Source organism: Pseudomonas cremoris (assembly GCF_014230465.1).
This window is the reverse complement of record NZ_JAAXCY010000001.1, coordinates 115,344-228,874: the sequence shown is the minus strand read 5'-3', so window position 1 is coordinate 228,874 and position 113,531 is coordinate 115,344. Positions and strand designations below refer to the sequence as shown.

Sequence of the window (113,531 nt, the reverse complement as noted above, 5' to 3'; positions counted from 1 at the left end):
TGCGCCGCTTCCTGCGCGGGCCTTGGCCGCTGCTGTGGGGCGCGATTGGCCTGGCCTTGCTCAACTACGCCACGCTGGCATTGGCCGGTCGCCCATGGGGCATCACCTCGGCGTTTGCGCTGTGGGGCGCCAAGGTAGCAAGCGGTTTGGGTGTGGACGTGGCCAGTTGGGCGTTCTGGCAGATGCCGGGCAACGCCAAGGCCCTGGCTGCGCCGGTGTGGGAAGACATCACCAGCGTCATGGACATTGGCATCGTCCTTGGCGCGCTGTTGGCCGCAGGCCTGGCCGGGCGCTTTGCCCCCAGCCTGAAAATCCCCGCGCGCTCGCTGGTGGCGGCGGTGATCGGCGGCCTCCTACTCGGCTACGGCTCGCGCCTGGCGTACGGCTGCAACATCGGCGCGTACTTCAGCGGCATCGCCTCGGGCAGCCTGCATGGCTGGGTGTGGCTGGTGGCGGCGTTTATCGGCAATAGCGTGGGTGTGCGGTTGCGGCCGTTGTTCTTTGAGGGGGAGCGGCGGCAGGTCGGTTTGACCGGCTGCTGAATACGCCTCAGCTCTCGGCAGGCGGTACCGGGGTTTCAGAGGCCTCAGCTTCGAGTTTCAACCGGTCCGCTTTGCTGATGTACCGATCCTTGGATTTGGGCGCCAATTTGGCGCTGGCCTTTTTGGCTTTGGCCTTGAAGAGCTGCTGCAGTTTCTTTTGGCGGTTCATGTCGTTTTACCGGGGTTGTGAAGGCCGCGATGATACCAGCTTGAGAAACTGCCGCTGTTGCCTGGGTCGCTTTTTAGCAAGGATCTGTGCATTGAATGCGCATTCGTTTCACCAATAATCGGGTCCTCCAGCGCATAACGGAAGACACTGATGAGCATCCATACTCGTACCAAACGCCTGACTGTTCCCCAACTGGTCGCGATGAAAGGCCAGCAGAAAATCGTCTCGTTGACGGCGTATTCCAGCGCGATCGCCAAGCTGATCGATCCACTGGTCGACTTCATTCTGATAGGCGACTCAACGGCCATGGTCGGCTACGGCCGAGCTTCGACCTTGAGCATGCAGCTCGAAGAAATCATCGGCCACACCCGTGCGGTGGTCGACAGCACACGCCTGGCTTGCGTCATCGCCGACATGCCATTTGGCAGCTATCAGGAATCCAACGAACAGGCCTTTCGCAACTGCGCCCAGGTACTGGCGCGCACCGGTTGCGACGCGGTGAAACTCGAGACCAACACGGCATTGGCCGGCACCGTGGAGTTTCTGGTCTCGCGGGGAATTCCGGTGATGGCCCACGTGGGGCTGATGCCGCAGTTCGTCAATGTGATGGGCGGGTTCAAGGCCCAGGGCCTCACGCCTGAGACCGGTGCACTGATTGCCGAGGACGCACGTGCGTGTGTGGAGGCGGGCGCTTTCAGCCTGGTGTTAGAAGGCGTGGCTGAGGGCGTGGCCCGGCAGATCACCCTGGATTCGAAAATGCCGACCATCGGCATCGGAGCGTCACCCGCCTGCGACGGCCAGGTGCTGGTCACCGAGGACGTACTAGGCCTGGGCGGCGACCATGTGCCGCGCTTCGTCAAGCAATACGCCGACGTCGGCGCGGTGATCCGCGATGCGTGCGAGCGCTTTGCCGAAGACGTGCGCCATGGCCGTTTCCCTGAAGCGAAGCATTGCTACGGGCTCTGACGGAACGCCTCGGCCATGAGTTGCAGCGCTTGGGCAATGTCCTTGCTCCAATCGAGGGTGTAGCTCAGGCGCATATGCTGTTTCCAGGCCCCTTGCTGGCTGAAGAGTTCGCCGGGGACGATCACGATACGCTGGGCCAGCAACGCTTCAAGCGCTTGGTGCATGTCCACCGGGTGCGCGGCCTGCAGCCAGAAGCAGGCGCCGCCTTGCGGGATGATGACGTGGAACTGGCCGGCGCAGTGTTCGGCCAACAGGCGGTTCATGCGGGTCATGGCGTCGTGCAGCAAGCCTCGCAGCTTGTGCAGATGGGCGTCGATTCGCTTGGAAGTGAACAGCTTGGCGATGGCTTTCTGACGAATCGGCGAGAGGCGAAATGCTCGCTCCAGGAACTGGCGCTGCATGGCTTGGCCCTGTCCTCGGCAGAGCACATAACCATAGGGCGCCTCCGAGCCGATTACCTTGTCGAAGGTCGAAAACACCACCAGCTTCTGCGGGTCGGCGAAGTCGCGGTAACGGGCCGGTTCTGGAGGGAAATACAGTTCACCGTACGTGTCGTTTTCGAATAGCCAGATAGCTCGCTGCGCCAGCCAGCGGCAGATCTGCTGCTTGTCCTGCGCCGGCATCAGACTGCCGTGGGGAATGTTCACCGTCGATGACAGCACCGCCAGGCGGATGGGCTCACGGGTAAGCATGCCCTGTAGCGCGTCCAAGTCGAAACGCCCGTGGGCGTCCAGCGGCATTTCAATCACGCGGATGTTGGCCGCCTGCAACTGACGCAGGATCGCCCAGGAGCACGGTGACTCCACCAACGCGACCGTATCCACCAGCTCCAGCGCGCGAAGCGAAAGGCCCAGTACACTGTGCAAGTCGGCACCGATATACACGTCATCGGCCTGCCAATAATTGTCCGTAGACCGGGTGTAGCGCTCGGCCAGCGCGGTACGCAATTCGGGTTCGCCGAACGGCAGATAATGCGGGGTCAGGGCGCGTGGGTAATGGCGGGCCAGTTCGCGTTCCATCAGCAACAACGGGTTTTCCAACGACAACAGCACCGCCGGTGCATCGCTGCCCAGCGCCAGCATGCCGGGTTGGCGAGCGTTGGCGAAGACTTGGTCGAGCAGGTCTGCTGAGCGATCAGTCGATAACGACGTCGACATCAAACGGGTGAAGTAACCGAGCTTGGGCCTGGCGTAGATCCGTCCTTCATCCTCAAGCAGCGAGTAGGCATATTTGGTGGTCGACACCGACACGCCCAGGCGCTGCGCCAGCTGGCGCAGGGAAGGTAATTTGTGGTCGCCTTGCACGGGGCTGGCCTCGATCAATTCGACGAGGTAGCGGTAGACCGCTTGGTAGGCGAAGGCGGCGTCTTTGGGGTTATGCATGATCACTCCAAGTAGCCGTTGGATCTGCGTTGCAAAACCACCGCTGGCCTCGCGCGTTCAAACAGGCACGTTCACTTCGGCTCAATACTTCTCGCTAGCCCGGTGGCCCAAGCAGCAGCCATCTTTTCGCCTACCGCCTCAAACGCTGGGTGGGCGTCTCTATAGTCCGATAGCTCTGCCATCGCGCGATTCATGCCGCGGTGTACGTTGGCGAGTAGTTCGTTGCAACGGGCCTCTGACAAATTGCACGCGCTGCGCCCAAACTGGACCAGCATCTTGCGCTTTGGCCAAGCTTTCGAGCCGCCGAGCAACAGGCCCATAATGTCGTTCACCTGATACACCGTGGTCGTCACGAGGTCATAAGCTGGCGCAAGTCGAATATCGGCATCTTCGGCACAGTCCTCATAGAGCAACCCGAAGTTCTTCAAATGCCCATCACCATTCTGGAGCGCCGCCGAGAGCGCCACCATCATGAAGAAGTCTTCCAGTGCCTTGGTCAACCGGGAAGGGGAGACGTAGGTCTTGATGAGCTTCGCGCAGCCCTGGTAGCTGCCGTCGTACTTCTTATCTGTTCCCCATCCGGACAGCACGCACATATCCTCAAACCCAAGGTACGCGTTGTCACCGATGTCGAACCGTTTTACCACCAGAAACCGACCGTGTTCGCTTAGCTGGCATTCAGGTACTTCAAGACCGGTATGAAAGGCTGCGCGCATGCAGAAAAATTCATTGGCTGCGAGTTGCGCGAAGTCTGAATCATTAAAGGCTTTCACCAAGTGCGTGGCGCCACGATGGGTGAGGCGCGCAACGTCGGAATCCGTATCGCCAATATCGCGCACCAGTACCTTCGGTTGAACGCCCGAGACACCTGAGTAGGCTGCATAAGTGTTCATCAGATCGTCGAAGAGATCTTTCGCTCCGTCATACACCAGCACATCAGAGAGCTTTATTTCAGGTAACGATTCATTCGCGGTGGTGTGGGTGACGCTGATGCGACCTAATTGGTGCGGGCCGACGATACTCAGTAAAGCGAAATCGTCAAAGCCGCGCACGGACTTGCTGAAACGGCGCACGAGCTCCGCTTTCAGGTGCCCTTCGGGGAGGTGCATCTCAAACAACGGATGGACGCCATACGCCCAGGTATAACTCTTCAGTCGCACGGGCATAGTCAAAGACACCGCGTCCTTTTCGGCGACCGCTGGGTTATACGCAAACACCGAGTCTCGCTGGTTTTCTTCGCTGCGCCCAAGTATCCCGGCTGATACGCCGCTGGCGCCGATGTACAGCCGGTCGCGTTCTCTAGTCATGGACGCTTTCTGTTTTCAGTTCATCGAGCGTTCTACGTCGACGCTTAGGCGTCGCGGTCAATTCGTATCCCAGCCCCTCTAGGATTGCGGCCACCTTACGGATCCCCACCTCAGGGATAGTGTTGTTCTCGATCCCCGAGATAGTTGCGCGGCTCATACCATGCCTAAGCGCGAGCTGGCTTTGTGAAAGGCCAGCCGCCTTACGCAGGTTTTTGATCAGGAGACCTAAGTCATCCATATCAATTGCATCCTATACAGTACGTTTTCTTTGATTTTTCTATTTGTGCATCGTATTTGATGCGATTTGTCTTGGGTAGGCTTTTCTTTTACTTCGGCGTTGCCCTACTTAGAAAACCGCTGATCAACTCAATAATCTGCTGCTGAATCACCGCCCGTGGTCGCGCACCCTCACCATCCCGGCAAATCATGCCGTCGCCCGGCGAGCTTTCTTCAATCAACGCCACCGCCCCAGGCTTGCAAATCGACATAAAGCTGAAGTGGGTCGCATCGCCGATCTCTACATATTGGGTCGCTGTCTTGGGCATGCGCTTGACCATGTGTGCGGACTCCAGATTAGGGTCCATATCGTCCGTCGGCACACCGCCTGCGATCACCAGCGCTGGAACCGGCAGTGCGGCCAGGCTCGCGTTGGTGAAGCCGCGTGACAGGCCCAGGTCCAGGGAGACAATGGCGGTGACGCGCTTGTCGCTCAAATCAGCGGCGAGCTTGGCTTTACCGGCAGGCGTACTGGCTGGGTTCATCTCGTGGTAGCCAATGCAACCGCCCAACTTTGGGTGCGCGTTGCAGTCGCGGCTGAACAGCTCGGGGTCGAAGCGCGCACCGCCGATTTCCAGCACGGTCCAGCCACCGAGGGAGTGGCCGATTGCGGCAATCCGGTTTTTCGCTACCACGCCAAATTGCTCCGGCTTGGCCAGCACCGCGTCGATGGCACGGCTCAGGTCGGCGGGGCGTTGCCATAACTGTGCGGCAGCCAGCGGGCTGCGGTCTTTGGTGGTAGTGCCGGGGTGGTTGACCGCCGCCACGATATAACCCTGATGCGCCAAGGAACTGGCCAGCCACACCTGTTTGCCCCAATTACCGCCGTAGCCGTGAGAAAGCACGACCAACGGATGCTCACCGGCAGCCGGTGGCGCGTCGGGCACGCCGAGGGCACCGATGAAGACGGCGTTGTCGGCGATCAACTCGGGTTTGGCGGTGGTAGTGGCGGGGTACCAGACGACCAGCTCCAGTGGGCGCTTGTTCTGCGGGTCGGCAATGGTGGTGTTTTGGAAGCCAACGGGGGTGTCGTCGGCGAAGGCTGGTGCGGCGAGGAACGTCAGGAACAGGGCGGCGAAGGCGGCTCTCATTGTTTTTATCGTCCTTGAAGTGAGGTGGCGCAGCATGCCCGGAAATCGCCGTTTTGGGTAGAGGGGCGGGGGGACTAGGAAGTTACTTACTTGTTCTTACTTCTAAGTCTGACGGAGTTGTCTTTCATGATTTTAGGAAGTGGGTGGGTTTGTTTGGTTAATCAATCGTGCGATGGTGGTGGTGTGAATCTTACAGCTGGATTGATTTGAAACTTGAATGTTGGCTTCCTACTTTTAGGTGATGATTATGAAAGACGTAATTGAGTGTTCTGGCAGCACAATGGCAAGCCGGTCTTTGTTTGCCTTGTTTGGTGTTTTGATGATGTGTACACAGGGTGTCGCTTTGGCGGCGGAGTATTCTATTACTAAGGCAGAGGCGCCCGGTCCCGTACTTGTGCTATCTAACTCTGCTACCCATCCTGGTGTCGGGTTTGCAAATTTCAATGTCCTGTATCCTGATATTCCTGCGGGAACACTCAACGATCCAAAGCAGTTGCTAGACATTCGATGGAGCACAACCTATTACCCTCAGACACTCAATGAAAAGGTGGAACTGTGTTACTACCAGCCTTTCAGCTCACAAAAAAATTGCGAGGAGATCTACCCGAACTCTTCGGGAGTCCTGACGGTTTTCAATAACCAATCTTTCGGTCATGGCTCAAAAGTTACCATCAATCATAGTGTGTTAGGCGGTACGCCACCCTACGCGCGTCCTGCGGGCGTCGACTCCGTGACATTCAGATATAGGTACTAACAGGGTGTATAAGGCTCGCGAGCAGAAGAGCTCTGCGTGGAAATTTACATGCAGTTATGCAAGGTGAATACTCATGATCACTATCGCGCATTATATATCGTCGTCTAGCAGGCCCGTGGTAGTCGACGCCAACAGCGTTGTTACCTTGCCCGCTTTCCTGGCAGATGAGCGTGAGAGGGGTACGTCCACCTCTGCAAGTAATAGCGGTACCACCACCGTGTCGATCCTGTCCCGTCAATTGAGTGAGGCGGCCACGCGGGCTGAAACTCGCGCAGGAGGGAAGAGTGCAGATCTGCTTGACCCGATTACAGGCGACAACTATTTCGCTAGCAAATCGCAGCACGACATAGAAATTCCAACTACCCAAAACCCGGAACTTCTAGTACGTGCTCGGCAAGCGACCGGATTCGTCAACGGCTCTGACAGTAACCCTTTCAAAAATCTCTCGCGTGATCAACTCCATCTAATCGCTCATGACGAAGGAGGCTCCTTTACCATCAACGAGCGACGTGCGGCTTGGGAAACGATGCAACCCGCGGAGCTACTGGACGATTCGAGTCCGAAGCCGCTTTCCATTAATGGCCGTGACATTATGATTTCGCGCTTGTTTGGCAATAGTGAACCGCCGGTTGCCCTTGCACCTGCGACGTTTCACAACATCACTCAAAATCGCAACGAATTCCTCAGCAGTGATGATCGTGCCCTGATCGCGGATATGTACGCTTATGCACAAGCGGAAGGTGCAGACCTTCACTACGTTGATCAATTGGTTATGTCACTCAGCACCTTTCGCTATTACAGCGACGGTCGCCAGCTCAGTGGTAATAATGGCTATAACGCGGAGGGGTATCGAGTGACATATGATGTCAAGCCAGCGGACACCGTCATTGCCGCAGGCATCCTGAACGGATCAGCGCTCGCCAGTACCCGTATCGACCAAGACTTTTTGCGATATATCCTGAGTTCGGATCACAGAGCGTTCTCCAATGTTGGCGGCATACCCTTCCTGGAGCGGATGGTAAAAAAATTCTCCGATGAAGGCGCGAATCAACCCCCACTCGGCAGTGAGTTCGCTACATACAAAAAGGTCAGGTACGAGGACCATATTGTTCAAACCACGTACAAGCATATAAGGCTCCCTCCGTCCAAGGTGCTTGCGGGTAAGGTCGACGGCGTGTGGACCCTCACCGAACTCGGCAAGTCAGAGGGCTACACGCTGGACAAACTCACCGGCCGGTTGAGCAAGCCAACCGCTCCTACCGAGGCCCCGTCGCTGCTGACGCCTGCCCCCAGCACGTCCAAGCGAACTTTCCTGGATGCGCTTCGCGAAACCCCCGACCAGCCCGCAACGCGCTGGATCTGGCCCGGCCATCTCTTCAAGCTGATGAAGAACTACAAGCCCTGATAGTGGGATATACAACTCCCTACGGCACCGCATAGTCCTCATACCTCAAGGAGATCCCATCCTCCTGCGGATAGCTGACATACACCACCACCCCATCACTGCTGTCCACCAATGCGTAGGGCCACTTGCCGTTGGCCTTGCGCATATGCTCATACAGAGGCAGGAAAAAATCCTTGGTGTCACCGCGCGGATCGTAGGGCGCCTGTACCTGAAATATCGGAAAGTGCCCGTCATTGCATAGCTGGATGCGCTCCAGCTTGAAGTCGTTTTTCTCCAGCAGGGCACGGGTAGGGTGTTGCCAGGTGGAGAGGTCGACGTCGCGGCAGTCTCTGGTCTTTTCGGTGTAGAGCGTGGTGTTTTCAAGCGCGGGGAAGGCGTGTGCCAAGGCGGGCAAAAGCAGTAGCAGCAAGGGAAACAGGCGCGGCATGGCTGCGCTCCGTGAGGTATGGGAGCGCGATTGTAGGGCTTTTTACCGATCGTAGATGTGGGAGCGCGCGCAGAGGAGAAAATCCTTGAATGAGGCGCCGGTCAACAGCACTCGTATCGAGCTGGGTTTTTATGCTACTTACTGGATCTGGGTACCTAATCGAATTAGGTAAGGACACGTCGCAGGCCCGCGCGACTCATCCATTAAGTGGAAAGACAAACCATGACCAACCCAACTGAAACCGCCATCCTTGCCGGCGGATGCTTCTGGGGCATGCAGGACCTGTTGCGACGCTACCCCGGCGTGCTGCACACACGCGTCGGCTACACCGGCGGCGATGTCCCGAACGCCACCTATCGCAACCACGGTAACCATGCTGAAGCGATTGAGATCGTGTTTGACCCGGCGGTGATGACCTACCGGCAGATACTTGAATTCTTTTTCCAGATCCACGACCCGAGCACACCCAATCGGCAGGGCAATGACCGTGGGCCTAGCTATCGTTCGGCGATTTATTACCTGAGTGAAGCGCAAAGGGATGTGGCCGAGGACACGGCGGCGGATGTTGACGCGTCAAAGTTATGGCCGGGGCGCGTGGTGACAGAGATTGAACCGGCGGGCCCGTTTTGGGAGGCAGAGCCGGAGCATCAGGATTATTTGGAGCGGGTGCCGAATGGGTATACATGCCACTTTGTGCGGCCGGGGTGGAAGTTGTCGAAGCGGGGTTGAGGGCGAGTTACACAGAAAGGGGGAGTCGGTGCGAATCGGGGAGGGGGGGGTAAACATCAGTCTTCTTAATAAGCGTCATCGTGACGGCTGCTGGGGTCGATAGCGGCTGGTCACGACTGGCTGCTATCGCCCCAAAACTGCCCTTTACGAAAGCCCGCTACCGGCCAGAAACAATCCGATATTGAAGGCTGGCGGGGATTGATACATGGCTTCGCCGGCGTTAGTCTCAAATGGTCAGAGCTAACACTGTTCGGTATGCGTACTCGACTCGCACAAGCTGCACCTTTGCTCGCCAGCAAGCTGGATGTTTAACCGTAAATTTAGGGAACTCATGGATAAGTTGCGAGTAGAAAGTAAAAAAATCACTTCGTATGGTTTGTTCCTTAAGGAACCCCCGCGGCCTCCAAGCCGAGGCGGTAACACAGGCGCATTGCATTCCCACGTTTTGGAAATAGAGGGTGAAAAGTTCAGTTTCTTGGCGCTAGGCTCTCAACAATGGGTATTTAAGTCGGATTTCGTTTCTTTTGAATTTAAAGTAGAGAACGGATACAAAAACATAATCAAAGAAACCATTTTCACAATTGATCGTTATGGCAGAGTCGCGACTAGAGGGAATCGAGGCTTTAAGACGCAACTCCGCTCCGCCCCGGCAAGGCTCCCTAGCAGCAAAAGGGAGCAAAGAGATTGATCCCTCACGCAATACGCATGTTGGTTCTATTCGCAGGATTGCCGTTTCAGTACTTCCACCCCTTAAATTAAACGCTACGCAACGAATAAGGAAATTTATGAGCCGCCAACTATCATTCGAGCGAAATATAAACAAAGTTTTAGTCTCCGCCGATTCTCTTGGAGTCTGGATCGTTGCAGGCTGGACAGTTGGGATTCCAAAAGATACGGCGATACAGTACGTAAAACACTACGACAGCAGCCCCGCTGAAGGTTTTTATAAACACGAGGGCGAGATAATACTTAGTCACGGGGCAGGTAAAATTTATCTTTCAGAACCAGAAGCAGATGCAATCATCGCGCTTATCAAAGCTACTTATATGTGAAGTGCCAAACACGGTTCCAATCGGCCCGACTTCCTCGCTAGGACGTCCGTAAACTGCGCTCACGGTCGTCCTTTCACTTTCCTGTTAAGTTGGCCTTTACCGGCTAAAAGAGGTATTTAGGATTTTAATTCAACCACTAGGCAAGACCTTTATTCTTGTTGTTTTTTAGTAGCGAGGCATCCTCTATCAATGTAATTTCAAGGGGGCTGATAGTGTTTGTTCTGTATCGTTCATCTGAGCTTGTCTAGAGAGGAATAATCTATTTTGATCTTTTCAGCGCTTACCGATTGGAGTTTTTGTGCCAAAAATCAGAATCGTAATAATTGAAAGTCCGAATCCAATTGACCTATTCGATGGGCGATCCGAAGCAAAAGCTTTGAAGGCCACTTGTAACCTTATGGGGCATCAAGCGATTTCGTTTTTTGCCAAATCTAAAGCTGACTTTAAATCAATAATTAATTATTTGGCCTCGTCTGATTCGAGTCACGCCGAAAGATACCCGTCGTTACCTTTGTTTCTACATATTTCATCTCATGGGAATTCAGGGTGTGTAGCATTCGGAAATGATGTTGTAAAATGGGATGAACTGATAGAGAACTTGCTGCCCCTGCTCGGAAACTCCAGTTATGAAGGAAAGCTTGCTCTTTCGATATCCGCTTGTGGGTCAGGTGATAACTCTCTTTCGATTCATGCAAAGCATGCATTAGGGCGATCCGCCAAAGTTAAGATGCCTTCCTACATATTTTCAATTCTAGGAGATACTGTGCACTGGGATGATGCTCTTATTGGCTGGAGCCTTCTTTATCATAAGATTTCACAAGTTGGTATAAAGGATCGTAACGGTATCATTGATGCCATGAGAAAAATTCAAGCCTGCACTAACGTAAAGTTTTCCTACCGGCGCTGGTGTGAGAATAAAAAGAAATTTCTCCGTGGGCCTCCAAGAAAGGGTGGCTGACATGGTTGCTCACGACCCCAGGCGTACTCTGTACAGAAATAATCCTGTGCCGTGAACTGAGTTGGAAGCTGCTAATGTGAGTGACCACTTCTGGCCGTTAGCGGCCTCTCGCAGTTACAAGGGCAAATATTATTGCCCATCGTAGCGGCATATACGTAATCACATATCCCGACTGGAAAGCACCATGCCCCGCAGACCCCTGAGTCGTCACAACGCAACGACGACGACTCAGAGACCTGCCGGGCAATAGACTTGACGGTCTTAGGTTTGAGCTACTTACGCCTCCCGCTCCATCAGCCTATCCATCAACAACACCCCCAACTCACTCAACTGATGAATCGCCAGCGCCACATCGCGCTGCTTCCCCGTCAAATCTTCCGACAGGTCCAGTAACAACGCGGTGACCGAGGAAAAGGTTTCGTAGCTGTTGGTGATGAGGGTTTCAGTGCTGACGTCAGCGGCAACGCTGAACAAACTCGGGAGTGGCAACGGTGGGGCGGTTTCTGAATTGAGGTAGCGATCAATCGCACGATGCGCAGCCTGATTAAGCTTCAGGTCTGGTTGGTTTGGAGGATTCGGCGTGACTTTGAACATGAGCGCAATTCCTGAGTTGGGCTGACACCGTTTCGCTACTAAACGAAAGGGTGGCAGCTGTACGCAGGTTAGTAGACCGGGGAATTACGCAAAGCCGGCGCACCCGAAGGTGCCCTGCGCACAGCCGCCATCAAGCACAGACAGGAATGTCTGATTGATGAAGCTTGTGCACTAAACGTAATTCAACCAAGGGCTACTAAACCCGATCACTGAGTTTTCAGCGACCGGGCAACCTTAGAGACGCTCACTCAAGCGCACAAGCCGGCGGATTCTGACGCAAGCGTAGGCAAAGGAGCAAGGCACGGCCGCTTAGGACTTTCCTGTTTTACTGTTTGCTGTAGTTCATATAGTCATTCTGCAAAACAATATGATCCGCCACGTATTTGGCATCGTGCCAAACCCCATAAATAAACGACGACGCTCGGTTCACCAGGTTCGGCAACCCCAAGAAGTACACCCCACTCTGCGCCGAGATTCCGCGCTTGTGGAACGGCTCGCCTTTCTCATCAAAGGCATCCACCTTCAACCAGCTGAAATCGAACTTGAAGCCGGTCGCCCAGAGAATGGTCGTCACACCGGCTTCAACCAAGTCCAGGCTCAGGATCGGATTCACCAGGCATTCAGGGTCAGGCAACAACTCCCACGCAGAAGGCTCCAGCGGAAACGGCAACCCGTTGGCCTCGATATACGCATCCGCATCCCGCAGCACATCAAAATACGCACGATCCCCTTCGGCTACGTTCTCTACCAGGCCGGGTTGGAATGTCATCACGCCGTCCTTCCACTCCTGGGTAACGCCCACCAGGTTGATGCCCTGATGCGCCAACCGGCGAAAGTCCACGGTCTTGCCACCCTCATACCCACTGACCGCGAACGCTACGTGCTTTTTCTTCGGCTGGATTTTGACCTCATCCCACAAGCCCAACGCCCCCAGCCACCAGCAATAATCGCGGCCGCGATAGGCGCGGGGAGGTCGGTAGTGTTCGCCCACGGAGAGGTAAACGGTCTTGCCGGCTTTTTGAAGTTCTTCGGCGATTTGCGAGCCGGAGGCGCCGGCACCGACCACCAGCACGGCGCCTTCGGGCAGCTGGCTGGGGTTCTTGTAGGCAGAGGAATGCAGCTGATGCAATGGTGCGCTGGCCGGCACGATGTTCGGGATGGATGGGCGTTGGAACGGGCCCGTCGCGGCGACCACGTTGGCGGCGTCAAACTCGCCAGCCGAGGTGGTTACCTTGAAGCCTGGGCGGCCAACGTGGCGTTCCACCGATTGCACGTCCACACCGGTGCGTACCGGTGCCTGCAACTTGTCTACATAGGCTTCAAAGTAATCGGCCATGCGCTCTTTGGGCGGGAACGCTTCCGGCGAGATGCCTTCGAATTTAAGGCCGGGAAAGCGGTCATGCCAGGCTGGGCCGTTGGCGACCAGCGAGTCCCAACGCTCCGAGCGCCAGCGTTCGGCGATGCGGCTGCGCTCCAGCACGATATGCGGCACGCCCATCAGGGACAGATGCTCGCTCATGGCTACACCGGCCTGGCCAGCGCCGACCACCAGGGTGTTGATTTTTTCGACTGACATAGAGATTTCCTGACGATAGGTTGGGCTGAGGTTTATGTGTTTAAAAGTTCAGCCACGGCGGTGAGTGCCAGTTGATAACCCAACACTCCCAACCCGGCGATCACACCGGTGGCAGCCTTGGAGACGTAGGAGTGATGCCGAAAGCTTTCGCGCTTCCAGATGTTGCTCATGTGGGCTTCGATGATCGGGCCGTCGAACGCCAGCAGCGCATCGAGGATCGGCACCGAGCTGTAGCTGAGCCCGGCGGCGTTGATCACGATGGCGTCGGCGTGCAGGCGCGCTTCCTGGATCCAGTCCACCAGCACGCCTTCGTGGTTGCTCTGGCGAAACGCCAGGCTCAGGCCCAGCGTGGCAGCGAGGTCCTGGCAGCGTGCTTCGATGCAGGCAAAGCTTTCGCTGCCGTAGGTGCCGAGCTTGTCCAGCCCGTAGAGGTTGGCGTTGGGCCCGTTGAGGAAAAACACGCGATGGGTCATGGGGCTCTCCAGTTTATTGGGCGACGGTCAGCACGACTTTGCCGACATTGGCATTGGCTTCCAGCAGGCGATGGGCATCGGCGGCCTGGCACAGCGGCAGTTGCGCGTGGAGCTGCGGCGCGACCAGGCCGGATGCCAACCAGGGCAACATGCGCGAGCGGATACACACCGCCAGCCGGGCTTTTTCTGCGTGGCTTTTGGGGCGCAGGGTCGAGGAGGTAAGGCTGAGGTTCTTGCGCATCAGTACCTGCAAATCCAGTTCGATGTTGGCGCCTTGCAGGAACGACAAGCTCACATGCCGCCCACCCATCGCCATCGCCGCCAAGTTGCGCGTCACGTACGGGCCGCCGATGTTATCCAGCACCACGTCCACGCCGCGCCTATCGGTGCAGTCGTTGACCACACAGACGAAGTCATCGAGGTGGCGATCAATCGCGCGCCACACCCCCAGTGCTTGCAACATCGCTACCTTGTGCGGGCCGCCAGCGGTGGCGATCACCCGCGCACCGGCGGCATGCGCGCATTGCACGGCAAAGCTGCCGACGCCGCTGGCGGCACCATGGATCAACACGGTGTCGCCACTGCTCAGGCGGCCCAGTTCAAACAGGTTGTGCCACACCGTAAAGGCTGCTTCCGGCACCCCGGCGGCAGCCTCCAGCGAGAGCCCCGCAGGCACCGGCAAACAATGGGCGGCCTGGGCGACGCAGTACTCGGCGTAGCCACCGCCATTGAGCAGCGCCATCACGCGGTCGCCCACGGCCAATTCATCCACGCCACTGCCCAGCGCCACCACGATGCCGGCGGCTTCCAGGCCCAACACATCAGTGCTGCCGGGCGGCACCGGCGCGCCGTTGCGCTGCATCAGGTCGGGACGATTGACGCCGGCGGCCACAACGCGAATCAACACTTCGCCAGCCCCGGGTGTCGGCACCGGGCGCTGCACAAGCTCCAGCACCTCAGGCCCACCCGGCTCGCGGGCAATGACGGCTTTCATACGCTCCAGTCATCCGGCACGACGGCGATCACATCGATCTCCATCAACCACTCTGGCTGACCCAGGCCCGAGATCACCAAACCGGTGGAGATCGGGAATACGCCCTTAAGCCATTTGCCGACTTCCTGGTACACCGGCTCGCGGTAGCGCGGGTCGATCAAATAGGTGGTGGTCTTGACGATATGGCTCAGGTCACTGCCGGCCTCTTCAAGCAGTTGCTTGACGTTTTTCATCGCCTGTTCGGCCTGGGCACGCGGGTCGCCAAGCCCCACCAGATTGCCCTCGAAATCCGTGCCGATCTGGCCGCGCACATAAATGGTATTGCCCGCACGCACGGCCTGGCACAGGTCGTTGTCCAGGCTCTGGTTGGGGTAGGTCTGCTTGGTGTTGAACATGCGGATGCGGGTATGGGTAGGCATGACTAATGGCTCGTCGGAAGCGGGATAAAACCAGCTTCACACCGCCATCGTTCTAGCGAAACCAGCATTTATGCGGGGTAGTGCTTAGGAAAAACCGAACCCCGTACCCCTCATCGGTTGGCACTATTACCCGGCATGAACCGTGCAATGTTGCCGGTACAGTCATTGTTGAGGTGAAGGCGTAATGCTCAGTCGTATTACTCAGCGCCAACTGGAATATTTTGTCGCGTCCGGCGAGGCCGGCAGCATCAGTGCTGCGGCGGAACGCATCCATGTGTCATCACCGTCGATCTCGGCGGCAATCACCCATATGGAGGCGGAACTGGGCATCCAGCTGTTTATCCGGCATCACGCCCAGGGCATTTCGCTGACGGCGGTGGGGCGGTTGGTGATGCAGGAAGCCAAGTTGATCCTGGAGCAGATGACCAACCTCTACACCATCGCTTCCGAATCGCTGAACACCGTGCGCGGGCCGTTGCGGGTGGGCTGCCTGGAGTCGCTGGCGCCGATGATCACTCCGGAACTGGTGTTTGGTTTTGGCCGTGCGTTTCCCGGCGTACGGCTGACCCAAGCCGAGGGCAACCACGAGGAACTGCTGGAAAAACTGCGCAGCGGCGAGCTGGATATCGCCCTGACCTACGACCTGGTGACCAGCCCGGACATCGACTTCCAACCCCTGGCGCAGTTGCCGCCTTATGTGATGGTCGGTGAGTACCACCCGCTGGCGAGCTTGCCGGCAGTGAGCATGCAGGACCTTGAGGCCTACCCGGTGGTGCTGCTCGACACGCCCTGGAGCCGCGACTATTTCCTCAGCCTGTTTATCCAGGCCGGCACCACGCCGAACATCATCATGCGCTCCACCAACCTCGAAACGGTGCGCGCCATGGTGGGCAACGGTATTGGCTATTCCTTCGCGAATGCGCGGCCAAAATCCAACCTGTCCCAGGACGGCAAGCGGGTGATCCGCCTGCGCCTGGCGGGCACTCATCGGGCCATGCAACTGGGTTACGCCACTGCCAGCAACACGCAGCTGTCGCGTGTGGTGTCGGCGTTTGCCGAGCGTTGCCGCATGTTTGTGTCCGACCAGTACATCCCCGGCATGGCGCCGCCGAGCTTTTTTGACCCGCATGCGGTGCGGGTCATGAGTGAGGTGGGTTGAACGCGCACCAATAAGTGGCATGTGCGGTGTGCTGGGTTTGCCTGTGCACCATCTTGGCTGGTGCGCACGATCCCAGAACAACGGAGATCAAAAATGTGGGAGCGGGCTTGCTCGCGAATGCGCTGTATCAGTCAGTACATCAGTCACTGACAGAGCGCATTCGCGAGCAAGCCCGCTCCCACATTTGATCTTCGTTCACCGGGTTTCTGCGTGGTTTTTGGCTGCATAGGTTCTGCCTACCCAGTGCCCCGGCTTTTACGAATTGACCCTAACCCCCTCCCGCCACGACTCTCAACCCATCGATGTAGATCAACTTATTCAGGGCACAGCGACGATGACATTCGACTGGAATTACATGTTTGGTTTGCTGGGCGATGCCGAGTTCTGGCGTGCGACGTGGACGGTAATCAAGCTCAGTACTTTGACCTGGATCTTGAGCATCGGCCTCGGCTTTCTGTTGGCGCTCGCCAAGCAATCCAAACACGGCCTGCTCAGCGTGCCGGCCCGTGGCTATATCTGGTTGTTCCGCAGCCTGCCGTTGTTGGTGCTGCTGATCTTTATCTACAACCTGCCGCAAGCACTGCCAGGTACTTCGGCGATTTTGGCCGACCCGTTCTGGTCCGGTCTGTTGGCGCTGGTGATCTGCGAAACGGCCTACGTCGCCGAGATCCATCGTGGTGGTTTGCTCTCGATCCCCAAAGGCCAAGGCGAAGCGGCACGGGCGTTGGGCCTGAAGTTTTTCGGCACCCAATGGCGTGTGGTGATTCCCCAGGCGTTGCGGGTGGCGTTGCCCTCGCTGGCGAATGAATACATCTCCATCGTCAAGCTCACCTCCCTGGTGTCGGTGATCTCCCTCACCGAAATCCTGATGGTCGGCCAGCGCCTGTATTCACAGAATTTCCTGGTGATCGAAACCATGGCGGCGGTGGCGTTCTTCTACGTCTTTATCGTCACCGTGTTCGACTTCCTGCTCAAACGCCTGGAGCGCTTTCTCGATGTCAACCAGCGCAACGTTTCCCGCGTGCCGGATGCCGAAGTGCTGGCATTGGCCATGCAACAGCGCACCGCGTTGCAGCGCCCGATCACCAACGGCGAACCTGCGCTGCAAGCCGCACGGCTGCACAAGGCCTACAACGATATCGAGGTGCTCGGCTCGGTGAATCTGCAGATCCAGCCCGGTGAAGTGGTGTCGGTGATCGGCCCGTCCGGCTCCGGCAAGACCACGCTGATCCGCTTGCTCAACGGCCTTGAGCAACTGGACAACGGCGAGATCCGGATCAACGGCCAGCCCTTCATTCACCTGAACAAAGTCGGTGCGCAGAAGCCCCAGTACATCGAACACGCCGAGCACCGCCTGAACATCGGCATGGTGTTCCAGAGCTTCAACCTGTTCCCGCATTTGAGCGTGCTCGACAACCTGCTCATGGCGCCCAAATACCACCGCCTGGGCGCAACCTCCGAGCTGAAACAGCAGGCGTACGCGTTGCTGCACAAGGTGGGCATGCTCGACCACGCCTGGAAGTACCCGCATCAATTGTCCGGCGGCCAGCAACAGCGCGTAGCCATCGCCCGCGCCCTGATGATGCGCCCGCAAATCATGCTGTTCGATGAGCCCACCTCGGCGCTGGACCCAGAGAAAGTCAACGAAGTGCTGCAAGTGATCGAAGCTCTGGCCGAGGAGGGCATCACCATGGTGATCGTCACCCACGAGATGAACTTCGCCTTCAAGGTCTCCGATCGCATCGTGTTCATGGAGAAGGGTCGCGTGGTCTGCGACGACTCGCCGGATGCCTTGCGCAGCGGCCACAACCCACGCGTGGAGGCGTTCCTCAAGGACGTCTCGCTGGCGTGATTTCTTTAACGTTCAGGAAAACTAAAATGATCTCGCAATCGCACATCGAACAATTCCAGCGCGACGGTTTCTTGGTGGTCGAAGACGTGTTGTCGCCGGACGAAGTCGCCGCCCTGCAGCACGATTTCGACCAGTGGGTAGAAGAAAGCCGCCGCCATGATCAGGGTTGGGGCGCCACCGTGGATGGCCGCGAGCGCTTTGACCTGGAGGGTGACCACCGCGCCGATCACCCGTCGCTGCGTCGGGTCAGTTCGCCCACCGAGATTTCCCCAGCGTATGAGCGCGTGGCGTTGCAGTCGCGCATGGCGGCGATTTCCGCGCAGCTTATCGGCGGCAATGGCGCGCGTTTTCACCACAGCAAGATCAACTCGAAACTGCCCCACACCGCGACGCAGGTGAAGTGGCACCAGGACTTCTTGTTCACGCCCCACAGCAACGACGACATCGTTACTGCCTTGTTGATGGTCAGCGAAGTGACCCCACAAAATGGCCCGTTGAATGTGATTCCCGGCAGCCATAAGGGCCCGCTGTGGTCTCACTGGCAGAACCAGCGCTTCACCGGTTCCGTGGACGATGCCGTCGTTGCAGAACACTGCCAGCAACCGGTGGCCTGCTACGGCCCCGCCGGCTCTGTGTGCTTCATGCACACGCGTCTTTTGCATGCTTCCAGCCCTAACGAGACCGAACTCCCGCGCACTCTGTTCATCAGCGTATACGCCGCTGAAGACGCGCTGCCATTCGGCGAAAACCCGTTGCCCAGTGCACACGCCGGCCTGTTGGTGGCCGGTGAAGAGAGCGGCTTGGTGCGCTCCACGGACAACCACATGCGCTTGCCGCAGAAACCCCGTGGCGCCTCGTTCTTCGTGCAACAGGCCGGACAAGATTCAGCCACTGCCTAACTTCCCTAAAACCTTGCGGGTAAAAACCATGACAGCGTTTCGTATGCGTGTTCGTCCAATTGCCGTCTGCCTGATGGGCGCAGCGGTTGCAATGACCTCGTTGGCAGCCTCGGCGTTCCAGCAGGAAGGCAAGATCATCGCCGGTTCCGACGTGACCTTCTTCCCTTATGAGTACATGGATAACAACAAGCCGGCAGGTTTCGATATCGAGTTCATGGACGGCCTGGGCAAGGTTATGGGGCGCAAGGTCGAGACCCTCGACACGCGCTTTCCCAACTTGATCACCGGCCTGCAAGCCGGGCGTTTCGATGTGACCAACTCGTCGATGTACATCACCGCAGAGCGGGTGAAGGTCATTGACATGATTCCGTATCTGAAAAGCGGCGAGTCGATCCTGACCCTCAAGGACAGCACCTTCCAGCCCAAGACCCCAGAAGAGTTCTGCGGCCACAAGATCGGCTCCATGGGCGCCACCTCGTGGCTGGCGCAGATGAACAAACTGTCGGCCGAATACTGCGTGGCCAAGGGCTTGAAACCGATCCAGATCAGCGAGTACAGCACCGACCCGCAGACCACCCAGGCCCTGTTGGCTCACGCCGTCGAAGCGCAAATTACCGACGCCGCCGTGGCCCGTGGCGTGATCGACAAGCTGGGCAGCCGCGTGGTGATTTCCTCCGACACCCTCATCTACCCGGTGCTCAACGGCTTTGGCGTGAAGAAGGGCAATGACACCGTGAAGAAAGCCCTGCTAGACGGCCTGGAAAAATACCGCGCTACCCCGGAATACGCGGCCTTGCTCAAGAAGTACAACTTCCAGGCACCCACTGATGCCGACATCGCGGCGCTGATGCCGCAGTAAGCCTACAGCGCGTGCCGCAGCCCGCTGCGGCCGCGCCCTGCGGAGACCGATTCATGGCGTTATCCCACGAAGAACAGACGCGCATCGACCTGGCGGCGACCTTTCGCATCATCGCGCACCTGGGCATGCACGAAGCGGTGGCCAACCACTTCAGTGCGGCGGTGTCGGCCGATGGCAAGCAGTTTTTGCTCAACCCGAAGTGGAAGCACTTCTCGCGTATCCGTGCCAGCGACCTGCTGTTGCTGAACGCCGATGACACGTCCTGTGCCGATCACCCGAACGTGGATGCCACCGCCTGGTCGATCCACGGGCAGATCCACCGGCTGTTGCCGCACACCCGCGCGGTGCTGCACTTGCACCCGGTGTACACCACGGCGGTGGCGTGCCTGGCCACGCCGCATATCCCGCCGATTGACCAGAACACCGCGCGTTATTTCAACCGCGTAGCCGTGGACGAACTGTACGGCGGCATGGCCGATACCGAGGCCGAAGGTGCACGCCTGGCCGGTTTGCTGGACGGCAAGAGCCGCCTGCTGATGGGCAACCATGGTGTGATGGTGACGGCATCGTCCATCGGCGAAGCGTTCGACGATATCTGGACCCTGGAACGCGCCTGCCAGATCCTCGTCACGGCGTGGTCCACCGGGCAGCCGCTGCGGGTGTTGTCGGATGAAGTGGCGGAAAAAACCGCACGGGGCTGGGAAGGTATCGCGGACTTTTCGCGCCAGCACTTCGAAGAAATGAAGCAGTTGATGATCGACGCTGACCCTTCCGTGCTCGACTGAGGAAACCCCATGACTTTTTCCGTTGTCGCCCGCTGCGCTGAAACCGGCCAGTTGGGTATTGCCATCAGCTCGTCGAGCATTGCTGTGGGGGCACGTTGCCCGTGGTTGCGGCCGGGCGTGGGCGCGGTAGCGTCGCAGAACATTACCTTGCCGAGCCTGGGGCCGCAGGGACTGGACTTGCTCGAAAGTGGCATGGCACCCAGTGAAGTGTTGGCCGCTCTGGCGGGACAGGAACACAGCGAGTATCGCCAGGTGACGGTGATTGATCACCTGGGGCGTACGGCGCATTTCAGTGGTGCCAAGACCCTTGGTATTCATCACGCGGTCAGCGGTGAGCAGTGTGTCGCAGCGGGCAATATGCTCGCCAATCCCGGGGTGATCGAGGCGATGGTGAGGGCGTTTGAAGACGCACCGGGGCATCTTGCCGACCGTCTGCTTGCGGCGATGCACACCGGTCAGGCTCACGGCGGAGAAGCGGGGCCGGTGCATTCGGCGGCGCTGATCGTGGTCGACGACCTTTCGTGGCCCATCGTCAACCTGCGCGTCGACTGGGCCGATGAAGACCCCATCGGCGCACTCGACCAGCTCTGGCAGGCCTATCGCGGGCAACTGCAAGACTACATCGACCGCGCGCTCAACCCGCAGATCGCGCCGGGTTATGCGGTGCCGGGAGACGACCGATGAACAGTCGCGAGTTGCTGGCGCAACTGGTGCGCTTCGACACCACCAGCCGCGAGTCCAACCTGGCCTTGATCGACTTCGTGCGCACCTACCTGCAAGACCACGGCGTGGCCTGCGAACTGGTGTACAACGCGCACAAGAGCAAGGCCAACCTGCTGGCGACCATCGGCCCGGCGGATGTGCCGGGCATCGTGTTGTCCGGGCACACCGATGTGGTGCCGGTGGACGGCCAGCGCTGGAGCGTGGCGCCGTTCGAACTTACCGAAAAAGACGGCAAGTTGTACGGTCGGGGCACGGCGGACATGAAGGGCTACATCGCCTGTGTGTTGGCCTGCGTGCCGGCGCTGGTGAAGGCGCCGCTGCGCATGCCGGTGCATATTGCGCTGTCCTATGACGAGGAAGTGGGTTGCCTGGGCGTGCGCTCGTTGATCGAAAGGTTTCACGGTCAACCCGTCAAGCCGCTGCTGTGCGTGATCGGCGAGCCCACCGAGCTTAAGCCGGTGCTGGGCCACAAAGGCAAGCTGGCGGTGCGTTGCGAGGTGCACGGTGCGGCGTGTCATTCGGCGTATGCGCCATCGGGTGTCAACGCCATTGAATATGCGGCGCGTTTGATCAGTGAACTGGTGCGGCTTGGCGAAGGGCTGAAGGCTCCCCAGCATCTGGATCAACGCTTTGACCCCCCGTTTTCCACAGTACAGACCGGGCTGATCAACGGCGGCAAGGCGCTGAATATCGTCCCGCAGAACTGCAGTTTTGACTTTGAAGTGCGCGCGTTACCGGCCCAGGACCCTTGGCAGGTTGCGCAGCAATTACAGCATTACGCCGAACAAATCCTGCTGCCTGCGATGCAGGCGGTGAGTGCGCAATCGGCGATCAGTTTCAGTGAACTGTCCAGTTATCCGGGGTTGGCGACATCGTTGGAAAGCCAGGCTGCCGAGTGGGTTGCGCAGTTCTGCGGCTCCCAGGAATTCGGCACCGTGGCCTTCGGCACCGAGGGTGGCCTGTTTGATCAGGCGGGTATCCCCACGGTGGTCTGCGGCCCCGGGAGCATGGAGCAAGGGCATAAGCCGGATGAATTTATCAGCGTTGAACAGTTGGCCGCGTGTGATCGGATGTTGGAGAGGGTGTTGGGATTTGTGAGCCGCCAGCGTTGAATCCACTCTCACTGTGGCAGGGAAACAAGCGCTAATAGAATCACCACGCTCCTGGTGTGAGGGCTGGACTAGGGTTTTTCAACCGGTTATCGCCGGAACTGAAAATTCGCTAGCACTCACAAGGAGTAGCCAGTAGGCTACAGGTGGCACAGTGACCAACTTGATCGGCAGGACGCCGGAGTTTGATACGTGGCTCGACGGTATGAGGGATGTGTGGGGGAAAACGGCGGTGCTGACCCGGTTGGACCGCGCCGAAGAAAACAACTTCGGCGACTGCGAGTCCGCAGGCGATGGCCTGAGTGAAATGCGTGTGTTTGTCGGGCCCGGCTACAGGATCTACTTTGTGCGCACGGGCATCACCGCCTACCTGATGCTGTGGGGCAGTGATAAAACCGACCAGAAACGAGGAATCAAACGGGCAAAAGAGATTCTCGATGCCCTGAGAGGTCAATGAAATGAGCGAATCAAAATTCAAACCCGAGGACATGCCAATCCTCGATCTGGACACCTCCGGCACCAGCGTCTACGAGGCCTCGCGCTTCCTCGACAGCCCGGAAGTGATCAGCGTTTACCTGGCGCAAAGCATGAAATCCAACGACCCGCAGATACTCATGAAAGCGCTGGCCGAAGTTGCCAAGGCCCAAGGCGTGAACAAGGTAGCCGAGGCGGCGGGGGTGAACCGGGAGAGCCTGTACAAGACGCTCAAAGGCGGTTCGAAAACCCGTTATGAGACGGTCCAGAAGCTCATGCTGGCGCTGGGTGTGGAGTTGACGGTGCAGCCGATTGCGGCCCCTAAGGCGCGAATTTGAACATTACAAAGATCTAATGTGGGAGCGGGCTTGCTCGCGAATGCGGTGTGTCAGCTTGAGCATTTTTAGCTGAACCACCGCATTCGCGAGCAAGCCCGCTCCCACACAAGCCAGCATCCACATTTATTATCTGTGTTTGCCTTATCGCACCAGGCACGGCTGCTTGTTGTTAAACGTCCAGCCCGGAATCAAAAACTGCATCGCCACGCTGTCATCCCGCGCCCCAAGGCCCATGCCTTTGTACACCTCGTGTGCCTTGGCCACGGCGTCCATGTCGATGTCCACCCCAAGGCCTGGCTTGGCCGGCACCTTCACGTAACCGCCTTCGATTTTCAGTGGTGACTTGGTCAGGCGCTGGCCGTCCTGCCAGATCCAGTGAGTGTCGATGGCGGTGATATCGCCCGGTGCGGCGGCAGCGACCTGGGTGAACATCGCCAGGGAAATATCGAAGTGGTTGTTGGAGTGCGAGCCCCATGTCAGGCCCCACTCATTGCACAGCTGCGCCACGCGTACCGAGCCCTGCATTGTCCAGAAGTGCGGGTCGGCGAGGGGAATGTCCACTGACTGCAACTGGATCGCATGGCCCATTTCACGCCAGTCGGTGGCGATCATGTTGGTGGCGGTTTTCAGCCCGGTGGCACGCCGGAACTCGGCCATGACTTCGCGACCTGAATAACCGTTTTCTGCGCCGCATGGGTCTTCCGCATAGGCGAGTACCTTGTGCTGGTCGCGGCACAGGCGGATGGCTTCCTTGAGGGACCAGGCACCGTTCGGGTCTAGGGTGATGCGTGCGTCGGGGAAGCGTTCGGCCAGGGCGGTGACGGCTTCGATTTCTTCATCGCCACTCAAGACACCGCCCTTGAGTTTGAAGTCGTTGAAGCCGTACTTGGCCTTGGCGGCTTCGGCCAGGCGCACCACCGCATCGCTGGTGAGTGCCTTCTCGTGACGCAGGCGGAACCATTCGTCATCGGCGTCGGCTTCGTTGCGGTAAGCCAGGTCTGTCGCGTTGCGGTCGCCGACATAGAACAGGTAACCGAGCATCTTCACCGCGTCACGCTGCTGCCCTTCACCGAGCAAGGCCGCCACGGGCACTTCAAGAAATTGCCCCAGCAGGTCGAGCAAGGCCGCTTCCATGGCGGTGACGGCATGGATGGTGATGCGCAGGTCAAACGTCTGCAGGCCACGACCGGCAGAATCCCTGGAGGCGAAGGTGGTGCGCATCTGGTTGAGAATGCGCTGGTACTGGCCGATCGGTTGGCCGATCACCAGGCTGCGGGCGTCTTCCAGCGTTTCGCGGATGCGTTCGCCACCGGGAACTTCGCCCACACCGGTGTTGCCGCTGCTGTCCTTGAGGATGACGATATTGCGCGTGAAGTAAGGGCCGTGGGCGCCGCTCAGGTTGAGCAACATGCTGTCGTGGCCGGCGACGGGGATGACCTGGAAGTGGGTGACGACGGGCGTATTCATGGCAGGTTCCTAGACAGGTTCAAAGAGGTTTGCTGATGGCGGCGCCGGTTGGCACGGCACTGGGCGAGGTCAACACGGCAGAGGGCGATGTCTTGGCAAAGAACACCAGGATCGCCGCAAGCACCGAGGTGCCGGCCAGGCCGTAAAGGCCGCCCTGGATCGAACCGGTGGTTTGCTCCAGAAAGCCGAAAGTGGTGGGCGCAACGAACCCGCCCAGGTTGCCGATGGAGTTGATCAGCGCGATTACCGCTGCGGCAATGCGCACATCCAGGTAGCCCTGTGGGATCGGCCAGAACAGTGACGAGGCCGACTTGAAACCAATGGCCGCAAAGCAGATCGCGACAAAGGCAAACACCGGCCCGCCGGTGGTGGACATGAACATCCCCGCTGCGGCAATCAACAGCGCTGCTGCAACCCATGCCTGCTGGTTCTTGAACTTGCCCGACAGCGATGCGAAGGCGTACATGGCGATGATCGAGATCAGCCACGGGATCGAGTTGAAGAAGCCCACCTGCACATCACTCAGGTCGCCCATCTTCTTGATGATGCTCGGCAGCCAGAACGTGGCGGCGTAGATCGTCAGTTGGATGCAGAAGTACAGGACGCAAAACAACAGGATCTGGCGGTCCTTGAGCAGTTTGCCGAGGGTCGGTTTGACGGTGGTCAGCGCTTCGCGATCGCGCTGTTCCTGGTCAATGGCGTTGACCAGCGCGTCTTGCTCCTCGCGGGTCATCCACTTGGCGTCGTGGGGTTTGGAGTCGAGCCAGAACCACACAAAGAACCCCAGTGCTACCGAGGCCAGGCCTTCGATGGCAAACATCCACTGCCAGCCGTGGAAGCCAAAGCCTTCGATCTGCAACAGCGCCCCTGACAACGGGCCGGAGATCAGCGAGGCAACCGCCGACCCGCTGAGGAAAATCGCGATGGCTTTGCCACGCTCCACTCCCGGCAGCCAGCGGGTGAAGTAGTAGATCACCCCTGGAAAGAAGCCGGCTTCGGCCACCCCCAACAAGAAACGCAGGATGTAGAACTGGGTTTCGTTCTGGATGAACGCCATCAGCGTGGCGACGATGCCCCAGGTAAACATGATGCGAGTCAGCCAGATGCGTGCGCCGACTTTCTGCAGCAACATGTTGGAGGGGACTTCGAAGAGGGCGTAGCCAATGAAGAACAACCCGGCACCCAGGCCGTAGGCCGCTGCGCCGATGCCCAAGTCGTGTTCCATGTGCGTGCGCACAAAGCCGATATTGACCCGGTCGATGTAGTTGAGGATGAACATGATCACGAACAGTGGGAGCACATGGCCCTTCACTTTGCTGACGGCGCGCGTGAGCACGCAATCCTGTTCTGAAGCGGCAGATGCATGGCTTGAATTAGTCACAATTCAAAACTCCCCCTGATTATTTTTATGCGGGTGTGTGTGTCTTGTTGATAGATATCATACAAGTAGATTTCTGGAGATCGCAATGCAGTGAGCCGTGTATTTGTTCTTATAAGACTGTGTATGTAGCCTTTGTTTTGGTTATTTGTCCGATTTCATTGGGTCGTGTGAGGGTTTTGTCGGTGCACATCCGTCCGGATGCGGTCTTGTTCTGAGGGATGCTGTTTCGCCCTATCATATTGGTTGTCATACAAGTTGATTGTTTTTTTATTCATCCCCGCCTGCTCTCTGGACGGGGTGTTAAGCTCCCATCCAGCCCAGCCCCGTGGACCCATCGCAATGCCCAATGAACGCGGAACCCCCGTCCGTAAACGCTCCACCAACCTCGCCCAAGGCGTGGTCGAGGCACTGACCCAGCGCATCCTGCTGGGGCAGTTGAAGCCCGGTGAAAAACTGCCGTCCGAATCCACCATCGTTGCCGAGCATGGCGTCAGCCGCACCGTGGTCCGCGAGGCGCTTTCAAAGTTGCAGGCGTCGGGGTTGGTAGAGACGCGACACGGCATCGGTACCTTTGCGTTGGCGCCGCAGGCGCAATCCGGGCTACGCCTGAAAGTCGATACGCTCGCCAGTGTGCGCAGCATGCTTGAACTGCGCCTGGGCCTGGAGGTGCAGGCGGTGGCCCTGGCGGCGCTGCGCAGAAGCGATGAGCAACTTGTCCGCATGCGTGAGGCGCTGACTGACTATCAAGCCTCCCTGGCCAATAACGACAGCTGCGTGGAAGAAGACAAACGCTTCCACCAACTGATCGCCGAAGCCACCGGCAATACCTTCTTCACCGAAATCATGCTGCACCTGGGCAACGCGATGATTCCCCGTACGCAAGTGAAAGCTGCCGAGCGGGGCGGTGCCGACTTCGCCCAATTGGGGCAATTGGCGAACCTGGAGCACGAGGCGATCTTCAATGCGATCAAACGCCAGGACCCAGACGCTGCCCGCGCCGCGATGGTGCTGCACTTGACCAACAGTCGCGACCGTTTTTCCGGAGAGTAAGGCCGTTGAACGAACACACTTTATCCATGCGTTTGGAGCGCGTGGCGGCGAATGTGCCTGCGGGCGCTCGCTTGGCCGATATCGGCTCTGATCACGCTTACCTGCCCGTGGCCTTGATGCGCCGCGGCGCAATCACGGCGGCGGTGGCAGGGGAGGTGGCGACCACGCCCTTCCATGCCGCCCAACGTACCGTGCGTGACAATGGCCTGGAGCAGCAGGTCACCGTGCGCCTGGCCAATGGCCTGGCGGCTGTCGAACCGCACGACGGCATCACCGCGATCAGCCTCTGCGGCATGGGCGGTGAGACGATCCGCGACATCCTCGAAAGCGGCAAGGCGCATCTCAGTGGCCATGAGCGTTTGATTCTGCAACCCAACGGCGGCGAACAACCGCTGCGCCAATGGTTGATGGACAACGGCTACTCGATCCTCAGCGAAGAGCTGTTGCAAGAGAACCGCTTTTATTACGAGATCATCGTCGCTGAGCGCGTCGGGCCGGTGCAGTACAGCGCCGAAGAGCTGTACTTCGGCCCCCTGCAAATGCGGGCGCGTAGCCCGGTGTTTCTGGCCAAGTGGCGGCGCCTGTTGCGCCAGAAGCACAAGACCCTGGCCAGCTTTGAGCAGGCACGGCAGGCGGTACCGCTAGAAAAACTGCAAGAGATTACCCAGCAGGCCAGTTGGATCACCGCGCTGCTGGCTTGATACACCTTTATTACCAAGGAACCCTGCAATGGCCGACGCCACAGACCAAGCCTTCTACGACCGCGCCGATGCGCATATCGAACTGTCCAACGAGCAGCTCAAGACCTGTGAAAACCTCGGCGAGGTCAGTGCCTCGATGATGTTCGGCACCACGCGTTTCAACGCCTGGGCCAGTGCACGCAACTTCAAGTCCGGCGCAGAAATGGCCGATGCGCGTGAAGCGATGTTGAAGTACTTCTGTGATCAGTACCGGATGATGCTGGAGGACAACCTGGATGATCACATCAATAATTTCAGCCGGTACATGCTCGCAAAGACACCCGAGTAGGAATGTCGGGTGAAATTAAAAATGTGGGAGCGGGCTTGCTCGCGAATGCGGTGTGCCTGTCAATGCAACTGTAGCTGACCCACCGCATTCGCGAGCAAGCCCGCTCCCACACAAGCCCCTCCCGCATTGGATTTGTGGCGGGGTTACAAATTGGCACTCGGTGCTGAGTGCTTTCGCCCCATTTCAGTGCGCAACCCCTGCACCTTTAGCGTGCCACCGCGCCTATCTCCGGCCTCCGCACCTGCGGCCCGTATCTTGCTTGGCCCTTCCCAATCAATGACATGGCATTTTGCCGTTAGTCGTTTCAAGGCTTCGTCCCGCGGTGCATTGCGTGGGTCGTTTTTGGGGAGTGGTCGGACATGCACAGTCTTTTATCACCGGGTATCCGCCTGCTTGGGCGCTTCGGCTTTGCACGCAAGTTCCAGATCCTGTTCTTCCTGTTCATGCTGCCCCTGGCCGGCAGCCTGTGGATGATCGGCGCGGACTACCGCGACAAACTCACCGTGATTTCCAGCGAGCAGTCCGGTGTTCGCCAACTGCTGGCGCTGGATACGCTGGACGCTCAACTCACGGCCCAGCGCAACCTGGCGGCGCGCTGGAAAGCCGCGGACATTCTGCATGCGCCAACGCCTGCCGCGAAGGCGGCGATGGACAAGGTCGATGCGAATTTCCCGCAGATTCTGCAAAGCCTGCAAGCCCTCGGCGAGTCGCTGAAAACCCTGAATGCCAGTGCCGACACCCTGGTGCGCTTCGAGGCGTTGCAAGCCACCGTCAAGGGCATGGATTCCCAATCCCTGCGCACCGTAGGGTGGTGGCCGGACGGCTATGACCGCTTCACCTCGGCGCTGACCGCAATGCAAACCCTGCGCGAGCAGATCACCCTGGACGCCGGCCTGATCCTCGACCCGTGGCTGGAAACCTACCTGCTGATGCAGATCTCCACCCAGCACACCCCCGACCTGATCGAACGCATTGGCCGCATGGCCAGTGTCGGCCAGTCGTCCATCGCCTCGGGGCAGTTCACCCTGCAAAGCCGTTTGCAGATGCGCGACTTGCGCGGTCGCATCGGTGACGCGCGCGATCAGTTGGCCAAGGCAGCCGCCTCGCTCAAAGCCAAGCAATATGCGGGCATGGAGCCCTGGACCACACAGTACGACAACAGCCTGCAACGCCTGGACAGCGAACTCAAAGTGCTCGACGACGGCGTGTTTGGCGGCAGCATCAAGCTCGATACGGCAGCGTTCGAAAGCAGTGTCGACGCCATGCTCGGCAGCCTGGGCGAGCTGCGTAACAGGTCACTGGGTTCGCTGGATGCGCGCCTGGGTTATTACCGTGACCGTTCACTGCAGAAATTCATCCCGGTGGCCGCCACCTTTAGCCTGCTGGCGTTAGCGGCGCTGTATCTGTTCATGTGCCTGCAAGCGTCCATCCGCCGCAGTGCCAGTGGCATTACCACCCTGGCCGAGTCTCTGCGTGACGGTAATCTGTGCGTGGAAGTGGCGGTGGAGGGGCGTGATGAGCTGGCGGCCATCAGCACCGCGCTCAACGTGGCGGTGCTGCAGTTGCGCACCAGCCTGTTGGGCGTGAACCACGAAACGCAGCAGTTGGGCACTGCCGTGCAGACCCTTAATTCGCAATCAGGCAGCACCCTCACCGAAGTCGAAGACCAGCAACAACAAATCAGCCAGATTGCTGCAGCGGCCACTCAGTTGGCGGCCACCTCCATGGGCGTCTCCCGCAGCTGTGAGCAAGCCTCGGGCAGCGCGCAGCACACACGGCGCATTGCCGAAGACAGCAGCCGTGACAGCCAGCGCACCACGGCCAGCATCCAGCAGCTCAACCAACGCCTCACCGACACGGCCGACGCGCTGGAGCAAGTGAGCCAGCAAGGCCAGCAGATTCAATCGGTGGTCGACACCATTCGTGGCATTGCCGAGCAGACCAATCTGCTGGCGTTGAATGCCGCCATCGAAGCCGCCCGCGCCGGAGAGCAGGGCCGAGGTTTTGCGGTGGTGGCCGATGAAGTGCGCAGCCTGTCGCAACGTACCCAGGCCTCCACGGCGCAGATCGCCGGCACCGTGGACAGCCTGCGTGCGACGGTGAGCCAAGCGGTGAACCTGATGGGCGCGGCGTGCGAGCAGGCGCTGACCGATGCCGAGTCCGTCACCGGGCTGGGCGCGCGGTTGGGCGAGATTGCCGGCGCGGTGCAGAACGTCACCGACACCCTGGCACAAATCGCCACGGCGGTAGAGGAGCAGGCAGCGACAGCGGATGAGGTGAGCGGCAATATCCAGCAAGTGGATCAGGCGGCGGGGCGTTTGCTGGAGGGCGCGCGAGCGGTGAACCGGGCGGCGGATACCCTGAGCAAGGGCAGCCAGGCGTTGAGTGATAACACCGCAAGGTTCAGGCTGGGCTGAGCACCCGCTCCTGCGGAAGTGGTGTATGAGTTGGCTTAGGGGGCGATCAGTCAAAGGCGTTCGCAATAAACGCTTCCAGCGTCGCCTCTTCCAGGATTTCCATGGAGAAGTTCGAAATTTGTTTCGTGGCACTCCCTGCGAGTGGCGTAGTCTCTTGATCAGTCACTCACTGTCACCCAGCGGAGCCGCCCGATGATCACTGTTCACCACCTCAATAACTCCCGCTCGCAGCGTATCCTCTGGCTGCTCGAAGAGCTCGGCCTGCCGTACCAGATCAAGCGCTATCAGCGCGACCCGAAAACCAACCTTGCACCGCCTGAACTCAAGGCCATCCACCCGCTGGGCAAATCCCCGGTGATTGAGGACGGCGGCCAGGTGCTGATCGAGTCTGCCGCGATCATCGACTACCTGATCCGTCGCCACGGCGCCGGTCGCTTGCAACCAGACCCCGCCACCGCCACCTACGACACATACGTGCAATGGCTGCACTTCGCCGAAGGCTCGGCCATGCTGCCGTTGATGCTCAACCTCTACGTCGGCCGCCTCGGCGAGGCGGGTGCACCTTTGCATCCGCGCATTGAATCGGAAGTGGCCAATTACCTGGGCTACCTGAACGATGTGCTGGGGCAGGCGCCGTACCTGGTCGGCGAGGCGTTGAGTGGTGCGGATATCCAGATGAGCTTCATCGGCGAAGTCGCCGGGGCGCAGGGCAAGTTGCCGGCGTATCCACATTTGGCCGCGTGGGTAAAACGCTTCCAGGCGCGACCGGCTTACCGCAAGGCGGTGGAGCAGGGCGGCGAATACGCATTCGCCAAGTAACGCCATTTTGTGAGCCGGACAGGCGTGTGTCCCACGTTACTGGCCTTCGAAGCGCTTCAACGAAAACGAAGACAGGTCCAGCTCACTCTTTCCGTAGATGCACCACTGGGCAAACGCCTCACCCAGCGCGGCCGAATGCTTGAACCCATGCCCCGAACACGGCGACACCACCAGGGTGTGCTGCAACGTCGGGTGCTCATCGATGATGAAGTGATGGTCCGGTGTCACCGTGTAGGCACACACTGCCGACTTGATCACCTTGGCCGTCACCCCGGCGATACGGCCTTGCACCTGCTGTTCATACATCTCCCGTTCCTGCGCCGCCGACACGCTGCGGTCCAGCGTTTCAGGCGTCGAAACGGTGTGATATTGCGCCGTGGCAATCTTCAAGCTGCCCTCGCCGGGCAATGCCGGGAAGCCATAGTGGGTCTCGTCCTGGCCATGGGTGAGGATGTACGTGGGCGATACTCCCTCCAGCTCCGCCCCCGGTTCCAGTTCGAACCAGAACAACTGTTGCCGATAGACGCTGAGCAGCCGATCAAACGGCGAACCCAGCAACCCGCCGGCCCAGTTGCCGGCACTCACTACCAGCTTGTCGGCCTGCAGCATTCGCTGGTCGGTGGTTACCGTGACGCCGTGTGCGTCCGAGCGGATATCGGTGACGGTTTCGCCCTTGTACAGCGTCGCACCGTGTTGCTCGGCCAGTTTGAGCTGTACGTCAATGCAGCGCTCTGGCCGCACAAATCCGCCTTCAGGTTCGTAATAGCCGATGGCGTTGTCCGCCACTTGGGCAAATTGCGGGAAGCGTTGGCGAATCTGCTTGGCATCCAGCACTTCATGCTCGATGCCGTAGGTTTGCGCCAGGCCAAGGGTGCGCAGGGTGAAGTCGCTTGCGTCGCCAGGGTCGAAGCCCTCCCATGACGTCAACACCAGCAACCCCGACTGTTCGAACAACGCCTCCCCCGACAGTGCCTCCAGCTCCCGCCAGATACGGTGCGAGTTACGCACAATCGGCACGTATTGCGCGCCTTCACCCACCGACAACCGCGTGATCCGCGTATCGCCATGGCTTGAGCCGAACGTGTGGGGCGGGTGATGACGGTCGATGCCAGCGACCTTTACACCGGCTTTCGCCAGTTGGTACACCGTGGCGGCACCCATGGCGCCCAGGCCGATGACCAGCGATTCATATCGTTCCAAGGTTGATACTCGCTTGAGAGGCTTCGTTGAGAGAGCGGTTGGTTAGCGCACCACGTCCAGCGCCGTGTATTCACTCACATAATGGGTCTGGCTCGAGGTTGACTCCAGCGTCAGCGCAACCCCCAGGTCCTCGATAAACACGCGGGAGGTCTTGTAGTCGCCCTGGTCGCAGGCCAGCCGGATAGCGTCGCCGGTCAATGATGCAAACACTTGGCGCGCCGGAATGCGCTCGCCGACCTTGCAGGTCAACGTCGTTTCGACGGGTTTGTCAGTGGGCTTGGCGGGCACATTGACCATGTGCAATTGAGCGCTCAGCGTCTGGCCCGGCGTCCAGCTGGCCGGCACGTTCAACTGCACGTCGCGGGTTTGCAGCACGCGACCATCGCCCACGCCGTTCATCTTCGACTTCAACTGGATCAGGTCGGCCTGGGTCAGGCGATCCACGTTGAAGGTGTTGCCGTAGACCTCGTTCTTCACCAGCAAACCACCCTCGGCCTTGAACGTGACCGATGTCGGCAGGTCTTTGCTGCCATCGCCTTTCTTGGACAGGTAGGTGTAGCTCAGCGTCTTGAACTTCGGCTGCAGCAGGGGCGAGTCGAGGTGCTTGAGCACGTTGGCGGGTACGTCGACGTCGCTGATGTTGGTTTCTGCCACGGTGCGCGGGTAATCGGTCGTCGCAATGTCTGGCCGCAATTGCGCCAGGATCCCAGCGTTGACCCCGCCCTGTACCGAGCAACTGACGCGCGATTGCGTACCTTGCTTGCCTTCTGGTTCCACGATCAGCACACGCTCCACTTGACGCAGGCCCGGGGCTTTGCCCGGCTGCGGCTTGATGGACTGCCAGCCGTTGCCGACCTTGAGTTCACTGCGCGTATATTCGGCCTCGCCTTTTTGCAGCGCGCCGGGTTGGTCAAGCAGTGGCGCGAGGTGCTTGGCAACCTCGTCGACTCCGCCGTCAACGATAAAGCCCCAGTAATAGAACAGACCCAGTGGGCCGAGGTCGGTGACTTCGTCGTTATAGGACAGCAGCTTCAACCCGGCGATGGGCGGTGCGCTGACCGGCACCGCGTTGGCGTTGCGGTCGGCGCGATTTTTGACCGCGATCCAGGTGAAGTTCTTTTCCTGCTTGAGCGGCGCATAGGCCTGCCAGGCGTTGTGGTGGGTGTTCAGGCTGCTGAAGAAACTTGCGTCGCAGCGGGTGAAGGCCTTGAGCGTGTCGGTCAGTGCGGCATCGTCGGCGTGGGCGAGAGCCGGCACTATCAGGGCAGAGGCGAGCAGGGCAGCAGGAAACGGCAACTTCATGGGGCGGGACTTCCTTATCGAAGGGCGGGGAGCAGGGTGGGGCATTATCCAGCAGTTGGGTGACGGGCTCTAGTTGGCTGAGCGGGTCAGGCGCAAGCGCCAATTGCCGCCGTGCTGAGCGTGGCAGGCTTCTTCGCAGTCGAAGTGCACGCAACGCGTTAACGGCACGCTCGGGATATCTGCCTCGCGCAGGGCGGTGGCGGTGAGTTCACGCATGCGGGCGTCCAGGCCAGTTGCCAGGGCGTGCTCTTTATTGGCGCGGGTGTCAAAGATCCAGGTGATGGCCAGGCTTTGCGGGAAGTTGGCGTAGTTGACGGTGTGGGTCAGCCACTCAAAACCCGGGATTTCACCTTTGGCGGTTTCGCAGGCGTCGGTGAGGGTGGCGACCAAGGCGCGTTCGATGCGGGTGGTGTCGCGTTTGGATAAGGCCATGGAGCGCTCCGAATGCAGGCAAGCGTCGCAGGTTAGCAGGGTGCGGGCGCGGTTTCAGCAGCGATGAAGCTTCCGGTTGGCTGGATTGCGGCGGTACCCGTTGATGTTCATGTGCCACACGACTACGCCTGCTGCCTCAACGCACTGATGATGAACGCATGCAGGCTATCAACCGCCTTGGACCCACGCGAGGCGCGGCTGCGCAGAATCGACACCTCCATGGGTTGGATATTTCCCAAACCGTGCTCACCGCTCAACACTTGAAGCGATGCCTGCACCGTGCACTGTGTAATCGCCGCAATCGCAAGCCCGCCCTCAACCGCCGCCACCTGGCCTGCCAGGCTGGAGCTGTTGTACACCACCTTGAATTGCCGCCCCTGCTGGGCCAGTGAATTCACCGCATAGCGCCGGGCCAGGCTTTCGCTTTCGTAGACGGCGATCGGCACCGGGTCTCGTCGCCACAGTTCGAACTGAGGCGAGCCCACCCACACCATCGGCTCATGAAACAGAAACGTCCCGCTCTGCGGCGAGTCTCTGGACACCAGCGCCAGATCCAGGTCGCCGCTGCGCAGGCGTGGGATGAGTGCGGTGGACTGTTCGCAGGTCAGCTCTATATCGACGCCGGCGTAACGCGGCGCGAAGCGTTTGAGCACGGGCGTGAGGTACTTGGCCGCGTAATCCTCGGCGACACCCAGGCGGATCCGCCCGGTCAACGTTTCACCATGAAACGCCGCCTGAGTCTCGGCATGCAGTGCAAGCATGCGCCGCGCGTAGCCGAGCAGCGTTTGGCCGTCATCGGTCAGTTGCAGGTGCCTGGGGCCACGGTTCAACAAGGGGCGCCCCAGTGCGGTCTCCAGCTTCTTCATCTGCATGCTCACGGCCGACTGCGAACGGTTGACCTCATGGGCCGCGCCGGACAAGGAGCCTGCATCCACCACCGCGACAAAACACTTGAGCCAATCGATTTGCAAATCACTGGAAGGCATCGGGCTGACCTCTATTCGTTAATCGAATGGCTGTTGCGTGAATTATGCGCTTTTCAGGAGAAATGTCCGCATCGCAAGATGCTGGCTTGAACCAACACCTAGCGGAAAGACCATGCCCTTCGACACCTGGTTGCTGTACCTGTTTACCTGCTTTGGCATCGCAGTAGTGCCTGGGCCCAATGCCTTGCTGGCGCTGACCCATGGCGCGATTTACGGGCAGCGCAGAACACTGTTCACCATCAGCGGCGGCGTGCTCGGCTTTGCCTTCGTACTGTCGCTGTGCGCCTTGGGTCTGGGCGCGCTGATCCAGGCCTCGGCCACCTGGTTCACGGCCTTGAAGATTGCGGGGGGGCTTTATCTAATCTGGCTGGGCTTCGGGCTGTGGCGATCCGCACCCGTCAGCCTGGAGACCTCCGGTATGCCCAGCCTGCGGCGATGGTCGCTGTTCCGCCAAGGGTTGGTGTCAGCCATTTCAAACCCCAAGGCGCTGCTGTTGTTCACCGCGTTTATCCCACCGTTCCTGGACCCGCACAGGAATCTCATTGCGCAAACAGCTGCCATTGCGCTGACCTACGCCGTGGTGGAGTTTTTTGTGGAATTCATGGTAGCCAGCGCTGCCAACCGGGTCCGGCCTTGGCTGGCGCGAACCGGGCGGCGCTTTAATAAGGTGTGTGGTGGGTTCTTTGTGCTGTTTGGGGTGGCCTTGCCGATTCACAGCTGAGGGCAGGGCGGCGGTTCGTAGGGGGCAACCGTTGTTGCGATCAGCACCGAACGTCTGCCTATAGCGCGTGGTCATAGCTTTGCTGATACGCTGCTAATAGCTCAATGCCATTCCCTTGGTAGTCCCATGAAAACCCTACGCACCGCCTTTCCGGGAGCCTTTCCCCGTGTTGCCTCCCGTGACTCGGAAACTGCGCTGTCGGACATCGAATTCCTGCACCGCATCAGCCTCGACCTGATCGGCGAACAAGACCTCGAAGCCCTCTACGGCAAAATCGTTGACGCCGCGGTGTCCATCACCGGCTCTCAGTTCGGCACCATGCAGCTGCTGTGCCCCCAAGGCCATCCCTCTGGCCATGGCGGTGAACTGCAACTGCTGTGCTCACGGGGCTTGCCGCCCGAGGCCGTAGGGTTCTGGCAATGGGTGAGCCCCTTCGCCTACAGCAGTTGCACCATGGCCCTGCAATTGGGCCAGCGCGCCATCATCCCCGATTTCGAAGAATGGGCCGACATTGCCGGCACCGACGACCTGATCGCCTTCCGCCGCGCAGGCATCCGTTCGGCCCAGACCACCCCGTTGCGCTCTCGTGACGGCCGCCTGCTCGGCATGATCTCCACCCACTGGAGCACACCGCACCAGCCGTCCGACCGTGACCTGCGCCTGCTCGACATCCTCGCGCGTCAAGCCGCTGACCTGCTGGAGCGCACCATCGCCGACGAATCCCTGCGCGAAGCCCAAGCCGAACTGCGTGCCCTTAACGAAACCCTCGAGCAACGCGTGGCCGAACGCACCGCCATGCTGATGCAGGCCGAAGAAAAACTGCGCCAATCGCAAAAAATGGAAGCCGTCGGCCAACTCACCGGCGGCCTGGCCCACGACTTCAACAACCTGCTCGCCGGCATCTCCGGCGCGCTTGAACTGATGAATCGCCGCATCCACCAGGGCCGCCTCAGCGACGTCGACAAATACATGGTTGCCGCGCAAGGTTCGGCCAAACGCGCCGCAGTCCTCACCCAACGCCTCTTGGCGTTCTCCCGCCGGCAAACCCTGGAGCCCCGCGCCACCAACGTCAACACCCTGATGTACGGCATGGCCGAACTCATCCAACGCACCGCCGGCCCTGGCATCCAGATCGAAACCACCGGCGCCCCTGATGCGTGGACCGCCTTCGTTGACGTCAGCCAACTGGAAAACGCCCTGCTCAACCTGTGCATCAATGCGCGCGACGCCATGCCAGAAGGCGGCCGCATCGTGCTGGAAACCAGCAACCGCTGGCTCGACCACGATGCCGCCCGTGCCTACGACCTTAGCGAAGGCGCCTACCTTCGCCTGAGCGTTACCGACACCGGCACCGGTATGTCCCCCGAGGTGATGGCGCATGTGTTTGAGCCGTTTTTTACCACTAAGCCCATTGGCCAGGGCACGGGGTTGGGGTTGTCCATGATCTATGGGTTTGCCCAGCAGTCGGGTGGGCAGGTGTATGTTCAATCCGCAGTGGGCGAGGGCACATGCGTGTCCCTCTACCTTCCACGCCACCACGGCGCTGCGTCGGGTGATGAGCTGGCTCCCGGGCAGGCGACATTGGAGGTTGCGCAGCATGGCGAGACCGTGTTGCTGGTGGACGATGAGTCCACCGTGCGTATGTTGCTCGCGGATGTGTTGGGAGAATTGGGCTACACCGTGATTGAAGCGGCGGACAGCGCAGCCGGGCTGAAACTGCTGCGTTCGGACGTGCATATTGATTTGCTGGTGACAGACGTGGGGTTGCCAGGCGGCATGAATGGCAGGCAGATGGCCGAAGCGGGGATGGATATGCGGCCAGGGTTGAAGACGTTGTTTATCACCGGGTATGCAGAGAACGCGGTGATGGGGTATGGGCAATTGGGTGCCGGGATGGGGGTGTTGACGAAGCCGTTTGCGGTCGAGGCGCTAGGAGGGAGGGTTCGGGAGTTGTTGGGGAGGTAGCTCAAAAGGCTGCCTGTTCCCTAGGGTGAGTTGTAAGAGCAGGCGGCTTTAGAGACTTCTTCATATGATTGCGTCGCCCATCATGAGCAGGGCTAAAGAGTCAGTGAAATCAATTCAGTTTTACGCACGCTTTTGTCAGCCTACACTGCACCTTAATTAAAGATATTATTTATATCGCTGAATCAATCGCCAAGTAATCACTCAAGGGCGATTGGGTGTCGGGCATTAGGGTGTCAGATTAAAATGAATGAAGCCTTTACATTTTCCATCAAGCGTATTCGTTTCGACGAACATTATCATCCCTCTGAAAATACGCGTATTACCACGAACTTCGCCAACTTGGCCAGAGGCAAGAGCCGCCAAGAGAACTTGCGCAATACCTTGCGAATGATTGACAACCGTTTCAATGCCTTGGCGCATTGGGATAATCCCACGGCCGATCGTTACGCTGTCGAACTTGAAATTATCTCCGTTGAGATGGGCGTTGATGAAGGCCATGGCGGCCACGCCGTGCCGTTGATCGAAGTATTGAAAACGACTATTGTCGATCGAAAAACCAATGAGCGCATTGAAGGCATTGTCGGGAATAATTTTTCCTCGTATGTTCGCGATTATGACTTCAGTGTGGTGTTGCTTGGGCACAATCAAGGCAAGCCCGAATTCAGCACGCCCGATAATTTTGGTGATTTGCATGGAAAACTATTCAAGCAGTTCGTGAGTTCGAAAGCCTATGCGGATCATTTCAATAAGCCACCGGTTATTTGCCTCAGTGTTTCGAGTAGCAGGACCTATCACCGAACTGAAAACCATCACCCCGTGCTGGGTGTTGAGTATGAGCAGGATCAGTATTCGTTAACCGACGAGTACTTCCAGAAGATGGGTTTGAAAGTTCGTTATTTCATGCCGTCCAATAGTGTTGCGCCGCTGGCATTTTATTTTTCAGGCGACTTGCTGGGTGATTACACTACTCTTGAATTGGTCAGTACCATTAGCACAATGGACACGTTCCAGAAAATCTATCGGCCTGAAATCTACAACGCCAATTCTGCAGCCGGAAAATGCTATCAACCCAGTTTGAAGCATCAGGATTATTCATTGACGCTCATTGTCTATGACCGAGAAGAGCGCAGCCGGCTGGCCGTTGAGCAGGGACGGTTCGTTGAAGAACACTTCATCAAACCGTATCAAGCGACGTTGGAGCAATGGTCGGCTCACTGCACGCTTTGATTCATTAAACGTACAAGGTTATCTGTAATGAAGAAGTTATTACCTACCTCAACGGCAGGCAGCTTGCCTAAACCTTCTTGGCTTGCGCAGCCCGAGACACTTTGGTCACCCTGGAAATTGCAGGATGAGGCATTAGTTGAGGGCAAGCACGATGCATTGCGTTTGTCATTGCATGAACAGCAACACGCCGGGATCGATATCGTCAGCGATGGCGAACAAACACGTCAGCACTTTGTCACTACGTTTATTGAGCACCTCAGCGGCGTAGATTTTGAGAAGCGTGAGACCGTTAGAATTCGCGATCGCTACGATGCGAGTGTGCCGACGGTGGTAGGTGCTGTGGCGCGCCAAAAGCCTGTGTTTGTCGAAGATGCCAAGTTTCTACGTCAGCAAACCAAGCAACCCATCAAATGGGCGCTGCCGGGTCCAATGACCATGATTGATACGCTGTACGACAACCACTACAAAAGCCGCGAAAAACTGGCTTGGGAATTCGCCAAGATTCTCAATCAAGAAGCGCGGGAGCTGGAGGCCGCGGGCGTTGATATCATCCAGTTCGATGAGCCCGCCTTTAACGTGTTCTTTGATGAAGTGAATGAGTGGGGCGTTGCCACCCTGGAAAGGGCGATCGAAGGCCTCAAGTGTGAAACCGCTGTGCATATTTGTTATGGCTACGGCATCAAAGCCAATACGGACTGGAAAAAAACGCTGGGATCTGAGTGGCGACAATATGAAGAGGCCTTCCCCAAGCTGCAAAAATCCAGCATCGATATCGTCTCGCTGGAATGCCACAACTCTCACGTCCCAATGGATCTGATTGAGCTCATCCGAGGCAAAAAAGTCATGGTCGGGGCTATTGATGTGGCCTCCAATACTATTGAAACACCCGAGGAAGTCGCCAATACCTTGCGCAAGGCACTTGAGTTTGTCGATGCCGACAAACTCTATCCTTGCACCAACTGTGGCATGGCCCCTTTATCTCGTGGCGTCGCAAGAGGCAAGTTAAGTGCGTTAAGCGCAGGTGCTGAAATAGTCCGACGAGAACTGTTGAACTCGCGCTGAACGGACGTCGAAAGTGGTGTGTGGGAGGGGCGCAGTGGGTTGAAAAATGAACGATCCGCTGTGGGCCCTCCGTGACACTTTCGAGTGGTGCCCTCTATCCAGGATTTGCTATGTCACTTTCCAGTACTGCTATCGAGCCATTGAGCTTTCGCGAAGCGCTTGGGCACTACGCATCCGGTATCACAGTGATTACCTCACACATTGATGGCGAGCCGATTGGCTTCACGTGCCAGTCGTTCTATAGCGTGTCGATGAGCCCGCCACTGGTGTCATTCAGCGTCATGTCCAGTTCGGCCAGCTATCCCAAAATTCGCCAGGCGGGCCGTTTTGCAGTCAATATCCTATCGGGTGAGCAGGTCAGGATTTCCAACCAGTTCGCTCGGCGAGGTACCGACAAATGGCTTGATGTCGATTGGCAGGCGTCGCCGCTGGGTAATCCAATCATTGTCGGCAGCCTGCACTGGCTTGATTGTGAAATTCACGCGGAACATGCTGCAGGTGATCACCTGATCGTTATCGGCGAGGTAAAAGCGCTGAACCTGCAAGAAACGGCAACTGCTCAGCCATTGCTGTATTTCAAAGGGCAATATCGCAACATCGCCGCGCATAACGCGGTTTGAACCGCTACCCGACGGGGTACTGGCACCGACTCAAAGCGCCGCATACACAAGGGACGAGAGCCGGCTGGGGCGCGGATCAATCATCATATGGCCGCCCGAAGTCGTGGTGACAAAACCAAAACTTACTCGCCTTTCGGGATCAGCGAAACTTATCGGACCGCCAAGCCCGATATGACCAAATGTGCTCGGGCCCATTGCGTGGGAGGCCGTGGGGTCGCGTTGCTGCTCCAGCATGCAGCCCAATCCATAACGCATCGGGCGCATCCATATCCGATCCATGCCATGGCTGTGCTCACGGGTGAACTCACTGAGCAGTTCGCGACCAATGAAGTGGCCTGCCATCAATGCACTATAGAAACCGGCCAAGCCGTGAGCCGTGCCATGCGCGCACACCGCTGGCTGTCGATAGGCCCACCAGCGCGGGTCACTGGTACGTCTAGGCACCATTCCGGGGTTGGTGAAGGCGTAGGTTGCAATATGCGCGGGCTCGTTTTTTAGCACTGTGCGCAACGCTTGCGAGTAAGGATCGCCGACGCGACCCGTGGCACTGTCGAAGCGCGCGATACGATGAAAGTGTTGTTCGTCCACGCCTAGGTGAACGTCGAGGTCATGAGGGGTAAGGATCTCTTCGTGGATAAAGACGCAGGGATCTCGTCCGTCCACCCGGCGAATCAACTCACCCAGGATCCAGCCAAAGGTGCTAGTGCCGTAGCCCAGGTCTGTTCCAGGCTCCCACCAAAGCGGTTCGGCCGCCAGTACCTGAACCATATGCTCCCAGTCATACATCATGGGGTTGTGGTCAGGTGTTCGCAGCGCCGGCAGGCCGGCAGTGTGGCTCATCACCTGACGCAAGGTGACTTTTGCTTTCCCGTTCTGGGCGAACTCAGGCCAGTAACGGGCAACAGGCGCATCCAGCTCCAGCTTGCCCGCCTCGACCAACATCAGAATGGCCACCGCGACATAGGGCTTTACAGCGCAAAAGGTATTGGCCAGCGTATCGCGCGTCCAAGGCTTTTTGCCCTCTTGATCCGCCACACCAGCCCACAGATCGACCACCATTTCCCCATCTACTTGAACACAGAGCCCGGCCCCGCGTTCCTGCGGATCATCAAACATGTCTTCGAAGGCCTGCTTGACCGCTTCGAACTTTTCTGTACACATCCCTTGCGCTTTCATGCCTCGAACTCCTTGTAGTTGAAGTGCTACCCTTGATGCTTTCATAACCTATATTAAAGTTGCCAAGCGACAGGCATACTTTGCCGCCAGGCAAGTAGTGACAACGTGATGTCGGTTTTTTATCAAGTAGATAATGTGTGAGGTGTTTATCCCCGTGGCCGAGTGTGCGAATGCTCCATGGAATAGCGGTTTGCCCGTTTGTAGGTGCCAAAGTCATTGAACCTGACACCGGCTTGCGCCATGACTTTATGGGCATAAGGCGCCGTCATCTGGCGAAGATAAAACGGGTCTCTTACCACAAAGTGATGAATGCTGTGGGTACTGCCAAAGTTGAAACAAAACAGCTGGAATGGCCACAGCCACCAAGGGTTCATTACCTGGGTTTGCTGCAGGGCATTGCGCGGCGCAACATCGCCATAATAGTGCATGTTGGAACTTATAAAGAACAAGCAGAACTGCCGTATCATATTGGGTGCGATAAGAATAACCACTGCATGATTGACGATGTTCATTAACGCCAGCGTGGTCGCGGAACTCTGAATGTCGGCCCCCATGACTGAACCTAGCCAGGTATACAGGTGGTAGCCAAGGAAAACGTACCAGCAGCCCCAATACAACAGCCCGAACGGTGTATTGAGTCGGATGATTTTGCCTAACAATTTTACTTTTTGTCGCCAGCCCGGAGCAAAAACAGCATTGAGAAAACCAAATAAAAAGCCATCCACCAATTTCAATAGTCGCAATATTCCCCAGGGGCTGCCACTGGTCGTGATCCATGCTTCAACATCCGACTCAGTTCCCGACTCTTTATGGTGATGAAAGTGCAGATTGCGTCTTAGCCAGGGACTGGGCATTCCGGGTCGAGCCAACCAGCACATAAACATCATTGCATTATGCGCCAGCGGCTGTTTTCTGAAATAAAGACGATGAATCAAGTCATGTTCGATTTCGTGAATGAACGATGTCAGCAACGCGTTTATCAGAATACACGCCCATGCGGGTATAAAACCCTCGATGTAGAGCCCGCCCGTAACCACCATCCCTGCCAGGGAAAACACCATGACGCTTGCACCCAGAACATTCTGATGCTGCAAGATAGGATAACGCTTCCTTAGGTAGTTACCATGCTCGGTAATGCTGCGGGTGACACTATCAATCTTTTCCTGATCGGTAGTTAGTCGGTCAGTTTCAATGGCTCTCTCCAAGACAGTCATTCATTTATCCTCTGCTTGCGTTGGGGAATTACCGGCCTTGTCAAGTCGGCCAAGTCAATGGTTTGGCGATAAAACAATAGGCGCACAAGTTCGCTGCGCGAAGGGGCGTGCATTATTAGAAAATACAAAATCGACGGCCTACCAAAAGCTTGGTAGGATCATTCCAAGCCTCAAAAGGATAAGATAAGTTTAAATCTTTGCAACTGTGTATTTTGGGTGGGTTCAATGTGACAGGTGTTTGTGTAAGGAATTAGCAATTTAGTTACAGTTTGTACAAGTATGCAATGACTGCGTACAGGTATTGCCAGGGAGGCACCATGAGATTACACCGCATCAAATATTTCCGGCGTGCTCTACAAGCAGCGGAGGGTTCCGTAGTGAAAACAACGGGCCATGATGTATTTGACGCCGTGTTTTGCGATGACCCTGCAGACACTGCCGCGAACCGCGCAGGCCTTGAACGGCTAGTTCGTTATCTGCAGCGTGGAGATACGGTGGTAGTGGACAGCATGGCGTCGCTCTCCTCCAGTACCGAGCAGTTATGCGCCATCATCCGCCGACTGATTGAAAAGCAGGTAACGCTAGAGTTTTTGAACGAGCACTTGGTGCTCCGGTATGACCGTCTTGAAACGGTACAACCCATCATTGCGGTCATGGAGTTGTTCGCAGAGTTTGAACGCGCCGCGACGAGGGAAAAACAGGCGGCGGGCATTGCGACTGCAAAAACTCGCGGTTCTTACAGGGGGCGCAAGAAGAAACTGTCCGACAATCAGGTTGTAAGTTTAATTGACCGCGCCGGTACGGGAGAAAGTAAATCGAAGTTGGCGCGTGATTTTGATATTAGTCGCCAGACACTTTATCGGTACTTGAAGTCAACTTAGAGGGTTTTTCAGGTGCCTGCTGAGCGGGAGCGTTTTTGAGGTGCTGCTTCCGGCCGGTAGGCGAATCGCACTCTGTTTAGTCCGCAGAGTCGAGCCACCGCCTTTGGCCGAAAGCAAATACGTTCCTAGAACAACGCCCTCACACTGTCACCACCACCTTGCCCACTTGCTGGTTAGCCTCCAAAAACCGATGCGCCTCCTGCACTTCTTCCAGCGCAAACGTCTTCGCGATCACAGGCGCCAACGCTCCCGAAGCCAGCCCATCCAAGATGAACGCCTTGGCCCTTGCCAGCACCACAGGGTCGGCCACGATTTCCGCGTACAGGTAGCCCTTGAGCGTCAAACATTTCCCCAGCACGGTAAACAGCGGGAATGGCGTCGGCTCCGAGCTCAGTGCGCCGTACTCCAGCAATATCCCGCCCTTGGCCATGCTCTGTGTGAGGGCGTCAAAGCCCGGCCCGCCAATGGGATCGAACACCACGCGGGCACCTTCGCCATTGGTGAGTGCCATCACGCGGTCGACCAGGTTTTCTTCATCGCTGACGATGACATGGGTCGCGCCTGCCTCCAGCAACGCCTGCTTTTTCGCACGGGTGCGAGTCACGGCGATGGCGGTGGCACCGACGCTGCGGGCGATCTGGAAGGCAGCCAGGGCGACGCTGCTGGAGGCGGCGGTTACCAGGACCACGTCACCTTGGGTCAGTTTGGCTTGTTCCACCAAGGCGCCCCAAGCGGTGACGTACTGCATCCACGAGGCGGCTGCTTGGACGAAGCTGAGGTTGTGCGGGTGCTTGACGGTGAGGTGCGCGGGAACGTTGGCCACTTCGCCGTAAGTGCCCCAGCGGGCGATGTCCAGCGGTGGGATGACGCTGACGGCGTCACCTGCCTGCAGCTCGGTGACGTTGGCACCCACCGCGATCACCACGCCGGCGGCTTCGTAGCCCAGACGGCTGGGGAATTCGGCTTCTTGCAGGTAGGCGTGGTTGCGGAACATCACCTCGGCACGGTTGAGGCCGAAGGCTTTGACGTCGATCTGTACTTCGTCGGCGGCGGGAGCGGGGACGTCGACGTCTTCCAGTTTCAAGACGCTGGCGTCGCCGTAGGCGTGAATTCTGACAATGCGTGCCATGGTGTTGTCCTCGATGTGAATAAGTAAGGCGTTCAATTTAGGCTTGGAGCGGCGGGGGATAAAGGCCTAGGATGGCGCAACACTAGAAACAAAGAGTTTCCAATGGACCGTCTGACGTTGATGGCCACGTTCGTCAAAGCCGTAGAGTTGGGTTCGTTCAGTGCAGTGGCCGATGAGCTGAACCTGTCGCCGCAGTTGATCGGCAAGCAGGTGAAGATGCTGGAGCAGCATCTGGGCGTGTCGCTGCTGCATCGCACTACGCGCAAGCAGAGCCTGACCGACTTTGGGCGCACGTTTTACCAGCGTGCCAAGTTGATCCTGGCGGATATGGACGCCGCCGAAGAAATGGCCGCCGTAACCCGTGGCGTTCCCAGCGGGCGTTTGCGCATCAACGCGCCGGTCACCTTCGGCGTGAGCACGCTGGCGCCGCGCTTGCTGGAATACATGGTCAAGTACCCGCAGGTGGCGGTGGACCTGACCTTGTCCAACGAACTGATCGACCTGGTGGAGGACGGCTATGACGTGGTGTTCCGCATCGGCGAGCTGGCTGACAGTGGCTTGAAAGCCTTGCCCCTCAGGCCCTACCAGATGGTGTTGTGCGCAGCACCGGCGTATTTGGCGCGTCGCCCGGCGATCACCAACCCTTGGGATTTGCAGGAGCATGAATGCCTGGCGTTTGCCTATTCTGATGGGCGCTCTTACTTGTATTTCGACGGGCCACAGGGGCGGGTGGAGGTGCCGATTACAAGCCGATTGACGATTAATCAGGGTGACCCGCTGTTGTCCGCCGCGGTGGCGGGGTTGGGCGTGGTGTTGTTGCCGCAGGAGTTGGTGCATGACGCGCTGCGCAAGGGAACGTTGGTGGCGTTGTTGCCGGATTACAACGTGCCGCCGTCGCCGATGAACCTGTTGTATGCCGCGGGGCGACAGGTGACACCGAAAGTGCGCAGTTTTGTGGATTTTGCTAAGGGGGTGTTTGGACGGGATGAGGCGCGGTCATGAAAACGGCCCCTTGATGGAGATATCGGTCTACCATGCCTCCCCGGCAGTGGTTCCACGCGCTACCGATCTCTCTCTTACAAGGTATCGCTCATGTCCATCGACCAAATCAGCCTGCCCAAAGGCGTAGGCCCTCACGCCACCAAGCTCTTTGACGCAATCACCGGCGCCCCCACCCACGAAGAACTAAACCGCGCAGGCGGTAAAGCCGAAGGGTTCGTGCTGGGGTTGGAGTCCACCAAAGCCATCAAAAGCCAGATCGCCGAGTCTTTGTATGTGGTTTACGATGACGCGGCGACCCAACGGGCCAGTGAACTGAAGGCGACCGCGCGCCACGCTTAGAAAGGACTGTACATGACATTGACCGTCGACACCTTGCTCAAACTGGCCATGGCCAATCCCATCAACGCCGAAATCACTGCGCGCCTGCCTGCCTTGGGCTTGGACCAGTGTTTTCTGACGGCAGGCTGCCTGTTCCAGGCGGTGTGGAATCATCAGTCGAATTTGCCTGCTGACCAAGGGGTGAAGGACTACGACGTGTTCTATTTCGATACGGACGTGTCCTACGAGGCAGAGGATGCGGTCATTCGTGCGGCAGAGGCGTTGTTCCAGGACCTGGGCGTTAATGTCGAGGTGAAGAACCAGGCGCGGGTGCATCTTTGGTATGGGCAGCGGTTTGGCCGGCCTTACCCGCAGTTGCACACGGCCAAGCAGGGGATTGATCGCTACCTGGTAGCGGGCACGTGCATCGGTTTGGAGGTGGCGACGGGCGAGGTGTATGCGCCGTATGGGCTGGAGGATGTGGAGCAGGGCGTGCTGCGGATCAACCCAGTGCATCCAGAGCAGGCGTTGTTTGAGGCGAAGGCCAAGAGTTATCAGGCGCGCTGGCCCTGGCTCAAGATTGTTTAGCCTGCCGCCTGGCAGTGAACTTTTACCCGTCTGCCACACGTCCAAGCTGAAACACCCAGCCAAGGACCGACCATGACCTTCTTCATCTTCCTGCTCGCCTGCGCCGCCGCCGCCAGTACCGGCGTCCTCTTCAAGCCCGGTGCCTGGTACGAATCCCTAGTCAAGCCCAGCTTTACCCCTCCCAACTGGCTGTTCCCGGTGGCGTGGACGATCATCTACCTGTTACTGGCCTGGGCCGGTTACCGCCTAAGTTTGATCCCGGACAGCCAGGTTGTATTGGCGCTGTGGGCGGCACAGATTGCGTTGAATACCTTGTGGACGCCGGTATTTTTCGGCGCGCATCGCATCCTGGCCGGCATGGTGATTCTGGCGGTGCTGTGGCTCACCGTGGCGGCGATGGTGGTGTTGGCGGTGCGCCTGGATTTGATCACCGGCTTGATCCTGTTCCCTTACCTGGCGTGGCTGTGCGTGGCGGCGGCGTTGAATTTTTCGATCTTGCGGAATAACCGCTGATGGCTCACAACCTCTGGCCTGCCAGCGACGTTGAATTGGCCGAGATGCGTCGTTTCAACAAGAAGCTCGCGTGGATGCCGCGCTTCAAAATCCGCAATCGCGTGACACCGCGCTTGATTCAGGCGTTGTTGCGCGTCAGTCAGAAACTAAAAAACGCACCAGCGGCTGAAGTCCAGCACGCGGGCTCGGTCCCTCTGCGCATCCTGCGTCCTAGCGGTAAACCCAAGGGCGTGGTGCTGGATATCCACGGCGGTGGTTGGGTGATCGGTAACGCGCAGATGGATGACGAGCTCAACCTGGGCATGGTCAACGCCTGCGATGTGGCGGTGGTGTCGGTGGATTATCGGCTGGCGGTCGACACGCCAGTCGAAGGCTTGCTGCAGGACTGCCTCACTGCCGCACACTGGCTGCTGAACGCCGATGAGTTTGCGGGCCTGCCGGTGATTATCGTCGGCGAATCGGCGGGCGGGCACCTGGCGGCGGCGACGTTGCTGGCCTTGAAACAATCGCCGGAGCTACTCAAGCGAGTGAGTGGCGCGCTGCTGTATTACGGCGTCTACGACCTGACCGGTACGCCGAGCGTACGCGCAGCGGGGCCGGATACGTTATTGCTGGACGGGCCAGGCATGGTCGACGCGCTGCGCCTGCTCACACCAGGGCTGAGCGACGATGAGCGTCGACAGCCGCCGTTGTCACCGCTGTATGGCGACTTCGCGGGGTTGCCGCCGGCGCTGATGTTTGTCGGGGAATTGGACCCGCTTAAAGACGACACGTTGTTGATCGCTGAGCGATGGCCCGGTGCGCAGGTGTATCAGGTGCCGGAGGCAGCGCATGGGTTTATTCATTTTCCGGTGGGGATGGCGAAAAGTGTGTTGGCTCATGGTCGCGAGTGGATAACCCATCAATTGAGCGGCGCGATTCTAAATCCCTAGTCGCTCGAGTAACCTCTCGCCGCCCGACGTCAGAGCCAAGGAAAGCACGTGAAAGTTCTGCAAGGATTCATCGGTCTATCGGCTCTGTACCTACTGGCCGGCTGCGAGAACGTCACCGAAAAGACCTTCCGCTTCGACGTTCCCTACGGCTACTTCGAGACCGCATTCCGCCAGGACGTCACCGGCAATGGCCAGTTCACCTGCAAGGTCACCACTGACAACCAGGACCGTGGCGAGAAGTGGGTGCCATCGGTGATCCTTGCGGCCGCCGAAGACAAGGCCGAAGACGATACGTTTTTCCTTTCCAGCTTCACGCCGGCCGACAGTGACCAGCGTGTATTCAAGCTGCGCACCTTCAACAAGGCGAAGCCGATCATCGACACCGTGTTCCAACAGGCCCGCGACCAGGACGGGGTGTATACGCTGCGCCTGACCTGGCAAGCGGATGGGGCTATCGGTTATCAGGTTGAAAACGCTGGTACCTGGGAGGAGAAGAAGCTGGTCGCGAAGCCCGGCTTTACGGTGCGCCATGTCAGTGTGCATGCGTCGGGGATAAAGGGCAGTGCAGTGTGTGAGTTGCGTCAGTGATCATCCAGCCTGTTGTGGCGGTTGATATCCCGCAAGTGTTGACCTTCGTCCTGCAGGCCCGCGCCGAATTGTTCCCCAAGCTCAGCGCCGTCGACATGCCGGATGACCTCGCGCAATTCGAAGCTACTTACCTACAGGGCGACGGGCGATTCTTGGTCGCCCGCAATGACGGCCAGATCGTCGCGGCCATTGGTTATCTGCCGTATGACCACCGTTTCTCCCAACTCAATTACCAAAACCGTAAGACGGTGGAAGTGGTGCGCCTGTTTGTGTTGCCAGCCTTTCGTCGATTTGGCTTGGCAGGGCGGTTGTACCGTGCACTTGAAGCGCTGGCGCAAGCGGAGGGGGTTGAGGTGGTGTACTTGCATACCCATCCGTTTTTGCCGGGGGCGATTGATTTCTGGGTGAGGCAGGGGTTTGCGTTGGTGGATGTCGAGGCGGATTTGGTGTGGCAGACGACGCATATGCAGCGGTTGCTTTAGAACCCTGTGGGAGCGGGCTTGCTCGCGAATGCGGTGGGCCAGCCAACACGAATGGCACTGACCCACCGTATTCGCGAGCAAGCCCGCTCCCACATTGGTTCCTGGGTGTTTTTGTAATCGTGGTTGGTCAGTGCGAACGTAGCCGCAGAATCTGCGCCCCGTCGAATGGGTCTGTCAGGTAATGCGCCTGTACCCCAAACGTGTCTTGCAACCGTTGCGGCGTGAGCACCTCCATCGGCTTGCCCAGTGCCACTAACCGTCCGCGATCCAGCACCGCCAGGCGATCACAGGTCAGCGCCTGGTTCAGGTCATGCAGGGCGATCAGCGTCGTGACCGGCAGCGCTTGAACCCCTTTGAGAATCGCCAACTGATGCTGGATATCCAGGTGATTGGTCGGCTCATCCAGCAACAAAATCTGCGGCCGTTGCGCCAAGGCGCGGGCGATGTGCACGCGTTGGCGTTCGCCGCCGGAGAGGCTGCGCCAGGCGCGTTGGCTCAGGTGGGTGGCGTCTACATCGTGCAAGGCCTGGCGCACGATGGCGTCGTCTTCGATGGACCAGGGGTTCAGTGCCGATAACCACGGCGTGCGGCCCAGGGCCACGGCGTCGAACACGCGGATGGCGTCGTCGGTGTCGGCTTGTTGCTCCACTACCGCCAGTTGTTGCGCGATCGTGCGGCGAGACAACTGCCCCAGGCGTTGGCCCCCCAGCAGCACCTCGCCGCACGCCGGAGTGCGCAGCCCGGCCAGCAACTTGAGCAGGGTGGATTTGCCGGAGCCGTTTGGCCCGACAATGCCGAGGGTTTCGCCCAGTTGTACGTCCAGATGAATGTCGCGCAGCAACTCGGCGTCACGCACCTTGAAGCCCAATGCGCGGCAACTGAGCACGCTCATCGTGCGTTCCTCCGGCCGATCAGAATCAGCGCAAACACCGGTGCGCCGACCAGTGCAGTGACCACGCCGACCGGAATCACTTGGCCCTTGATCAACGTGCGCGACAGCACATCCGCCGCAATCAAAAACAAAGCGCCGCCCAACGCACTGGCCGGCAGCAAACGCGAATGCCCGGTCCCCAGCAGCAGGCGCACGGCATGGGGAATCACCAGTCCGACAAAACCGATGGAGCCAACAATCGACACCATCACCGCCGTCACCAACGCCGCGCAGCCTACCAGCACAAACTGCACACGCCGCACCGGAATGCCCAGCGACGCCGCCGAGTCGGTGCCAAAGGTAAACGCATCCAGCGCGCGACGATGCCACAGGCACACCGCCAACCCTGCGACCGCTACCGGCACCGCCAGCCAGACGGAAGGCCAGCGTACGCCACTGAGGTTGCCCAGCAGCCAGAACATGATGCCGCGCGCCTGTTCAGAGCTGGCTGACTTGGTGATGAGGAACGCGGTGAGTGCATTGAACAACTGCGAACCGGCGATGCCGGCGAGGATGATCTGCCCGGTGCCGCTGGACGAACCGCTGGCGCGCGCCAGCAAAATCACCAGCGCAAACGCCGCCATCGCACCGACGAATGCACCGGCCGACAACGAAATCAAACCGCCGCCCACGCCGATCAGCGCCACCAACACCGCGCCGGTTGAGGCGCCGGCGCTGATGCCCAGCAAATAGGGATCTGCCAGCGGGTTGCGCAGCAACGACTGCAGGATCACCCCGCACGTCGCCAGCCCGGCCCCACATGCGGCGGCGACCAGGGCACGGGTCAGGCGGTAGTTCCACACCACGCCTTCATCGATAGGGTCCAGCACATAACCGGCCGCCCACAGCTTGTTGGCCAGTACCTGCAGCACTACCTGGGGCGAGATGGCCGTTTCGCCGATGGCCACGCCGGCGAGTACGGCAACCACGAGCAGGGCCAGGGCGAGTAGGGTGCGGATCATTTGGGCAGGTCGTAGCCGTCGATGGCCGTGGCCAGTTGTTCAAGGCCGTCGAACATGCGGATGCTGGCCTGCAATGCCAGGGCGTCGAGGATGATGATGCGGTTGTTTTTCACCGCGTCCATGTTGCGCGTGACCGGGTCGCTGCGCAGGAAGGCGAGTTTCTTTTCATGGTCGTCGGCGGGGTAGCGGCGACGGTCCATTCGCGCGATCACTAAAAAGGTTGGGTTGGCCTTGGCGATGGTCTCCCAGCCGACGGCGGGCCACTCTTCATCGGACGGCACTACGTTGTGCAGGCCAAGCGTCTCCAGCATGAATTGCGGAATGCCCTTGTGACCAGCCACGTAAGGGTCGCTGGCCATTTCGGAGCTGGAGAACCACACCAAGGCGCTGGCTTGCTTGAGGCCTTTGCCCTGCACGGTGGCGATGGATTTGGCCAGGCGCGCCTTGAGTTCGTCATTCAGCTGTTGGCCGCGCTCCTGGACGTCGAAGATCTCAGCCAACTGGCTGATACTTTTGTAGATCGTCTCGATGCGGAACGGCTCCAGGCGCGTACCGTCGGCGCCCACCAGGTTGTCCTTGCCTTCGCAGTCGGAGGGCAGCAGGTAGGTGGGGATTTTCAGCTCGTGGAACTGTTCGCGAGTACCGACCACGCCTTGGGGGCCGACCACCCATTCCAGCTCGGCGGCCACCAGTTGCGGGCGCTTGGCGATCACCGCTTCAAAGCTCGGCTCGTTGTTGGCCAGCCGTTCGATAGTGTCGTTCTGGGTTTTGAATTGCGGCAATACGCTGTTGAACCACAGCGACGTACCGACCACTTTATCGCCCACGCCCAAGGCGTAGAGCATCTCGGTGGCGGCCTGGCCGATGGTCACGCTGCGCACTGGTGCCTGTTGGAACGTGAGGGTGCTGCCGCAGTTTTCCACTGTCAGCGGGTAATGAGTGGGCGCAGCCTGGGCCAGGGCACAGAAGCCAAGGCCGGTGAGCAGGGCGGTAACGCGTGGCAGCATGGGGCAATCTCCGTGAGAACCGTACAGTGAGCTGGGGAGGTACGGTGTGGAAATACAGCCATGAACGCTGCCGAGGGGCAGGGCAAGGATGTCCTTCCCGGACACCCCGCCGGTGAGTCATAAAGCTTGGCCGGCAGGTCTCCTGACTCATGCGTCGTCGCCAGGCTCCGGCCTTCCCGGACAGGGTCCAGTGGCATAAAGGAGCAGGCTCGGCACTTACAGTTGCGGGGGCAGTTCCGATTGACGCGAGGGGTCGCGCTTCGGATTCCCTATTAGTCCCGTTTGGGAACCGGCGCGGTATGGTAGTCGATCACAGTGATTTGCGGGAACTTTGTAGTGAGCGGGCTTGCCCCGCGCTGGGGGGCGACGCCGCCCTAAACCCAGGCGCCTCGGTTTTTCTGAAACACCTCAGCGGCCTTGTTGGGGCGGCTTCGCCCCCCAGCGCGGGGCAAGCCCGCTCACTACAGGTTATTTTCGGTCTAGCCACACAGTCTGCGCGTTGCAGAACTCGCGCACGCCGAAGTGCGACAGCTCGCGGCCAAAGCCGCTTTTCTTGATCCCGCCAAACGCCACCCGAGGGTCGGACACGCTGAACGCGTTGACGAAGATCCCGCCGGTTTCCAGTTGATTAGCGATGTCCCGTGCCTTTGCGGCATCGGTGGTGAAGATGCTGGCGGTGAGGCCAAACTCGCTGTCGTTCGCCAGGGCCACGGCGTGGTCGGCGTCGCGGGCAGTGATGATCGATGCCACCGGGCCGAACAGTTCCTGTTTGAACGAGGTCATCTGGTCGGTGACGTCTGCCAATACAGTCGGCTCATAGTAGTTGCCTGCGCCTGCGACTTTATTGCCGCCCAGCAGCAGGGTGGCGCCTTCTTCCAAGGTGGCCTGGACCTGGCCGTGCAGTTCGTCGCGCAAGTCGAAGCGGGCCATCGGGCCGATGTAGGTGGCGTCAGATGTCGGGTCGCCCATCACCAGCGCACGGCTGGCCTCCAGGAACTTGGTGGTGAAGGCGTCCACCACACCGGCTTCGATGATCAGGCGCTTGGCGGCGGCGCAGACTTGGCCGCTGTTCTGGAAGCGGCCGATCAGCGCGGCTTGCACGGCAGCGTCGAGGTCGGCGTCGTTGAGCACGATGAACGGGTCGGAGCCGCCCAGTTCCAGCACGCATTTTTTCAGCGCGGCGCCGGCTTGAGAGCCGATGGCGATACCGGCACGTACGCTGCCGGTGAGGGTGACGGCAGCGACGCGAGGGTCGGCGATGGCTTTGGACACGCCTTCGTTGGTCACGTTGACCACTTCAAAAGTACCTTCGGCAAAACCAGCTTTCTGGAAGGCTTGCTGGATCAGGTAGGCGCTGCCCATCACGTTCGGTGCATGTTTGAGCACAAAGGTGTTGCCGGCGAGCAGGGTCGGTACGGCACCGCGCAGCACTTGCCAGACCGGGAAGTTCCACGGCATCACGGCGAAGATCGGGCCCAGTGGGCGGTATTCGATCTGCGCGCTGCCGTTGTCCACCAGGGTGGGTTCCGGGGCGAGCATGGCCGGGCCGTGGGCGGCGTACCACTCGCTGAGCTGGGCGCATTTTTCGATTTCGGCGCGGGCTTGGGCGATGGGCTTGCCCATTTCCAGAGTGATCATCTGCGCCATGTCTTCGGCTTGTTCACGCAGTGCGGCGGCCAGGCCCAGCAGCAGCTCGGCGCGCTGGCTTACCGGTTGACGGCGCCAGGTGCGGAACGCGGCGGTGGTGCGTTCCAGGGCGGCATCCAGTTGCGACTCGCTTTCGTACGCGTAGCTGCCGACGGTTTCGCCGTTGGTAGGGTTGATCGAAAGGGCGTGGGTGGTTGCGTTCATGGCACCGTCCTGCTGAATGAGTGGGTTGAGTTCAGCCTACGGGGCTATCTCTTTTCTGGAAACTGAATAATATTAAGCAATACATTCACGATTGGAGAATGACGTGGACCTGGTGCAGTTGGAGATCTTCAAGGCCGTTGCCGAGCAAGGCAGCATCAGCGCCGCCGCACAGTTGATTCATCGCGTACCGTCGAACCTGACCACGCGCATCAAGCAACTGGAGCAGGATCTGGGCGTTGAGTTGTTCATTCGCGAGAAAAGCCGTTTGCGGTTGTCGCCGGCCGGCTGGAATTTCCTGGGCTATGCGCGGCGTATCCTCGACCTGGTACAGGAGGCCCGCGCCACGGTGGCGGGGGAGGAGCCCCAAGGCGCATTTGCCCTGGGCTCGCTGGAAAGCACGGCAGCGGTGCGTATTCCGGCGTTGCTGGCGGCGTATAACCAGAAGCACACCAAGGTCGAGCTGGACCTGAGCACCGGGCCGTCGGGCACTATGATCGAAGGCGTGCTGTCAGGGCGCCTGGCGGCGGCGTTTGTCGACGGGCCGGTGTTGCATGCAACGCTGGAAGGCGTGGCGGTGTTTGAAGAAGAGATGGTGGTAATCGCCCCGCTGCATCACGCACCGATTACGCGTGGGCAGGATGTGAACGGCGAGAACATCTACACCTTCCGTTCGAACTGCTCGTACCGGCACCACTTTGAGCGCTGGTTTTCACAGGATGGGGCGGTGCCGGGCAAGATTTTCGAGATCGAGTCGTACCACGGGATGTTGGCGTGTGTCAGTGCGGGTGCGGGTTTGGCGCTGATGCCTCGCAGCATGCTGGAAAGCATGCCGGGGTTTGCGGCGGTGAGTGTGTGGCCGCTGGCGGATAGCTTTCGGATCTTGCACACCTGGCTGATCTGGCGGCGGGGGACGGTGTCGCAGAGCTTGAACAGCTTCGTAAAACTGCTGGAAGAACGCAATTTGGCAGCGCCCTAGATCAAGTGTGGGAGCGGGCTTGCTCGCGAATGCGGTGGTTCAGTCACACATGTGTTGCCTGACACACCGCATTCGCGAGCAAGCCCGCTCCCACATTTTTGATCTTTATCAGCCGCCAAATTGCAGGGTGCCCATGGCCAGTTTTGCCATGATCGCTGTTGCGCCCAACTGCACCAACCACAACGCCAATCCGCCGAGGAACACCCCCAGCGCCACTTGCAACACCAGGCTTTTCTGGCGCTTGGGTTGTGGCGCGCGCGGGGCATAGTCATCCAGTTCGTCGCGGTCGGCGCGCAGGTCCAGGTCGTCGTTTCTCATAGGTCTCTCACAGCAAAGGGGCGGGCAAGGTTCAGTCTAGGAGCTGGGGACAAAAAAGGGGAAGCCATCGGCTTCCCCTCCTGTGCAACGGCTACAGGCTTACAGCACCTGAACGATTGCCTTTGTGACCGCGTCAATGTTCGACTGGTTCAACGCCGCGACACAGATACGGCCAGTGTCGAGGGCGTAGATGCCGAACTCGCTGCGCAGACGAGTGACTTGCTCAACGGTCAGGCCGGAGTAGGAGAACATCCCACGCTGGCGGCCAACGAAGCTGAAGTCGTGGCCTGGAGCAGCCTTGGCCAGTTCGGCCACCATCTGCTCGCGCATGCCACGGATGCGCAGGCGCATTTCAGCCAGTTCGGCTTCCCACTGGGCGCGCAGCTCAGGGCTGTTGAGCACCGCGGCAACAATCGCTGCACCGTGGGTAGGCGGGTTGGAGTAGTTGGTGCGGATCACACGCTTGACCTGGGACAGGATGCGCGCGCTTTCTTCCTTGGACTCGCCGACGATGGACAGTGCGCCCACGCGTTCGCCGTACAGGGAGAACGATTTGGAGAACGAGCTGGACACAAAGAACGTCAGGCCGGATTCGGCGAACAGACGCACGGCAGCCGCGTCTTCGTGGATACCGTCGCCAAAGCCCTGGTAGGCCATGTCGAGGAACGGCACCAGGTTCTTGGCCTTGACCACGTCCAGCACGTTCTGCCAGTCGGCCGGGCTCAGGTCGACGCCGGTCGGGTTGTGGCAGCAGGCGTGCAATACCACGATGGACTGTGGCGGCAGGGCGTTGAGGTCTTCGAGCAGGCCGGCACGGTTCACGTCATGGGTGGCGGCGTCGTAGTAGCGATAGTTCTGCACCGGGAAGCCGGCGGTTTCGAACAGCGCGCGGTGGTTTTCCCAGCTTGGGTCGCTGATGGCGACGACGGCGTCTGGCAGCAGTTGCTTGAGGAAGTCCGCGCCGATCTTCAAAGCGCCTGTGCCGCCAACGGCCTGCACGGTGGTGACGCGGCCAGCGCTCAGCAATGGCGATTGCTCGCCAAACAGCAGGGTTTGCACGGCTTTGTCATAAGCTGCGATGCCATCGATGGGCAGGTAGCCACGAGCGGCGTGTTGCGCCACGCGAATGGCTTCCGCTTCGGCAACGGCACGCAAGAGTGGAATCTTCCCCTCCTCGTTGCAGTAAACGCCCACGCCAAGGTTGACCTTGGTGGTTCGTGTATCGGCGTTGAATGCTTCGTTGAGGCCCAGGATAGGATCGCGTGGTGCCATTTCGACAGCGGAGAACAGGCTCATTTTTGCGGCAGCTCTATGGGGGATAGGAGGGACGTGTCGCGCTCCAGCCGAATGCACTAGAGCGGTGCACAAACGGGGAGCTAGTATAGAGGCCATCACGGCGCAGGGCGACAACCGAAACGGCTTTTCGGCCAAGTTTTTCGGTTTATTTGCTGACCGTTAGTCTTATTGCAACATTGAATGTGGACGGGGTGTCAGACGATTGCCTTGAAACCCGTCACATTCGCCACCACTTCTATGGCTATCATGGTTTTTTCCTACGACCCGCTCTGAATCTTCGCGGGTAGTGGTCTTTTTCGTCCCCGACGGGTTTACAGTCCGGGGTGACTTCACGAGGTACGTTATGTCGGATTTCCAACTAGTCACCCGTTTTGAACCCGCCGGCGATCAGCCGGAAGCCATTCGCCAGATGGTCGAAGGCATCGAGGCCGGCCTGGCCCACCAGACGCTGCTCGGGGTGACCGGTTCGGGCAAGACGTTCAGCATTGCCAACGTGATCGCTCAGGTCAACCGCCCCACCTTGGTGCTGGCGCCGAACAAAACCCTGGCCGCGCAATTGTACGGCGAGTTCAAGTCGTTCTTCCCGAACAACGCGGTGGAGTATTTCGTCTCCTATTACGACTACTACCAGCCCGAAGCCTACGTGCCGTCGTCCGATACCTTCATCGAGAAAGACGCCTCGATCAACGACCATATCGAGCAAATGCGCTTGTCGGCCACCAAGGCACTGCTAGAGCGCAAGGACGCGATCATCGTCACCACGGTGTCGTGCATCTACGGCCTGGGTAGCCCCGAAACCTATTTAAAGATGGTGCTGCACGTCGACCGTGGCGACAAGCTTGACCAGCGTGAACTGCTACGGCGCCTGACGAGCCTGCAATACACCCGCAACGATATGGACTTCGCCCGCGCCACGTTCCGCGTGCGCGGCGATGTGATCGACATCTACCCGGCCGAATCCGACCTGGAAGCGATCCGCATCGAGTTGTTCGACGATGAGGTCGAGAGCCTGTCGGCCTTCGATCCGTTGACCGGCGAGGTGATCCGCAAGTTGCCGCGCTTCACCTTCTATCCGAAAAGCCACTATGTAACGCCCCGCGAGACCCTGATGGGCGCCATCGAGGGAATCAAGGTTGAGCTGGCAGAGCGCCTGGAGTACCTGCGCGCCAACAACAAGCTGGTGGAAGCCCAGCGCCTGGAGCAGCGTACCCGCTTCGACCTGGAGATGATCCTGGAGTTGGGCTATTGCAACGGCATCGAAAACTACTCGCGCTACCTCTCGGGGCGCGATTCCGGCGCGGCGCCGCCGACGTTGTATGACTACCTGCCGGACGATGCGCTGTTGGTGATCGACGAGTCCCACGTCAGCGTGCCGCAAGTGGGGGCCATGTATAAGGGCGACCGTTCGCGTAAAGAGACGTTGGTGGAGTACGGCTTCCGCCTGCCGTCGGCATTGGATAACCGGCCGATGCGCTTCGATGAGTGGGAAGCCATCAGCCCGCAGACCATCTTCGTGTCTGCCACGCCTGGCAACTACGAGGCCGAGCATGCGGGTCGTGTGATCGAGCAGTTGGTGCGCCCAACCGGCTTGGTAGACCCCCAAATCGAAATTCGCCCGGCGCTGACCCAGGTCGATGACTTGCTCTCGGAAATCACCAAGCGTGTGGCCTTGGAAGAGCGGGTGCTGGTCACCACGCTGACCAAGCGCATGTCCGAAGACCTCACCGACTACCTGGCCGACCATGGCGTGCGCGTGCGTTACCTACACTCGGACATCGACACCGTGGAACGCGTGGAGATCATCCGCGACCTGCGCCTGGGCACCTTTGATGTGCTGGTGGGGATCAACCTGCTGCGTGAAGGTTTGGACATGCCGGAGGTGTCGCTGGTGGCGATCCTCGATGCTGACAAGGAAGGCTTCCTGCGTTCCGAGCGCTCGCTGATCCAGACCATCGGCCGTGCTGCGCGTAACCTCAATGGCCGGGCGATTCTCTACGCGGACCGCATCACCGGCTCCATGGAGCGGGCGATTGGCGAGACCGAGCGCCGTCGTGATAAGCAAATTGCCTTTAACCTGGAGCACGGGATCACGCCCAAGGGCGTGTTCAAGGACGTTGCCGACATCATGGAAGGCGCCACTGTGCCCGGCTCGCGCAGCAAGAAGCGCAAGGGCATGGCCAAGGCCGCCGAGGAAAGCGCCAAGTACGAGAACGAACTGCGCTCGCCGAGTGAGATCACCAAGCGCATTCGCCAGTTGGAAGAGAAGATGTACCAGTTGGCGCGTGATCTGGAATTTGAAGCGGCGGCACAGACGCGCGATGAGATTGGCAAGTTGCGTGAGCGCTTGTTGGCTGTTTGATCTGCGGTGACTGACCTGGCGCCTTCGCGAGCAAGCCCGCTCCCACATTTGACCGATTTCCAACATGGGAATGCAGTCGAATGTGGGAGCGGGCTTGCTCGCGAATGCAGGCACCTCGGTCTGCCAGAACCCCCCACGCTGGTGTTACCATTCGCCCCTTGTTTCAATTTTCTGTTTCATCGCCCATTCGAGACCCGCCATGACCACCGTCCGCACGCGCATCGCGCCATCGCCCACTGGGGATCCCCACGTAGGCACTGCTTACATCGCCTTGTTCAACTACTGCTTTGCCAAGCAGCACGGTGGTGAATTCATCCTGCGGATCGAAGACACCGACCAAGTGCGCTCCACCCGTGAGTCGGAGCAGCAAATTTTCGATGCCCTGCGCTGGTTGGGCATTACCTGGGCCGAAGGCCCGGATGTCGGTGGCCCGCACGGCCCATATCGCCAGAGCGAGCGCAGCGATATTTACAAGCAGTACACCCAGCAACTGGTGGACATGGGCCATGCATTCCCATGCTTCTGCACTGCTGAGGAACTGGACCAGATGCGCGCCGAGCAACAGGCCCGTGGCGAAACCCCGCGCTACGACGGCCGTGCGCTGCTGCTGTCCAAGGAAGAAGTAGCCCAACGCCTGGCTGCCGGAGAACCCCACGTGATCCGCATGAAAGTGCCGAGCGAAGGCGTGTGCGTGGTGCCGGACATGCTGCGCGGCGACGTCGAGATCCCATGGGATCGCATGGACATGCAAGTGCTGATGAAGACCGACGGCCTGCCGACGTACTTCCTGGCCAACGTGGTCGACGACCACCTGATGGGCATCACCCACGTGCTGCGTGGCGAAGAATGGCTGCCATCGGCACCTAAGTTGATCCTGCTCTACGAATACTTCGGTTGGGAACAACCGCAGTTGTGCTACATGCCGCTGCTGCGTAACCCGGACAAGAGCAAGCTGTCCAAGCGCAAGAACCCGACCTCGGTGACCTTCTACGAGCGCATGGGCTTCATGCCCGAAGCGATGCTCAACTACCTGGGCCGCATGGGCTGGTCGATGCCCGACGAGCGCGAGAAGTTCTCGCTGCAGGAAATGGTCGATAACTTCGATCTGTCCCGCGTGTCCCTGGGCGGGCCGATCTTTGATATCGAGAAGTTGTCGTGGCTCAACGGCCAATGGCTGCGCGATCTGCCGGTGGAAGAGTTCGCCAGCCGCGTGCAGCAGTGGGCGTTGAACCCCGAGTACATGATGAAGATCGCGCCGTTGGTGCAGGGCAGGGTGGAGACGTTCAGCCAGGTCGCACCGTTGGCCAGCTTCTTCTTCGCCGGTGGCGTGAGCCCGGATGCCAAGTTGTTCGAGTCCAAGAAGCTCTCCGGCGACCAGGTGCGTCAGCTGATGCAGTTGATCCTGTGGAAGCTGGAAAGCTTGCGTCAGTGGGAGAAGGATGCGATCACCGCGACGATCCAGGCGGTGGTGGAATCTCTGGAGCTGAAATTGCGCGATGCGATGCCGCTGATGTTTGCCGCGATCACGGGGCAAGCGAGTTCGGTGTCGGTGCTGGATGCGATGGAAATTCTCGGCCCGGACCTCACGCGTTTCCGTCTGCGCCAAGCCCTTGATTTGCTTGGTGGTGTGTCGAAAAAAGAAAACAAAGAGTGGGAAAAGCTGTTGGGCGCTATCGCTTAATCAGCCTGCTGCAACGACGAAACCCCGGTTTTCCGGGGTTTCGCCGGTAAGTGATTGTTATCCCGGCAAAAAACTTTGGAAATTGTTGAAAATAAATTTGACACACTTCCAAACCGCCATTAAGATTCGCCCCGTCCTCACCGATGAGGGGCTATAGCTCAGCTGGGAGAGCGCTTGCATGGCATGCAAGAGGTCAACGGTTCGATCCCGTTTAGCTCCACCAATTTACAGGTTCAAGGTCTGGCCACACCGTCCTTGAATCGATCAGAACTCAGCTCTGATCACGTTGTACAGAAGGTTTTGTCCCCTTCGTCTAGTGGCCTAGGACACCGCCCTTTCACGGCGGTAACAGGGGTTCGAGTCCCCTAGGGGACGCCAGTTTCAACAAGCAGTTCGAAAGGTCTGCTGCGCCGCGAGGCGAAAAATCTGGGGCTATAGCTCAGCTGGGAGAGCGCTTGCATGGCATGCAAGAGGTCAACGGTTCGATCCCGTTTAGCTCCACCAATTTACAGTTCCAAGGTTCCGGCCACACCGTCCTTGGTTCGATCAGTCTCAGCCTGATCACGTTGTACAGAAGGTTTGTGTCCCCTTCGTCTAGTGGCCTAGGACACCGCCCTTTCACGGCGGTAACAGGGGTTCGAGTCCCCTAGGGGACGCCACGATTACCCGCTCTGCGGGATTTTTAAGGGTCATTCAATTATTGAATGGCCCTTTTGTTTGTCTGGCGTTTGGCCAATTATCTTCTCAATTCCCCTTTCTCTTCTGACCAATGGTCATGCCTGTCGCTTGCCAAATATTATTATGGTAATAATATTCAATCCATGAACATCGGAGGCAATGATGAGCGATAAAAAAGCGCAAACCCGCGAACGCATTTTGCAAGCCGCCAGCGCTGCGTTGATTCAGCGTGGACCGGCTGAGCCGAGTGTCGGTGAAGTCATGGGGGCGGCGGGGCTGACCGTCGGTGGGTTCTACGCGCACTTCGAAAGCAAGGATGCGCTGATGCTGGAGGCCTTTACGCAATTGTTGGCCAGGCGTCGCGCGTCGATCGACGATATGGACGCCCAATTGACCGGCGAAGAGCGTAGAGGCTTGGTGGCAGCGTTCTACTTGTCACGCAAGCACCGCGACTCAACCGTGCATGCCTGTCCGATCCCGGCAACGGTCGGCGAGATGAGCCGTTTGCCGGACGAGTTTCGCCAGGCGCTGAACGAACACTGCGAACTGATGGCCGCGCAGCTCGCCGTCAGCCCCGAGGATACCGACAAGGCCCTGGCCGACATGGCATTGATGATCGGTGGCTTGGCCTTGGCGCGAGCCCTGGGCCCGGGTGAGCTTTCTGACCGTGTGTTACGCGCCGCCAAGTCGGCGGTGCGCTGAGGAGGGTTTGGATCATGGGCGCACTGACATGGATTCGTGGTTTCAATGGCACCGTGGGCCGCCTGGCACCGCATTCGGTGGCCAGCAAAATGCGTCGAACCTTCATGACGCCTCGGGATTTGCCGCCGCGTGACTGGGAGCTGCCGCTGTTGGCGCAATCGGAGCGCATCACTCTGCGTTTCGGCTTGTCGGCTCTGCGTTGGGGCCAAGGGCCTGCCGTATTGCTGATGCACGGCTGGGAAGGGCGCCCGACCCAGTTCGCCAGTCTGATCACGGCCTTGGTCGACAACGGTTATTCAGTGATCGCACTGGATGGGCCTGCCCACGGTCGCTCGCCTGGGCGTGAAGCGCATGTGCTGCTGTTCGCTCGGGCGATGCTCGAAGCGGCGGCCGAGTTGCCACCGCTGCACGCAGTGGTCGGCCATTCCATGGGCGGTGCCAGTGCGATGCTGGCCGTGCAATTGGGCTTGCGTACCGAGGCTCTGGTGAGTATTGCCGCGCCGTCGCGGTTTCTGGATGTGCTGCGTGGTTTTGCCGGAATGGTGGGTTTGCCATCAAGGGCGCGCTCGGCGTTTATCCAGGAAGTCGAGTTGACGATGGGAATGCCGCTCAAGCATCTGGACGTCGCGCACTATCAGATGAATATCCCTGGCCTGATCGTGCATGCCGAGGACGACACCTTTGTGCCGGTCAAGGCCTCGCAAATGATCCATGACGCCTGGTTCGACAGCCGCTTGCTGCGCCTGGAGCAGGGTGGCCACCAGAAAGTATTGGCCGACCCACGCGTCATCGATGGCGTGTTGGCATTGCTGGCGGGTCGTCGTTTACAGGAGCGGCAAACCGCCTGATACACTGCCCCGCCGAGATTAATCGACTGGGAGCAACGCATGGGCTGGGATTTGACAACGCCGTTTATCATCGATCTGCAGGTTGGGGCAGAGGACATCGATGGCCTGGGGCACGCTAATAATGCGGTGTACGTGTCCTGGCTGGAGCGCTGCGCCTGGCGACATTCCCAGCGTCTGGGGCTGGACCTTACCGAGTACCGCCGGCTGGATCGCGCCATGGCGGTAGTACGCCACGAGATCGACTACCTCGCGGCAGGTTATGAGGGTGACGAACTCCAGCTCGCTACCTGGATTGTCGATTGGGACCAGCGCCTGAAAATGACCCGGCGTTTCCAGCTGTTCCGCCCTAGCGACGGGGCGACTCTGCTGCGTGCGCAAACCACTTTCGTCTGCATCGAGCTGTCCACTGGCAAGCCCAAGCGCATGCCTGCGGAATTCCTCGACGGTTATGGTCCCGCCCTGACAGGGGGTTAACGGTTGCCGTAGGAAACCCAGTAAACTGCGCCACGATTTTTGTTGAGTGTTTTCCATGCAAATTGCTTTGGCGCCCATGGAGGGGTTGGTCGACAACATCCTGCGGGACGTGTTGACCCGCGTGGGCGGTATTGACTGGTGCGTGACCGAATTTATTCGCGTCAACGACCGCCTGCTCACCCCAGCCTACTTTCACAAGCTCGCCCCGGAATTGCTGCACGGCGCGCACACCGCTGCGGGCGTGCCGTTGCGTGTGCAATTGCTCGGCTCAGACCCTGTGTGTCTCGCGGAAAACGCTGCCTTGGCCTGCGAGTTGGGCTCCCAGGTGATCGACCTGAACTTCGGCTGCCCGGCCAAGACCGTGAATAAATCCCGGGGTGGCGCGGTGTTGCTCAAGGAGCCGGAGCTGCTCAACCAGATCGTCGAGCACGTGCGGCGTGCCGTACCTGCTCATATCCCGGTCACCGCCAAAATGCGCCTGGGCTTCGACAGCCCGGACGGCGCGCTCGTGTGCGCCACTGCCTTGGCCGAAGGTGGTGCGGCGCATATCGTGGTGCATGCCCGCACCAAGACCGATGGCTACAAACCGCCCGCCCACTGGGAGTGGATTCCTCGTGTGCAGGACGTGGTCAAGGTGCCGGTATTCGCCAACGGCGATATTTGGTGCGTTGACGATTGGAAGCGTTGCCGTGAAGTCAGCGGTGCCGAAGACATCATGCTCGGCCGTGGCTTGGTGGCGCGCCCTGACCTGGCGAGGCAGATCGCCGCCGCACGGGCTGGCGAAGAGGTGGTTGAGATGACCTGGGCACAGATGCAGCCCATGCTTCAGGACTTCTGGGCGCAGTCGGTGGCCCAACTGACTGAAAAGCAGGCGCCGGGTCGCTTGAAGCAATGGCTGGCGATGCTGACCCGTAACTACCCGGAAGCGGTGGAGCTGTTCACAGCACTGCGTCGGGAGACGGGGCTTGAGCAGGTCAGTCGCTTGCTGGGGATGGCTCATCCGCAGCAATTTGAGTCATAAGCTGCAACGCTTGAATAGCCTTGAGCGAAGTGGATGCGCTCTTTAAGCGAGTCCTATGTTTCAAGAAAATGCCCCGTATCGTTTGATGCGGGGCATTTTGCGTTGAACGGGAAGTTAAGTTCGCCTAACTATTAGCGATAGGGTGTTTTGTTAGTGAGTAATGGCGTTATTTTAATGTCAGTTTGAAACATCGAGAGAGGTGCGATTTTTTTAGGGGCAAAATAAAACGGTCTGTAATATTAATTGTTTTTCTGCGAGATAGGTTTTGTATTTTGCTTATGGGCGGCTAGGTACTATTTGCGTGCGCGAAATACCAGAGTAATTGTCTGTGCTGGCCTTGTAATTATATCGGAGAGTTGCTTGCTTTACGGTTTATTAGCATGTGTGTCCCACTAAACAGGCTTGGAAGGCGTGATTAAAGGGCTTTAAGAAAGAGTCACGGGGAAAAGTCTGAAAATTCTGTTTGGTTTCCTTATGTGAAGCGCGATTTCTGGAACTCGATAGCGCCACTGTCCACGAAAGTAATGACTGTGAAGCAGCGTTGTTGTTTGCAGTTCATCAATGCTATCGCTGACCTGGCCCTCTAACGGAGTCAGGCCGCGCTGATTTAAGGAACCCAAGAATGTCTTTATCGATTAATAACTCGCCCTTCGTCAAAGTTGATACCTCGCCCATGGAGCGCCCGGTGTTGCCAGCGACAGCAACTGGGGTGAATCAAACAGCCTCCTCTCATCACTCTGCAGGTGTTCATGTTCCTGTGCGCAATGACAATGCCAAGGGGGGACAAAATGAGGTGATATTCAATTCAGGTGCATTTACCAAGTTATTCGACATGCTTGAGCTGGTTTTTAAAACCATGCGTGAAATGTTCGCCGGAAAGAATATAACTCCCGATGTATTACCCGACGCTGAGAGGTCGCCGAAAGTAAAACCTGATGCAGGCCCACAACCGAAGGTGAAGCCTGATGCCGGCCCACAACCGAAGGTGAAGCCTGATGCAGGTCCACAACCGATGGTGAAGCCTGATGCAGGTCCACAACCGATGGTGAAGCCTGATGCAGGCCCACAACCGATGGTGAAGCCTGATGCAGGCCCACAACCGATGGTGAAGCCTGATGCTGGTCCACAACCGATGGTGAAGCCTGATGCAGGCCCACAACCGATGGTGAAGCCTGATGCCGGTCCACAACCGATGGTGAAGCCTGATGCCGGCCCACAACCGATGGTGAAGCCTGATGCAGGCCCACAACCGATGGTGAAGCCTGATGCTGGTCGGTTGAGGCCCGTGCTACCTGGGCCGACCGTTCCAGTGCTGCCGGCCGTACCCAAACCGGTTGTCAATGTGACCAATGACGCCAATGCGCAGGTCAAGGTCGAAGTAAACGTTAACCATTGTCATTGTCCTGACACTAAGTCGGAGCATGACAAAGGCTTTAGGCCAAGAGTTGCACCGGATGTAAGTGTGACGCCACAACCAGCGCCCACGGTCGTGCCGCAGACTGACACCAAGCCAAGCGTACCGCCAAAACCCGACACCACCCCCAAGCCAGGCGTGACGCCACAACCAGCGCCCACGGTCGTGCCGCAGACTGACACCAAGCCAAGCGTACCGCCTAAAGCCGACGCCACGCCCAAACCAGGCGTGATGCCGCAACCCCAGCCACCGGTCATTCCTGATAACGATGCAAAGCCAACAGTAAATCCAGACCGGCCCCAACCTCTGCCTGACTTGACCAGCCCCGCACCCGGGAATGATCGAGGAGAGCGTAACCGTCCGGGTGTCAACCACCGCACATGGCTTAGGACCTGAAACGTCAGCCGGTATTTCAATTCTTTTGATACAGACAGAGCATCCTCGGAGAGCCATCCGGGGAGGCTCTTAATCACGGAGGTTTTCATGTCGTGTTGTTCGATTAAAAGCGTGGCGCGTGTAGTGGACGTGCGTCAGGTGTTGACGCCTAACGCCCTGGTTGCGACCAATGAGGTCGTGCCACCCGGCACCCTGGCCGGGATTGATTATGCTTCGACGACGCGGGTAAAAGAGCCGCTCGGCGCTGCGACGGTTGGCGACAATCCGGCTGCTATCAATACCTTGGTGGCGTTGTTTACTTCGTTTTTCACCCAGTTGATTAATCTCATCTCGGACAAAAAAGACAAGGTCATTCCGGACGTCTCCCCCAAACCCGAAATTAAACCTCGGGTCGTGCCAGAGCCTGAACAACCAAGGCCCGAGGTTGCTGCGCATATTCCGGGGCTGTCCGATAAACGAAAGGGTGCCAAACCTGGAAATATCTGGAGTGGCTTCCGCCAAGGGCCTGACGGTAACTGTGTAACGGTCTCGGCCATCAAAGCCGCCATGTACAAGTTTGGCCAAAGCCCTACCGATATCTTCAAGGAGGTGAGGAGGGAGGGCAGCGGTTATCGAGTCACTATGCGCGACGATTATGTCTTGACCCTGACAGACCGAGAGTTGGCGGTGGGCGCGCGAGGTTCGCGATTTGTCGGCCCTGACGCGGGCATGCTCAAGGACGCGCAATTCCTTTTCGCGGTCAGTGCCAAGCGTGCACACATGGAAAACAACGATGGTACGGCGGACAGGAGTTTTGAAGCCGGTGTCCACAGTTTGAACAATGGGGAAGATGAGCGCGGTCCTGGTGAAGGCTTCCTGCGTTTGGGCTTGAGGAAGCATATGCGGCGGGTCAGCGTGCGAGAACTCGCCAATGGTCAGCTAGGCATGTGCAATCGAACCGGGCATTCGGTGGCCGTTATCAACGGTCGCGAAGAATTGTGGGGCAAGCAAGGGTCGGCGCCGACACGAGGGGACGCCATCGCGTTGGTGTGATGGGGGGAATGTCATGCATGCGGCCAGCGCCTCAAGGCCATCAACCAGTTTGCGAAAGGAGTGCCCTGGCCGCATGTTTCACACAAGCAGGAGGTAGCAAGATGAGTATCTCGATGATGGGCCGTTCGGTTATGGCGGGGGCCCCTCAAACCGATTTTTTCTACCGCGCCGGTGCACCGCCAGCCGCCAGTGCCATCGACGCGTTCAGTGTCTCCCAAAGACGATTTGGTGAAAGCTTTGACTGCAGCACCCACGCCGCTGTTATCAAAATGATGATGATGACGTTGGGTCAACGCCTGGCGGACATGTTTGATCAGATCCAGCCGTCCGGTGATGGCTACTGCATCACGATGAAAGACGAGTTCAAGGTTCACCTGTCTCGTCATGAGTTGAGCCAGGCGGCGCAGGCTTCCAGGTTTACCGGTGAAGACGGTGAGTCGGTCGCCACTGCCAACGTGGTGTTTGCCGCCTTTGTGAAGCGCAAGCAATTGACCGGAGGCTACTCGACATTTGAAGCGGCCTTGGCCAGGACCATCGAAGGTGAAACAGCCCAACGCTGTCTGCAGGGCATGGGTGTGTTCGGGCTTTCCAGCTTTGTTCCGGTGAGCGAATTGACGGGGAAGGACGCAGTAGGCGTGCTGGAAACCCATAACCGTGGCGCGGCACTGGTAAGTGAGGGTGTCATGCATGACTACGGTGAGCAGCGGCACGTGGACCGGGGCTACGGATACACGTTGTTCAATGACAGGCAATCGCTCCCCAGCGATGGCTGGAAGGTGACTCATGTTGCGGCCAGCATGGATTCTGCAAAGATCTGGGATGGGTTCTACCAAGGCGTGCAAAGCAATTGCGTCACGGTATCGGCGATCAAGGCAGCCATTATCCGGTTCGGCCAGGTCCCCAGCGGGATCTATAAGCATATCCAGGTCACCGAGCAGGGGTTTGACGTGCTCATGCGCGACTCATTCCGCGTGCAGTTGACCCACGATGAAGTGCGTCAGGCCGCCGCTGCGTCGAACTTTCGTGGCACTGATCCTCAATTGCTGGACTACGCCAACTTCCTCTACGCCGTCAGCGCCAAGCGGGCGCAATGGGAGAACAACGACTTCCGTGGCAGGCAAAGCTACTCGGTAGCCCTGGAAACCCTCAATGACGGCGAGCATCCCGGTGAGGCACTTCGACGCCTTGGACTGTACGGTTACCTGCGTGACAGCACGGTTGAGGCGCTGGCGGGTGGGGCGGTCGGCACCCTGGCCGACAGCGCCCACTCTGTTGCAGTGATCAATGGGACGCTGGACCTCTATGGGTTGCCACTTGATCTGGCGTCGTCGCGTTGGATGCGCGGCGGTCTAAGGGCGCTGACATTGGTGTAGCGGCTACCCCAGCAACGCCCGGAATCCCTCTATCGGCAATGGCCGACTGTGCAAATAACCCTGGTACAAGTGGCAGCCCTGCTTTTGCAGGAAAGCCAGTTGCTCTGGGGTTTCCACGCCTTCGGCAATCACTTCCAGATTCAGGCTGCGGGCCATGGCCACGATGGCGCGGATGATCTCCGCGTCATTGGGGTCATGGGTGGCGTCGCGCACAAAAGATTGGTCGATCTTCAACGCATCCACCGGCAGGCGCTTGAGGTAGGTGAGTGATGAATAGCCGGTGCCAAAGTCATCCATGGCAAAGCTGACGCCGAGTTTCTTCAGGCGGCGCATTTTGCCGATGGTGTCATCAAGGTTCTGGATCACGATGCCCTCGGTTATCTCCAGTTTCAGCAGGCTGTAGGGCAACGAGTGTTGCTTGAGGCTGCGCTCCACGCGCTCCACGAAGTCGTTTTGGCGGAACTGCCGGGGGCTGATGTTTACGCACAGACTGAAATTCAGTGGGTCCACCAGGCCATCCGCGATCAGTTGCTCAAAGGCGGCGCAGGCTTCATCGAGAATCCAGGTGCCGACTTCCAGGATCAGGCCGCTGTCCTCCAACACCTTGATAAATTCCGTCGGTGACTGGGCGCCCAGTTGCGGGTGTTGCCAGCGCACCAAAGCCTCGGCGCCGACTATCTTGTTGCCGCGCGCATCAACCTGGGGTTGGTAATTCACGCTGAACTCGCCGCGTGACAGGGCCAGACGCAGGTCGGTTTCCATGCGCAGGCGTTCGCTGGCGGTCTTCTGCATGCTGTTATGAAACATCTGTGTGGTGTTGCGCCCCGAATCCTTTGCGCGGTACAGCGCGATGTCCGCACGCTTGAGCAGGTCTGCCGGGGTGGAGCCGTGGTCGGGGATCAGCGCTACACCAATGCTCGGGGTGACCTGCAAACGATGGCCGTCCAGGAACATCGGCTCCGAGAGCAGCTCGCGCAGGGTGTCCGCCAGTTCCTGCACCTGGGCGCTGACTTGCGCGCGCGAGCCGTCCAGCCCGCTGAGCAGCACCACAAATTCATCGCCGCCCAGGCGTGCCACGGTGTCTTCCATGCGCACGCTGGCTTCCAGGCGTGCGGTGACGATTTTCAACACTGTGTCACCCACTGGGTGGCCTAGGGAATCGTTGATGTGCTTGAAATGGTCAAGGTCGAGAAACAGCAGCGCGCCGCGCAAGTTGTGACGTTTGAGCAGCGCGATCTGCTGACTCAGGCGGTCCATCAGCAGTGCGCGGTTGGGCAGATTGGTCAGCGGGTCGTGGTAAGCCAGGTGGCGGATCTGCGCCTGGGCGTTTTTCAGCAGGCTCACGTCTCGTGCGGTCAGCAACAGGCAGGGCGTTTCGTTCAGGGTGATTGGCTCGACCGACACCTCAACTGCCAGCACCTCGCCACGCTTGTTGTGCCAAAGCATTTCCAGATGGCGAATGCGGCCCTTGATCTGCAGTTCGGCCAATAACGCGGCGCGCTGGTTTTCATCGGCCCAGATGCCGATCTGGTAAAGAGTGAGGCCGATGGCTTCTTCGGCGCGATAACCGGTGAGGCGACAGAAACCGTCATTGACCTCGACATAACGGCCAGTGTCGCGCTCGGTGATGGAAATCGCGTCGGGGCTGGAATGGAACGCCTTGGCGAATTTCTCCTCACTGGCCTTGAGCGCTGCCTCTGAGCGCTGTTGTTGGGTGATATCGCGCAACGTGGTAACGATGCACGGTCGGTCGCCAACCTTGATCTGGCGGCTGGATATCACGCAGGTCAGGCTGTGGCCGTTCTTGTGATGGGCCACAATCGCCACATTGCTCAGGGCCTGTTCGCGTATCACCCGTTCGATGCGTTGCAGGCGTTTGCTTGACTCATCCCACAGGCCGATCTGCTCGGCACTCTTGTCGATGACTTCGGCGGCCGCCCAGCCAAAGGTCTGGGTGAAGGCGGGGTTGATTTCGATAAACACGCCGCTCTCCAGATCGGTGACGCAGATCGGGTCGGGACTGGCCTGGAACAGGCTGGCGAATTTTTCTTCGGAGGCGGTGAGGCGTTGTTCGCGCTCCACCTGGTCGGTGATGTCCAGCAGCGTGCCTGCCATGCGCAAGGGGGCGCCTTGCTCGTCGCGATACAGGCGGGCGCGGCTTTCGAGGTAGCGTGAGCTGCCATCTTCCATTTGCACGCGGTAGGTCAGTTGATAGTTGCCGGCGGGGCCTTCGCGCAGGGTGCGATAGGCGTTGCGCATATTGTCGCGTTCTTCATTGGGCATGCCCTCGAAGAATGCATCGAAGGATTCGTGGAATGGCTCGGGTGGCAAACCATGCAACTGGGCGGCGCGAGCCGAGCCGTAGAGCATGCCGGTGGGGATATGCCAGTCCCAGGTGCCCAGTTGTGCGGAATCCAGGGCCAGGTCGAGGCGCTCCTGGCTGTCCTTGAGCGCTTGCTCGGCATTCTTGCGGTCGGTGGTGTCGAGAAACGTGCTGATCAGGTAAGCCTCGCCCTCCAGTTCCACCTTTTGCGCACTGAGGGTGCCGTCGTGGATCTGGCCATTGCTGGCGCAAAACTGCACCTCCATGGTGATCGGCTCGCCCTTGCGTTGGGTGGCCTTGACCAACTGCGCGCGTTGCTCGGGGTGACGCCACAGGCCCAGGTCCAGGGTGGTGCGACCGATGGCGTCGGCGACCGGCCAGCCGAAGTGGATCTCGAAATATTGGTTGGCTTCGCTGATCAAGCCATCAGCCTGACGGGTCAGCAGCACCATGTTCGGGCACAGGTGGAACAGCGTGGCGAAGCGTTTCTCGGAGTGGCCGAGGGCGTTTTCCCGCTCGCGCTGGTGCGTTATTTCACGGATCACGCCGATCATTCGGCGCCTGCCGGACTTGTCCGGCGCCAGGCTGCCATTGATCTCCAGCCAATGATGGGTGCCATCGGGCCATTGGATGCGGTGGCGCATCGCGTGTTCGAACGGTTCGCCCGCCAGTACCGCATGAAAGGCCCGGACCACGCGGGTGCGGTCGGCCGGGGCCAGCAAGTCGAGATAGTCCAGATCCTTTGGCAAAGGCTGGCGAGGGTCAAAGCCGAACAACGCCTGGGTGCCCCGTGACCAGCTGATTTTCCCGGTGTCGATTTCCCAGCACCACGCGCCCAGCCGGGCGGCGTTGAGGGCCGCCAGCAACTGCGGAGCGCTGTCCCAACTTTGCTCCGCCTCTTGAGGGTCAAGGGCGTAAATGCGAGGCAAAGGTGGTACGGAATCGACGGGGTTGCGCATTATCAAAGGGCCTTGGCTCGATGGGCGTAAGGCGCGGTTTTATTCAAACCTTGAGGCCGCACAGCTTCATGCCGGTATCCCTGGCAGATCGACCTGTGCATCCAATAGGCTCATGAAAGCCCGCGCAGCGTTCGACAGCGTCCTTTCGGTGTGCACGATATAGCCTAGCTGGCGACTGAGCTGTATGCCCGGCAAAGCGATACTTGCCACCTGATCATCGAGCATGGTGCGCGGCAAAACGCTCCAGGCCAGGCCGATAGACACCATCATTTTGATAGTTTCCAAGTAGTTAGTACTCATCGCGATGTTTGGAGTAAGGCCCTGGGCTTCGAACAATCGGCTGACAATATGGTGCGTGAAGGTGTTTCCTCCGGGGAAAACGGCCGGGTGCCCGGCAATATCGGCCAGGCTGACCCTGCCATTGAGGGTCAGGCTGTGTTCCGGCGCGACGACAAAGTCCAGCGGGTCATCCCACACCGGTGTCGCACGCACGAGATGATGAGGGTCGGGGGCCAGGGTAATCACCGCTACTTCTGCGCGGCCGTGGAGGATTTCTTCGTAAGCCACTTCCGAATCCAGGAACTGAATATCCAGCGCGACGTTGGGGTACTCCCGGGTAAAGGTGCGCAAAATCGGCGGCAAGCGATGCAGGCCGATGTGGTGGCTGGTGGCCAAGGTCAGGCGCCCGCTGACTTCGCCGGTGAGGTTGGTGAGCGCGCGGCGGGTGTCGTCCAGCACGTTGAGGATCTGGTAGGCGCGTGGCAGCAGGGCCCGTCCGGCCTCGGTCAGGCCGACTTCGCGGCCCAGGCGATCAAACAGGCGTACCTTTAATTGTTGCTCCAAACCAGCGATGCGTTTGCTGATGGCCGGTTGGGTCAGGTGCAAACGTTCGCCGGCACCGGAGAAACTGCCGGTCTCGGCGATGGCGATAAAGGCGTTGAGGTTGGCCAGGTCCATTGTGGTATTCCAGTTGGTAATCCAAAGCATAAAAAATATGAATTTGAGTTATTTAATGTAGCGCCATACCATCAGCCTCACAAGCCAAAGGGTTATTGAAATGCCCGGGGCATAGAAAGACCGCTGATGAGGACCGACTGATGGCCGGCAAAACGCTTTACGACAAGCTTTGGGATTCCCATGAAGTGAAACGGCGCGACGATGGCTCGTCGCTGATCTATATCGACCGTCACATCATCCATGAAGTGACCTCGCCCCAAGCGTTCGAAGGCCTGCGGCTGGCCGGGCGCAAGCCTTGGCGCGTCGACTCCATCATCGCCACGCCGGACCACAACGTGCCGACCACCCCTGAGCGCAAGGGCGGCATTGACGCCATCGTCGACACGGTCTCGCGTTTACAGGTGCAAACCCTCGACGACTATTGCGACGAATACGGCATCACCGAATTCAAGATGAACGACGTGCGCCAGGGTATCGTCCACGTGATCGGCCCGGAGCAAGGCGCGACCTTGCCGGGCATGACCGTGGTCTGCGGTGACTCCCACACCTCCACCCACGGTGCTTTTGGCGCCTTGGCCCATGGCATCGGCACGTCCGAGGTGGAACATGTGTTCGCCACCCAGTGCCTGGTCGCCAAGAAAATGAAGAACATGCTGGTGTCCGTTGAAGGCACGTTGCCGTTTGGCGTGACCGCCAAGGACATCGTCCTCGCCGTGATCGGCAAGATTGGTACCGCTGGCGGTAACGGCCACGCCATCGAATTTGCTGGCAGCGCGATCCGCGACCTGTCCATCGAAGGCCGCATGACCATCTGCAACATGTCCATCGAGGCCGGTGCCCGCGTGGGCATGGTGGCGGCGGATGAAAAGACGGTTGAATACGTCAAGGGCCGTCCATTTGCACCGACGGGCGCAGACTGGGACGCAGCGGTCGAAGCCTGGAAAGACTTGGTCTCCGACGCCGACGCGGTGTTCGACACCGTGGTTGAACTGGACGCTGCCCAGATCAAGCCGCAAGTCAGCTGGGGCACTTCGCCAGAAATGGTGTTGGCAGTTGACCAGAATGTACCGGACCCGGCCAAGGAAGCCGACCTGGTCAAGCGCGGCTCCATTGAGCGTGCCTTGAAGTACATGGGCTTGCAGGCCAACCAGGCGATTACCGATATCCAGCTGGACCGCGTGTTCATCGGTTCCTGCACCAACTCGCGGATCGAAGACCTGCGTGCGGCGGCAGTGATCGCCAAGGGCCGCAAGGTAGCCTCGACCATCAAGCAAGCCATCGTGGTGCCGGGTTCGGGCCTGGTTAAAGCGCAGGCCGAAGCCGAAGGCCTGGACAAGATCTTCCTCGAAGCCGGTTTTGAATGGCGTGAGCCGGGTTGCTCCATGTGCCTGGCGATGAACCCGGACCGTTTGGAGTCGGGCGAGCATTGCGCGTCCACCTCCAACCGTAACTTCGAAGGGCGTCAGGGCGCCGGCGGGCGTACCCACCTGGTCAGCCCGGCCATGGCTGCTGCGGCTGCCGTCAACGGTCGTTTCATCGACGTTCGCGAATTGATCTGAGGAATACCCGATGCGTGCTTTTACACAACACACAGGTTTAGTCGCGCCGTTGGACCGTGCCAACGTGGACACCGACCAGATCATCCCCAAGCAGTTCTTGAAGTCGATCAAGCGTACCGGTTTCGGCCCGAACCTGTTCGACGAGTGGCGCTACCTGGACGTGGGCTACGCCTACCAGGACAACTCCAAGCGCCCGCTGAACAAGGACTTCGTGCTCAACGCCGAGCGTTACCAAGGCGCCAGCGTGTTGCTGGCGCGGGAAAACTTCGGTTGCGGCTCTAGCCGTGAGCACGCGCCGTGGGCCCTGGAAGAATATGGCTTTCGCAGCATCATCGCGCCGAGCTATGCCGACATCTTCTTCAACAACAGCTTCAAGAACGGTTTGTTGCCGATCATCTTGACCGATGAAGAAGTGGATGAGTTGTTCAAGCAAGTGGAAGCCGAAGAAGGCTACCAGTTGACCGTCGACCTGGCCGCGCAAACCGTGACCCGTCCGGATGGCAAGGTGTATCACTTTGAAGTGGATGCTTTCCGTAAGCACTGCCTGATCAATGGCCTGGACGACATTGGCCTGACCTTGCAGGACGGCGATGCGATTGCGGCGTTTGAGGCTAAGCACCGGGCTAGCCAGCCTTGGTTATTTCGCGATGCCTGATTTGATGTGAGCAGGACTGGCCCCTTCGCGAGCAAGCCCGCTCCCACATTTGAAAGTATTCGCAATTCAAAATGTGGGAGCGGGCTTGCTCGCGAAGGCGGCAGCACAAACAACACAAGTCCCAAGGAAAATCACCATGACTAACACCGCCCACACCCAAGTTGTGCAAAAACAATTCGGCGAGCAAGCCTCGGCCTACCTGAGCAGTGCCGTGCACGCCCAAGGCACCGAATTCGCGCTGCTCCAGGCCGAGCTGGCCGGGCAGGGCGGTGCGCGACTGCTGGATTTGGGTTGCGGCGCCGGTCATGTGAGCTTTCATGTCGCGCCACTGGTTAAAGAAGTGGTGGCCTACGACCTGTCCCAACAAATGCTCGACGTAGTCGCCGCCGCTGCAAAAGATCGTGGCCTGGACAACATCCGTACCGAGCACGGCGCTGCCGAACGCCTGCCGTTCGCCGATGGCGAGTTCGACTTCGTGTTCAGCCGCTACTCGGCCCACCACTGGAGCGACCTCGGCGTGGCCTTGCGCGAAGTGCGCCGCGTGCTCAAACCGGGTGGTGTGGCGGCCTTCGTCGACGTCTTGTCACCGGGCAGCCCGCTGTTGGACACTTACCTGCAAACCGTCGAAGTGCTGCGCGATACCAGCCACGTGCGCGATTACTCCGCCGCCGAATGGATGCAGCAGCTCAGCGAGTCCGGGTTGCATGTGCGCACCAGCAGCCGCCAACGCCTGCGCCTGGAATACACCTCGTGGGTCGAGCGCATGCGCACGCCAGAGGTTCTGCGCGCCGCAATCCTTGAGCTGCAAAAGGCGATGGGCCAGGAAGTACGCGACTATTACGAAATTCAAGCCGACGGCACCTTCAGCACCGACGTGCTGGTGGTCTTCGCCGAACGCTGATTAATTTTTCCCGACCTGCCTGCGGGCAGGTCGCTTGATGAAATGAGGAACGCATGAGCAAGCAGATTCTGATTCTCCCTGGCGACGGTATTGGTCCGGAAATCATGGCCGAAGCGGTCAAGGTCTTGGAATTGGCCAACACCAAGTACAGCCTGGGCTTCGAACTGAGCCACGACGTGATCGGTGGCGTGGCCATCGACAAGCACGGCGTGCCGCTGGCTGATGAAACCCTGGACCGTGCCCGTGCTGCCGACGCTGTGCTGCTTGGCGCCGTGGGTGGCCCGAAATGGGACAAGATCGAACGTGATATCCGTCCTGAGCGCGGCTTGCTGAAAATCCGCGCGCAACTGGGCCTGTTCGGCAACCTGCGCCCGGCGATCCTCTACCCGCAACTGGCTGACGCGTCGAGCCTCAAGCCGGAAGTGGTCGCGGGCCTGGACATCCTGATCGTGCGTGAGCTGACCGGCGGTATCTACTTCGGCTCGCCACGTGGCGTGCGTGAGTTGGAGAATGGTGAGCGCCAGGCGTACGACACCCTGCCGTACAGCGAGAGCGAAATTCGCCGTATCGCCCGTGTTGGTTTCGACATGGCGCGCGTGCGTGGCAAGAAGGTCTGCTCGGTCGACAAGGCCAACGTACTGGCCTCCAGCCAGCTGTGGCGTGAAATCGTCGAGGAAGTGGCCAAGGACTACCCGGACGTCGAGTTGAGCCACATGTACGTCGACAACGCCGCCATGCAACTGGTGCGTGCGCCGAAGCAGTTCGACGTGATCGTCACCGACAACCTGTTCGGCGACATTCTGTCTGACCAGGCCTCGATGCTCACCGGTTCTATCGGCATGCTGCCGTCGGCGTCCCTGGACACCAACAACAAGGGCATGTACGAGCCTTGCCATGGTTCGGCGCCGGACATCGCGGGCCAGGGCATTGCCAACCCGCTGGCGACCATTTTGTCGGTCTCGATGATGCTGCGTTACAGCTTCAATCTCGGCGACGCTGCAGACGCCATCGAGAAGGCCGTCAGCCTGGTGCTGGACCAGGGCCTGCGCACCGGCGACATCTGGTCGCAGGGTTGCACCAAGGTCGGTACGCAAGAAATGGGCGACGCAGTAGTCGCCGCGCTGCAGAATCTGTAATCTCTCGGGCCCGCTTGCAGTTGTTGCTGCAAGGCGGCCCACTTTTTAACAAGGTGTAGTTGCGATGAAACGTGTAGGTCTGATCGGTTGGCGCGGTATGGTCGGTTCCGTGCTCATGCAGCGGATGCTGGAAGAGCAGGATTTCGATCTTATTGAGCCGGTGTTTTTCACCACTTCGAACGTTGGTGGCCAAGGGCCGTCCGTGGGCAAGGATATCGCCCCGCTCAAGGACGCCTACAACATTGAAGAGCTGAAAACCCTCGACGTGATTTTGACCTGCCAGGGCGGCGACTACACCAGTGAAGTCTTCCCCAAGCTGCGTGAAGCGGGCTGGCAGGGTTACTGGATCGACGCGGCATCGAGCCTGCGCATGCAGGACGACGCCGTGATCATCCTGGACCCGGTGAACCGCAAGGTCATCGACCAGCAATTGGATGCCGGTACCAAGAACTACGTCGGCGGCAACTGCACCGTCAGCCTGATGCTGATGGGCCTGGGCGGCTTGTTCGAAGCCGGCCTGGTGGAGTGGATGAGCGCCATGACCTATCAGGCGGCCTCCGGTGCCGGCGCGCAGAACATGCGTGAGCTGATCAAGCAGATGGGCGCTACCCACGCAGCCGTTGCCGATCAACTGGCCGACCCTGCCAGCGCGATTCTCGACATTGACCGTCGTGTGGCCGAAGCCATGCGCAGCGATGCCTACCCGACCGAGAACTTCGGCGTGCCGTTGGCCGGTAGCCTGATCCCATGGATCGACAAAGAACTGCCGAACGGCCAGAGCCGCGAAGAGTGGAAGGCCCAGGCTGAGACCAACAAGATCCTCGGTCGCTTCAAGAGCCCGATCCCGGTGGACGGCATCTGCGTACGTATCGGCGCCATGCGCTGCCACAGCCAGGCGCTGACCATCAAGCTGAACAAAGACGTGCCGATCGCCGACATCGAAGGGCTGATCAGCCAGCACAACCCATGGGTCAAGCTGGTGCCGAACAACCGCGATATCAGCATGCAGGAGCTGAGCCCGACCAAGGTTACCGGTACCCTGAATGTACCGGTTGGCCGTCTGCGCAAGCTGAATATGGGCAGCCAGTTCCTAGGTGCATTCACTGTTGGCGACCAACTGCTGTGGGGCGCGGCCGAGCCGCTGCGTCGCATGCTGCGGATTCTGCTGGAGCGTTGATCGCTTGAGGCAGTAAGAGAAACCCGCGCCCTGGTGACAGGCGCGGGTTTTTTGTTGTTTTTTCGGGCCTCTTCGCGAGCAAGCCTGCTCCCACATTCGACCGTGTTCCCTCAGTTGAAATGCAATCAAATGTGGGAGCGGGCTTGCTCGCGAAGAGGCCATCAGCCCCACCGCAAAAGCAGGGCCAATTGCCTCCCCCCCAAGCACCCGGTAAAGTGCCGCTCCCCCCGCAATGCCCGAGGCAGCCCCCATGACCCAGACCTTTGAAATCGCCGTGATCGGCGCCACCGGCACCGTTGGTGAAACCCTGGTGCAGATTCTCGAAGAGCTGGACTTCCCGGTGGGCACCCTGCATTTGTTGGCGGGCAGCAACTCTGCCGGCGCATCGGTACCGTTTCGCGGCAAGAACGTGCGGGTCAAGGAAGTTGACGAGTTTGATTTCAAAAAGGTGCAGCTAGCGTTTTTTGCTGCGGGGCCGGCAGTGACCCTCAGTTTTGCCCCGCGCGCTACGACAGCCGGTTGCGCGGTGATCGACTTGTCGGGCGCGTTGCCGGCAGATCAAGCGCCTCAGGTTGTCCCGGAGGCTAATGCTCACGTCCTGAGGCGCCTGAAAAAGCCTTTCCAGCTCAGCAGCCCAAGCCCATCCGCCACCAACCTTGCGGTAGTGCTGGCGCCGTTGCGTGGTTTGCTGGACATCCAGCGTGTGAGCGTCACCGCCAACCTTGCAATGTCGGCCTTGGGCCGTGAAGCGGTCAGCGAGTTGGCTCGGCAAACGGCTGAGCTGTTGAACGTGCGCCCGATGGAGCCTCAGTTCTTTGATCGTCAGGTTGCCTTCAACCTGTTGGCGCAAGTCGGCACGCCAGATTCACAAGGTCATACGGCCCTGGAGAAACGTCTCGTACATGAGCTGCGTGCCGTACTGGAAACTCCTTTGCTAAAGATTTCCGCAACCTGCGTTCAAGCCCCGGTGTTTTTTGGCGATAGCCTGACTGTGTCGCTGCAATTGGGCGCACCGGTCGACCTCGCCGCGGTGAATCGCGTTCTCGATGCGGCGCCAGGTATAGAGCTGGTCGAAGAGGGCGATTACCCGACTGCGGTTGGTGATGCGGTGGGTCAGGACGTTGTGTATGTAGGACGGGTTCGTGCAGGCGTGGACGACCTGGCGGAACTAAATCTGTGGCTGACGTCAGATAACGTACGCAAAGGGGCTGCCCTTAACGCCGTACAGCTGGCGCAGTTGTTGATAAAAGACCTTGTGTAAAAGATACTTGGCGGCAATTTGTAGATTGATTCTAACCAGGCGCTATGCTTGGCCCCAAGCAGGAATAGAAGCGCGTCGGTGACCTATCGGCTCGCCATGCCTTATGGCAGCGGTTACCAACCTTCTCGCAGGCCGGGGAGTGTTCAAACAAAGGATGAGGCTATGGTTCAAGTTCGCAAACTGGTGTTAGCAATAGCGGCCGCCTCGGCGCTGTCCTCCGGTATGGCGCAGGCGCTGCAGCTGGGGGAAATGACCCTCAAGTCGAAGTTGAACCAGCCTTTGTCGGTGGAAATCGAATTGCTCGATGTGGGTGGCCTCACGGCTTCCGAGATCACACCGAGCCTGGCGTCGTCCCAGGCGTTTGTGGACGCCGGCGTTGATCGTCAGGCGTTTCTGAATGACCTGACGTTTACCCCGGTGATCAACCCGAGTGGTCGCAGTGTGGTGCGCGTCACTTCCAGCAAGCCGCTGCCGGACTCCTACGTACGCTTCTTGTTGCAGGTGCAGTGGCCCAACGGCCGCTTGATGCGCGACTACAGCGTGCTGCTCGATCCGGCCAAATTCGAACAGGCGGCACCGACCGCCGCTGCGCCCGCGCCTCGCTTGAGCGCGCCGGCAAACACCGCGCCTGCCGCCAGCAAGGCTGCCCAGCACACCACCACGTCTCACGATACCTTATGGGAGATTGCCGAGAAGAACCGCAATGGCGCGTCGGTCCAGCAGACCATGCTGGCCATCCAGGCGCTGAACCCAGACGCGTTTATCGATGGCAACATCAACCGCCTGAAGACCGGCCAGGTACTGCGCCTTCCGGATCGCGTGCAAGCGACCAGCTTGCCGCAGTCCCAGGCGATTGCCGAAGTGACCGCGCAAAACGCTGCTTGGCGTCAAGGTCGTCGCTCGGCCACTAACCAGGCGGCGGGCAAGCAGCAATTGGACGCAACCAAGCGCACCCAGCCTGGCAATGCGCCGTCGAGCACCAGCGCTAAGGACAACTTGAGCCTCGTCTCTGCTGAAGCGGCGAAGAAGGGTGCCAAAGGCAAGGCAGGGGACAGCTCCTCCTTGAACGACAAGCTGGCGATGACCCAAGAGCAACTCGACACCACCCGTCGCGACAATGAAGAATTGAAAAGTCGCGCGGCAGATTTGCAAAGTCAGTTGGACAAGCTGCAAAAGCTGATTCAACTGAAAAACGATCAACTCGCCCGTTTGCAGGCTGAAAAAGGCGACACCAGCGGGGCGCCTGCGGCCGCAATGCCGGCTCAGTTGGCCGGTGATCCTGCGTCGACGCCTGCTGCCACAGCCACCGCGGCACCTGCCGCGCCTGCTGTCGAACCGGTCAAGCCTGAAGCGGCACCCTCTGCTACCCCGGAAGGTAAATTCAACGACCTGCTGACCAACCCGATCATCCTCGGTGTGGTTGGCGGTGCCGCCGGCCTGCTGGTGCTGTTGCTCCTGCTGTTGTGGGCGCGTCATCGCAATGCCCGCCGCGAAGAGGAAAAACACCTGCGCATGGCGCGGGCCCTGGCTGAAGAGCCGGAGTTTGCCTCGAATATCGATCACGACCTGCCGCCGGACAGCTTTGAGGGGCTCGAAGTGCCACCGCCGACCGTGAAGCTGGCGGCTGCTCCGGCGCCTGCGCCAGTGGTTGAGCCGGCCGTCGTGGTGCCAACCGTTGCTTCCGTGCTGGCGCCGCTGGCAGTTGCTGTCGCGCCGCAAAACTCTAGCGATGCGCTGGCACAAGCCCAGTCCCATATCGACCGTGGCCATCTGAACCAGGCGGCTGACGTGCTGGAGCAGGCGATCAAGCATGAGCCCAAGCGTAGCGATCTGCGTTTGAAGCTGATGGAGGTCTACGGCCTGCAGGGCGACAAGGACGGTTTTGTCACCCAGGAGCGTCAACTGGTGGCCAATGGTAACAACCACGCCCAGGTCGAGCAGCTCAAGTCGCGCTTCCCGGCCATGGCCGTGTTGGCGGCAGGTGTCAGCGCTGCGGTTGCTGCTGCTGCGTTGGACGCTCAATACGTCAAGGACCTGTTGGAAGACAAACCGGCTGCCCCGGCGCCAGAGCCAGAGGCATTCGACACTGATTTCGACCTCAGCCTGGACGACTTGGAAGCCGCATCGCCTGCTGAAGTCAAAGACGATCAGCAGACGTTTGAATCGCTTTTGCAGGAGCAGACCGAAGCCAAGGTCAGCCCGGACGACTTGTCGGACTTCGACCTGGACCTGGATCTGCAATTGGATGCGCCAGCCTCGACGCGTTCGGACGATGACTTTCTCTCGGGTCTGGAAGACCAGATGAAAGATGTGTCCGCTGTCGAGCCGCCGACCCTGACTCCTGCGGCGCTGGATGATTTCGACCTGCCGGAAGATTTCGACCTGTCCCTGGCGGACGAGCCGGAAGTGGCCGCCCAGCCGGACGCCTTCGCGTCGGAACTGGATGATGTCAATGCTGAGCTGGATCGACTGTCCCAGAGCCTTGAGCATCCGTCCATCGAGCCATCCTTTACCGCTGAGGATGCGGCGTTGGGCGGGGATGAGCCGGAATTTGATTTCCTGTCGGGCACCGATGAGGTTGCCACCAAGCTCGACCTGGCCCAGGCCTATATCGATATGGGTGATGCGGACGGCGCACGGGACATCTTGTCCGAAGTGTTGACCGAGGGTGATGAGTCCCAGCGTGGCGAGGCCAAGGAAATGCTCGGCCGCATCTAACGGACGACGCAAATCTAATGTGAGAGTGGGTTTGTGTGGGAGCGGGCTTGCTCGCGAATGCGGTGGATCAGGCACGCATAGAGTGATTGACACACTGCATTCGCGAGCAAGCCCGCTCCCACATTTGGATCGCGTCAATCCACAACAAAAGCGCCCGTCCCGCTTCCGCCCCTTTATAATGCCCGCCTTTGCGCAACTCATCAGGCTCTCAGTTCTTGGCAAATATAGATAACGCGGCTGCCGAAATGGCCGCCGCAGGCTTTTACCGCATCGCCCTGGGCGTGGAATACAAAGGCTCGCGCTATCGCGGCTGGCAGCGCCAGGCATCCGGCGTGCTGACGGTGCAGGAAACCCTGGAGAAGGCGCTGTCGAAGGTCGCTGATTCTCCGGTGTCGCTGATGTGCGCCGGGCGTACCGATGCCGGTGTGCACGCGTGCGGCCAGGTGGTGCACTTCGATACCCAGGCCGAACGCACGATGAAGGCGTGGGTGATGGGCGCTAATATCAATTTGCCGCATGATGTCAGCGTCAGCTGGGCCAAGGTCATGCCTGCGCATTTTCATGCGCGCTTCAAGGCCATCGCCCGGCGTTATCGCTATGTGATCTACAACGACCAGATTCGCCCGGCGCACCTGAACGAAGAAATCACCTGGAACCACCGCCCGCTGGACGCCGAGCGCATGGCCGAGGCTGCGCAGCACCTGGTGGGTGTGCATGATTTCAGTGCCTTCCGCGCCGGCCAGTGCCAGGCCAAGTCGCCGATCAAGGAAGTCCACCACCTGCGGGTAACCCGCCACGGCAAGATGATTGTGCTGGATATCCGCGCCGGTGCGTTCCTGCACCATATGGTGCGCAACATTGCCGGGGTATTGATGACTATCGGCACCGGCGAGCGCCCGGTGGAGTGGGCCAAGGAAGTATTGGAAAGCCGCATTCGTCGTACCGGTGGTGTGACGGCGCATCCATTCGGCCTCTATCTGGTGGATGTGGAGTACCGCGACGAGTTCGAGCTGCCGGAACGTTTCATCGGGCCACACTTCCTCACAGGTTTCAGCGAACTTGGCGGCTGACGCCCGGAAAAGCTTTTGTTACCATCCGGGACTTTCTCGGTCCAAACCCTGAGGTTTTCACGATATGCCAGCCGTTCGCAGCAAGATTTGCGGGATTACCCGCATAGAAGACGCGCTGGCGGCAGTCGCGGCGGGGGCGGATGCGATTGGCTTTGTGTTTTATGCCAAGAGTCCGCGGGCGGTGAACGTGTTGCAGGCACGGGCGATCATCGCTGCACTGCCGCCGTTTGTGACCACCGTGGGGTTGTTCGTCAACGCCAGCCGCTGCGAACTCAACGAAACCCTGGATGCCGTACCGCTGGACATGCTGCAGTTTCACGGTGACGAAAGTCCTGATGAGTGTGAGAGCTACCAACGCCCGTACATCAAGGCGCTGCGCGTAAAGGCCGGGGATGACATCGCCGCTGCCTGTGCTGCCTACACCGGCGCTCGCGGAATTCTGCTGGATACCTATGTCGAGGGCGTGCCCGGTGGTACCGGTGAGGCGTTCGACTGGTCGCTGATTCCCGAGGGCTTGAGCAAGCCGATCATCCTGGCCGGGGGGCTCAACCCCGCGAATGTCGGGGCGGCGATCGAGCAGGTTCGTCCGTATGCCGTGGATGTCAGCGGGGGGGTAGAGCAGGGCAAGGGCATCAAGGATCACAACAAGATTCGCGCATTCATGCAGGCTGTGCGCGACAGCAGTGTCGGGATGTGACGGCTGGCAGTCTGCCGCCGTCCATAACTACCACTGTGTAAAACAGCCCGGCGCCGCCTGTGGGTGGCCCGGAAACGAAGTGGCAACCCTGCTCGGCAGGTTGTCTGGAAGGCTGAGGGCGCATGCGGGAAAAGGCAGGTCGAACGTCTGACCCCGTCCTGTATGCGTTATCGCCACATATGAATTTAGCTCAAGGGCATACGCGGGGCTGTGTTCAAGCCACCGGTACTGGAGAAAGAAAGCATGAGCAACTGGTTAGTAGACAAACTGATCCCTTCGATCATGCGTTCCGAGGTGAAAAAAAGCTCGGTTCCTGAAGGTCTGTGGCATAAATGCCCATCCTGCGACGCGGTGCTGTATCGCCCGGAGCTGGAGAAGACCCTGGACGTTTGCCCCAAGTGCAACCACCACATGCGTATCGGCGCCCGCGCCCGTATCGACATCTTCCTCGACGCTGACGGCCGTAACGAGCTGGGTGCAGACCTGGAGCCGGTTGACCGTCTCAAGTTCCGCGACAGCAAGAAGTACAAGGACCGTCTGGTCGGCGCGCAAAAGCAGACCGGCGAGAAAGACGCACTGATCTCCGTCAGCGGCAAGCTGCTGGGCATGCCGGTGGTGGTCTCGGCGTTCGAGTTCTCCTTCATGGGCGGCTCCATGGGGGCCATCGTCGGTGAGCGTTTTGTTCGCGCCGCCAACTACGCCCTGGAAAATCGTTGCCCGATGATCTGCTTCGCCGCCTCCGGTGGTGCGCGTATGCAGGAAGCCCTGATCTCCCTGATGCAAATGGCCAAGACCTCTGCGGTGCTGGCGCGTCTGCGTGAAGAAGGCATCCCGTTCATCTCCGTGCTGACCGACCCGGTCTACGGCGGCGTTTCCGCGAGCCTGGCGATGTTGGGTGACGTGATCGTCGGCGAGCCAAAGGCCCTGATCGGCTTTGCTGGCCCGCGCGTGATCGAGCAGACCGTGCGCGAAAAGCTGCCGGAAGGCTTCCAGCGTAGCGAGTTCCTTCTGGAGCACGGTGCCATCGACCTGATCATCCCGCGCGGTGAGCTGCGTCCACGCCTGGGCAACCTGCTGGCGCAAATGATGGGTTTGCCGACGCCTGTGTACGTCGCGCCTAAAGTTGAACCGATCGTCGTGCCGCCGGTGCCTGCAAACCTATGACCCAACGTACCCTCGGCGAATGGCTCGCCTACCTTGAGCAGTTGCATCCGTCCGCCATCGACATGGGCCTGGAGCGCTCGCAACAGGTAGCGGCCCGCCTTGGGTTGGGCCGCCCGGCACCGCGCGTAATCACGGTGACCGGCACCAACGGCAAAGGCTCTACCTGTGCCTTTGTCGCCGCGCTGCTGCAAGCCCAAGGGCTGAAAGCCGGCGTGTACAATTCCCCGCACTTGCTGCGTTACAACGAGCGGGTGCAGCTCAATGGCGTCGAAGCCACTGACGAGCAACTCTGCGAAGCCTTCGCCGCACTCGATGCCGGGCGTGGCGAGATTTCCCTGACTTATTTCGAGATGGGCACCCTGGCGGCGTTCTGGTTGTTCGAGCGTGCGCAACTGGATGTGGTCGTTCTGGAAGTCGGCCTGGGCGGGCGTCTGGATACGGTCAACGTGGTGGATGCCGACGTCGCGCTGGTGACCAGCATCGGCGTGGACCATGCCGATTACCTGGGCAATACCCGCGAGTCTGTGGCCTATGAAAAGGCCGGGATCTTCCGTCAGGGCAAGCCGGCGCTGTGTGGTGATATTGACCCGCCGCATACCTTGCTCGACAAGGTGCGCGAACTGGATTGCCCGTTTTTCCTGCGGGGCCGCGAATTCAATCTTGAAATCGGTGATCGGCACTGGCAATGGCGCGGTCAGGATGCAAGTGGTCAGGCGGTAGAGTTACGCGATCTGCCGCTGCTCAACCTGCCCATGGAAAACGCCGCGCTCGCGCTGCAGGCCTACTTGCTGTTGGACCTGCCGTGGAATGCCGAGCAGATTGCCGCGACCTTGCAGGCGACCCGTGTGGTCGGGCGCCTGGATCGTCGCGCATTCGAATGGCAGGGCAAGCGCCTGAACTTGTTGCTGGATGTTGGGCATAACCCTCATGCGGCTGAATACCTGGCGCAACGCTTGTCGCGCACGCCGCCGGTCGGTCGTCGCCTTGCAGTGTTCGGTTTGCTGGCCGATAAGGACTTGGAGGGTGTGGTTGCGCCTTTGCTTGTTAATGTCGAGGCTTGGGCCGTGGCACCGCTGGATTCGCCGCGCAGTCGCCCGGCCGCCGAGCTGGAGGTCGCTTTGCAGAACCTTGGTGCGCCTGTGGCGTCGTATGCAAGCGTTGCCGCTGCCCTTGAGGCGCAGTGCGCGGTTGCCACGCCTGACGACGAAATTCTGTTGTTCGGATCATTTTATTGTGTTGCCGAGGCGTTAGAGTGGTTGGCCCGGCGCTCCACGGAGGAAGCTGCACATGGCATTACTGGATAGCGCTTACAAGCAGCGGATGGTCGGAGCCCTGGTTCTGGTGGCGTTGGCAGTGATCTTCTTGCCGATGTTGTTTTCCCGTCAGGACGAAGAGCGCCAGGTTGTCGTCGAGGCACCTGCCGCGCCACAGACGCCTGCGGTGCCACAAGTTCAGGTTGAACCCGTGGTAGTGCCCGAGCCGCAGGCCTTGCCGGAAGATGAGCCGGTTCCGAGCGCTGATGAAGTGGCCGCGCAGCAGGCGCCGTCTATGCCAGTGCAGCCAAGCGTGCCGGTGGTCAAGCCAGCTCCCGCGCCGGCCGTGGCGGCCAAGCCCGCTGCGCCGGCGCCGACGCCCAAGCCTGTGGCGCCGCAACCTGCTGCGCCGGGTAAGCCGGACGTGGGTCAAAGCCGTATCGACCCCAATGGCCTGCCGATCAGTTGGTCGATCCAGGTCGCCAGCCTAGGCAATCGTGATGGTGCCGAGGCGCTGCAGAAAAAGTTGCGCAGCCAGGGCTACAACGCTTATATCCGCAGTGCAGACGGCAAGAACCGGGTATTTATCGGGCCGTTGATCGAGCGTGCCGAGGCGGATCGCCTGCGGGATTTGCTGGATCGCCAGCAAAATCTGAAGGGGTTCGTGACTCGCTTCCAGCCTGAGCGCGGCTGAACAATTGCCGGCTTTGGCTGGCAATGCGATCTAAATGTGGGAGCGGGCTTGCTCGCGAAAGCGGTGGATCAGTCGACATCTGTATTGACTGGCCTACCGCTTTCGCGAGCAAGCCCGCTCCCACATTGGTTTTTGGGGTGGCATTGAAAGTCGATTCGCTCACCCCAAACTACTGATTTGCAAGGCATCGACAATCACAGCTTACCGATAGCCCGGCGCTCTGCTAAAATGCGCCGCCTTATCTGTCCGTAGGCTCAAACGTGCCATTTACCTGGGTTGATTGGGCGATTGTTGCAATCGTCGCCATCTCCGCTTTGATCAGTCTAAGCCGCGGCTTCGTAAAAGAAGCACTGTCGTTGCTGACCTGGATCATTGCAGGAGTCGTAGCCTGGATGTTCGGTGGTTCACTGTCGGTCTACCTGGCTGGATACATCGAGACACCTTCGGCTCGCGTCATCGCGGGCTGCGCCATCATGTTCATCGCCACGCTGCTGGTGGGGGCAATGGTCAATTATCTTATTGGCGAGTTGATACGTGTCACCGGCCTCTCCGGGACCGATCGATTTCTCGGCATGGCCTTCGGTGCTGCGCGAGGCGCGTTACTGGTGGTTGTGGCAGTCGGGCTGTTGAGCCTGGGACCAGTACAGCAGGATTCGTGGTGGCAGGAGTCTGTGCTCGTGCCAAAATTTCTATTAGTTGCAGATTGGTCCAAGAACCTCATTTTGGGGTGGAGCAGTCAGTGGCTGGCCAGCGGAATCAGCGTACCCGCTGATCTTCCGTTCAAGGAACACCTCTTGCCGGCCAAAACGCCTCAGTAAGCTGTGTTCAGTCAAGATTCATTAAGTAGGGGTTGCGTCGCATGTGTGGCATCGTCGGTATCGTCGGTAAGTCGAACGTCAATCAGGCGCTGTATGACGCGCTAACCGTCCTCCAGCACCGCGGCCAGGACGCTGCCGGTATTGTGACCAGCCACGACGGCCGGTTATTCCTGCGCAAGGACAATGGCCTGGTACGTGACGTGTTCCACCAGCGTCACATGCAGCGCCTGGTCGGGCACATGGGCATTGGCCATGTGCGTTACCCGACAGCGGGTAGCTCGACTTCGGCCGAAGCTCAACCGTTTTACGTCAACTCGCCTTACGGCATCACTCTGGCGCACAACGGTAACCTGACCAACGTTGAACAACTGGCCAAGGAGATTTACGAATCTGACCTGCGCCACGTCAACACCAGCTCCGACTCGGAAGTGCTGCTCAACGTGTTCGCCCACGAACTGGCCCAGCGCGGCAAGTTGCAGCCTACCGAAGAGGACGTGTTTGCCGCCGTGACTGACGTGCACAACCGTTGCGTGGGTGGTTATGCGGTAGTGGCCATGGTCACCGGTTATGGAATCGTCGGCTTCCGTGACCCGCACGGCATCCGTCCGATCGTATTCGGCCAGCGTCACACCGACGAAGGCGTCGAGTACATGATCGCTTCCGAAAGCGTGTCCCTGGACGTGCTGGGCTTTACCCTGATCCGCGACCTCGCGCCGGGCGAAGCGGTGTACATCACCGAAGATGGCAAACTGCACACCCGTCAGTGCGCCGTGGCACCGAAACTCACCCCGTGCATCTTCGAACACGTGTACCTGGCGCGTCCGGACTCGATCATCGACGGCGTTTCCGTGTACAAGGCGCGTCTGCGCATGGGCGAGAAGCTGGCCGAAAAGATCCTGCGCGAGCGTCCTGAGCACGACATTGACGTGGTCATCCCTATTCCGGACACCAGCCGCACCGCTGCGCTGGAACTGGCCAACCACCTGGGCGTCAAGTTCCGCGAAGGCTTCGTGAAAAACCGCTACATCGGCCGTACCTTCATCATGCCGGGCCAGGCGGCGCGCAAGAAGTCGGTGCGCCAGAAGCTCAACGCCATCGAGCTGGAGTTCCGCGGCAAGAACGTGATGCTGGTGGACGACTCCATCGTGCGCGGCACCACGTGCAAGCAGATCATCCAGATGGCCCGCGAAGCCGGTGCGAAGAACGTATACTTCTGTTCCGCGGCGCCTGCCGTACGTTATCCGAACGTGTATGGCATCGACATGCCAAGCGCTCACGAACTGATCGCCCACAACCGCACCACACAGGATGTGGCTGACCTGATCGGCGCCGACTGGCTGATCTACCAGGACCTGCCGGACCTGATCGAGGCTGTTGGCGGTGGCAAGATCAAGATCGACCAGTTCGACTGCGCCGTGTTCGACGGCAAATACGTGACCGGTGACGTCGATGAGGCCTACCTGAACAAGATCGAGCAGGCGCGTAACGACTCGTCGAAGATCAAGACCCAGGCGGTCAGCGCGATCATAGACCTGTACAACAACTGAGTAGACACCGGCCCTGAGGGGCCGGTTTTGTATCTTAAATAAAGAATCGAGTAAGGAGTGGCAGCATGAGTCAGGAATGGGATGCCGGTCGGTTGGACAGCGACCTCGATGGCGTAGCTTTCGATACCCTGGCTGTGCGCGCCGGCCAGCACCGTACGCCGGAAGGTGAGCACGGTGATCCGATGTTCTTCACCTCCAGCTATGTATTCCGCACCGCTGCGGATGCCGCCGCACGCTTTGCCGGCGAGGTGCCGGGCAATGTGTATTCGCGCTACACCAACCCGACTGTGCGTGCGTTCGAAGAGCGCATCGCGGCGCTGGAAGGTGCCGAGCAGGCCGTTGCCACGGCGACAGGCATGGCAGCGATCCTGGCAGTGGTGATGAGCCTTTGCAGCGCTGGCGACCATGTGTTGGTGTCGCGCAGTGTGTTCGGTTCGACCATCAGCCTGTTCGAGAAGTACTTCAAGCGCTTTGGTATCGAAGTGGACTACGTGCCCCTGGCGGATCTTTCCGGTTGGGATGCGGCGATCAAGGCCAATACCAAGCTGTTGTTCGTTGAATCGCCGTCCAACCCGTTGGCCGAATTGGTGGACATTGCCGCGTTGTCCGAAGTGGCTCACGCCAAGGGCGCGATGCTGGTGGTGGACAACTGCTTCTGCACCCCGGCACTGCAGCAGCCGCTGAAGTTAGGTGCGGACATCGTCGTGCATTCGGCTACCAAGTTCATCGACGGCCAAGGTCGTTGCATGGGCGGCGTGGTTGCTGGGCGCAGTGACCAGATGAAAGAAATCGTCGGCTTCCTGCGCACTGCTGGCCCGACCTTGAGCCCGTTCAATGCGTGGATCTTCCTCAAGGGCCTGGAAACCCTCAGCCTGCGCATGAAGGCCCATTGTGCCAACGCTCAGGCGCTGGCCGAGTGGCTGGAACGGCAGGAGGGTATCGAGAAAGTGCACTACGCCGGTCTCAAGAGCCATCCGCAACACGAACTGGCCCAGCGCCAGCAGCGTGGTTTCGGTGCCGTGGTGAGTTTTGAAGTGAAGGGCGGCAAAGAGGGGGCCTGGCGCTTTATCGATGCCACGCGACTGATCTCCATCACCGCCAACCTGGGTGACAGCAAGACCACCATTACGCACCCGAGCACCACTTCCCACGGGCGTCTGGCGCCGCAGGAGCGTGAAGCTGCCGGCATCCGTGACAGCCTGATCCGCATCGCGGTAGGCCTGGAAGATGTGGCCGACTTGCAGGCTGACCTGGCTCGCGGGCTGGCCGCCTTGTGATTGAGTGGTCCATGGAAGCAGCGGCGGCCAGCAATGGGCGCGTCGCGCTGGTGACCGGCGCAGCCCGAGGCATAGGCCTCGGGATTGCCGCCTGGTTGATCAGTGAGGGCTGGCAGGTGGTGTTGACCGACCTGGACCGTGAGCGCGGCTCCAAGGTGTCCAAGGTGCTCGGCGAGAATGCCTGGTTTATCACCATGGACGTGGCGGACGAAAAACAGGTCGCCCAGGGTGTCGCCGAGGTATTGGGTCAATTTGGGCGCCTGGATGCACTGGTGTGTAATGCAGCGGTCGCTGATCCGCGCAATATCACGCTGGAAAGCCTGGATCTGGCTTACTGGAATCGTGTGTTGGCGGTCAATCTCAGTGGGCCGATGTTGTTGGCCAAGCACTGTGCTCCTTATTTGCGCGCCCACGGCGGCGCCATCGTCAACCTGGCGTCGACCCGGGCCCGACAATCCGAGCCGGATACAGAGGCCTATGCGGCGAGCAAGGGCGGCCTGTTGGCCCTCACTCATGCATTGGCGATGAGCCTTGGGCCGGAAGTGCGGGTCAATGCGGTCAGTCCCGGCTGGATTGATGCGCGTGATCCTGCGGCGCGTCGTGCTGAGCCTTTGACCGATGCCGATCATGCCCAGCATCCGGCTGGTAGGGTCGGTACCGTGGAGGATGTCGCAGCGATGGTTGCGTGGTTGTTGTCGCGCCAAGCTGGTTTTGTCACCGGACAAGAGTTTGTGGTGGACGGCGGCATGAGCAAGAAGATGATTTACAGCGAGTAGGGCGGATAGTCGTCTTGAAGCAATTTTGTCTTTTTCAGAAAAACTTCAAGCAGGCTATTGACTTAGGTCCGCTACCTGCGTAAATTTCGCGGCCTCAACGAAGCAAAGGGTGATTAGCTCAGCTGGGAGAGCATCTGCCTTACAAGCAGAGGGTCGGCGGTTCGATCCCGTCATCACCCACCACTTCTTGAGAGTTTTACCTTCGGGTAAGACGCAACGTTAAAAGTTGCACCGACGCGCAGCGGTAGTTCAGTCGGTTAGAATACCGGCCTGTCACGCCGGGGGTCGCGGGTTCGAGTCCCGTCCGCTGCGCCATATTTTCCAGGCCTGACTCGTCAGGTTTGAGATTGAACAGCCAAGGTTGATCGATCAGATGTTTAAAGACGGTTGAGGGTTTACGTTCAACTGCTCAAGCGATACGCAGCGGTAGTTCAGTCGGTTAGAATACCGGCCTGTCACGCCGGGGGTCGCGGGTTCGAGTCCCGTCCGCTGCGCCATATCTGCCTCAAGGCCCACTGAACGCCTTGAAGCACAAAGAAAGCCACTGGCTACTTTGATCCGATAGCAAAGACCCTGGTCGAAAGACCGGGGTTTTTTGTGTCTGCGATTTGGTGCTGTAGTGAGCGGGGCAAGCCCGCTCACTACAAGTGTTCAAAAGCCCAGCTTATCCCGTAGACCGTAATACCAAGCCCCCAGTGCCGCGAACGGTGTGCGCAGCAGCTGCCCGCCTGGGAATGGGTAGTGCGGCAATCCGGCAAACGCATCAAAACGCTCTGCCTGGCCTCTCAATGCTTCCGCCAGCACCTTGCCTGCCAGGTGCGTGTACGTCACGCCATGTCCGCTGCAGCCTTGGGAGTAATAGATGTTGTCACCCAGGCGTCCCACTTGCGGCAAGCGCGATAGGGTCAGCAGGAAATTGCCGGTCCATGCGTAGTCGATCTTCACGTCCTTGAGCTGCGGGAAGGCCTTGAGCATTTTCGGGCGGATGATCGCCTCGATATTCGCCGGGTCCCGCGCGCCGTATACCACGCCGCCGCCGAAGATCAGGCGCTTGTCGCTGGTGAGGCGGTAGTAGTCCAGCAGGTAGTTGCAGTCTTCGACGCAGTAATCCTGCGGTAGCAGCGTCTTCGCCAGCTCATCGCCCAGGGGAGCGGTGGTGATCACTTGTGTGCCACACGGCATCGACTTGGCCGCCAACTCCGGCACCAGGTTGCCGAGGTAGGCGTTGCCTGCAACGATGATGAACTTGGCCCTGACCTTGCCCTCGGCGGTATGCACCACCGGGTTTGCGCCGCGTTCGATACGCACCGCGGCGGACTGTTCATAGATTGTGCCGCCCAGGGATTCCACGGCCGCCGCTTCACCCAGTGCCAGGTTGAGCGGGTGGATATGCCCGCCGCTCATGTCCAGCAGGCCGCCGACATAGTTATCACACGCCACCACTTCGCGGATGCGGCGTTCGTCCAGCAGTTCCAGCTGCTTATGGCCGTAGCGCTCCCACAGGCGCTTCTGTGACTCCAGGTGGCCCATGTGCTTGCTATTGAGCGCGGCGAATACGCCACCGTCCTTGAGGTCGCACTGGATTTGATACTTGGCGACTCGCTCGCGGATGATCTTGCCGCCTTCAAATGCCATGTCCCCCAGCAACTGCGCCTGCTTGGGACCGACGCTACGCTCGATCACGTCGATGTCACGGCTGTAGCTGTTGACGATCTGCCCGCCGTTGCGGCCGGACGCGCCAAAGCCCACCTTGGCGGCTTCCAGTACGGTCACGCGAAAACCGTTCTCCAGCAGGAACAATGCGCTGGAGAGGCCGGTGTAGCCGGCACCAATCACACACACATCAGTTTCGACCTCGCCTTGGAGTGCCGGACGAGGCGGCACCGAATTCGCGGAAGCGGCGTAATACGACTGGGGGTAGGGGGTGTTCGCCATCCTGGAACCTCTGTTTTATATTTTTTACGAGTGCCCCGATCCTACCTGAGTTGAAAATTGCCTGCCAGCCACCCGAAAATCACGGGTGTACCCGCAGCAAATAAAAAATTCGCATATTCATAGGGTTAGCTGCAAAAAAGATGTTGACACCCCTTCGGAATTCCGTAGAATGCCGCCTCACAGCAGGCACGTAGCTCAGTTGGTTAGAGCACCACCTTGACATGGTGGGGGTCGTTGGTTCGAGTCCAATCGCGCCTACCAAACAAAATCCGCTCTGCTGGGCGGTCTAGAAGGGCTCACCGAAAGGTGGGCCCTTTTTTGTTGTCTGGAATTTTTCCTGCGGAAATATCCGCGTATCTCTAAAGTATCCATCTGCCAGGCCGATGCAGTGGGTACTTTCTCGCCATCGGACATCTGGCATGCTTATCAACACTAGCGGTCTCGCCTCCCTACCAAGTCTTGCAAGCGTTGCCAGCCCGACAGATGCCACGAGCAGCAATAGCGCAGCCAAGGCCAGTACGAGCAGCACTGGCGGCCTGACTGTCGATATGAAAGCGGGTTCGCAAAGTGCTGCTGGTGCAGGCGGCACGGGGACTGCTGCATCAAGTTCGGATGATTCCGATACGGTCAAAGAGTTGAAGAAGCAGATCGAGCAGTTGCAAAAGCAGCTTCAAGAGCAGCAACAGGCCTTGCAAGACGTACAGTCCAGCAACCAGAGTGAAGATGCTAAAGCAGCAGCCGTTGCTGCGGCACAAACACAGATTGCAGCGACTGCAGCGGCCTTGCAGACGGCGACTTCCGCGCTGCTGCAAGCCCTCACTCAGGAGGGTGGCAGTACGTCGGGTTCAATGGTCAGCACCACGGCCTGAGTGCACGGAGCGTGTGCTGATGTGTTCAAGCGCGCGTCAGCACACTTTCACCCGCACCTGTCGGCAGCCGATATACATCCACCAGCGCCAATATCCCCAGTAGCGCTACTCCGATAAACGCTACTCGAAAATCCCCGGCCTGGGCATGGACCTCATGCCCCTGCACTGTCATTGATGCACGCAGCAAGAGCGCCGCGACTGTCACGCCCATTCCCATGGCCAGTTGGAACGACATGCTGAACAGTGCCGAAGCCTCGCTCATGCGTGCTTTGGGTACGTCTGCAAAGCCAATTGAGTTGTAGCAAGTGAACTGCATCGAGCGTGACAAGCCGCCCACGAACAGTAACGCCGCAATCAGGGCAAACGGTGTCTGCGCGGTGAAAAGCGCGCAGGCCGCGATCGACACCACGCCGATCATCCCATTCACTAGCAGCACCTTGCGAAAACCGTAGCGCTGCATGATGGCTGTAGTGAAGGGTTTCATCGCCAGGTTGCCGGCGAATACTGCCAGTACCAACAATCCCGCATCCACCGGTGATAAGCCAAAGGCGACTTGAAACAGCAGCGGTAGCAGGAACGGCAGTGCGCTGATGGCCAAGCGGAACAGTGAGCCACCGTAGATGCTGACTTTAAAGGTATTGATCGACAGGGTTTCCAGCGGCAGCAATGGGTTGGCGTAGTGTCGACAGTGATGCACAGCCCACACAGCCAGTAATATCCCTGCTGACACCAATCCTATGCCCGGGAGAAGCCTTTCACCGGACTGGCTGCCCAGCCACTCCAGCCCGCCAAGCAGTGCCACGCACGCACCCGCCAGCAGCACGAAACCTTTTGCGTCGAACTTGCGCACACTGGCTTCGCGGCCCTCAGGAACCAGCCATAGTGCAGCGGCCAGTGCCAGTGCGCCGAGCGGCAGGTTCACATAGAAGATCCAGGGCCATGATGCATGGGTCACGATCAACCCTCCGGCCAATGGCCCAAGGATCGGCGCCACCAGGCCTGGCCAAGTGATGATTGCGATCATCTTTACCAAGTCTTTTTTATCGGTATTGCGCAGTACCGCCAGCCGCCCTACAGGCACCATCAACGCGCCGCCTATACCTTGCAGGACGCGGGCAAAGACGAACATCTCAAGACTCTGGCTCAGCCCGCAGAGCAGCGAGGCGAAGGTGAATACGACGATCGCGCCGGCAAAGACCCGGCGCGCACCGAAGCGATCGGCGATCCAGCTGGAGAGGGGTATGAAGATCGCTACGGCAAGGATATAGGCGGTGATACCGATGTTCATGTCGACCGGTGTCACGCCGAAGGCCGCGGCCATGGTCGGCAACGCTGTGGCGATGACCGTGGCGTCCAGGTTCTCCATGAAGAAAGTGACGGCGACGACCAAGGCAATCAGGCGGGCTTGTACGCTCAGGGTGGTATCGGAAACAGGTGGGGTGGGAGAAGTCACCGGTGCAGCCCCTTGTTCAGTAAAGGTTGGCCATGGCCGGCGTGCGTTCTAACCAGCGCTTCCATACCAGGCTTGAAGCAGCATAAGTTCAACCACCGCCACCAACAGCAAAAACATCACGAATCCGAATGAAAACACGCGTTTTCGCCGTGGTGGGGTGTAGTAGGTGCTGAGATCGAGCAGGTTGAACACCAGGCCAATCAGTTTCCAGATGAACTCAAGAAATTCGCTCAAGGTGGTTTTTTACTTAGCCTTGGCGCTTTTGATGTCGCTGATCATCTGCTTGGCAATGGCCTGTACCTGTTTTTGCGTCATGGCTGACGCAACGCCCTCCCAAGCCGACGACGACGTATCGTAGGTCCGCGAGCCGATTGGCGTACCGGATTTCAGGTCGGAATAGTCGGCACGGGAAAATACCCAGGCGTTACCCACCAGCGCACCGGCGACGTAGCGCGAGCCCGGTTCTATGTAGCGGAACTTGCTGACGTTGATATTGATGCCCACGCCGTCTTGACCAGTTGGGGTCACCGAAGGGCTTTCTGTGACATTGAATCCAGCCTGTCGAGCTTCGACTTGAAGTGCGTTATTCCAGTCACGCTTGAGCAAGTTCCAATCCGGGTTTTGCTCGACCTGGCCTTCGCCCTTGATGCTGACCACCAGGTTCTGTTTGGCGGATTCCGGGATCGCCAGTGCGGCGCTGCCACCGCTTTTGACCTTGGCAGCACAGCCGCCGAGCATGGACAGTGCGACGGCACAGGAGAGGGCGATCAAGACCTTTTTGGTTTTCATTGAGTTTCCATATCCACAACAGTGGTGAAAGAGGCGGTAGCCCAGTGAGCGGGCGGCGATACGATGCGTGAATCCCTCGCGGTCTGTCCACATCTTGTTACGTGTTGGCGTCAATCACCCACAAGAATTATTGGTCTGCAGCAACAATTTTTCTTGTTGGACACCTTTCGCCCCAGGCAGCAAAGTTGCCGCCACTGACGCTCGACCTTCCGGGTCAACAATAAAAAACCGAGCCGACTGCACGCCACTTTCCTGCTGTGAACCCTTTGTTCACATCCTGCTTTCATGGCGCCGCAGCGCGCATTTAAGGACCTTACCGCCATGCAAACTGTTGTGAACTTATGGCCGTTGATCGGCGTACTTGTCATCGTGGTTGGCTTTGTCTTGCGCTTCAATCCGCTGCTGGTGGTGACCGCGGCCGCGATCGCTACCGGGCTTGCCGCCCATTTTCCGCTGGAGAAAATTCTTGCCACCATGGGCGATGGTTTCCTTCAGACCCGCGCCCTGCAATTGATTCTGTTGTTGCCCCTGGCGGTCATTGGCCTGCTGGAGCGCCACGGGTTGCGCCTGCATGCGCAGAACTGGATCGCACGGTTCGAACGCGCCACGGTCGGGCGCTTGTTGATCATCTACCTGTTTGTACGTGAATCCACAGCAGCGATGGGTTTGACTAGCTTGGGCGGGCACCCGCAGATGGTACGCCCGCTGCTGGCGCCGATGGCTGAGGGGGCGGCAGAAAAACGCTACGGCAAACTGCCGGACAAGCTGCGCCATAAGGTACTCGCGATGTGCGCCGCGACTGACAATGTCGGGCTGTTTTTTGGCGAAGACATCTTTGTTGCCTTCGGTGCGATTGCGTTGATGCACACTTTCCTGCTCGGGTCGGGAATCGATGTCGAACCGCTGCATATTGCGGTGTGGGGCATTCCGACAGCGATCTGCGCGTTTATCATTCATGCGATCCGGCTCCATCGGTTTGACCGAAAGCTCACCCGTGAACTGACGCCCGTCACCACGCCAGTGGAGCCCGCGCAATGATCATCTCCATTCAATATCTTTACTGGCTGGCCGGTGTCCTGTTGTTGATTACCGCAGGCATGATCCTGATCGACCGAACCCATCCCAAACGCTGCTCCAGTGCCCTGTTCTGGCTGCTGTTTGCCATTCCATTTCTGGTGGGTGAACGCTTGCCGTCGGTGGCTATCGGCGCAGGCTTGGTAGTAATGGCGTTGATCGCGGGCATGGGAGGTGTGGGGCGCGGCCAGCATGCGCAGTTGCATGACAAAGCCTCCCGCGCCAGTGCCGGTCGCCTTAGGCACAAGTTGTTTATCCCGGCACTGGCCATCCCCCTGACCACAGTGATCGGCTCCGTCGTGCTTAAACACGCGGAAGTTGGCGGCGTGCCGCTGCTGGACCCGAAAAATACCACCTTCGTCTCCCTGGGAATCGGCTGCCTGATTGCGCTTGGCTTGGCCTGCTGGCTGACCCGTGATACGCCCGTGCAGGCGCTTCGTGAATCGCGCCGCCTTACCGAAGCCTTGGGTTGGGCCATGGTGCTGCCGCAGATGCTGGCGATGCTTGGGTTGCTGTTCAATGAAGCAGGCGTGGGTACGGCGGTCGCCCATGTGACCACCACTTACATCAACCTGGATTTCAAGTTGGTAGCGGTGATGGTCTACGTGCTGGGCATGGCGCTGTTCACGATGATCATGGGTAATGGCTTTGCTGCTTTCCCGGTGATGACCGGTGGTGTCGGCGTGCCGGTGCTGGTCGGCATCTACGGTGGTAACCCGGCGGTGATGGCGGCGATCGGTATGTTCTCCGGCTACTGCGGAACCCTGATGACCCCGATGGCTGCCAACTACAATATCGTGCCGGCGGCGTTGCTGGAGTTGCCGGACAAGAACGCAGTGATCAAGGCTCAGATTCCCACGGCATTAATGATGCTGGTCGTGAACATCGTGCTGCTTTACCTGTTGATGTAGGGCTGTATTCCAGAAGGAGGCGAATACGCCTGCGGCGACACTCAGGTCGCCAGCAAGCGAGTGAGCCCGAAGGTGATGGCGCAGGCCAAGCCCGTCATTGCGAACGCCGTTGCTACGTACCACTTGATGAGATTCAATTCAGTGGTAGCAAGGTCCGCTCGGGTAGCGAAGTGTTTTTCAATGGAGTCTGTCTTGCTCGAAACGGCGAATAGCTTCTCTTTCATTTCAGCTAGCCTCTTTTCCAGTAGGCCCAGGCGCTTTTCCAGGCCTGAGCCTCCGTCGTTACCTCCACCGCTTCTACCTTGAACCGGGATGCTCAGCGTGTTCGCCCCGCCAAATCGATACTGTTTCTTCTCCAAAGCATGTCACCTGTTTCAAACACTGTGAGATTGCACTTGGGAAGCAAGAATAGTGGGAGTTTAGTCGAGTGGTGACAGGTAAATTTTTGCAAAATACCACCGGGTGTCTCGCGCGTGCTTTTCAGTCCTCCTGTCGTGGGAAGTACAACTCAAAACACGTCATTCCTGCCTCACTGCTCACGCTGTAGCGCCCGTTATGTAGCTGCATGATGGTCGCCACAATCGACAGGCCCAACCCATTGGACTGGGCCGAACGCTCCCGCGATTGATCCACCCGGTAAAACCGTTCGAACAACCGCGGTAAGTGCTCGGCCGCGATGGTTTCACCGCTGTTGCTGATCCGCAGCTTGATGCCTTCGGTATCTGGAGCCGCCTCTATCAACAATTCGGAGTTGGGTGCGCCGTATTTGATGGCGTTGGCACATAGGTTGGCCAGCGCCCGGCGCAGCAACATCGGTTCGGCCCAGATCACACCTTCGCCCTTGGCGATAATGCGAATATCCACATCACTCGCCAGGCCTTCGAAGTAGTCGGCAATGCGTTTTACTTCATCCACCGCGCTGAGCGCCTGGCGTTGTCGCAAGGCACTGGCTGGGTCGGTGCGGGCCAGGAACAACATGTTGTCGAGCATCCGCGCCAGGCGCTCAAGCTCTTCGACATTCGACGCCAGCAGATGTTGGTAGCTTTCGATGCTGCGGCTTTGTTGCAGTGCGACCTGGGTCTCGCCCAACAGGTTGTTGATCGGCGTGCGTAGTTCGTGGGCCATATCGGTGGACACTTGACCCAGTTGCACAAAACCCTTGGCCAGGCGCTCAAGCATGGTGTTGAAGGCGTCGATCATCGGCAGCAGTTCTTTTGGCGCGCCATGGCTGTCGAGGCGTTCGGCAAGGTTGCCAACACCAATCCCTTGGGCATGCTCGGCCAGGCGTCGCAACGGTAGCAGCCCGCGATGCACCAGCAGGTAGCCAACAAGCGCCAGGATGATCGCAGCGATGCTTGCCAGGATATAAACGCTTAACCGGTAGCTGGCGAGTACGGCGGTGCGCTCGGTCATCAGGCGCCCCGTAGTGACTTGCAGGCTGCCCAGGTCTCCAGAGTCGATGGAGGCAGACACTGTGGAGAAGGGAACGCCATTCACGCCGGGTAGATGGTGCACATCGGCGAGTATCAATTCGTGGTCTTTTGGTACGGGAGTTATAGACGGCAATTCGATGTTGCCTGGGTTGACCAGCAGCAGCGGCTTTTGCCCCGGGGTGGCGATGCTTAGAACTGACTCGCGGTTGCCGAGCATGTTCTGGAACAGCTCCGGCTTGGTCTTGATCAAGTCCAGGGTGTTGCTGTCGTTGAGCAGGTTTCGCAGTTGATTCACGCGAGTGATCAGCGCTGCATCGTCACGCATGACCAACTCTCGCTCCAGCTCGCGATAAAGCGCCACGCCCAAGGTAGCCAGCAATGCAAAGGCGAGCAGGGCGAAGATCAGCGCCAGGCGCAGGGTCAGGGAGTGAGGGCGGCGATTGTTCATGGTTGTGTGTCGAAGCGATAGCCGATACCGCGCACGCTGTGGATCAGCTTGAGTTGGAACGGATCGTCGATTTTCAGGCGCAGGCGCCGTACGGCTACGTCGACCACGTTGGTGTCGCTGTCGAAGTTCATGTCCCACACCCGGGAGGCGATCATCGAGCGTGACAGAACCTGGTCCTGGTGGGTGGCGAACAGATGCAGCAGGGCAAATTCCTTATTGGTCAGGGTGATTCGTGTGCCGCCGCGAGAGACGCGACGTTTCAATACGTCGATTTGCAGGTCGGCGATCTGCAGTTGTTCTTCCTCCCGGCTCGGGCCACGGCGGGTGAGGGTGCGCAGGCGCGCCACCAGTTCGGCGAAGGAGAAGGGTTTGATCAGGTAGTCGTCGGCGCCGAGCTCGAGGCCCTTGATGCGGTCGGAAATATCATCGCGGGCCGTTAGAAAAAGTACCGGGGTGTCCGCTTCTTTGCGCAGTCGGCGCAGCACTTCCCAACCGTCCATTTTCGGCATCATCACATCCAGCACGATCACATCGAACGAGGTTTCCAGCGCCTGGTGCAGACCGTCCACGCCATCGCGGGCAAGGGTTACGGAATAGCCCAGTTCTTGCAGGCCGTTGAGCAGGTAGTTACCGGCCTTGGGTTCGTCTTCGACTACGAGGATGTTCATGGGAAATGCCCTGTTTCAATGCGTGGCGCAAGTGTAGTCCGATCAGTTGTCACTGGGGCAGCCGATAGCCTGTACCTGGTAATCCATCACGTGTTCGCGATTTTGGTGATCCAGATAATCGAGTCGCGCGGGCACGATGCCGCATTGGCCGTAGGTGTCGGTGCTGGACAGTACTTTGGCGACGTCCAGATGCACGAAGAAGCCGACTTTGTCGTGGATCACGTTGGGCGCATCGGCGGCAAACACAGAGCCGGTGACGAGCAAGGCGGCGAAGCCGAACATAAACAGTTTCATGGCGATCTCTCTCTTTAAGGGGGGGCTGCCAGGTCGTGGCAGTAGATTCACAGTAACCAGGCGACCCAAACAGCCCGCCAACAGGACGATGACAAGTTTGTAATAAAGGGCTTAAGGCTGGCGGCCGGAGGCTTCGAGGATCAGGTCGGTGATTTCCTTGGCGTGGGACACCAACGACAAATGGCTCGACGGCAACTCGAGGGTGGTGGCGTTCATGCGTTTGGCAAGAAAACGCTCCAGGTCCGGGTTGATGGTCTGGTCGTTCGTCGACACGGCGTACCAGGACGGCTTGGTGTGCCAGGCGGCATTTACGGTGCGGCCGCTGAACAGCGTTTTTGTGATCGGCTGCTGTACGGCGTATAGCTCCAGGGCTTTGGCGTGGGGCACGTCGGCTGCGAAGTATTTGAGGAACGCGTCCTGGCTGAGCGTGAGGTAGCCGTCGTGATCTACCACGCCAGACCGCACGGGCATGGTCGGGTACTGGGCGGAGAGGGCGACAAAATCTTCGTTCGCGTCCGGTGCGCGGGCGGCCACGTATACCAATGAGCTGACTTTCGGGTTGACCCCAGCGTCGCTTACCACGGTGCCTGCGTAGGAATGGCCGACCAGCACGGTAGGACCGTCCTGTTGATCTAGCACGCGATTGGTAGCGGCAACATCGTCGGCTACTGAGGTCAGCGGGTTTTGTACGGCGGTGACGTGCAGGCCGGCAGCCTGGAGGCGGGTAATCACCTCGGACCAGCTTGAACCGTCGGCCCAGGAGCCGTGCACCAGTACCACGTTGTTGGCCTTGACTGGCGCGACGGTGCCGGCCATGGCGGTGCCGGTGCCCAGCATCAACAGGCTGGCGGCAATCAGGCAGAGTTTGCTTGCAGGCTTCATCAGGTGGACCCTTCTTCATCGGTAGGAAGTGACGTCAGCTGTTGTGGCTGACTGACGACTCCACTGTATGAAGCGAGGGGGGCGGCAAGCCTTACCGGCTCATTACAAAACTGTAATGCGAGGCTGGTGCGTTGGTAGCGTTTACAAGACTCAAGGTGATCCGTAGATTGCGTCGGGACGTTTATTTGTTTCAGCCCACGAGGAAGTTACGCAGTGTCCACCCGAGGTTCAGCCGTATTCGCCCGACAGTATCGCGCCTTCCTGTTCGACATGGACGGAACCCTGCTCAACTCCATCGCCGCCGCCGAGCGTGTGTGGGGCATTTGGGCTGAACGCCACGGCTTGGATGTGCCCGCGTTCCTGGCGACCATTCATGGTGCTCGCGCGATTGATACCATCACTCGCCAGGCATTGCCTGGCATTGACTCCGAGGTGGAGGCGCAGTGGATTACGGAGGCGGAAATCAATGATGTCGAAGGCGTCGTGGCGATTCCCGGCGCTGTTGCGTTTCTGAAGGGGCTGCCCGGGGATCAGTGGGCACTGGTCACATCCGCGCCCAGGGAGCTGGCGTTGCGGCGACTGCAAGCGGCAGGTATCGCGCCCCCTGCGGTGCTGGTAACCGCTGAAGATGTGGCCATCGGCAAGCCGAACCCGGCCTGTTATGTGCTTGGCGCCCAGCGTCTGGATGTACCGGTGCAGGACTGCCTGGTATTCGAGGACGCGACGGTAGGCATTCGAGCGGGAGAGGCGGCAGGAGCGGATGTGATGGTGGTGACGTCGACGCATCACGTATCGATGGTGACGGAGCATCCGTCAATCGCAGACTATGAGCAATGGCGGGTGCAGCGCAACGCTGACGGATTGTTGAGTTTGCTGGGCGTGACAGGCTGAAGTGAAAAGGTCGAATCTGTCATGGGTCTCGACCTTGTTCACAAGGCGCTGGGCCCTGTGAAGGCTGCAATCGGCTGCTTCGAATACCTTGGCGTGAAAGCACCATTTCCCTGAGTAGCTCATTGGCCAGCCGTGCAATCGCTTCGGCACCTCGATAGTGCGCCCGTACTATTCCAGTGATTGCGAAATGGTCGGTTTCGGGGCCGCTCAAGACTGCCGAAAGGGTGCCGTCGGCGTGCAGCGTGCACGTGACGTTGTAGCTGGGCAGGCGCGCTGCCAGTGCAGCTTCGATTTGGGATTTAGTCAGGGTATCCATCTACTTCAGCGCCTTTCGGTGACTATGCAAGCCAAAGCATAGGTCTTGTAGGGCGCCTGTAAATGCCGGCGATCAGATCGCAAAAAAACAGAGCATCAGCGTGGAGTTTTCTGATCGGAGTGTTGGCACAATTTGCGTTGCACCACCTGCTGGATGGGCTTGAGACAGAACATAAACAGGTAGCCGCCCAGCAGCAGCGCCAGGTCGAACCAGGAATGGGAGTCGCTGGCGTCGCCGCCCTCGATTTCAAGCCACAGGGCATATTCGAGCCCGACGAAAGACAGCCCGATCACCAGGGTAATTGCCCAGGATCTTGAGGTAAATGGTTGTGCAGTGGTAGGCATCATCGACGTGCTCCTGAGCGCACACGGATGGCAAGGTGTGGGTCAGAAGATTCGGCTATGGATGACGCAACAAGTTCCAGGCGAGAAGACAGTTTCATCTTGGAGCAAAGATGAACCCATAGTCCTCTCAGGCACCGCAGGAGCAGTTCGAAGGGGTTTTCGCCAGCCGTCACAGAACGAAAGGGCTGGCTACTGAGGTCGCTTCAAGGCGTCTGGTTTTTGTCCGGGGCAGTCAGCCCGGCCTGGATGCGCTGGTAGATTTCCTCGCGATGCACGGCAACATCCTTGGGTGCGTTGATGCCGATTCGTACTTGCTGGCCGCTGACGCCCAGGATGGTGATCGTGATGTCATCACCGATGTTTATGCTTTCACCGACTTTTCGGGTGAGTATAAGCATGGACTTCTCCTTGATTACTTTGAAGGACACATGTTTCAGACAGGGCAAGTGTCGGATGTGCGTAGCTTACTGCGAAGCGCTTCCCTGTGACTGCCTCTTTTAGGACGCATAGAGGCGACATTAATTCCCATGGCGGCATCATACAGGTCTGGGATACATCATTCGCATTGTTTAAGCCAACGTTTATGACGGCCAGAATAGACAGTGAATGATAAAGTCGCCTCTTTATCTTTAAAGGAGCAGGGCAGTGCGTAAAGTAGCGATAGCAATTGCGGTGTTGGCATTGGCCGGTTGCGGTGAAGGCAAAAGCGTCGATGCGCCCAAGGCCAAGCCTGCCGTGACCGAAAGCCAGCCACAAACCGGCGCGATTGCCGCTAAGGAATGGGACCTGCGAGTCGGCCCGCCGGACCACAAGCTGCAGGCGATTACCGACCTGACCGCCTGGTTGCTGGAACATGGTTTTAATTTTTATATCGTGAAAGTCGACGGCAAGGACGACGTGCTGTTGGGCCCATTCGCCACCAGGGCAGAAGCCGAGGCCAAGCAAGCACTGCTTGCCGAAAAGCTCGCCCGGGCCAAGAAAACCGATACCGAGTCTGAGATCATCGAACACAAGGCTTCGCAGTAACCAGAAGGCGGGGCGAGAGCCCCGCCCAGGTTCAACCGCAGGCCTTGAGGTTCACGGGGCCGACAAACTCGTTACCGCGGCCCATCACGCAGGCGACCGTCTGGTTACGCTGGCGTTCCCAGGTTTGTACCGGGTAGGTTTTGTTCCAGGCTTCGTACAGCTGGCGGTCCTGTTTCGATAGGCGCAGTCCGTACTGCTTGCTCATATAGAAGTAGGTGCGGGCGATCATCCCCCGAATGGACGGGCGTGGCATGACCTTCTTGGCCTTGAAGTCCACCTGGGTCAGGCACGAACCGTACTGCCCGCTTTGCACTGGCAGCCAGCCAAAACTGAAATTGTTACGGTCGCCGTTGATATCCCCAATGCTGGGCACCAGGTTGTGCAAGTCGGCTTCGGCGCGCTTGAAAGCCTCGTCATTGCGCGTGCAGTTCTTGCGCCCGCCGTTCTGCCAACACTGGCGCTGATGCCCGATCTGCCAGGCCGGAACGATGTGCTCCCATTCGATTCGTGCCGCACGGTTGGCGTTCTTACGTGGGATGTAGCCGCAGGCTTTCAGGTCCACACGGTTGCCGGTGTACTTGCAACCGCAATAGAACTCGGTGGATTGTGGGGCGTAGAGTTTCCAGGCGACTTTCTTGGCTTCGCTGAACGTCCGAGGTGCCTGGGCATGGGCAGTAACGGCAAAAAACAGGCAGCACATAGCAATAAAACGGGCACTCATTAAATCAATCTTCCTTCGGTACAACCCAGAAAATCTGCACGCCGCCGTCGTCCCGATAGGCAAGGGTGACGTTGTCGTTTTCCGCGATTTCTTCCAACAAGCGTTCCCACTCATCTTCAGGTTCTTCCGGCAAGCGGAAGATCAAGGCTGCCTTGGCTTTTTGGGCGTTGGTGGAATTGATGATCTTTTGCACACGGATGGCCAGGCGCTGGTAGGCGTCCGGCGGGGTTGGCGCTGCGGAAGAGGACTTTGCCACGGAGTGTTCCTTAATTAGCTGTACGTGCACACAGTATTTAACTGTAAGCAATTTCGCAACTGCTTAGACTTCAAGAAGTTCTTCTGACAGCGTTCAAGGCGGCTTGGTGTAGGACGGGGATGTTTTTATCGCGGGGATTTGCGGAGGTGCAGGGGCGGTTAAGCCACCCCTGCCGTAGCATTTTCGAGAATCAGTATTCCCAGAAAATACGTTGCAGCTCTTTGCTGTCCTGGGTCTTGGTCAGGGCGACCATGGCCAGGATGCGGGCTTTTTGCGGGTTCAGGTCTAGCGCTGCAACCCAGTCGTACTTGTCATCAGGCTGTTCTGCGTTGCGCAGGACCATACCGCCGGCATTGACGTGGGAGGAGCGAATGATCTGTACGCCTTGTTTGCGCAGTTCAACCAGTGCCGGTACCACTTTGGACGACACTGAGCCGTTACCGGTACCCGCGTGGATAATGGCTTTTGCGCCAGCCTGGGCCAGGGCTTTGTAGGCGGTGTCGCTCACGTTGCCATAGCCGTAGGCAATTTCAACATCGGGCAGGCTCTTGATGTTCTTGATATCGAACTCCGAGTCCATGGTGTGGCGCTTGGCTGGCAGGCGGAACCAGTAGGATTTGCCCTCAACCACCATGCCCAGCGGACCCCAAGGGCTCTTGAAGGCTTCGGTCTTGATGTTGATCATCTTGCTGACGTCGCGACCCGATTGGATCTCGTCGTTCATGGTCACCAGCACGCCTTTGCCGCGCGCATCTTTGCTACCGGCCACGGCTACAGCGTTGTACAGGTTGAGCATGCCGTCCGCCGACATGGCGGTGCCCGGACGCATGGAGCCAACCACGACGATTGGCTTGTCGGTTTTTTCCACCAGGTTCAGGAAGTAGGCGGTTTCTTCCAGGGTGTCAGTACCGTGGGTAATCACGATGCCGTCCACGTCCTTGCTGTCGGCCAGTTCGGCGACACGACGACCCAGTTGCAGCAGGTTTTCGTTGGTGATGCTTTCGGACGCAATTTGCATCACTTGCTCGCCGCGCACATTGGCGATCTGGCTAAGCTCAGGAACACCGGCGATCAATTGCTCGATGCCAACCTTGGCTGCCTGGTAGGTGGCGCTGTTGGCGGCGCTGGCGCCAGCGCCGGCGATGGTGCCGCCGGTGGCGAGGATCACCACGTTGGACAGTTTGGTCTTGGTTTCAGCTTCCTTTGCCTGGGCGGCAACGGGGAACAGCAGCAGGAGGGCCAATGCGCCCGGAACAATGTTCTTCAGTGCAGATTTCATTATTTTTCTCTCTGGTTTTTGATGAGTGCTGTAGCAGGTTCATCTAGAACACCTGGGCAGTTCTGAATGCCACAAGGTGATGGGTTAGAGCAGGATCTGTACCAAGCTCCCTCATGTAGTAAATTAAATATAAGTTATTGTTTATATGGATTATTTTTTTTGATTTTTGACAGGGTTGGTCTGATGGCTGTCCGGCTTTCCGAACATCGGGAGGTATCGTGTTCGGTTGTCCGAAAAGGCTCGTGGGCTAAGCCAGACTGCCGCGTAGCAGCGCTGTCATTACATGTCGTTTTAGACAACGATCGGGCGATTGGGATGTTTAACGATACCCATCGCAGGGAAGAGGGCAGGGGTTAGAGGGCTCGGATGAAAGGCCGTTTTCTACCGTTGACAAATCCCGACAAGGTTCTCATAGTTTCAGTAACGCAAACGTTTGCGAGATGTTTCGCAGCAAGCGTTGCTCACAATAATCATAAGATCGGAGTGAACCCATGAAGCTGCCATTCGCTGGACGTCTTCTTGCTGTCGCTGTGCTTGCTGCCGCATCCGCTGCCCTGCCTCTCTCTTCCGCATTCGCTGATGACGCCGCCAAACCCAAGGTCGGCCTGGTCATGAAATCCCTCGCCAACGAATTTTTCGTGACCATGCAAGACGGCGCCAAGGAATACCAGAAAGCCCACGCTGCCGACTTCGACATGATCACCAACGGGATCAAGAACGAAACCGACACCAGCGCCCAGATTGATATCGTGAATCAGATGATTCTTTCGAAAGTGAACGCCATCGTGATCGCCCCCGCTGACTCCAAGGCGCTGGTCACTGTGCTCAAGAAGGCTTCCGATGCCGGTATCAAGGTGGTCAACATCGACAACCGCCTGGACCCGGACGTGCTGAAAAGCAAAAACCTCGATATCCCCTTCGTTGGCCCCGACAACCGCAAAGGCTCCAAATTGGTGGGCGACTACCTGGCCAAGCAACTGGCTGCGGGTGACAAAGTCGGCATTATCGAAGGCGTCCCCACCACCACCAATGCCCAGCAACGCACCGCAGGCTACAAAGATGCGATGGACGCAGCAGGCATGAAGATCGTTTCTACCCAATCCGGTAACTGGGAAATCGACCAGGGTCAGAAGGTAGCCTCTGCCATGTTGAGCGAGTACCCGGACCTCAAGGCGCTGTTGGCCGGTAACGACAACATGGCGTTGGGCGCTGTTTCCGCCGTGCGTGCGGCTGGCAAGGCCGGCAAGGTATTGGTAGTGGGCTACGACAACATCGAAGCCATCAAGCCGATGCTGCAGGACGGCCGCGTGCTGGCTACCGCCGACCAGGCGGCTGCCCAGCAAGCTGTATTCGGTATCCAGAATGCGCTCAAGCTGGTCAAGGGTGAGAAAGTCGACTCCAAGGATGGCGTGATCGAAACCCCGGTCGAGCTCGTCCTCAAGAAGTAATCCTGGCGGCACCCAACAGCGTCCGCTCGTCCTGAGCGGGCGCCTGGAGATTTTCCTATGTCATCTTCCGCCCCGAACGCTGTCCTCTCGGTCAGCGGTATCGGTAAGACCTACGCCCAGCCGGTGCTGTCCGACATCACCCTGACGCTCAATCGCGGCGAAGTGCTGGCGCTGACCGGTGAGAACGGTGCAGGCAAAAGCACCTTGTCGAAAATTATCGGCGGGCTGGTCACTCCGACCACCGGGCACATGCAATTCAACGGTCAGGACTACCGCCCTGGCAGCCGCACTCAGGCTGAAGAGCTGGGTGTGCGCATGGTCATGCAAGAGCTCAACCTGCTGCCGACGCTGACCGTGGCCGAAAACCTGTTCCTGGACAACCTGCCAAGCCACTGTGGCTGGATCAGCCGCAAGCAACTGCGCAAGGCCGCAATCGAGGCCATGGCCCAAGTCGGCTTGGACGCGATTGACCCGGACACGCTGGTCGGCAGCCTTGGTATCGGTCATCAGCAAATGGTCGAGATCGCCCGCAACCTGATCGGCGATTGCCATGTGCTGATTCTCGATGAGCCCACGGCCATGTTGACGGCCCGTGAAGTCGAAATGCTGTTTGAACAAATCACCCGCTTGCAGGCCCGGGGCGTGGCGATCATTTATATTTCGCACCGGCTGGAAGAGCTGTCCCGTGTCGCCCAACGCATTGCGGTCCTGCGTGACGGCAAATTGGTCTGCGTCGAGCCGATGGCCAACTACAACAGCGAGCAGTTGGTGACCTTGATGGTCGGCCGCGAGCTGGGTGAACAGATTGACTTGGGCCCGCGCACAATCGGCGGCCCGGCCCTGACGGTGAAAGGCCTGACCCGCTCCGACAAGGTCCGCGATGTGTCCTTTGAGGTTCGCGCAGGCGAGATCTACGGTATCTCCGGGCTGATCGGCGCTGGCCGGACTGAACTGTTGCGCCTGATCTTCGGCGCCGACCTGGCTGACAGCGGTACCGTCGCGCTAGGTTCGCCAGCCCAGGTGGTGAGCATCCGCTCGCCAGTGGACGCGGTGGGCCATGGCATCGCACTGATTACCGAGGATCGCAAGGGTGAAGGCCTGCTGCTGACCCAGTCCATCAGCGCCAACATCGCGCTAGGCAACATGCCGGAAATCTCCGGCGGCGGGGTGGTCAATGGCAGCGACGAAACCGCCTTGGCCAAACGCCAGATCGATGCCATGCGTATCCGCAGTTCCGGTCCGGCGCAATTGGTTTCCGAGCTGTCCGGCGGCAACCAGCAGAAGGTCGTGATCGGCCGTTGGCTGGAGCGCGATTGCTCGGTGATGCTGTTCGATGAGCCCACCCGTGGGATCGACGTCGGTGCCAAGTTCGATATTTATGCCTTGCTCGGCGAATTGACACGCCAGGGCAAAGCACTGGTGGTGGTGTCCAGCGACCTGCGTGAACTCATGCTGATCTGCGACCGCATCGGTGTGTTGTCCGCCGGACGCTTGATCGAGACATTTGAGCGCGACAGCTGGACCCAAGACGATTTGCTTGCCGCCGCCTTTGCCGGCTATCAGAAACGCGATGCGCTGCTCAACGACGCAGCGCTTAGGGATACCCCATGAAAACCACAACTTCCCCCGGTAAAGCCGGTGGCAACTTCTATGGCCTGGGCACCTACCTTGGGCTGGCGGGCGCGTTGCTTGCGATGATCGCGCTGTTCTCAGTGCTCAGCGATCACTTCCTGTCCTACGACACGTTCAGCACCCTGGCCAACCAGATCCCGGACCTGATGGTGCTGGCGGTGGGCATGACCTTCATCCTGATCATCGGTGGCATCGATCTGTCGGTGGGGTCGGTGCTGGCGCTGGCGGCGTCGGCAGTCAGCGTGGCGATCCTGGGCTGGGGCTGGAGCGTGTTGCCGGCCGCTGTGCTGGGTATGGGCTGCGCTGCACTGGCAGGCACCATTACCGGTTCGATCACCGTGGCCTGGCGCATTCCGTCGTTTATCGTGTCCCTGGGCGTGTTGGAAATGGCGCGCGGCGTGGCGTACCAGATGACCGGTTCACGTACGGCCTATATCGGTGACTCGTTTGCCTGGCTGTCCAACCCGGTCGCGTTCGGCATTTCACCTTCGTTCATCATTGCGCTGCTGGTGATCATCGTCGCCCAATTGGTGCTGACGCGGACGGTATTCGGTCGGTACTTGATCGGTATCGGTACCAACGAAGAAGCCGTACGCCTGGCGGGGATCAATCCCAAGCCCTACAAGATCCTGGTCTTCAGCCTGATGGGCCTATTGGCGGGTGTGGCGGCACTGTTCCAGATTTCGCGCCTGGAAGCGGCGGACCCAAATGCTGGCTCCGGCCTGGAGTTGCAAGTGATTGCAGCAGTCGTGATCGGCGGCACCAGCCTGATGGGTGGGCGCGGTTCGGTCATCAGTACTTTCTTTGGTGTGTTGATTATTTCAGTATTGGCCGCCGGCCTGGCGCAGATCGGGGCCACGGAGCCCACTAAACGCATCATTACCGGTGCCGTGATTGTGATTGCAGTGGTTCTCGATACCTACCGCAGCCGCCGCGCCAGTCGGCGGGGCTGAACCATGGCAACGATCAAGGATGTGGCAGCGCTTGCAGGTATTTCCTACACCACGGTGTCACATGTGGTGAACAAGACGCGTCCGGTCAGCGAGCCGGTACGAATTAAAGTCGAAGCTGCGATCAAACAACTCGACTACGTACCCAGCGCCGTCGCGCGTTCGCTCAAGGCCAAGACCACAGCCACCATCGGCTTGCTGGTGCCCAACAGCCTCAACCCGTACTTCGCCGAGTTGGCCCGGGGTATCGAGGATTACTGCGAGCGTAACGGCTACTGCGTGATCCTCTGCAATTCCGACGACAACGCTGAAAAGCAGCGCAACTATCTGCGGGTGTTGCTGGAAAAACGCATTGACGGCCTCATCGTGACCTCGGTGGGTGGCGACGATAGCGGGCTGGCCGCCGGCGTGAGCGCAGTGCGCACGCCGATGGTAATTGTCGACCGGGCGCTGGACGGCATTGATGTCGATCTGGTGCGTATCGATCACGAGGAGGGCGCCTATCTGGCGACCCGGCACTTGCTTGAATTGGGGCACCGGGATATCGCCTGCATCGGCGGCCCCGCGCGCACTCGCGTGGCGCAAATGCGTCTGGCCGGTTACCACCGCGCATTGCATGAGGCGGGTGTGGAAGTGGCACCCAATCGTACCCAGGAAAGCGATTTCACCAGCACTGGTGGTTACGCTGCTGCGGTGCAACTGCTGGCCGAAAACCCGCCCAGCGCTATTTTTGCCAGCAACGACATGATTGGTTTCGGCGTGTTGCGCGCAGCAGCTGAGCGTAACATTCGTGTGCCTGGCGAGCTGTCGGTGATCGGTTTCGATGACATTCAAATGGGCCGATACGTCTACCCGGCGTTGACCACGGTCGGGCAATCGATCGTCCAGTTGGGTGAAACAGCGGCTGAGCTTTTACTGAAACGAATTGCGACACCCCAACTGCCGATCGATCAACGAATCGTGACGCCGAGCATTGTATTGCGCGAGTCGACGGCGCCCGTCGCCGGTGTCTTCGCTCAATACCGCTGAACCGAATTGATGAGTACTGATGTATGCCCGCAAAAGTAGTGGTAGTAGGCAGTTTGAACATGGACTTGGTCACCCGCGCAAGCCGGTTGCCGCGTGCCGGTGAAACGCTGATCGGCCAAACGTTCTCCACGGTGCCTGGCGGCAAGGGCGCCAACCAGGCGGTGGCATCGGCGCGGCTGGGGGCAGAGGTTGCGATGATCGGCTGCGTCGGCACCGATGCCTACGGCACTGAGCTGCGTGACGCGTTGCTGGTGGAAGGTATTGACTGCCAGGCCGTCAGCCGTGTGGATGGCTCCAGTGGTGTGGCGCTGATCGTGGTGGATGACAACAGCCAGAACGCGATTGTGATCGTTGCCGGTAGCAACGGTGAACTGACGTCGGCCTCGTTGCAGGCGTATGACGCGGTGCTGCAGGCAGCCGAGGTGGTCGTCTGCCAGTTGGAGGTGCCTATGGAGACCGTGGGCTTCACGCTCAAGCGTGGCCGAGAATTGGGTAAGACCGTGATCCTCAATCCGGCGCCGGCTAGCGCACCGCTGCCTGCCGAGTGGTACGCCTCGATTGATTACTTGATTCCCAACGAAAGCGAAGCCACTGCGCTGAGCGGTGTAACGGTGGATTCACTCGACAGTGCCAAGCTGGCCGCGACTCACCTGATCAAGGCGGGCGCAGGTAAGGTCATCATCACGCTGGGCTCCCAAGGCGCATTGTTTACTGACGGCCTGACCTTTGAGCACCTGCCAGCGCCCAAGGTCAAGGCGGTGGACACGACGGCGGCTGGCGACACCTTTGTGGGTGGCTTTGCCGCCGCA

The 113,531-nt window shown here is 59.2% G+C and carries 113 protein-coding genes, 8 tRNA genes and 1 riboswitch (2 of these 122 cut by a window edge); of the genes, 78 read left to right on the top strand and 43 right to left on the bottom strand.

The genetic code is table 11. From position 1 onward, the window contains the following. Positions 1-542, top strand: partial view of a YeeE/YedE family protein gene (locus tag HF257_RS01085; protein WP_185703954.1) — the 3' end only. It extends 670 nt beyond the left edge of the window; the window shows 542 of its 1,212 coding nt (coding positions 671-1,212); the start codon falls outside the window, past its left edge; its stop codon occupies positions 540-542. Between the two features lie 7 nt (positions 543-549). Here HF257_RS01085 and HF257_RS01080 read toward each other — a convergent pair whose 3' ends face one another. Next, positions 550-711 (bottom strand): DUF2986 domain-containing protein, encoded by a 162-nt coding sequence (locus HF257_RS01080; protein WP_185703956.1) that lies wholly within the window; start codon positions 709-711, stop codon positions 550-552. Positions 712-861: 150 nt separating this feature from the next. Between HF257_RS01080 and panB the strand changes: the two genes are divergently transcribed. Beyond that, the gene (panB, locus tag HF257_RS01075; RefSeq protein WP_185703958.1) at positions 862-1,677 is read left to right on the top strand and encodes a 3-methyl-2-oxobutanoate hydroxymethyltransferase; all 816 of its coding nucleotides are present in this window, start codon (positions 862-864) and stop codon (positions 1,675-1,677) included. Here panB and HF257_RS01070 read toward each other — a convergent pair. The 4 genes from HF257_RS01070 to HF257_RS01055 form a co-directional block, all read right to left on the bottom strand. After that, positions 1,665-3,059: an aminotransferase-like domain-containing protein gene (locus HF257_RS01070; RefSeq protein ID WP_185703960.1), complete on the bottom strand. Its 1,395-nt coding sequence runs from the start codon at positions 3,057-3,059 to the stop codon at positions 1,665-1,667. The two genes, panB and HF257_RS01070, sit on opposite strands and share 13 nt — an antisense overlap. 71 nt (positions 3,060-3,130) lie before the next feature. Next, positions 3,131-4,366 (bottom strand): type II toxin-antitoxin system HipA family toxin, encoded by a 1,236-nt coding sequence (locus HF257_RS01065; protein WP_185703962.1) that lies wholly within the window; start codon positions 4,364-4,366, stop codon positions 3,131-3,133. Beyond that, positions 4,359-4,604: a helix-turn-helix domain-containing protein gene (locus HF257_RS01060; RefSeq protein ID WP_185703964.1), complete on the bottom strand. Its 246-nt coding sequence runs from the start codon at positions 4,602-4,604 to the stop codon at positions 4,359-4,361. Before HF257_RS01060 ends, HF257_RS01065 begins: the two co-directional genes overlap by 8 nt. Positions 4,605-4,692: 88 nt before the next feature. After that, complete coding sequence (locus tag HF257_RS01055) at positions 4,693-5,733, bottom strand: alpha/beta hydrolase family protein (protein WP_185703966.1); 1,041 nt, start codon at positions 5,731-5,733, stop codon at positions 4,693-4,695. A gap of 247 nt (positions 5,734-5,980) precedes the next feature. Between HF257_RS01055 and HF257_RS01050 the strand changes: the two genes are divergently transcribed. Together HF257_RS01050 and HF257_RS01045 are read left to right on the top strand one after the other, a co-directional pair. Next, a complete protein-coding gene (locus HF257_RS01050; RefSeq protein ID WP_185703968.1) occupies positions 5,981-6,487 on the top strand; it encodes a hypothetical protein in 507 nt (168 codons plus the stop codon). A 73-nt stretch (positions 6,488-6,560) separates the two neighbouring features. Then, positions 6,561-7,892 carry a hypothetical protein gene (locus HF257_RS01045; RefSeq protein ID WP_185703970.1) on the top strand — a complete coding sequence of 444 codons (1,332 nt, stop codon included), beginning with the start codon at positions 6,561-6,563 and terminating at the stop codon, positions 7,890-7,892. Positions 7,893-7,911: 19 nt separating this feature from the next. Here HF257_RS01045 and HF257_RS01040 read toward each other — a convergent pair whose 3' ends face one another. Then, positions 7,912-8,319, bottom strand: coding sequence for a hypothetical protein (locus HF257_RS01040; protein ID WP_185703972.1), 408 nt, complete (start codon positions 8,317-8,319; stop codon positions 7,912-7,914). Positions 8,320-8,541: 222 nt separating this feature from the next. Between HF257_RS01040 and msrA the strand changes: the two genes are divergently transcribed. From msrA to HF257_RS01025, 3 genes are all read left to right on the top strand, one after another. Then, on the top strand, positions 8,542-9,048 hold the full coding sequence (msrA, locus tag HF257_RS01035; RefSeq protein ID WP_185703974.1) for a peptide-methionine (S)-S-oxide reductase MsrA: 507 nt from the start codon (positions 8,542-8,544) through the stop codon (positions 9,046-9,048). A 785-nt stretch (positions 9,049-9,833) separates the two neighbouring features. After that, positions 9,834-10,100: a hypothetical protein gene (locus tag HF257_RS01030; RefSeq protein ID WP_185703976.1), complete on the top strand. Its 267-nt coding sequence runs from the start codon at positions 9,834-9,836 to the stop codon at positions 10,098-10,100. Positions 10,101-10,398: 298 nt separating this feature from the next. Then, on the top strand, positions 10,399-11,058 hold the full coding sequence (locus tag HF257_RS01025) for a hypothetical protein (RefSeq protein ID WP_185703978.1): 660 nt from the start codon (positions 10,399-10,401) through the stop codon (positions 11,056-11,058). Between the two features lie 276 nt (positions 11,059-11,334). Here HF257_RS01025 and HF257_RS01020 read toward each other — a convergent pair whose 3' ends face one another. The 5 genes from HF257_RS01020 to HF257_RS01000 all read right to left on the bottom strand — a co-directional run bounded on the left by HF257_RS01020 (position 11,335) and on the right by HF257_RS01000 (position 15,114). Continuing rightward, on the bottom strand, positions 11,335-11,652 hold the full coding sequence (locus tag HF257_RS01020; protein WP_185703980.1) for a DUF6124 family protein: 318 nt from the start codon (positions 11,650-11,652) through the stop codon (positions 11,335-11,337). A gap of 325 nt (positions 11,653-11,977) precedes the next feature. Then, positions 11,978-13,228: a flavin-containing monooxygenase gene (locus HF257_RS01015; protein ID WP_185703982.1), complete on the bottom strand. Its 1,251-nt coding sequence runs from the start codon at positions 13,226-13,228 to the stop codon at positions 11,978-11,980. Positions 13,229-13,260: 32 nt separating this feature from the next. Next, positions 13,261-13,701 (bottom strand): type II 3-dehydroquinate dehydratase, encoded by a 441-nt coding sequence (locus tag HF257_RS01010; protein ID WP_185703984.1) that lies wholly within the window; start codon positions 13,699-13,701, stop codon positions 13,261-13,263. Between the two features lie 13 nt (positions 13,702-13,714). Beyond that, entirely contained in the window at positions 13,715-14,695 is a 981-nt protein-coding gene (locus HF257_RS01005; RefSeq protein WP_185703986.1) for an NAD(P)H-quinone oxidoreductase, read from the bottom strand. Continuing rightward, complete coding sequence (locus HF257_RS01000) at positions 14,692-15,114, bottom strand: RidA family protein (RefSeq protein WP_185703988.1); 423 nt, start codon at positions 15,112-15,114, stop codon at positions 14,692-14,694. The genes HF257_RS01005 and HF257_RS01000 overlap by 4 nt, the downstream gene beginning before the upstream one ends. Positions 15,115-15,298: 184 nt before the next feature. On the opposite strand from HF257_RS01000, the gene HF257_RS00995 reads away from it, so the two are divergent. The 9 genes from HF257_RS00995 (at position 15,299) to HF257_RS00955 (ending at position 23,312) form a co-directional block, all read left to right on the top strand. Continuing rightward, positions 15,299-16,273 carry a LysR family transcriptional regulator gene (locus HF257_RS00995; RefSeq protein WP_185703990.1) on the top strand — a complete coding sequence of 325 codons (975 nt, stop codon included), beginning with the start codon at positions 15,299-15,301 and terminating at the stop codon, positions 16,271-16,273. Between the two features lie 334 nt (positions 16,274-16,607). Then, positions 16,608-18,125, top strand: a complete 1,518-nt coding sequence (locus HF257_RS00990) for an amino acid ABC transporter permease/ATP-binding protein (protein WP_185703992.1) — start codon at positions 16,608-16,610, stop codon at positions 18,123-18,125. Positions 18,126-18,151: 26 nt separating this feature from the next. Then, positions 18,152-19,024, top strand: coding sequence for a phytanoyl-CoA dioxygenase family protein (locus HF257_RS00985; protein ID WP_185703994.1), 873 nt, complete (start codon positions 18,152-18,154; stop codon positions 19,022-19,024). A gap of 28 nt (positions 19,025-19,052) precedes the next feature. Then, a complete protein-coding gene (locus HF257_RS00980) occupies positions 19,053-19,883 on the top strand; it encodes an ABC transporter substrate-binding protein (protein ID WP_185703996.1) in 831 nt (276 codons plus the stop codon). A 53-nt stretch (positions 19,884-19,936) separates the two neighbouring features. Then, the gene (locus HF257_RS00975) at positions 19,937-20,668 is read left to right on the top strand and encodes a class II aldolase and adducin N-terminal domain-containing protein (RefSeq protein ID WP_185703998.1); all 732 of its coding nucleotides are present in this window, start codon (positions 19,937-19,939) and stop codon (positions 20,666-20,668) included. 9 nt (positions 20,669-20,677) lie between these two features. Beyond that, positions 20,678-21,352: a DUF1028 domain-containing protein gene (locus HF257_RS00970; RefSeq protein ID WP_185704000.1), complete on the top strand. Its 675-nt coding sequence runs from the start codon at positions 20,678-20,680 to the stop codon at positions 21,350-21,352. After that, the gene (argE, locus tag HF257_RS00965) at positions 21,349-22,503 is read left to right on the top strand and encodes an acetylornithine deacetylase (RefSeq protein WP_185704002.1); all 1,155 of its coding nucleotides are present in this window, start codon (positions 21,349-21,351) and stop codon (positions 22,501-22,503) included. Before HF257_RS00970 ends, argE begins: the two co-directional genes overlap by 4 nt. A 151-nt stretch (positions 22,504-22,654) precedes the next feature. Beyond that, positions 22,655-22,957, top strand: a complete 303-nt coding sequence (locus tag HF257_RS00960; protein ID WP_185704004.1) for a type II toxin-antitoxin system RelE/ParE family toxin — start codon at positions 22,655-22,657, stop codon at positions 22,955-22,957. 1 nt (position 22,958) lies between these two features. Next, positions 22,959-23,312, top strand: a complete 354-nt coding sequence (locus HF257_RS00955; RefSeq protein WP_185704007.1) for an addiction module antidote protein — start codon at positions 22,959-22,961, stop codon at positions 23,310-23,312. Between the two features lie 141 nt (positions 23,313-23,453). Here HF257_RS00955 and gudD read toward each other — a convergent pair whose 3' ends face one another. Further along, entirely contained in the window at positions 23,454-24,779 is a 1,326-nt protein-coding gene (gene gudD / locus HF257_RS00950; protein WP_185704009.1) for a glucarate dehydratase, read from the bottom strand. A gap of 19 nt (positions 24,780-24,798) precedes the next feature. Beyond that, positions 24,799-26,160 (bottom strand): MFS transporter, encoded by a 1,362-nt coding sequence (locus HF257_RS00945; protein ID WP_185704011.1) that lies wholly within the window; start codon positions 26,158-26,160, stop codon positions 24,799-24,801. A gap of 339 nt (positions 26,161-26,499) precedes the next feature. Here HF257_RS00945 and HF257_RS00940 point away from each other — a divergent pair, with 339 nt between their 5' ends. The 5 genes from HF257_RS00940 (at position 26,500) to HF257_RS00920 (ending at position 31,475) form a co-directional block, all read left to right on the top strand. Then, positions 26,500-27,210 (top strand): FadR/GntR family transcriptional regulator, encoded by a 711-nt coding sequence (locus tag HF257_RS00940; RefSeq protein WP_185712014.1) that lies wholly within the window; start codon positions 26,500-26,502, stop codon positions 27,208-27,210. 5 nt (positions 27,211-27,215) lie between these two features. Next, entirely contained in the window at positions 27,216-27,911 is a 696-nt protein-coding gene (locus tag HF257_RS00935; protein WP_185704015.1) for a tRNA (adenine(22)-N(1))-methyltransferase, read from the top strand. A 28-nt stretch (positions 27,912-27,939) separates the two neighbouring features. Continuing rightward, positions 27,940-28,239 carry a DUF3144 domain-containing protein gene (locus tag HF257_RS00930; RefSeq protein WP_185704017.1) on the top strand — a complete coding sequence of 100 codons (300 nt, stop codon included), beginning with the start codon at positions 27,940-27,942 and terminating at the stop codon, positions 28,237-28,239. A 359-nt stretch (positions 28,240-28,598) separates the two neighbouring features. Next, positions 28,599-30,656 carry a methyl-accepting chemotaxis protein gene (locus HF257_RS00925; RefSeq protein ID WP_185704019.1) on the top strand — a complete coding sequence of 686 codons (2,058 nt, stop codon included), beginning with the start codon at positions 28,599-28,601 and terminating at the stop codon, positions 30,654-30,656. A gap of 192 nt (positions 30,657-30,848) precedes the next feature. After that, positions 30,849-31,475 (top strand): glutathione S-transferase family protein, encoded by a 627-nt coding sequence (locus HF257_RS00920; RefSeq protein ID WP_185704022.1) that lies wholly within the window; start codon positions 30,849-30,851, stop codon positions 31,473-31,475. Between the two features lie 36 nt (positions 31,476-31,511). Here HF257_RS00920 and solA read toward each other — a convergent pair whose 3' ends face one another. The 4 genes from solA to HF257_RS00900 all read right to left on the bottom strand — a co-directional run bounded on the left by solA (position 31,512) and on the right by HF257_RS00900 (position 35,395). Further along, positions 31,512-32,675, bottom strand: coding sequence for an N-methyl-L-tryptophan oxidase (solA, locus tag HF257_RS00915; protein ID WP_185704024.1), 1,164 nt, complete (start codon positions 32,673-32,675; stop codon positions 31,512-31,514). Between the two features lie 42 nt (positions 32,676-32,717). Next, positions 32,718-33,977: a hypothetical protein gene (locus tag HF257_RS00910; protein WP_185704026.1), complete on the bottom strand. Its 1,260-nt coding sequence runs from the start codon at positions 33,975-33,977 to the stop codon at positions 32,718-32,720. Positions 33,978-34,046: 69 nt separating this feature from the next. Then, positions 34,047-34,409: a hypothetical protein gene (locus HF257_RS00905; protein ID WP_185704028.1), complete on the bottom strand. Its 363-nt coding sequence runs from the start codon at positions 34,407-34,409 to the stop codon at positions 34,047-34,049. Positions 34,410-34,531: 122 nt separating this feature from the next. Continuing rightward, the gene (locus HF257_RS00900; RefSeq protein ID WP_185704030.1) at positions 34,532-35,395 is read right to left on the bottom strand and encodes a LysR family transcriptional regulator; all 864 of its coding nucleotides are present in this window, start codon (positions 35,393-35,395) and stop codon (positions 34,532-34,534) included. Between the two features lie 112 nt (positions 35,396-35,507). Between HF257_RS00900 and HF257_RS00895 the strand changes: the two genes are divergently transcribed. The 5 genes from HF257_RS00895 (at position 35,508) to HF257_RS00875 (ending at position 40,990) form a co-directional block, all read left to right on the top strand. Next, a complete protein-coding gene (locus HF257_RS00895) occupies positions 35,508-36,116 on the top strand; it encodes a LysE family translocator (protein WP_185704032.1) in 609 nt (202 codons plus the stop codon). A gap of 126 nt (positions 36,117-36,242) precedes the next feature. Then, positions 36,243-38,081 carry an ATP-binding protein gene (locus HF257_RS00890; protein WP_185704035.1) on the top strand — a complete coding sequence of 613 codons (1,839 nt, stop codon included), beginning with the start codon at positions 36,243-36,245 and terminating at the stop codon, positions 38,079-38,081. 243 nt (positions 38,082-38,324) lie between these two features. Beyond that, positions 38,325-39,308, top strand: a complete 984-nt coding sequence (locus HF257_RS00885) for a DUF1852 domain-containing protein (RefSeq protein ID WP_185704037.1) — start codon at positions 38,325-38,327, stop codon at positions 39,306-39,308. A 27-nt stretch (positions 39,309-39,335) separates the two neighbouring features. Further along, positions 39,336-40,370 carry a methionine synthase gene (locus tag HF257_RS00880; RefSeq protein WP_185704039.1) on the top strand — a complete coding sequence of 345 codons (1,035 nt, stop codon included), beginning with the start codon at positions 39,336-39,338 and terminating at the stop codon, positions 40,368-40,370. A 110-nt stretch (positions 40,371-40,480) separates the two neighbouring features. Beyond that, positions 40,481-40,990 carry a flavin reductase family protein gene (locus HF257_RS00875; RefSeq protein ID WP_185704041.1) on the top strand — a complete coding sequence of 170 codons (510 nt, stop codon included), beginning with the start codon at positions 40,481-40,483 and terminating at the stop codon, positions 40,988-40,990. A 30-nt stretch (positions 40,991-41,020) separates the two neighbouring features. Here HF257_RS00875 and HF257_RS00870 read toward each other — a convergent pair whose 3' ends face one another. Both HF257_RS00870 and HF257_RS00865 read right to left on the bottom strand, forming a co-directional pair. Then, positions 41,021-42,166 carry a serine hydrolase domain-containing protein gene (locus HF257_RS00870; protein WP_185704043.1) on the bottom strand — a complete coding sequence of 382 codons (1,146 nt, stop codon included), beginning with the start codon at positions 42,164-42,166 and terminating at the stop codon, positions 41,021-41,023. Positions 42,167-42,312: 146 nt separating this feature from the next. Beyond that, positions 42,313-43,380 (bottom strand): fatty acid desaturase, encoded by a 1,068-nt coding sequence (locus tag HF257_RS00865; protein WP_185704045.1) that lies wholly within the window; start codon positions 43,378-43,380, stop codon positions 42,313-42,315. A gap of 317 nt (positions 43,381-43,697) precedes the next feature. Here HF257_RS00865 and HF257_RS00860 point away from each other — a divergent pair, with 317 nt between their 5' ends. Beyond that, the gene (locus tag HF257_RS00860) at positions 43,698-44,261 is read left to right on the top strand and encodes a recombinase family protein (protein WP_185704047.1); all 564 of its coding nucleotides are present in this window, start codon (positions 43,698-43,700) and stop codon (positions 44,259-44,261) included. A gap of 139 nt (positions 44,262-44,400) precedes the next feature. Here the strand turns inward: HF257_RS00860 and HF257_RS00855 are convergent, their stop codons facing one another. Further along, positions 44,401-45,390 carry a zinc-dependent alcohol dehydrogenase family protein gene (locus tag HF257_RS00855; protein ID WP_185704049.1) on the bottom strand — a complete coding sequence of 330 codons (990 nt, stop codon included), beginning with the start codon at positions 45,388-45,390 and terminating at the stop codon, positions 44,401-44,403. Positions 45,391-45,492: 102 nt separating this feature from the next. On the opposite strand from HF257_RS00855, the gene HF257_RS00850 reads away from it, so the two are divergent. From HF257_RS00850 to HF257_RS00820, 7 genes are all read left to right on the top strand, one after another. Further along, positions 45,493-46,392, top strand: coding sequence for a LysR family transcriptional regulator (locus tag HF257_RS00850; protein WP_185704051.1), 900 nt, complete (start codon positions 45,493-45,495; stop codon positions 46,390-46,392). A gap of 90 nt (positions 46,393-46,482) precedes the next feature. Next, positions 46,483-46,731, top strand: coding sequence for a hypothetical protein (locus HF257_RS00845; RefSeq protein WP_185704053.1), 249 nt, complete (start codon positions 46,483-46,485; stop codon positions 46,729-46,731). Between the two features lie 12 nt (positions 46,732-46,743). Further along, on the top strand, positions 46,744-47,298 hold the full coding sequence (locus HF257_RS00840) for a nucleotidyltransferase family protein (RefSeq protein WP_185704055.1): 555 nt from the start codon (positions 46,744-46,746) through the stop codon (positions 47,296-47,298). A 72-nt stretch (positions 47,299-47,370) separates the two neighbouring features. After that, entirely contained in the window at positions 47,371-47,811 is a 441-nt protein-coding gene (gene tspO / locus HF257_RS00835) for a tryptophan-rich sensory protein TspO (protein ID WP_185704058.1), read from the top strand. Continuing rightward, positions 47,811-48,743 (top strand): alpha/beta hydrolase fold domain-containing protein, encoded by a 933-nt coding sequence (locus HF257_RS00830; protein WP_185704060.1) that lies wholly within the window; start codon positions 47,811-47,813, stop codon positions 48,741-48,743. Before tspO ends, HF257_RS00830 begins: the two co-directional genes overlap by 1 nt. 48 nt (positions 48,744-48,791) lie before the next feature. Beyond that, a complete protein-coding gene (locus HF257_RS00825; protein ID WP_332872194.1) occupies positions 48,792-49,331 on the top strand; it encodes a hypothetical protein in 540 nt (179 codons plus the stop codon). Further along, on the top strand, positions 49,328-49,813 hold the full coding sequence (locus tag HF257_RS00820) for a GNAT family N-acetyltransferase (RefSeq protein WP_332872195.1): 486 nt from the start codon (positions 49,328-49,330) through the stop codon (positions 49,811-49,813). Before HF257_RS00825 ends, HF257_RS00820 begins: the two co-directional genes overlap by 4 nt. Positions 49,814-49,940: 127 nt before the next feature. On the opposite strand, the gene HF257_RS00815 is transcribed toward HF257_RS00820, so the two are convergent. The 4 genes from HF257_RS00815 to HF257_RS00800 form a co-directional block, all read right to left on the bottom strand. Beyond that, positions 49,941-50,705 (bottom strand): ABC transporter ATP-binding protein, encoded by a 765-nt coding sequence (locus HF257_RS00815; RefSeq protein ID WP_185704062.1) that lies wholly within the window; start codon positions 50,703-50,705, stop codon positions 49,941-49,943. Next, entirely contained in the window at positions 50,702-51,706 is a 1,005-nt protein-coding gene (locus HF257_RS00810) for a FecCD family ABC transporter permease (RefSeq protein ID WP_185704064.1), read from the bottom strand. Before HF257_RS00810 ends, HF257_RS00815 begins: the two co-directional genes overlap by 4 nt. Further along, positions 51,703-52,713, bottom strand: coding sequence for an ABC transporter substrate-binding protein (locus tag HF257_RS00805; RefSeq protein WP_185704066.1), 1,011 nt, complete (start codon positions 52,711-52,713; stop codon positions 51,703-51,705). The genes HF257_RS00810 and HF257_RS00805 overlap by 4 nt, the downstream gene beginning before the upstream one ends. 115 nt (positions 52,714-52,828) lie before the next feature. After that, positions 52,829-53,022, bottom strand: a riboswitch (cobalamin riboswitch). A gap of 159 nt (positions 53,023-53,181) precedes the next feature. Continuing rightward, positions 53,182-54,564 carry an aldehyde dehydrogenase family protein gene (locus tag HF257_RS00800; RefSeq protein WP_185704068.1) on the bottom strand — a complete coding sequence of 461 codons (1,383 nt, stop codon included), beginning with the start codon at positions 54,562-54,564 and terminating at the stop codon, positions 53,182-53,184. A 103-nt stretch (positions 54,565-54,667) separates the two neighbouring features. Between HF257_RS00800 and ptrR the strand changes: the two genes are divergently transcribed. After that, on the top strand, positions 54,668-55,540 hold the full coding sequence (gene ptrR / locus HF257_RS00795; protein ID WP_185704070.1) for a putrescine utilization regulator PtrR: 873 nt from the start codon (positions 54,668-54,670) through the stop codon (positions 55,538-55,540). Between the two features lie 108 nt (positions 55,541-55,648). Here ptrR and HF257_RS00790 read toward each other — a convergent pair whose 3' ends face one another. Together HF257_RS00790 and HF257_RS00785 are read right to left on the bottom strand one after the other, a co-directional pair. Beyond that, positions 55,649-55,858 (bottom strand): hypothetical protein, encoded by a 210-nt coding sequence (locus tag HF257_RS00790; RefSeq protein ID WP_185704072.1) that lies wholly within the window; start codon positions 55,856-55,858, stop codon positions 55,649-55,651. A 99-nt stretch (positions 55,859-55,957) separates the two neighbouring features. Continuing rightward, a complete protein-coding gene (locus HF257_RS00785; RefSeq protein WP_185704074.1) occupies positions 55,958-57,154 on the bottom strand; it encodes an amino acid aminotransferase in 1,197 nt (398 codons plus the stop codon). 343 nt (positions 57,155-57,497) lie between these two features. On the opposite strand from HF257_RS00785, the gene uvrB reads away from it, so the two are divergent. The 13 genes from uvrB (at position 57,498) to HF257_RS00720 (ending at position 69,132) form a co-directional block, all read left to right on the top strand. Beyond that, entirely contained in the window at positions 57,498-59,513 is a 2,016-nt protein-coding gene (gene uvrB / locus HF257_RS00780) for an excinuclease ABC subunit UvrB (RefSeq protein WP_185704076.1), read from the top strand. A gap of 199 nt (positions 59,514-59,712) precedes the next feature. Next, the gene (gltX, locus tag HF257_RS00775) at positions 59,713-61,194 is read left to right on the top strand and encodes a glutamate--tRNA ligase (RefSeq protein ID WP_185704078.1); all 1,482 of its coding nucleotides are present in this window, start codon (positions 59,713-59,715) and stop codon (positions 61,192-61,194) included. Positions 61,195-61,341: 147 nt separating this feature from the next. Next, positions 61,342-61,417 (top strand) — tRNA-Ala (locus tag HF257_RS00770). 79 nt (positions 61,418-61,496) lie between these two features. Further along, positions 61,497-61,572: transfer RNA gene (locus HF257_RS00765), tRNA-Glu, on the top strand. A 50-nt stretch (positions 61,573-61,622) separates the two neighbouring features. Next, positions 61,623-61,698, top strand: a tRNA-Ala gene (locus HF257_RS00760). Positions 61,699-61,777: 79 nt separating this feature from the next. Next, positions 61,778-61,853: transfer RNA gene (locus HF257_RS00755), tRNA-Glu, on the top strand. Between the two features lie 181 nt (positions 61,854-62,034). Then, positions 62,035-62,574 carry a TetR/AcrR family transcriptional regulator gene (locus HF257_RS00750; RefSeq protein WP_185704080.1) on the top strand — a complete coding sequence of 180 codons (540 nt, stop codon included), beginning with the start codon at positions 62,035-62,037 and terminating at the stop codon, positions 62,572-62,574. Between the two features lie 14 nt (positions 62,575-62,588). Then, complete coding sequence (locus tag HF257_RS00745; RefSeq protein WP_185704082.1) at positions 62,589-63,422, top strand: alpha/beta hydrolase; 834 nt, start codon at positions 62,589-62,591, stop codon at positions 63,420-63,422. Between the two features lie 39 nt (positions 63,423-63,461). Continuing rightward, positions 63,462-63,896, top strand: a complete 435-nt coding sequence (locus tag HF257_RS00740) for an acyl-CoA thioesterase (protein WP_185704084.1) — start codon at positions 63,462-63,464, stop codon at positions 63,894-63,896. Between the two features lie 55 nt (positions 63,897-63,951). After that, positions 63,952-64,917: a tRNA dihydrouridine synthase gene (locus HF257_RS00735; RefSeq protein WP_185704086.1), complete on the top strand. Its 966-nt coding sequence runs from the start codon at positions 63,952-63,954 to the stop codon at positions 64,915-64,917. 622 nt (positions 64,918-65,539) lie between these two features. Further along, a complete protein-coding gene (locus HF257_RS00730; protein ID WP_185704088.1) occupies positions 65,540-66,727 on the top strand; it encodes a hypothetical protein in 1,188 nt (395 codons plus the stop codon). Positions 66,728-67,000: 273 nt separating this feature from the next. Continuing rightward, a complete protein-coding gene (locus HF257_RS00725; RefSeq protein WP_185704372.1) occupies positions 67,001-67,759 on the top strand; it encodes a hypothetical protein in 759 nt (252 codons plus the stop codon). Between the two features lie 101 nt (positions 67,760-67,860). Then, a complete protein-coding gene (locus HF257_RS00720; protein WP_185704090.1) occupies positions 67,861-69,132 on the top strand; it encodes a hypothetical protein in 1,272 nt (423 codons plus the stop codon). Between the two features lie 3 nt (positions 69,133-69,135). On the opposite strand, the gene HF257_RS00715 is transcribed toward HF257_RS00720, so the two are convergent. Further along, complete coding sequence (locus HF257_RS00715) at positions 69,136-72,414, bottom strand: sensor domain-containing protein (protein ID WP_185704092.1); 3,279 nt, start codon at positions 72,412-72,414, stop codon at positions 69,136-69,138. A gap of 66 nt (positions 72,415-72,480) precedes the next feature. After that, a complete protein-coding gene (locus HF257_RS00710; RefSeq protein ID WP_185704094.1) occupies positions 72,481-73,371 on the bottom strand; it encodes a LysR family transcriptional regulator in 891 nt (296 codons plus the stop codon). 140 nt (positions 73,372-73,511) lie between these two features. On the opposite strand from HF257_RS00710, the gene leuC reads away from it, so the two are divergent. The 19 genes from leuC to HF257_RS00615 all read left to right on the top strand — a co-directional run bounded on the left by leuC (position 73,512) and on the right by HF257_RS00615 (position 92,571). Further along, positions 73,512-74,930, top strand: a complete 1,419-nt coding sequence (gene leuC, locus HF257_RS00705) for a 3-isopropylmalate dehydratase large subunit (protein WP_185704096.1) — start codon at positions 73,512-73,514, stop codon at positions 74,928-74,930. A gap of 10 nt (positions 74,931-74,940) precedes the next feature. Next, entirely contained in the window at positions 74,941-75,585 is a 645-nt protein-coding gene (leuD, locus tag HF257_RS00700; RefSeq protein WP_010209061.1) for a 3-isopropylmalate dehydratase small subunit, read from the top strand. Positions 75,586-75,721: 136 nt separating this feature from the next. Next, complete coding sequence (locus HF257_RS00695) at positions 75,722-76,486, top strand: class I SAM-dependent methyltransferase (RefSeq protein WP_185704098.1); 765 nt, start codon at positions 75,722-75,724, stop codon at positions 76,484-76,486. A 53-nt stretch (positions 76,487-76,539) separates the two neighbouring features. After that, positions 76,540-77,622, top strand: a complete 1,083-nt coding sequence (gene leuB, locus HF257_RS00690) for a 3-isopropylmalate dehydrogenase (RefSeq protein WP_185704100.1) — start codon at positions 76,540-76,542, stop codon at positions 77,620-77,622. A 64-nt stretch (positions 77,623-77,686) separates the two neighbouring features. Further along, complete coding sequence (asd, locus tag HF257_RS00685) at positions 77,687-78,799, top strand: aspartate-semialdehyde dehydrogenase (protein ID WP_185704102.1); 1,113 nt, start codon at positions 77,687-77,689, stop codon at positions 78,797-78,799. 250 nt (positions 78,800-79,049) lie between these two features. Further along, entirely contained in the window at positions 79,050-80,060 is a 1,011-nt protein-coding gene (locus HF257_RS00680) for an aspartate-semialdehyde dehydrogenase (protein ID WP_185704104.1), read from the top strand. Positions 80,061-80,222: 162 nt separating this feature from the next. Beyond that, positions 80,223-82,778, top strand: a complete 2,556-nt coding sequence (locus HF257_RS00675) for a FimV family protein (protein WP_185704106.1) — start codon at positions 80,223-80,225, stop codon at positions 82,776-82,778. A 245-nt stretch (positions 82,779-83,023) separates the two neighbouring features. Further along, positions 83,024-83,848: a tRNA pseudouridine(38-40) synthase TruA gene (gene truA / locus HF257_RS00670; RefSeq protein ID WP_101272132.1), complete on the top strand. Its 825-nt coding sequence runs from the start codon at positions 83,024-83,026 to the stop codon at positions 83,846-83,848. A 64-nt stretch (positions 83,849-83,912) separates the two neighbouring features. Beyond that, positions 83,913-84,545, top strand: a complete 633-nt coding sequence (locus HF257_RS00665; protein ID WP_185704108.1) for a phosphoribosylanthranilate isomerase — start codon at positions 83,913-83,915, stop codon at positions 84,543-84,545. A 243-nt stretch (positions 84,546-84,788) separates the two neighbouring features. Continuing rightward, positions 84,789-85,709, top strand: a complete 921-nt coding sequence (gene accD / locus HF257_RS00660; protein WP_005789754.1) for an acetyl-CoA carboxylase, carboxyltransferase subunit beta — start codon at positions 84,789-84,791, stop codon at positions 85,707-85,709. Continuing rightward, the gene (gene folC / locus HF257_RS00655; protein ID WP_185704110.1) at positions 85,706-87,013 is read left to right on the top strand and encodes a bifunctional tetrahydrofolate synthase/dihydrofolate synthase; all 1,308 of its coding nucleotides are present in this window, start codon (positions 85,706-85,708) and stop codon (positions 87,011-87,013) included. The genes accD and folC overlap by 4 nt, the downstream gene beginning before the upstream one ends. Beyond that, positions 86,997-87,656: an SPOR domain-containing protein gene (locus HF257_RS00650; RefSeq protein WP_185704112.1), complete on the top strand. Its 660-nt coding sequence runs from the start codon at positions 86,997-86,999 to the stop codon at positions 87,654-87,656. The genes folC and HF257_RS00650 overlap by 17 nt, the downstream gene beginning before the upstream one ends. A gap of 260 nt (positions 87,657-87,916) precedes the next feature. Continuing rightward, positions 87,917-88,474, top strand: a complete 558-nt coding sequence (locus HF257_RS00645; RefSeq protein WP_003192538.1) for a CvpA family protein — start codon at positions 87,917-87,919, stop codon at positions 88,472-88,474. 41 nt (positions 88,475-88,515) lie between these two features. Further along, positions 88,516-90,021 (top strand): amidophosphoribosyltransferase, encoded by a 1,506-nt coding sequence (gene purF / locus HF257_RS00640; protein WP_065904549.1) that lies wholly within the window; start codon positions 88,516-88,518, stop codon positions 90,019-90,021. 65 nt (positions 90,022-90,086) lie between these two features. Further along, positions 90,087-91,298, top strand: a complete 1,212-nt coding sequence (locus tag HF257_RS00635; protein WP_185704114.1) for an O-succinylhomoserine sulfhydrylase — start codon at positions 90,087-90,089, stop codon at positions 91,296-91,298. 11 nt (positions 91,299-91,309) lie between these two features. Then, positions 91,310-92,074, top strand: coding sequence for an SDR family oxidoreductase (locus HF257_RS00630; protein ID WP_065892472.1), 765 nt, complete (start codon positions 91,310-91,312; stop codon positions 92,072-92,074). Positions 92,075-92,181: 107 nt separating this feature from the next. Continuing rightward, a tRNA-Val gene (locus tag HF257_RS00625) sits at positions 92,182-92,257 on the top strand. Positions 92,258-92,312: 55 nt separating this feature from the next. Next, positions 92,313-92,389: transfer RNA gene (locus tag HF257_RS00620), tRNA-Asp, on the top strand. A gap of 105 nt (positions 92,390-92,494) precedes the next feature. Then, positions 92,495-92,571 (top strand) — tRNA-Asp (locus HF257_RS00615). A 154-nt stretch (positions 92,572-92,725) separates the two neighbouring features. Here HF257_RS00615 and HF257_RS00610 read toward each other — a convergent pair. Continuing rightward, positions 92,726-94,009: an NAD(P)/FAD-dependent oxidoreductase gene (locus HF257_RS00610; protein ID WP_185704116.1), complete on the bottom strand. Its 1,284-nt coding sequence runs from the start codon at positions 94,007-94,009 to the stop codon at positions 92,726-92,728. Positions 94,010-94,193: 184 nt separating this feature from the next. Here HF257_RS00610 and HF257_RS00605 point away from each other — a divergent pair. Together HF257_RS00605 and HF257_RS00600 are read left to right on the top strand one after the other, a co-directional pair. Next, positions 94,194-94,270 (top strand) — tRNA-Val (locus HF257_RS00605). A 158-nt stretch (positions 94,271-94,428) separates the two neighbouring features. After that, complete coding sequence (locus HF257_RS00600; RefSeq protein ID WP_185704118.1) at positions 94,429-94,878, top strand: hypothetical protein; 450 nt, start codon at positions 94,429-94,431, stop codon at positions 94,876-94,878. A 25-nt stretch (positions 94,879-94,903) separates the two neighbouring features. On the opposite strand, the gene HF257_RS00595 is transcribed toward HF257_RS00600, so the two are convergent. From HF257_RS00595 to HF257_RS00585, 3 genes are read right to left on the bottom strand one after another with little or no spacing between them, the layout of a single operon-like run. Continuing rightward, positions 94,904-96,331 (bottom strand): DHA2 family efflux MFS transporter permease subunit, encoded by a 1,428-nt coding sequence (locus HF257_RS00595; RefSeq protein ID WP_185712013.1) that lies wholly within the window; start codon positions 96,329-96,331, stop codon positions 94,904-94,906. 48 nt (positions 96,332-96,379) lie between these two features. Next, positions 96,380-96,565, bottom strand: a complete 186-nt coding sequence (locus HF257_RS00590; RefSeq protein WP_185704122.1) for a hypothetical protein — start codon at positions 96,563-96,565, stop codon at positions 96,380-96,382. A 9-nt stretch (positions 96,566-96,574) separates the two neighbouring features. After that, positions 96,575-97,120 carry a DUF4410 domain-containing protein gene (locus HF257_RS00585; protein ID WP_185704124.1) on the bottom strand — a complete coding sequence of 182 codons (546 nt, stop codon included), beginning with the start codon at positions 97,118-97,120 and terminating at the stop codon, positions 96,575-96,577. A 321-nt stretch (positions 97,121-97,441) separates the two neighbouring features. Between HF257_RS00585 and HF257_RS00580 the strand changes: the two genes are divergently transcribed. Both HF257_RS00580 and HF257_RS00575 read left to right on the top strand, forming a co-directional pair. Beyond that, positions 97,442-98,158: a DUF969 domain-containing protein gene (locus HF257_RS00580; protein ID WP_185704374.1), complete on the top strand. Its 717-nt coding sequence runs from the start codon at positions 97,442-97,444 to the stop codon at positions 98,156-98,158. Beyond that, a complete protein-coding gene (locus HF257_RS00575; RefSeq protein WP_185704126.1) occupies positions 98,155-99,105 on the top strand; it encodes a DUF979 domain-containing protein in 951 nt (316 codons plus the stop codon). Before HF257_RS00580 ends, HF257_RS00575 begins: the two co-directional genes overlap by 4 nt. A 41-nt stretch (positions 99,106-99,146) precedes the next feature. Here HF257_RS00575 and HF257_RS00570 read toward each other — a convergent pair whose 3' ends face one another. The 5 genes from HF257_RS00570 to HF257_RS00550 all read right to left on the bottom strand — a co-directional run bounded on the left by HF257_RS00570 (position 99,147) and on the right by HF257_RS00550 (position 102,830). Beyond that, positions 99,147-99,464, bottom strand: a complete 318-nt coding sequence (locus HF257_RS00570; RefSeq protein WP_233081208.1) for a hypothetical protein — start codon at positions 99,462-99,464, stop codon at positions 99,147-99,149. Between the two features lie 121 nt (positions 99,465-99,585). Beyond that, positions 99,586-100,986, bottom strand: a complete 1,401-nt coding sequence (locus HF257_RS00565; RefSeq protein WP_185704128.1) for a heavy metal sensor histidine kinase — start codon at positions 100,984-100,986, stop codon at positions 99,586-99,588. Continuing rightward, positions 100,983-101,654 (bottom strand): heavy metal response regulator transcription factor, encoded by a 672-nt coding sequence (locus tag HF257_RS00560; protein ID WP_185704130.1) that lies wholly within the window; start codon positions 101,652-101,654, stop codon positions 100,983-100,985. Before HF257_RS00560 ends, HF257_RS00565 begins: the two co-directional genes overlap by 4 nt. 42 nt (positions 101,655-101,696) lie before the next feature. Then, positions 101,697-101,948 carry a DUF2790 domain-containing protein gene (locus tag HF257_RS00555; protein ID WP_185704132.1) on the bottom strand — a complete coding sequence of 84 codons (252 nt, stop codon included), beginning with the start codon at positions 101,946-101,948 and terminating at the stop codon, positions 101,697-101,699. A gap of 111 nt (positions 101,949-102,059) precedes the next feature. Further along, on the bottom strand, positions 102,060-102,830 hold the full coding sequence (locus tag HF257_RS00550) for an alpha/beta fold hydrolase (protein ID WP_185704135.1): 771 nt from the start codon (positions 102,828-102,830) through the stop codon (positions 102,060-102,062). Between the two features lie 213 nt (positions 102,831-103,043). On the opposite strand from HF257_RS00550, the gene HF257_RS00545 reads away from it, so the two are divergent. Beyond that, the gene (locus HF257_RS00545) at positions 103,044-103,721 is read left to right on the top strand and encodes an HAD-IA family hydrolase (RefSeq protein WP_185704137.1); all 678 of its coding nucleotides are present in this window, start codon (positions 103,044-103,046) and stop codon (positions 103,719-103,721) included. 19 nt (positions 103,722-103,740) lie between these two features. Here the strand turns inward: HF257_RS00545 and HF257_RS33240 are convergent, their stop codons facing one another. The 3 genes from HF257_RS33240 to csrA all read right to left on the bottom strand — a co-directional run bounded on the left by HF257_RS33240 (position 103,741) and on the right by csrA (position 104,779). Next, on the bottom strand, positions 103,741-104,037 hold the full coding sequence (locus HF257_RS33240) for a hypothetical protein (protein WP_233081210.1): 297 nt from the start codon (positions 104,035-104,037) through the stop codon (positions 103,741-103,743). A gap of 95 nt (positions 104,038-104,132) precedes the next feature. After that, on the bottom strand, positions 104,133-104,384 hold the full coding sequence (locus HF257_RS00540; RefSeq protein ID WP_185704139.1) for a hypothetical protein: 252 nt from the start codon (positions 104,382-104,384) through the stop codon (positions 104,133-104,135). A gap of 200 nt (positions 104,385-104,584) precedes the next feature. After that, positions 104,585-104,779: a carbon storage regulator CsrA gene (gene csrA, locus HF257_RS00535; RefSeq protein WP_003192511.1), complete on the bottom strand. Its 195-nt coding sequence runs from the start codon at positions 104,777-104,779 to the stop codon at positions 104,585-104,587. Between the two features lie 247 nt (positions 104,780-105,026). Here csrA and HF257_RS00530 point away from each other — a divergent pair, with 247 nt between their 5' ends. Next, entirely contained in the window at positions 105,027-105,407 is a 381-nt protein-coding gene (locus HF257_RS00530) for an SPOR domain-containing protein (RefSeq protein WP_185704141.1), read from the top strand. Between the two features lie 31 nt (positions 105,408-105,438). Here HF257_RS00530 and HF257_RS00525 read toward each other — a convergent pair whose 3' ends face one another. The 3 genes from HF257_RS00525 to HF257_RS00515 form a co-directional block, all read right to left on the bottom strand. Then, on the bottom strand, positions 105,439-106,128 hold the full coding sequence (locus HF257_RS00525) for an endonuclease (RefSeq protein ID WP_185704143.1): 690 nt from the start codon (positions 106,126-106,128) through the stop codon (positions 105,439-105,441). Between the two features lie 4 nt (positions 106,129-106,132). Continuing rightward, positions 106,133-106,384, bottom strand: coding sequence for a DUF1654 domain-containing protein (locus tag HF257_RS00520; RefSeq protein ID WP_185704144.1), 252 nt, complete (start codon positions 106,382-106,384; stop codon positions 106,133-106,135). 190 nt (positions 106,385-106,574) lie between these two features. Then, positions 106,575-107,663 (bottom strand): asparaginase, encoded by a 1,089-nt coding sequence (locus tag HF257_RS00515; RefSeq protein ID WP_185704146.1) that lies wholly within the window; start codon positions 107,661-107,663, stop codon positions 106,575-106,577. Between the two features lie 491 nt (positions 107,664-108,154). Here HF257_RS00515 and HF257_RS00510 point away from each other — a divergent pair, with 491 nt between their 5' ends. The 5 genes in view from HF257_RS00510 to rbsK are tightly spaced (at most 57 nt apart) and all read left to right on the top strand, a layout consistent with a single transcriptional unit that may run on beyond the window. Next, complete coding sequence (locus tag HF257_RS00510) at positions 108,155-109,111, top strand: sugar ABC transporter substrate-binding protein (protein WP_185704148.1); 957 nt, start codon at positions 108,155-108,157, stop codon at positions 109,109-109,111. A gap of 57 nt (positions 109,112-109,168) precedes the next feature. Beyond that, a complete protein-coding gene (locus HF257_RS00505; RefSeq protein ID WP_185704150.1) occupies positions 109,169-110,722 on the top strand; it encodes a sugar ABC transporter ATP-binding protein in 1,554 nt (517 codons plus the stop codon). Beyond that, positions 110,719-111,696: an ABC transporter permease gene (locus tag HF257_RS00500; protein WP_185704152.1), complete on the top strand. Its 978-nt coding sequence runs from the start codon at positions 110,719-110,721 to the stop codon at positions 111,694-111,696. Before HF257_RS00505 ends, HF257_RS00500 begins: the two co-directional genes overlap by 4 nt. Positions 111,697-111,699: 3 nt before the next feature. Beyond that, positions 111,700-112,722: a LacI family DNA-binding transcriptional regulator gene (locus HF257_RS00495; protein WP_185704154.1), complete on the top strand. Its 1,023-nt coding sequence runs from the start codon at positions 111,700-111,702 to the stop codon at positions 112,720-112,722. Between the two features lie 23 nt (positions 112,723-112,745). Further along, a protein-coding gene (rbsK, locus tag HF257_RS00490) for a ribokinase (protein ID WP_185704156.1) crosses the window boundary here: on the top strand, positions 112,746-113,531 show its 5' portion. Its footprint extends 132 nt past the window's final position; the window shows 786 of its 918 coding nt (coding positions 1-786); it begins with the start codon at positions 112,746-112,748; the stop codon falls past the right edge of the window.

Coding starts and splice junctions, on each gene's coding strand:
- HF257_RS01080 (WP_185703956.1), bottom strand. CDS start 711: ATGAACCGCCAAAAGAAACTGCAGCAGCTCTTCAAGGCCAAAGCCAAA.
- panB (WP_185703958.1), top strand. CDS start 862: ATGAGCATCCATACTCGTACCAAACGCCTGACTGTTCCCCAACTGGTC.
- HF257_RS01070 (WP_185703960.1), bottom strand. CDS start 3,059: ATGCATAACCCCAAAGACGCCGCCTTCGCCTACCAAGCGGTCTACCGC.
- HF257_RS01065 (WP_185703962.1), bottom strand. CDS start 4,366: ATGACTAGAGAACGCGACCGGCTGTACATCGGCGCCAGCGGCGTATCA.
- HF257_RS01060 (WP_185703964.1), bottom strand. CDS start 4,604: ATGGATGACTTAGGTCTCCTGATCAAAAACCTGCGTAAGGCGGCTGGC.
- HF257_RS01055 (WP_185703966.1), bottom strand. CDS start 5,733: ATGAGAGCCGCCTTCGCCGCCCTGTTCCTGACGTTCCTCGCCGCACCA.
- HF257_RS01050 (WP_185703968.1), top strand. CDS start 5,981: ATGAAAGACGTAATTGAGTGTTCTGGCAGCACAATGGCAAGCCGGTCT.
- HF257_RS01045 (WP_185703970.1), top strand. CDS start 6,561: ATGATCACTATCGCGCATTATATATCGTCGTCTAGCAGGCCCGTGGTA.
- HF257_RS01040 (WP_185703972.1), bottom strand. CDS start 8,319: ATGCCGCGCCTGTTTCCCTTGCTGCTACTGCTTTTGCCCGCCTTGGCA.
- msrA (WP_185703974.1), top strand. CDS start 8,542: ATGACCAACCCAACTGAAACCGCCATCCTTGCCGGCGGATGCTTCTGG.
- HF257_RS01030 (WP_185703976.1), top strand. CDS start 9,834: ATGAGCCGCCAACTATCATTCGAGCGAAATATAAACAAAGTTTTAGTC.
- HF257_RS01020 (WP_185703980.1), bottom strand. CDS start 11,652: ATGTTCAAAGTCACGCCGAATCCTCCAAACCAACCAGACCTGAAGCTT.
- HF257_RS01015 (WP_185703982.1), bottom strand. CDS start 13,228: ATGTCAGTCGAAAAAATCAACACCCTGGTGGTCGGCGCTGGCCAGGCC.
- HF257_RS01010 (WP_185703984.1), bottom strand. CDS start 13,701: ATGACCCATCGCGTGTTTTTCCTCAACGGGCCCAACGCCAACCTCTAC.
- HF257_RS01005 (WP_185703986.1), bottom strand. CDS start 14,695: ATGAAAGCCGTCATTGCCCGCGAGCCGGGTGGGCCTGAGGTGCTGGAG.
- HF257_RS01000 (WP_185703988.1), bottom strand. CDS start 15,114: ATGCCTACCCATACCCGCATCCGCATGTTCAACACCAAGCAGACCTAC.
- HF257_RS00995 (WP_185703990.1), top strand. CDS start 15,299: ATGCTCAGTCGTATTACTCAGCGCCAACTGGAATATTTTGTCGCGTCC.
- HF257_RS00990 (WP_185703992.1), top strand. CDS start 16,608: ATGACATTCGACTGGAATTACATGTTTGGTTTGCTGGGCGATGCCGAG.
- HF257_RS00985 (WP_185703994.1), top strand. CDS start 18,152: ATGATCTCGCAATCGCACATCGAACAATTCCAGCGCGACGGTTTCTTG.
- HF257_RS00980 (WP_185703996.1), top strand. CDS start 19,053: ATGACAGCGTTTCGTATGCGTGTTCGTCCAATTGCCGTCTGCCTGATG.
- HF257_RS00975 (WP_185703998.1), top strand. CDS start 19,937: ATGGCGTTATCCCACGAAGAACAGACGCGCATCGACCTGGCGGCGACC.
- HF257_RS00970 (WP_185704000.1), top strand. CDS start 20,678: ATGACTTTTTCCGTTGTCGCCCGCTGCGCTGAAACCGGCCAGTTGGGT.
- argE (WP_185704002.1), top strand. CDS start 21,349: ATGAACAGTCGCGAGTTGCTGGCGCAACTGGTGCGCTTCGACACCACC.
- HF257_RS00955 (WP_185704007.1), top strand. CDS start 22,959: ATGAGCGAATCAAAATTCAAACCCGAGGACATGCCAATCCTCGATCTG.
- gudD (WP_185704009.1), bottom strand. CDS start 24,779: ATGAATACGCCCGTCGTCACCCACTTCCAGGTCATCCCCGTCGCCGGC.
- HF257_RS00940 (WP_185712014.1), top strand. CDS start 26,500: ATGCCCAATGAACGCGGAACCCCCGTCCGTAAACGCTCCACCAACCTC.
- HF257_RS00930 (WP_185704017.1), top strand. CDS start 27,940: ATGGCCGACGCCACAGACCAAGCCTTCTACGACCGCGCCGATGCGCAT.
- HF257_RS00925 (WP_185704019.1), top strand. CDS start 28,599: ATGCACAGTCTTTTATCACCGGGTATCCGCCTGCTTGGGCGCTTCGGC.
- HF257_RS00920 (WP_185704022.1), top strand. CDS start 30,849: ATGATCACTGTTCACCACCTCAATAACTCCCGCTCGCAGCGTATCCTC.
- HF257_RS00910 (WP_185704026.1), bottom strand. CDS start 33,977: ATGAAGTTGCCGTTTCCTGCTGCCCTGCTCGCCTCTGCCCTGATAGTG.
- HF257_RS00905 (WP_185704028.1), bottom strand. CDS start 34,409: ATGGCCTTATCCAAACGCGACACCACCCGCATCGAACGCGCCTTGGTC.
- HF257_RS00900 (WP_185704030.1), bottom strand. CDS start 35,395: ATGCCTTCCAGTGATTTGCAAATCGATTGGCTCAAGTGTTTTGTCGCG.
- HF257_RS00895 (WP_185704032.1), top strand. CDS start 35,508: ATGCCCTTCGACACCTGGTTGCTGTACCTGTTTACCTGCTTTGGCATC.
- HF257_RS00890 (WP_185704035.1), top strand. CDS start 36,243: ATGAAAACCCTACGCACCGCCTTTCCGGGAGCCTTTCCCCGTGTTGCC.
- HF257_RS00885 (WP_185704037.1), top strand. CDS start 38,325: ATGAATGAAGCCTTTACATTTTCCATCAAGCGTATTCGTTTCGACGAA.
- HF257_RS00880 (WP_185704039.1), top strand. CDS start 39,336: ATGAAGAAGTTATTACCTACCTCAACGGCAGGCAGCTTGCCTAAACCT.
- HF257_RS00875 (WP_185704041.1), top strand. CDS start 40,481: ATGTCACTTTCCAGTACTGCTATCGAGCCATTGAGCTTTCGCGAAGCG.
- HF257_RS00870 (WP_185704043.1), bottom strand. CDS start 42,166: ATGAAAGCGCAAGGGATGTGTACAGAAAAGTTCGAAGCGGTCAAGCAG.
- HF257_RS00865 (WP_185704045.1), bottom strand. CDS start 43,380: ATGACTGTCTTGGAGAGAGCCATTGAAACTGACCGACTAACTACCGAT.
- HF257_RS00860 (WP_185704047.1), top strand. CDS start 43,698: ATGAGATTACACCGCATCAAATATTTCCGGCGTGCTCTACAAGCAGCG.
- HF257_RS00855 (WP_185704049.1), bottom strand. CDS start 45,390: ATGGCACGCATTGTCAGAATTCACGCCTACGGCGACGCCAGCGTCTTG.
- HF257_RS00850 (WP_185704051.1), top strand. CDS start 45,493: ATGGACCGTCTGACGTTGATGGCCACGTTCGTCAAAGCCGTAGAGTTG.
- HF257_RS00845 (WP_185704053.1), top strand. CDS start 46,483: ATGTCCATCGACCAAATCAGCCTGCCCAAAGGCGTAGGCCCTCACGCC.
- HF257_RS00840 (WP_185704055.1), top strand. CDS start 46,744: ATGACATTGACCGTCGACACCTTGCTCAAACTGGCCATGGCCAATCCC.
- tspO (WP_185704058.1), top strand. CDS start 47,371: ATGACCTTCTTCATCTTCCTGCTCGCCTGCGCCGCCGCCGCCAGTACC.
- HF257_RS00830 (WP_185704060.1), top strand. CDS start 47,811: ATGGCTCACAACCTCTGGCCTGCCAGCGACGTTGAATTGGCCGAGATG.
- HF257_RS00815 (WP_185704062.1), bottom strand. CDS start 50,705: ATGAGCGTGCTCAGTTGCCGCGCATTGGGCTTCAAGGTGCGTGACGCC.
- HF257_RS00810 (WP_185704064.1), bottom strand. CDS start 51,706: ATGATCCGCACCCTACTCGCCCTGGCCCTGCTCGTGGTTGCCGTACTC.
- HF257_RS00805 (WP_185704066.1), bottom strand. CDS start 52,713: ATGCTGCCACGCGTTACCGCCCTGCTCACCGGCCTTGGCTTCTGTGCC.
- HF257_RS00800 (WP_185704068.1), bottom strand. CDS start 54,564: ATGAACGCAACCACCCACGCCCTTTCGATCAACCCTACCAACGGCGAA.
- HF257_RS00790 (WP_185704072.1), bottom strand. CDS start 55,858: ATGAGAAACGACGACCTGGACCTGCGCGCCGACCGCGACGAACTGGAT.
- HF257_RS00785 (WP_185704074.1), bottom strand. CDS start 57,154: ATGAGCCTGTTCTCCGCTGTCGAAATGGCACCACGCGATCCTATCCTG.
- uvrB (WP_185704076.1), top strand. CDS start 57,498: ATGTCGGATTTCCAACTAGTCACCCGTTTTGAACCCGCCGGCGATCAG.
- gltX (WP_185704078.1), top strand. CDS start 59,713: ATGACCACCGTCCGCACGCGCATCGCGCCATCGCCCACTGGGGATCCC.
- HF257_RS00750 (WP_185704080.1), top strand. CDS start 62,035: ATGAGCGATAAAAAAGCGCAAACCCGCGAACGCATTTTGCAAGCCGCC.
- HF257_RS00745 (WP_185704082.1), top strand. CDS start 62,589: ATGGGCGCACTGACATGGATTCGTGGTTTCAATGGCACCGTGGGCCGC.
- HF257_RS00740 (WP_185704084.1), top strand. CDS start 63,462: ATGGGCTGGGATTTGACAACGCCGTTTATCATCGATCTGCAGGTTGGG.
- HF257_RS00735 (WP_185704086.1), top strand. CDS start 63,952: ATGCAAATTGCTTTGGCGCCCATGGAGGGGTTGGTCGACAACATCCTG.
- HF257_RS00730 (WP_185704088.1), top strand. CDS start 65,540: ATGTCTTTATCGATTAATAACTCGCCCTTCGTCAAAGTTGATACCTCG.
- HF257_RS00720 (WP_185704090.1), top strand. CDS start 67,861: ATGAGTATCTCGATGATGGGCCGTTCGGTTATGGCGGGGGCCCCTCAA.
- HF257_RS00715 (WP_185704092.1), bottom strand. CDS start 72,414: ATGCGCAACCCCGTCGATTCCGTACCACCTTTGCCTCGCATTTACGCC.
- HF257_RS00710 (WP_185704094.1), bottom strand. CDS start 73,371: ATGGACCTGGCCAACCTCAACGCCTTTATCGCCATCGCCGAGACCGGC.
- leuC (WP_185704096.1), top strand. CDS start 73,512: ATGGCCGGCAAAACGCTTTACGACAAGCTTTGGGATTCCCATGAAGTG.
- leuD (WP_010209061.1), top strand. CDS start 74,941: ATGCGTGCTTTTACACAACACACAGGTTTAGTCGCGCCGTTGGACCGT.
- HF257_RS00695 (WP_185704098.1), top strand. CDS start 75,722: ATGACTAACACCGCCCACACCCAAGTTGTGCAAAAACAATTCGGCGAG.
- leuB (WP_185704100.1), top strand. CDS start 76,540: ATGAGCAAGCAGATTCTGATTCTCCCTGGCGACGGTATTGGTCCGGAA.
- asd (WP_185704102.1), top strand. CDS start 77,687: ATGAAACGTGTAGGTCTGATCGGTTGGCGCGGTATGGTCGGTTCCGTG.
- HF257_RS00680 (WP_185704104.1), top strand. CDS start 79,050: ATGACCCAGACCTTTGAAATCGCCGTGATCGGCGCCACCGGCACCGTT.
- HF257_RS00675 (WP_185704106.1), top strand. CDS start 80,223: ATGGTTCAAGTTCGCAAACTGGTGTTAGCAATAGCGGCCGCCTCGGCG.
- truA (WP_101272132.1), top strand. CDS start 83,024: ATGGCCGCCGCAGGCTTTTACCGCATCGCCCTGGGCGTGGAATACAAA.
- HF257_RS00665 (WP_185704108.1), top strand. CDS start 83,913: ATGCCAGCCGTTCGCAGCAAGATTTGCGGGATTACCCGCATAGAAGAC.
- accD (WP_005789754.1), top strand. CDS start 84,789: ATGAGCAACTGGTTAGTAGACAAACTGATCCCTTCGATCATGCGTTCC.
- folC (WP_185704110.1), top strand. CDS start 85,706: ATGACCCAACGTACCCTCGGCGAATGGCTCGCCTACCTTGAGCAGTTG.
- HF257_RS00650 (WP_185704112.1), top strand. CDS start 86,997: ATGGCATTACTGGATAGCGCTTACAAGCAGCGGATGGTCGGAGCCCTG.
- purF (WP_065904549.1), top strand. CDS start 88,516: ATGTGTGGCATCGTCGGTATCGTCGGTAAGTCGAACGTCAATCAGGCG.
- HF257_RS00635 (WP_185704114.1), top strand. CDS start 90,087: ATGAGTCAGGAATGGGATGCCGGTCGGTTGGACAGCGACCTCGATGGC.
- HF257_RS00630 (WP_065892472.1), top strand. CDS start 91,310: ATGGAAGCAGCGGCGGCCAGCAATGGGCGCGTCGCGCTGGTGACCGGC.
- HF257_RS00610 (WP_185704116.1), bottom strand. CDS start 94,009: ATGGCGAACACCCCCTACCCCCAGTCGTATTACGCCGCTTCCGCGAAT.
- HF257_RS00600 (WP_185704118.1), top strand. CDS start 94,429: ATGCTTATCAACACTAGCGGTCTCGCCTCCCTACCAAGTCTTGCAAGC.
- HF257_RS00585 (WP_185704124.1), bottom strand. CDS start 97,120: ATGAAAACCAAAAAGGTCTTGATCGCCCTCTCCTGTGCCGTCGCACTG.
- HF257_RS00580 (WP_185704374.1), top strand. CDS start 97,442: ATGCAAACTGTTGTGAACTTATGGCCGTTGATCGGCGTACTTGTCATC.
- HF257_RS00575 (WP_185704126.1), top strand. CDS start 98,155: ATGATCATCTCCATTCAATATCTTTACTGGCTGGCCGGTGTCCTGTTG.
- HF257_RS00565 (WP_185704128.1), bottom strand. CDS start 100,986: ATGAACAATCGCCGCCCTCACTCCCTGACCCTGCGCCTGGCGCTGATC.
- HF257_RS00560 (WP_185704130.1), bottom strand. CDS start 101,654: ATGAACATCCTCGTAGTCGAAGACGAACCCAAGGCCGGTAACTACCTG.
- HF257_RS00555 (WP_185704132.1), bottom strand. CDS start 101,948: ATGAAACTGTTTATGTTCGGCTTCGCCGCCTTGCTCGTCACCGGCTCT.
- HF257_RS00550 (WP_185704135.1), bottom strand. CDS start 102,830: ATGAAGCCTGCAAGCAAACTCTGCCTGATTGCCGCCAGCCTGTTGATG.
- HF257_RS33240 (WP_233081210.1), bottom strand. CDS start 104,037: ATGGATACCCTGACTAAATCCCAAATCGAAGCTGCACTGGCAGCGCGC.
- HF257_RS00540 (WP_185704139.1), bottom strand. CDS start 104,384: ATGATGCCTACCACTGCACAACCATTTACCTCAAGATCCTGGGCAATT.
- csrA (WP_003192511.1), bottom strand. CDS start 104,779: ATGCTTATACTCACCCGAAAAGTCGGTGAAAGCATAAACATCGGTGAT.
- HF257_RS00525 (WP_185704143.1), bottom strand. CDS start 106,128: ATGAGTGCCCGTTTTATTGCTATGTGCTGCCTGTTTTTTGCCGTTACT.
- HF257_RS00515 (WP_185704146.1), bottom strand. CDS start 107,663: ATGAAATCTGCACTGAAGAACATTGTTCCGGGCGCATTGGCCCTCCTG.
- HF257_RS00510 (WP_185704148.1), top strand. CDS start 108,155: ATGAAGCTGCCATTCGCTGGACGTCTTCTTGCTGTCGCTGTGCTTGCT.
- HF257_RS00505 (WP_185704150.1), top strand. CDS start 109,169: ATGTCATCTTCCGCCCCGAACGCTGTCCTCTCGGTCAGCGGTATCGGT.
- HF257_RS00500 (WP_185704152.1), top strand. CDS start 110,719: ATGAAAACCACAACTTCCCCCGGTAAAGCCGGTGGCAACTTCTATGGC.
- HF257_RS00495 (WP_185704154.1), top strand. CDS start 111,700: ATGGCAACGATCAAGGATGTGGCAGCGCTTGCAGGTATTTCCTACACC.